The sequence below is a fragment of the Agrococcus sp. Marseille-Q4369 genome, assembly GCF_018308945.1.
GTDB lineage: Bacteria > Actinomycetota > Actinomycetes > Actinomycetales > Microbacteriaceae > Agrococcus.
Window position 1 is genome coordinate 1,782,217 of record NZ_CP070501.1, and the last position, 111,294, is coordinate 1,893,510.

Below are 111,294 nucleotides of genomic sequence, written 5' to 3' on the forward strand. Positions count from 1 at the left end.
GTCCGCCGACCAGGGCCAGCTCGTGGCCGGCGGCGGCGAAGGCCGCCGCGAGATCGCTCGTCGGCGTCGATCCCACGAGCGCGTGCAGTCGCGCGGTCGCCTCCCCCATGTCGGTCACGAGCGCCCATTCTGCCGCAGTCAGGGCCCATGAGTGCGTTGCCTACACTTGGGCGCATGCTGTCGGCAGGTCGCCTGACGCGGCGGAGCGCGTCAGCGTGCGCCGTCGCGGCTGTCGCGACGGCGCTCCTCGCGGCTCCCGTCGCCGGGGCGCCGGAGGCCGTCGCCACGCTGCCCGCCACGACGCCGGCCGCGGAGGCGCCGACGCTCGAGCTCGCGCCCGTCGACCCGCTGCTGAGCGCCGGCGAGGGGCTCGAGCTCGAGGTCGCGCTCGACAACCGCTCGAGCGCGATCGCGCCGGCGACGAGCGTCGACGTGCTGCTCACCGCCTCGCCGATCGCGACGCGCTACTCCCTCTCGCGGTGGTTCGCTGGCGAGGCGATCGCAGCGAACCGCGTCGTCGCGACGGTCGAGCTGCCCGCCGTCGCCGCGCTCGACGAGCACTCCGTCACCGTCTCGATCGACGCGGATGCGCTGGGTCTCGAGGGCGCGCCGTGGGGCGCGTACGGGCTGGCCGCGACCGCGCCGAGCCTGACGGGCGCGACGAGCGTCGTCGTGCTCGACGAGCCGGGCGAAGCGAGCCCGACGCGGCTCGCGCTCGCCGCGCCGATCGACGCACCCACCGGTGCGGAGGGGCTGCTCGACGCCGAGCAGCTCGAGGCGGCGACGGGCGTGGACGGCGACGCGCGCGCGGCGCTCGACGCGGCGCTCGGCGCCGGCGCGACGATCGGCGTCGACCCGGCGATCGGCGCCTCCGCCGCCGCGCTCGGCGATGAGGCACCCGAGTCCGCGATCGACTGGCTCGACCGCGCCGACGCGCCGGGCGCCTTTCCCCTCCTATACTCGAACGCCGATCCGATCGCGCTCGTGCGGGCCGGCCACTACCCCATCGAGCCGCTCGGCATCCCGCGCGAGGACGGGCCCCCGCTGCCGGCCTCCGCCGGCGAGGTCGGCACGCGCGAGCCCGTGATCGACGCGACGGCGGTCGTGCTCGACGAGGAGGAGCTCGCGGCCCTCGCCGCGATCGGCACGGTCGTCGTGACGACCTCGAGCCTCGACGAGGAGATCGGCGGCCGCACGCCCTCCGCCCACGCCACGGTCGACGAGGTCGACGTGCTCGCCGCCGACGGCGAGCTGCAGCAGCTCGTCACGACGGCGGCCTCGGTCGACCCGCTCGCGGCCGCGCACGCTCGCGCCGAGGCGATGGCGCTGCTCGCGACGATCACGCGCGAACGGCCGAGCGACCCGCGCACGCTCGCGGCGGCCCTGCCTGCGACGACGCAGGGATCGACCGTCGAGCTGCTCGGCGACCTCGCCGAGGCGGGGTTCGTCGAGACGGTCGGCGTCGACGAGGCGCTCGAGCTCGAGCCGAGGGACGCGCGGCTCGCCGAACCGGAGGCCCCGGCCAGCACGGAGGGCGCCGAGCTCGTGCAGGCGGCGCTCGCGCAGGAGGCGGACGCCGCGCGCATCGCCGGCATCGTCAGCGACCCCTCGACCCTGCTCGCATCGCTGCGGCTGTCGCTCCTCACCGCCCTGCCCGACGCGGGCCTGCCCATCACCGACGCAGACCGCGAGGCGATCGAGGGGCTGGGGGGCGAGCTCGCCGACCTGCGCACCGCGGTCGAGATCGTCGGCGGGAGCGAGATCCACGCGGTCGGCGAGAGCGTGCCCATGCCGGTGACGATCGTCAACCGGCTCGAGGTGCCGGCCGAGGTCGTGCTCTCGCTCCGCGCCTCGAACGCGCTCGTGAACGTCTCGCAGCCGTCGACGTCGGTCACCCTCGCGCCGGGCAGCCAGCAGCGCGTGCAGGTGCCCGTCGAGATCGTCGGCACCGGCACGGTGCTCGTCATCGCCCAGCTCCACACACCCGACGGCGTCGCGCTCGGGCAGGTGCAGACGCTGCGTGTCACCGCGCAGCCCACGATCGAGACGGCCGTAGCCTGGGTGCTCGGCAGCGCCATCGCGCTGCTGCTGGTGTTCGGCATCTGGCGGTCGGTGCGCAAGCGGCGCAGGGGCCAGGCGCGCGGCGACCTCGACGCCCCAGGATCCAGCGTCACGGCGGAGGAGACCGGGTGAGCACAGGCAAGGCCAGCGCGATCATCGCAGCGGGCACGATGGTCTCGCGGGTGCTGGGCTTCGTGAAGATGGTGCTCCTCGCCGTCGCGATCGGGCAGTCGACCTCGAAGGCGGCCGAGGCGTTCGGCATGGCCAACCAGCTGCCGAACAACGTCTACGCGCTCGTCGCGGGCGGCGTCATGAGCGCCGTGCTCGTGCCGCAGATCGTCAAGGCATCGAAGGGCGCCGACAACGGTGAGTCCTACGTCTCGAAGATCCTCACGCTCGGCGGCACCGTCTTCCTCGTGCTCACGATCGTCGCGACGATCGCCGCTCCCCTGCTCGTCGACATCTACGCCATCTCGGCCGGCGACGACGGTCGCGGCTTCTCCGACGAGCAGATGGCGCTCGCGGTCGCGCTCGCCTACTGGTGCATGCCGCAGATCCTCTTCTACGCGATCTACACGCTGCTCGGCGAGATCTACAACGCGCGCAGCCAGTTCGGCCCCTACACGTGGGCGCCGGTCGTCAACAACATCGTCTCGATCGCGGGCCTCGGCGCCTTCATCCTGCTGTTCGGCACCGACCGGGTGAACAAGTTCGTCGACGTGTGGGACGCCGACCGCATCACGATGCTCGGGCTCGTGACGACCGGCGGCGTCGCGGTGCAGGCGCTCGTGCTCGTGCTCTTCTTCCGCAAGACAGGGCTCAGGTTCCGGCTCGACTTCGGCTGGCGCGGCGTCGGCCTCGGCGCGACGGGCAAGGCCGCGCTGTGGCTGTTCGGCATCGTCATCATCGGCCAGGTGAAGGGCATCGTGCAGTCGCGCGTCGCCTCGCTCGGCGAGGGCGCGAACATCGCGACGATGCAGAACTCCTGGTACGTCTTCTCGCTCCCGCACTCGATCATCGCGGTCTCGATCGCGATCGCCTTCTTCACCCGCATGTCGCACCACGCAGCGCGCGACGACCTCTCCGGCATCCGCCTCGACGTCTCGAGCGCGCTCCGCTCGGTCGGCATGCTCACCACCATCTCGGCGTTCGTGCTCGCCGTCATCGCCGTGCCGTTCTCGCGGATGCTCGAGGGCGGGTTCGATCCGACCCTCGCGATGGCGTTCACCATCTGGGCGTTCCTCGTCTGCCTCGTCGCGTTCAGCGCGGAGTTCGTGCTGCAGCGCGTGTTCTTCGCGCTCGGCGACACCCGGACCGCCTTCCTCTACTCGTGCGTCGGCATGTTCATCACCTTCGCACTGCTGTGGTGGGCATCGACGCTGCCGGCGGAGTGGGTCATCGCCGGCACCGCCCTGTCGGTCTCGATCGCGAACCTCATCTCGTGCGCCGTCTGGCTCGTGCTCGTGCGGCGCCGCATCGGCCAGTTCGGCTTCAAGCTCATCGGCCTGCGCCACGTGCAGTACCTCGCGTACTCGCTCGTCGCCGCGGCGGCCGGCGTCGCCGTCACGTTCGCGCTCGGCGGCTACCGCGCCGACGGCTTCGGCACCGCGACGGTCGCGAGCGCGGCGATCACCTGCGTCATCGCCGGCGCGGTGATGGGCGCCGTCTACTTCGCCCTGCTGTACCTCACGCGCAACCCCGACTTCCGCACGACCGTCGACCTCGTGCTCGCGCGGTTCCGCCGCGGCCGCGGCCAGTCCGACGCCGCCGAGGCCTGATCCGCGGCTCGACCAACCCAGTGCTCGCGCAGATGCGCGCCCTCTAGCATCGGCTCGAACGGCGGTGCGAGCGCACCGCGCGGAAGGGGACGCCATGGCTCGATCGTTCATCCGCCTGGCCGCGCCCATCGTCGCGGGCGCGCTCGCGGCCGCTGGCGCGATCGTCGGGGCATCGCTCTCGCGCGAGCGCAAGCAGCAGCGCGAGCTCGAACCGCCGTCGACGCCGCTCGCGGTCGAGGGATGGTGGTCGTCGGATGCCTCCTCGTCGCTCGCGCACGCGCATCCGGCCGTGCTCATCATCGACGCCGACTCCGGTCGGCTCGTCGACTCGTGGGACCGCCGCTCGCGCTCCCGCGTCGCGAGCCCCGTCGTGCGTCGCACGCCCGAGTGGCCGACCGCGGGCCTCATCGTCGTCGATGCCGCGACCGGCGACCTGCTGACGGTCGTGGGCGAGCCCGATCGCCCGGGAATGCCCGCCACCTAGAATCGGTTGTTCCCCACGCATCCCCCATCGACCTCAGGAGACGCAGTGCACGACGTCATCATCATCGGCTCCGGCCCGGCAGGATTCACCGCCGCGATCTACGCGGCGCGGGCCAACCTGCAGCCGATCGTGCTCGCGTCGAGCGTCGAGCTGGGCGGCGACCTCATGACGACGACCGAGGTCGAGAACTTCCCCGGCTTCCCGAACGGCGTGCAGGGCCCCGAGCTCATGTTCGCGATGCAGCAGCAGGCCGAGCGCTTCGGCGCCGACGTGCGCATGCAGGATGCGACAGAGCTCGAGCTCGACGGCGAGGTGAAGCGCGTGCACGTGGGCGATGAGGTGCTCGAGGCGCGCACGGTCATCTACGCGACGGGCTCCGCCTACCGCAAGCTCGGCATCGCCGGCGAGGAGCGCCTCTCGGGCCACGGCGTCTCGTGGTGCGCGACGTGCGACGGCTTCTTCTTCAAGCAGAAGCAGCTCATCGTCGTCGGCGGCGGCGACTCGGCCATGGAGGAGGCGACCTTCCTGACGAAGTTCGCCGACAAGGTCACGATCGTGCACCGCTCCGAGACCTTCCGCGCGAGCCAGGTCATGCTCGACCGCGCCCGCGCCGATGAGAAGATCGAGTTCCTGACCAACGCCACGATCGACGAGATCACCGGCACCGAGTCCAACGGCACCGAGCAGGTCAGCGGCGTGATCCTCCGCGACACGGTCTCTGGCCGCACGTGGAGCATGCCCATCGACGGCGTCTTCGTCGCGATCGGCTCCGACCCCCGCACGCACCTCGTGCACGGCAAGCTCGACCTCACCGATGAGGGCACGATCGCCGTCGAGGGCCGCTCGTCGCGCACGTCGGTGCCGGGCGTCTTCGCCGCGGGCGATGTCACCGACCCGACCTACCGACAGGCGGTCACGGCCGCCGCGTCGGGCACCGTCGCCGCGCTCGACGCGCAGCACTACCTGGCCGCGCACGCCGTGCCGGCATTCGCCACGAGCCCTGAGGAGGCCGCACTGTGAAGGAAGTCACCACCGCATCGTTCGAGCAGGATGTGCTCAACGCCGACAAGCCCGTCCTCGTCGACTTCTGGGCCGCCTGGTGCGGTCCGTGCCGCGCGGTCAGCCCCATCCTGGAGCAGATCGACGGCGAGACCGACAAGCTCGACGTCGTCAAGGTGAACGTCGACCAGGAGCCCGACCTGGCCATGCGCTACAACATCACGTCGATCCCCGCCATGAAGCTCTTCCAGGGCGGCGAGGTCGTCAAGGAGCTCATCGGCGCCCGGCCGAAGCCGGCGATCGAGCAGGAGCTCGCGGCGTTCCTCTGATCGATGCGATGACGAAGCCCCGTGGATGCGTTCCACGGGGCTTCGTCATCCGTCGCGTCACGCGGTCGGCGTGGGTCCGTCGAAGCCCTGCTCCCCCAGCTCCGCGAGGATGCGCCCCAGGTCGGCGACCGTCGCGAAGTCGATCGTCAGCTGCCCCTTCGAGCGGCCCAGCGCGATCCGTACACGCGTGTCGAGGCGATCCTCGAGGCGACGGGCGATCTCGTCGAGGCCGTGCTGCACGGCGCCCTTGGTCGGGGTGCGACGCGGGCTGCGGGTCTGCACGAGGCCGGCGGCGGCTTCCGCGGCACGAACTGAGAGATCCTCATTGACAATCTTCGCCGCGAGCTGGTCCATCGCCTCCGGCGTCGGCAGCGAGAGGATCGCCCGGGCGTGCCCGGCGGAGAGCACCCCGCTCGCGACCCGGCTCTGGATCGACTGCGGCAGCTTCAGGAGACGGATGGTGTTGGAGATCTGCGGCCGGCTGCGGCCGATGCGCTTCGAGAGCTCCTCCTGCGTGATGGCGAAGTCCTCCATCAGCTGCTGATAGGCCGAGGCCTCCTCGAGCGGGTTGAGCTGCGCGCGGTGCAGGTTCTCGAGCAGCGCGTCGCGCAGCATCGCGTCGTCCGGGGTCTCCTTGACGACCGCCGGGATCGCCTCGAGCCCCGCTCGCTGGCTCGCGCGCCAGCGCCGCTCCCCCATGATGAGCTCGTAGTGGGTGCCGTCGTCCCCCGCCGCGACGGGACGCACGACGATCGGCTGGAGCACGCCGAACTCGCGGATCGAGTGCTCGAGCTCGGCGAGGTCGTCCTCGTCGAAGACAGTCCGCGGCTGGTTCGCGTTCGGCCGGATGTCGGTCGGCGCGATCGCGGCGAGGCTCGCGCCCGGGATCTGCCGCAGCTCGACGTCCTCGTCCTCCTCACCCGAGAAGAACACGTCGACCGGCCGGCTGCCCGGCTTCGCGGGGCGTCGGGTGCGATGCTGCGCGGGCGCGGTGCGGATCGGCGACGCCTCGGCCTCCTCCGCCGTCGCCCGCTCCGCGGGCGCGGGGCCCGTCGGGATGAGCGCGCCGATGCCTCGCCCGAGTCCTGCCTTCTTGCTCATGCGGCTCCTCTGCGTGCGATCTCGGCCGCGGCCTCGCGATACGAGAGCGCGCCCGGAGAGTTGGGGTCGTAGGCGATGACGGTCTGGCCGTAGCCCGGTGCCTCCGAGACGCGCACCGAGCGCGGGATGACGGCCTCGAGCGTCTGCTCCCCGAAGTGCGCGCGCACCTCGTCGACGACCTGGCGCGAGAGCAGCGTGCGGCCGTCGAACATCGTGAGGAGCACGGTCGAGAGCTCGAGCTTCGGGTTGAGGTGCGCCTGGATGCGGCCGATCGTGTCGAGCAGCTGCGAAACGCCCTCGAGTGCGTAGTACTCGCACTGGATGGGCAGGAGCACCTCGGTCGCGGCGGTGAAGGCGTTGATCGTCAGCAGCCCGAGCGATGGCGGGCAGTCGATGAACACGTAGTGCGGAGGCTGCCCGGCGTCGGTCAGGTAGGCGTCGAGCGCCTCGCGCAGGCGGTGCTCGCGTCGCTCCATGCCGGCGAGCTCGAGATCGGCTCCGGCGAGGTGGATCGTCGACGGCACGACGAGCAGCCGATCGCTCTGCGGGCTCGTCGCGACGGCGGTCTCGAGCGGCTCGCCGTCGATGAGCACGTCGTACGTGCTCGTGACATCTGCGTGGTGGTCGATGCCGAGCGCAGTGGATGCGTTGCCCTGGGGATCGAGGTCGATCACGAGCACTCGAGCCCCGGCGATCGCGAGTGCGGCAGCCAGGTTGACAGCCGTCGTGGTCTTGCCGACGCCGCCCTTCTGGTTGACCACGGTGAAGATGCGCGTGCGAGCCGGCAGCGGCAGCTCGACCGAGGAGAGCGCTTGACGCCTGCGGGCCATCGCCGCCAGCTCGCGTGCGATCGGCGTCGTGTCGAACTTTCCCGTGGTCACGCGTGCCTTTCCTGTCGATGTTTCACGTGGAACATCACCGCTTGCGGGATCCGCGCGCTGTGGTGCAAGCCTCCAGTCTGGCCCCGATGGCACCGGATCGCAAAGTCAGGACAGATTCGATCGGTGCAACGTTGCGGGCCTGTTCTCCACAGTTCTCCACAGGGTGCGCCAGCAGCCGGAGCTTCAGCCGAACCGACACCGATGGTGGAACCAGTACGGAGAAGCCGCCGACATCCCAGTTATAGCGCGGAATGCTGGCCGTCGAGCGGGTTCGCTCCCAGGAAAGCGAACGACGTTCATCTTCCGTTGTCCACATTTCTCCACAACCTCTGCAAGACACGTGGGTCACTCCAGGACCGTGCGCCGGCCCGACCAGGCCCGGCGAGTCGCGAATGTTGCACGTGAAACATCGACGCGGCTTGGAGGCAGGTGGAGGCGCGTTCATTCACCGCGGCGCGTTTCACGTGAAACCGGTCGGTTCGACGCCCAGATCGTCCGCTCGTCCATCCCTCGTCACCGCGCTCCTCCCGTGAGACCCAGCGCCACGGATGATCGGACATTGTTCGACGAGTTTCCAATCGGCATGATCGCGGAGCGGACGCCCATGGTGGTGGTGGCGCCGGCTGCGCCATGCATGACCAAGGCGCTGTCGCTCACGCTGTGTTCCGGAGAAGCTCGTGGCTCAGCGTCGAAGAGCACTGTGCGCGCGTTGCGTTTCACGTGAAACGCGGCGCCCGGGCCGAGCGCTTCCGACCGCTCTGCCCGCGTCAGCCTCACTGATCCGCGCCCGCGCGCCGCACGCAGGCAAGCCGGTGCTCCAACTCACCGCTCATCCCGGTAACGCGCAGACTCCCGCCGTGGGCCGCGTCTCGACGCCGCGCCCCGAGGCCGATGATTGACGCCTCTTGCACACCGGCCCACTAGCCCTGCCGCGTCGCACTCATCGCGTGTCCCAGCTTGATGAAGACGCTCATCGCATGCGAGGGGTCGCGAACTGGCAGCGCGACAGACCGCCCTGCGCGTCATCCGATACCTTGGACGTCGCGTTTCACGTGAAACATGGTTTGTATCGAGGCGGCGCGGGATACAGCGGGGTTCGACCCGATGCAGGGGAAGCCGTTCGGTGAGAGGAGATCGACGCCCGTCCACCCGCGCACCGTAGCCAGGCGCGCTCAGGCAGCTGCGCGGGGGAGGACGCGCTGACGCCTGCGCCTAGCGCTACCCTCGTCGCGCGCTTCACGCGCGCAGCCGAGCAGCCGCCGCGCGTCAGGGGTCGACGACTGCCCGCAGCACGCGGGTCGTCTCGAGTCCGTGCTCAGCACCGAGCTCGAGCACAGCGATGTCCTGCAGGCGATGCTTGCGGACCACCTTCTGCGCAGCGGCGAGCTCCTCCGTCACTCGAGCCCCCTTCAGCAGCAGCAGCTCGCCGCCGCTGCGGACGAGCGGCGCGGTGAGGGGGATCAGCGTGCGCAATGCGGACACGGCGCGAGCGGTCACCTGGTCGAGCGGCTTCAGCTCGCCGCTAACCGGGACGTCCTCAGCGCGCGCACGGAGGACGCGCACGTTCTCGAGGCTCATCCGCTCGACCTCGGAGCGCAGCCAATCCGTCCGTCGCTCCATCGGCTCGATGAGCGTCATCTCCACGTCGGGGCGAGCGATCGCGAGCACGAGCCCGGGCAGGCCGGCTCCCGATCCGACATCACCGACACGGCCGCGGAGCAGGGGAGCGACAAGTGCAGAGTTGAGGATGTGTCGACTCCACAGCTGCGGCAGCTCCCGGGGCCCGATGAGGCCCAGCTCTTCGCCCCGAGCTGCGAGCGACGCGACATAGGAGCGCGCCAGCTCGAGCCGGTCGCCGAACAGCGCGGCTGCGGCCGCCGGCTCCGTCTCGAGCACCGGGGGAGTGGAGTCGGTCACGGCGTCAAGCGGGGATGATGACGATGTGCCGCTCGGCGCCCTCGCCCTCGGACTCGCTCTCGAGGCCGTGCTCGCGCACGAGGTCGTGCACGAGCTTGCGTTCGTACGAGGACATGGGCTCGAGCGCGACGCGGGGTGCACCAGCCGCGAGCGCGGCGGCGGCCTCGTCGACGACCGATTGCAAGGCCAGGGCCCGAGCGTCGCGCGAGCCCGCGACGTCGAGCACGAGCCGCGAGAACTCGCCCGACTGCTGCTGCACCGCGAGGCGCGTGAGGTCCTGCAGCGCAGCCACGACCGTGGGCTCCGCGAGGCCGCCGAGGTCGTCGCCCGCCTCGCCCACCTTGATGGTGGTGCGCGCATCCGTCTGCTCGATCTCGATGTCGCCGTCGAAGTCGGCGATGTCGAGCAGGCCCTCGATGTAGTCGGCGGCGATCTCGCCCTCGTCGATGGTCTCGTCGACGCCGGTGGTCGACTGCTCTTCCGTCATCAGCTGCCCTCTCGCTTGGACTTCGGCTTCTTGCCGCGCGGCTGCTGCCGCTGCGTGCGGAGCTCGATCTCGGCGGCCGTCTCGGCCTCCTCCTGGTCGACGGGAGGCAGCCCCATGCGCTGGCGCTTCCGCGCCATGCGCGCCTCGCGGGCGAGCGCGGCCTCCGACCCCGGCGTCGGCAGCTTGCTGATGATGATGAGCTGCTGGACGAGCGTGTAGATGTTGGAGACGAGCCAGTAGAACATCGTGCCGAGCGGGAACAGCCAGGCCGAGATCAGCAGGAACACCGGGATGATGTAGAGCAGGATGCGCTGCTGCTTGTACATCGGCGACTCCTTCATCGCCGGTGTCTGGTTCTTCGTCATGATCTGCAGCTGCGTGTAGAACTGCGTCGCGCACATGATGAGCGTGAGCACGATCGCGGTCACGATCACGGGCACGCTGCCGGTCTCGAAGCCGGCCGCCATCGTCATGTGCAGCGGCACGACGCCGAACAGCGTCGACTCGCTGAAGAGCTCCGCGAGGGGCTGGGTCAGGAGGCCGACGCCGGGCTTCTTGTTGTTGGCGTCGGTGAGCACCTGCACGAGGCCGAGGAAGATCGGCATCTGGATGAGCAGCGGGAGGCACGAGGCGAAGGGGTTCGTGCCGGCCTTGCGGTAGGCCTCCATCGTCTCGCGCTGCATCGCCTCGCGCGAGAACTGATCCTTCTTGCCGCGGTACTTCTTCTGGATGCGCTGGATCTCTGGCTGGATCTCGAGCGACTTCCGAGAGGAGACGATCTGCCGGACCGTGAGCGGGATCATCGCGCTGCGGATCACGAGCACGAGGCCGACGATCGACAGCACCCAGGTCAGGCCGGAGCCCGGATCACCGCCGAGCGCGGTGACGACGGTGTGGAATCCGACGAGGATCGCCTCGATGACCCACTTGATGGGCCACATCAGCAGGGCGAAGATGTCCAAGCTGTCACTGCTCCTTGTGAGCGAGGACGAACCCCGCTCTGTTCGTTGCGAGCCGCTCGCGCGGCTCTGGGATGTCGTCGACCCCACCGGCCGCCCACGGGTGGCAGCGGAGGATGCGCCTCGCGCCCAACCAGATGCCGCGCACGACCCCGTGCTGCTGGATGGCCTGCAGGGTGTAGGCCGAGCAGCTGGGGTAGTAGCGGCACACGTCGCCATAGAGCGGTGAGATCACCGCGCGGTAGGCGACGAGGATCGCGACGCAGATGTTGCGGGGGAGCAGTCCCAGCCTCTTGAGGCTCTGACTCATGACCGTCGCTCCAGCAGCGGCGCGATGCCGGCCCTCAGTGTAGCGAAGTCGGCCCTGCCTGCCGCGGGCAGAGCGCGGATGACGATGTCGGCCGGCTCGATCGCGTCGAGCTCGGCACGCACGATCTCGCTCAGGCGCCGCTTCACGCGATTGCGCACCACAGCGTTGCCGACCTGCTTCGACACGATGAACCCGAAGCGGGCGACAGCCGCTTCGGGTCTCGCGCGGTGCACCACCGCAACAGGTCCGCCCGCACGGCGACCGGTGCGAACGATGCGACGGAAGTCGTCGCCGCGCACGATCCGGTTCGCCTTCGCGAGCACCTCGGGCGGTCTACGCCGAGAGCTCGGTGCGGCCCTTGCGACGACGCGCGGCGAGGATGGCGCGGCCGGCGCGAGTGCGCATGCGGAGGCGGAAGCCGTGCTTCTTGGCGCGGCGGCGGTTGTTCGGCTGGAACGTGCGCTTGCTCATGGTGAATCTCCCGTGGTCCGGCGCGATCGCGCCGCAAGTTCGAGGTGGCCGAGCTGCCAGGCTCGACGACGCGCCGCACGACGGATGCGGCAACCTGACAACCATACGCGAGAGACCGCCAGCGGTCAACGAGCACCGCTCCGCCTCGACGCCACGCCGCAGCCAAGACGGCGAGACTTGCACGAGGTGCGCTATGCGTGCAGACTCTTGGAATCCGCGCCGCGGCAGGTGCCCGGGGAGCACCGCAGCGAGCGGACCCTTCATGCACAGCACCTGTGGATAATGGTGTGGAGACGCATCCCCCACCACCCCGCACCGCAGAGGAACCGCATACCGATGGCCCCGGACGCTCGAACCGGACAGCTCTGGTCCGCGGTCCTGGCGACCCTCGCGGGCGACCCTCGGATTCCCCCGTCGTTGCGCGGATTCCTGGACCTCGTCGAGCCGCAGGGCGTGCTCGGCGGCGTGCTCTACCTCGAGGTGCCGAACGACCTCACGCGCGACATGCTCGAGCAGCGGCTGCGCGTGCCGATCGTCGAGGGCCTTGTGGACAACGCTGTGGACATCGCGTCGTTCAAGATCGTCGTGAACCCGCAGCTCGACGACGAGGAGCCGCTCCCTGACGTCGTCGACGACCCGGCCGCAGAGCCGGTCGTGACGCCCGTCCAGAGCTATGAGCGGGATCCCGCCGACGTCCCGTCCCGGCGAGTCGACTCGCGGCTCAACCCGAAGTACACCTTCGACAACTTCGTCATCGGCGGCTCGAACCGCTTCGCGCACGCGGCCGCCCTCGCGGTCGCCGAGACGCCGGCCAAGGCGTACAACCCGCTCTTCATCTACGGCGACTCCGGCCTCGGCAAGACGCACCTGCTGCATGCGATCGGCCACTACGCCGAGGGCATGTACCCGGGCATCCGGGTCCGGTACGTGTCGAGCGAGGAGTTCACGAACGACTTCATCAACTCGATCGCGAACAACCTGAACCAGTCGTTCCAGCAGCGCTACCGCGACGTCGACGTGCTGCTCATCGATGACATCCAGTTCCTGAAGGGCAAGGAGTCGACGCAGGAGGCGTTCTTCCACACCTTCAACACGCTGCACGACCACAACAAGCAGGTCGTGATCACCTCGGACGTCGCCCCGAAGCACCTCCAGGGCTTCGAGGAGCGGATGGTGAGCCGCTTCGAGTGGGGACTCATCACCGACGTGACCGTGCCCGACGTGGAGACGCGCATCGCGATCCTCCGCAAGAAGGCGGAGGCCGAGCGCATCCAGATCCCGCCAGAGGTGCTCTCGGTCATCGCCGACAAGGTGCAGTCGAACATCCGCGAGCTCGAGGGCACGCTCATCCGCGTCACCGCGTTCGCGAGCCTCAACCGGCTGCCGGTCACGATGGAGCTCGCGCAGACGGTGCTCAAGGACCTGTTCAGCTTCGACGAGGAGGCGGTGGTGTCGCCGAGCGACATCATCAGCCACACCGCCGCGTACTTCCGGCTCACGGTCGAGGACCTGCACGGGTCATCGCGCTCGCAGACCATCGCGCTCGCGCGGCAGATCGCCATGTACCTGTGCCGCGAGATGACCAGCATGTCGCTGCCGAAGATCGGGCAGCTGTTCGGCAACCGCGATCACACCACCGTGATGTACGCGAACAAGAAGATCGAGAAGCTCATGCAGGAGCGCCGCTCGGTCTACACGCAGGTCACCGAGCTCACCTCGCGCATCAGGCAGCGCGCCGGCGCGTAGACGGGCCCATTCCTGGCCTCGCACGCGCATCCATCCGCCCGTCGCATCCGCAGAGTGCCGGAACTCTGCCCTCAGCGCGCCCAGGAATCGCAGAGTGCCGGAACTCTGCGCCCGAGCAAGCGGTCGCGCACGCCCATAGCACGAGGAAGTCTCAACGCGTACTTCATGTGACTCGGATGTGGAGGGCCCGGGCGTGCCTGTGGACAACGGCTCGGGGAGCTGTGGACGCGGCCGCGGGAGGCATCCGCCGCTCTCCACGACGTGTGGACGGACGTCAACAGCGGCTCAACATCTTGCACTGCTGTAGTTCCCAAGCGGGGAGCGCGAACCACACGATCTGTCCCCAGCTTGCACAGCGGTTATGAATGACAGAGATTCCTGGAGAGAAGATGCAGCTCGTCGCCAACCATGACGGGTCGGCGGCCCAGGGACGCCACGGCTCGGCCGCGTCGCGGCTGTGCCAGAATCGACAGCGCTGTGCACCAGCACGGGCGGCTGACGCCGTGCCCCAGCGCCGCAGCTCACCCAAGAAGGAGGACGCCCGGTGAAGTTCGTCATCAATCGCGATGTCTTCAGTGATGCCGTCTCGTTCGCCGTGAAGCTGCTGCCGCAGCGGCCGACGATGCCGATCCTGAGCGGCGTGCGCATCGAGTCGACCGCGGATGGCGTGATCTTCTCCTCGTTCGACTTCGAGTCGTCGGCGCGCACCGCCGTCAAGGCCGATGTCGAGGGCGAGGGCGTCGTGCTCGTCTCGGGCCGGCTGCTGAGCGACATCGCGGCGAAGCTGCCGCAGCGCGAGGTGCGGGTCGAGGACGACGGCACGAAGGTGCTCGTCCGCTGCGGCAACGCGCAGTTCTCGCTCGCGAAGATGCCGCTCGAGGAGTACCCGACGGTGCCGACCGTCGAGGGACGCACCGGCGTCGTCGAGGGGAAGGCGTTCTCGGAGGCCATCGGCCAGGTCGCGATCTCCGCGTCGCGCGAGGACGTCACGCCCGTCATCACCGGCGTGCAGCTCGAGGCGAGCGACCACATCCTGACGCTCATCGCGACCGACCGCTACCGCGTCTCGGTGCGCAGCATCCCGTGGGACGCCGGCGACGTGACCGAGGCGCTCACCTCGCTCGTGCCGGCGCGCACGCTCGTGGAGGTGGGTCGCACGTTCGGCGGCGCCGATCGCATCGAGATCACCATGAGCGAGGCGGGGGAGCGGCAGCAGATCGCCTTCTCGACCGCCGACCGCACCGTCACGAGCCTGCTCATCAAGGGCAACTACCCGCCCGTGCGTCGGCTGTTCCCCGAGCAGGTCGACCACCACGCGGTCGTGAACACCGCGGAGCTCGTCGACGCGACGCGTCGCGTGCAGCTCGTGCTCGATGCCGAGGCGGCCATCCGCTACACCTTCAGCGAGGGCCAGGTGCAGCTCGAGGCGATCGGCTCCGAGCAGGCGCAGGCCTCCGAGACGATCGACGCCGTGCTCGAGGGCGACGACATCGTGCTGTCGATCAAGCCGCAGCTGCTGATCGACGGCATCCAGGCCACGCACTCCGAGTTCGTGCGCGTCTCGTTCACGCACTCCGAGAACACGAACAAGCCGGGCCCCATGCTCATCCGCGGCCAGACGTCGCGCGACGACGCCGAGGCGAGCGACTTCAAGTACCTGCTGCAGCCCAACCTGCTGCTGCGCTGATCAGAGCCCGACCCCCGAGACGAGGAGCCACCATGACGCACATCGGACTCATCGGACTCGGACGGATGGGCGGCAACATGCGCGCGCGCCTGCGCGATGCGGGCGTGGAGGTCACCGGCTACGACCACAATCCCGAGGTGACCGACGTCGCGAGCGTCGACGCGCTCATCGAGACGCTCCCGACGCCGCGCGTCGTCTGGGTGATGGTGCCGGCGGGCGCGATCACGGATGCGGTGATCACCGAGCTCGCGGCGAAGCTCTCCGAGGGGGACCTCGTCATCGACGGCGGCAACACGCGCTTCACCGAGGACGACCGGCATGCCGCGATGCTCGCCGAGCGCGGCATCCGCTTCGTCGACGTCGGCGTATCCGGCGGCATCTGGGGGCTCGAGAACGGCTACGGCCTCATGGTCGGCGGCGAGCGCGCGGACGTCGAGGAGCTCATGCCGGTGTTCGACGCGCTGCGGCCCGAGGGTCCGCGCGAGGAGGGCTTCGTGCACGCGGGCCCGATCGGCGCCGGCCACTACGTGAAGATGGTGCACAACGGCATCGAGTATGGCTTGATGCAGGCCTACGCCGAGGGCTTCGAGCTGCTCGAGCGCGCCGAGCGCGTGCACGATGTCGCCGGCAGCTTCCGCGCGTGGCAGCGCGGCACCGTCGTGCGCTCGTGGCTGCTCGACCTCATGGTGCGCGCGCTCGACGAGGACGCCGATCTCTCGGAGATCGAGGGCTACGTCGATGACTCGGGGGAGGGCCGCTGGACGGTCGAGGAGGCGATCGCGAACGCGGTGCCGATGCCGGCGATCTCGGCGTCGCTCTTCGCCCGCTTCGAGTCGCGCCAGGACGACAGCCCCGCGATGAAGGCCGTCGCCGCGCTCCGCAACCAGTTCGGCGGCCACTCCATCAAGAAGGCCTAGGTGCGGGTCAGCCGACTCGCCCTCACCGACTTCCGCAACTACCGCGCAGCGGACGTCGAGCTCGTCGACGGCGCGAACCTGCTCGTCGGCCGCAACGGCCAGGGCAAGACCAACATGGTCGAGTCGCTCGTCTGGATCGCGACCGGCTCGAGTCACCGGGTGCCGAACGACTTCGCGCTCATCCGCGCGGGGGAGGAGCGGGCGATCGTGCGCTGCACGGTCACGAACGACGCGCGCAGCTTCCAGCTCGACGTCGAGCTCAACGCGCGCGGTGCCAACCGCGCGCAGGCCAACGGGCAGCCCGTGCGCATCCGCGACCTGCCGCGCTACCTGCAGGCGGTGCTGTTCAGCCCCGAGGACCTGCAGCTCGTGCGCGCCGACCCCGGTGGCCGGCGCCGGTTCCTCGACGAGCTCTCGGTCATGCGCGCGCCTCGCCTCGCGGGCGTGCACAGCGATCTCGACCGCGTGCTCAAGCAGCGCAACTCGCTGCTCAAGAGCGCTCGCGCGGCGCGCTTGCGACCCGACGACCTCACGACGCTCGAGGTGTGGGACGGCCGGCTCGTCGAGCTCGGGCTCGAGGTGATGCGCGCGAGGCGCGCCCTCGTCGCCGACCTCGCGCCGCACGTCGACGCCGCCTACCGGCTCGTCGCGGGCGACGAGCACGAGGCCCGCATCGAGCTCACGACGAACGTGCCCGACTCGGCCGAGGCGTTCCACGCGATCCTCGCCGAGCGGCGCCGGGACGAGCTCGATCGCGGCGTGAGCCTTGTCGGGCCCCACCGCGACGACCTCGAGCTGCAGCTCAACGACCTGCTCGCGCGGCACTACGCGAGCCACGGCGAGTCGTGGTCCTTCGCGCTCGCGCTCCGGCTCGGCTCCGCCGAGCTGCTGCGCGACGGCTCGGGCGGCGACCCCGTCATGATCCTCGACGACGTGTTCGCCGAGCTCGATGCCGGTCGTCGGCAGCGGCTCGCCGAGGCCGCGGGCCGGTTCGAGCAAGTGCTCATCACGGCCGCGGTCGAGGAGGACGTGCCCGACGCGCTCCGCCACCACCGCATCCGCATCGATCGCGGGGAGGTGCTGGATGCGTGAGCTCGCCGTGACGGAGCCCGAACGGGTGTGGCTGCGACTCAAGGCCAAGTTCGGCGACCCGGAGAAGGTCACGCGCGACGGACGCCGACGCTCCCGTCGCGACCCCGACGCATCCGTGCCGTTCGGGAAGGGCCGCGATCCGCGCGCCCTCGGCGATGTCCTCGGCAGCTTCGCCGAGGACCGCGGCTGGACGACGACGCTCGCGCGCGCCGACGTCATGGCGCACTGGCCGGAGCTCGTCGGCGCCGAGAACGCCGATCGCACCGAGCCCATCGCGTTCGAGGACGGGGTGCTGACGGTGCGGTGCGCGTCGACCGCGTGGACGCAGCAGATGCGCATCCTGCGCGCGGAGACCACGACGCGCATCATCGCTCGCTTCCCCGACTGCGGGCTCGAGTCGGTGCGCTTCATCGGCCCCGACCTGCCGAGCTTCAACCGCGGGCGCCGCTCGGTGCCGGGACGCGGGCCGCGCGACACCTGGGGCTGAGCGACGGGGGTTGGACGAGGGGCGCCGGAAGCGCGGCTAGGGTGTCAGATACCCAGGTCTCGAGGAGGAGCCATGCCCAGGCCATCGCGCACGCACGACGCGGTCGAGCGGCTGCTCGACGCCATCATCGAAGGCCGAGTGACCGCCGGCGAGCAGCTGCCGCCCGAGGGACAGCTCGCCGTCGAGTTCGGCATCTCGCGCCTGACGATGCGCGAGGCGGTGCGCTTGCTCCAGGCGCAGGGCGTCATCGTGCAGGTGCCCGGCAGCCGTCACCTCATCGCGCCGGTGTCGGAGTGGACGGGCATGGATGCCGTGGTGCGGCACGCTCGGAGCGCGGGCCAGCGCAGGCAGTCGTCGCTCGAGCTGCTCGAGGTGCGCATGATGATCGAGACCGGCGCGGCCGAGCTCGCGGCCGAGCGGCGCTCCGACGAGCACCTCTCGGCGCTCGAGGACTCGCTGGCTCGCATGCGGCACCACCACGACGAGGCGGACGTCGACGCGTTCGTGCAGGCCGACCTCGAGTTCCACGACGTCGTCATCCGCGCTGCCGACAACCGCATCCTGGTCGCGGCGCTGCGGCCGCTCACGTCGATGCTCGCCGAGACGCGGGCGAGACGAGCGCGGTCGCCGAGATCCGGGCCCGCGCCATCGAGCAGCACCAGGCGGTGCTCGATGCGATCCGCTCGGGGGTGCCGATCGCCGCGCGCGACGCGATGGCGAGCCACATGCGGCAGACGCGCGACGATCTCGTGGCGCTCGTGCGCGACTGATCCCGCGAGATGGGCTTGACAGCCCGACGTGCGTGATCGAAGATATCTGACATCAGATTCGCGCGCCGCCTGCGCGGATCCCGCGGACAAGGGAGTTCTCGTGCACCTCGACGGCCTGCTGGCAGCCCTGCCCGCCCCGCTCGACATCTCGGCGGCCGAGGTCGCCGCCGCTCGCAGCCGCGATCTCGTCCTCATCGTGCTCGACGACGACCCGACCGGCACGCAGTCCGTCGTCGACCTCCCGGTGCTCACGCACTGGGAGCCAGAGGATCTCGACTGGGCGCTCGCCCAGGACGCCGCCGCCGTCTACGTGCTCACGAACTCGCGCTCGCTCGACGAGCAGCAGGCCGCCGCTCGCAACCTCGAGGTCGTCGAGGTCGCCCTCGCCGCCGCCGCGCGCGCCGGGAAGCGCGTCTCGTTCGTCAGCCGCGGCGACTCGACGCTGCGCGGTCACTTCCCGCTCGAGACCGATGTGCTGCGCGATGCGATCGCGGCGCGCGGCCAGGCCCCGCGGCTCACGATGCTCATCCCCGCCTTCCCCGACGCGGGTCGGCTCACGGTCGACTCGGTGCACTACTGGGTCGTCGACGGCGAGGCGACGCCCGTCGGCGAGACGGCGTTCGCGCGAGACGCGACCTTCGGCTTCCGGTCCTCCGACCTGCGCGACTGGGTCGCGGAGAAGACCGGCGGCCGCGTCGCGCGCGACGAGGTCGCCGCCCTCACGATCGACGTGATCCGCGCCGGCACGGATGCGGTCACCTCGTTCCTGCGCGAGCTCGCCCCCGGCACGGTCGTCGCCGTCGACGTGGTCGACGAGCACGACATGCGCCAGGTCGCACTCGCGCTCCACGCGCTCGACCGCGAGGGCATCGACGTGCTCCTGCGCATCGGGCCGCCCTACGTGCGAGCCCACATCGGGCAGGAGATCGCCGTGCCGGTCGGCGCCGACGAGATCACCGTCCGGCACGAGCGCGGCGGCCTCGTCGTCGTCGGCAGCCACGTGCCGCTCACGACCGCACAGCTCGATTCCCTCCGCGCCGACCGCCCCGGCACCGCGACCGTCGAGCTCGACGTGCGCGCGCTCATCGACGACCGGCGCGAGGCGCATCTGACGGAGCAGGCGGATGCGGTGGCTCGCGCGATCGCGTCGGGCACCGTCATCGTCCACACGAGCCGCGAGCTCGTCACCGGCCGCGACGGGGCGGAGAGCCTCGAGATCGCGCGGCGCGTCTCCGCCGGGCTCGTCGAGCTCGTCGCGCGCGTGCTCGAGCTCGCTCCGCCTCGCTTCGTGATCGCGAAGGGCGGCATCACCTCGAGCGACGTCGCGACAGAGGCGCTGCGCATCCGCCGCGCGCGCGTCGTCGGCCCGATGCTCCCGGGCATCGTCTCGCTCTGGCAGCCGCAGTCCGGGCCCGCCGAGGGAATCCCCTTCGTCGTCTTCGCCGGCAACGTCGGCGACACCGACTCCCTCGCGCGCGTCGTGCGCACGCTCGCCGATTGACCCGAGGCTGCGCCGGCCCGAGCCGGCCGGCATCACGCATCCACCCGCACAGATAGGAACAGCCATGACCAGCACCGTCGCCGTCATCGGGCTCGGCGCCATGGGACTCCCCATGGCGACGCGGCTCGCCGCGCGCTTCGACGTCCGCGGATTCGACATCGCGGCCGAGCGCCTGCACCTCGCCGAGCAGCAGGGCGTCGTGCCCGCTGCCTCGGCCGCCGCCGCCGTCGCGGGTGCCGACGCCGTGCTCGTCGCCGTGCGCACCGGCGAGCAGCTGCGCGAGCTGCTCTTCGGTGAGACGGGGCTCGCCGAGCACCTCGCCGACGGCGCCGTCGTCATCCTCACGAGCACGGTCGGCACCGACGGCATCGCCGACATCGCCGATCGGCTCGCCGCCTCCGGCGCCCACCTCGTCGACGCGCCGCTCTCGGGCGGCCCCGTGCGGGCGGGCGAGGGCGACCTCCTCATCGTCGTCGGCGCCGAGCCCGCCGCGCTCGAGACCGCGCGGCCCGTGCTCGAGCAGCTCGCGTCGACCCTCTCGATCGTCGGCGACAAGCCCGGCGACGGGCAGGCGCTCAAGACGGTCAACCAGCTGCTGTGCGGCGTGCACATCGCCGCCGCCGCCGAGGCGCTCGCCCTCGCCGACGCGCTCGGGCTCGACCGCGAGCGCACCCTCGAGGCGCTCTCCGCCGGCGCCGCGAGCTCCTTCATGCTCGGCAACCGCGGCCCCCGCGCGCTGCAGGCCTACGACGAGGACGGCGCCGAGGTGCTCAGCCGGCTCGACATCTTCGTGAAGGACCTCGGCATCGTCGGCGCCGCAGCGCGAGCGCACCACCTCGCGGCCCCCGTCGCCGCCGCCGCCGAGCAGCTCTTCCTGCTCGGCGAGGCGCAGGGCCTCGGCCACCTCGACGACTCCGCGGTCATCCGCGTCGTCGCCCCGACGCTGCGCGGGGAGGCGAGCTGATGGAGTACCCCCTCGGCGTGCTGATCGCCATCGGCCTCGGCGGCATCGGGCTCCTGCTGCTGCTCATCATCCGCTTCAAGGTGCAGGCGTTCTACGCGCTGCTGCTCACCTCGATCGTCGTGGGCATCGTCGCGGGGCTGCCGCTCACGACGATCCCCGCGACCGACGACGCTCCCGAGCGGCTCGGCGTCATCCAGGCGATCATCGCGGGCGTCGGCGGCACGCTCGGCTCGGTCGCCGTGCTCGTCGCGCTCGGCTCGATGCTCGGCAAGATCATCGAGATCTCCGGCGGCGCCGAGTCGCTCGCCGGGAAGTTCACGGGCTGGCTCGGCCCCAAGCGAGTGGCCGTGGCGCTCACCGCGGCGGCAGGCGTCCTCGCGATCCCGGTCTTCTTCGACGCGGGCTTCATCATCCTCATCCCGATCATCTACGCCTTCTCGAAGGCGGCGGGGCTCAGCCCGATGAAGTTCGGCCTGCCGATCGCGGGCATCATGCTCGCCGTGCACGTCGCGGTGCCCCCGCACCCCGGCATCGTCGGCGGCGCCACGATCCTCGGCGCCGACATCGGCTGGGTGACGATCCTCTCGCTCGGCATCTCCATCCCGCTCGCCTTCGCCTCCTACGTCGTCGCGAAGCGCATGAACCGGCGCGAGTTCGCGATGCTCGCGGCGACGAAGGCGATGTTCGACTCCTTCGGCACCGAGGCCGACACCGTCGGCGGCGGCAGCTCGCTCGCCGAGGGGGAGAAGGCGCCGAGCGCCTGGACGATCCTCGCGATCATCATCCTGCCGCTCGCGCTCATCATGGTGGGCACGACGATCGCGCCCGCGATGGAGGTCGGCAGCTTCTGGCACGGCTTCCTCTCGATGATCGGCCAGCCGATCTTCGCCCTCATGGTCGCGATCGGCGTCGCGATGATCGCGCTCGGCGTGCGCCGCGGCTGGTCGGCGAGCCACCTCGGCGAGGTCATGGAGTCCGCGCTTCCCGCAGCCGCGGTCATCATCCTCGTCACCGGTGCGGGCGGCGCCTTCGGCCGCATCCTCACCGAGACCGGCATCGGCGGCGCGGTCGCCGATGTCATGGCGGCTTCCGGCATGCCGGTGCTCCTGCTCGGCTTCCTCATCTCGCTCATCATGCGCGCCGCGCAGGGCTCTGCGACTGTCGCGATCACGACCGCCTCTGGCCTCCTCATCCCGGCGGTGGCGGGGCTCGGGCTCGACCCGATCCACCTCGCGCTCTTCGCGGTCGCGATCGGCTACGGCGCGCTCGGGCTCAGCCACGTGAACGACTCCGGCTTCTGGATCGTCACGCGCTACCTCGGCCTCTCGGTGAAGGACGGGCTGCGCACGTGGACCGTGCTGACGACCGTCCTCGGCGTGCTCGGCTTCCTCCTCACCGCGGCGCTCTGGCTCCTCATCCCCATGGGCTGAGGCTCCACGGCGGATGCCCTTCGGCGGCCCGGGACCGACAGGTCCCGGGCCGCTCCCCCTTTGCAGGCGGGTGTCCACCCCCGCTCGCGACCGGCCCTGGAAGCCCGCTCCGAGCGTCCAGGGCCGCAGAACCCGCTTTCGGGGGACTGTTCTCTCGCGGCGCACCGCGATCGTCCACGAGAGGCGCGCGTTGACGAGCCTTCCTCGCGCATCCGGGGTAGAATCGGAGGGTTGCGCCGCCGCATGGCGGTCGCGCGAGACGGACCGGGAGAAGCATGGCGAACGAGAACGAGACGCAGCCCGACGACCAGACGGCGAAGCCGTCGCAGCCTCCCACCCAGGGCGACTACGGCGCCGATCAGATCCAGATCCTCGAGGGCCTCGAGGCGGTGCGCAAGCGCCCGGGCATGTACATCGGCTCGACGGGCCCGCGCGGCCTCCACCACCTCGTCTACGAGATCGTCGACAACGCGGTCGACGAGGCGCTCGCCGGCTACTGCGACAGCATCGACGTCGTGATCCTGCCCGACGGCGGCGTGCGCGTCACCGACAACGGCCGCGGCATCCCCGTCGATCCCCACTCCTCCGACCCCTCGAAGTCGACCGTCGAGGTCGTGCTCACCGTGCTCCACGCGGGCGGCAAGTTCGGCGGCGGGGGCTACGCGGTCTCGGGCGGCCTGCACGGCGTCGGCTCGTCGGTCGTGAACGCGCTCTCGTCGCGCCTCGAGGTCGAGATCAAGCGCCAGGGTCGAGTGCACCGGCAGTCGTTCCGCGTCGGCGAGCCCGAGGGGCCGCTCGTCTCGGGTGAGGCGACCGACGAGACGGGCACGACGCTGACCTTCTGGCCGAGCCCCGACATCTTCGAGACGGTCGAGTTCGACTACGAGACGCTCGCGAAGCGCTTCCAGCAGATGGCGTTCCTCAACAAGGGGCTGCGCATCGCGATCGAGGACCGACGCCCCGAGGCGCTCATCGAGCCCGACGCCGGCGAGGAGGGCACCGAGCCGCGCCAGCGCTCCGACGAGTACCTCTACGAGCAGGGCCTCAAGGACTACGTCGCCTACCTCAACGAGTCGAAGAAGGCCGAGGCGGTGCACCCCGAGATCATCGACTTCGAGTCGGAGGACACCGAGCGGCGCATCTCGGTCGAGATCGCGATGCAGTGGACGACCTCCTACCAGGAGGGCGTCTACACCTACGCGAACACGATCAACACGCACGAGGGCGGCACGCACGAGGAGGGCTTCCGCGCGGCGCTCACCACGCTCGTGAACAAGTACGCGCGCCAGTCGAACCTGCTCAAGGAGAAGGACGAGAACCTCTCCGGCGACGACGTGCGCGAGGGGCTCACGGCCATCGTCTCCGTCAAGCTCGGCGAGCCGCAGTTCGAGGGCCAGACGAAGACGAAGCTCGGCAACACCGAGGCGAAGTCGTTCGTGCAGCGCGTCACCGGCGAGGAGCTCGGCCACTGGTTCGAGTCGAATCCGGCGATGGCGAAGGAGATCGTGCGCAAGGCGATCGGCGCCGCGACCGCCCGCATCGCCGCGCGGAAGGCGCGCGAGCAGACCCGTCGCAAGGGGCTGCTCGAGTCGGGCGGCATGCCCGGCAAGCTCAAGGACTGCCAGTCGAAGGACCCGGCGATCTCGGAGATCTTCCTCGTCGAGGGCAACTCCGCAGGCGGCTCGGCCGTGCAGGGCCGCAACCCCTACACGCAGGCGATCCTGCCGCTGCGCGGGAAGGTGCTCAACGTCGAGAAGGCCCGCCTCGACCGGGCGCTCGGCAACGCCGAGATCCAGTCGATGATCACCGCGTTCGGCGCGGGCCTCGGCGAGGACTTCGACCCGGCAAGGGCGAGGTACCACAAGATCGTGCTCATGGCGGATGCCGACGTCGACGGGCAGCACATCACGACGCTGCTGCTCACGCTGCTGTTCCGCTACATGCGGCCGCTCATCGACATGGGCTACGTGTACCTCGCAGCCCCGCCGCTCTACAAGATCAAGTGGACGAACGCCGACCACGAGTACGCGTACAGCGACCGGGAGCGCGACGCGATGATCGCCGACGGGCAGGCGAGCGGCAAGCGCATGCCGAAGGACAACGGCGTGCAGCGCTACAAGGGCCTCGGCGAGATGAACTACAGCGAGCTGTGGGAGACGACGATGGACCCGGAGACGCGCACGCTCAAGCAGGTGACGCTCGACGACGCCGCCGTGGCCGACGCGATCTTCTCGACCCTCATGGGCGAGGACGTCGAGGCCCGCCGATCCTTCATCCAGAAGAATGCGCGCGACGTGCGCTTCCTGGACATCTGAGGCTGAGAGACGATGACTGACGAGACCACCCCCGCTGAGCCCTTCGACCGCGACGCCCCGAACCACGGCACGATCGAGCAGGTCGACCTCCAGCTCGAGATGCAGCGCTCCTACCTCGACTACGCGATGAGCGTCATCGTCGGGCGGGCGCTGCCGGAGGTGCGCGACGGCCTCAAGCCCGTGCACCGTCGCGTCATCTACGCGATGTACGACGGCGGCTACCGGCCCGACAAGGCGTTCTCGAAGTGCTCGCGCGTCGTCGGCGACGTCATGGGGCAGTACCACCCGCACGGCGACACGGCGATCTACGACACCCTCGTGCGCCTCGTGCAGCCGTGGAGCCTGCGCTACCCGCTCGCGCTCGGGCAGGGCAACTTCGGCTCGGCCGGCGACGACGAGGCGGCCGCCCCGCGGTACACCGAGACGAAGATGTCGCAGCTCGCCATGGAGATGGTGCGCGACATCGACGAGGACACCGTCGACTTCCAGGACAACTACGACGGCCGCACGCAGGAGCCGTCGGTGCTGCCGGCGCGCTTCCCCAACCTGCTCGTCAACGGCTCGGTCGGCATCGCGGTCGGCATGGCCACGAACATCCCGCCGCACAACCTCCGCGAGGTCGCCGACGGCGCGATCTGGCACCTCGAGCACCCGGAGGCGTCGAAGGAGGAGCTGCTCGCGGCCCTCATGGAGCGCATCAAGGGTCCCGACTTCCCGACCGGCGCGCAGATCCTCGGCACGAAGGGCATCGAGGAGGCGTACCGCACCGGTCGCGGGTCGATCACGATGCGGGCGGTCGTCACGGTCGAGGAGATCCAGGGCCGCACGGCCCTCGTCATCACCGAGCTGCCCTACCAGGTGAACCCCGACCGGCTCGCGGTGCGCATCGCCGACCTCGTCAAGGACGGCAAGCTGCAGGGCATCGCGAACATCGAGGACCAGACCTCGGGCCGCACGGGCCAGCGCCTCGTCATCACGCTCAAGCGCGACGCGGTCGCGAAGGTCGTGCTCAACAACCTGTACAAGCAGACGCAGCTGCAGGAGAACTTCGGCGCGAACATGCTCGCGATCGTCGACGGCGTGCCGCGCACGCTCTCGCTCGACGGCTTCATCGGGCACTGGGCAGACCACCAGGTCGAGGTCATCGTCCGCCGCACCCAGTTCCGCCTCGCGCGCGAAGAGGACCGGATGCACATCCTCGAGGGCTACCTCAAGGCCCTCGACGCCCTCGACGAGGTCATCGCGCTCATCCGCCGCTCGCCGACGCCCGACGATGCTCGCACGGGCCTCATGGAGCTGCTCTCGGTCGACGAGAAGCAGGCGAACGCGATCCTCGAGCTCCAGCTGCGCCGGCTCGCGGCGCTCGAGCGGCAGAAGATCCAGGACCAGGCCGAGGAGCTCCGCCGACTCATCGCCGACTACAAGGACATCCTCGCGAAGCCCGAGCGCCAGCGGCAGATCATCGTCGACGAGCTGCGCGAGATCGTGGCGCGGCACGGCGACGACCGCCGCACCGAGATCATGCACGGCTACGGCGGCGACGTCTCGATGGAGGACCTCATCCCCGAGGAGCAGGTCGTGATGAGCCTCACGACCGGCGGCTACATCAAGCGCACGCGCATCGACCAGTACCGCGCGCAGCACCGCGGCGGCAAGGGTGTGCGCGGCGCGCAGCTGCGCAGCGACGACATCGTCGAGCACTTCGGCGTCACCTCCACGCACGACTGGCTGCTGTTCTTCACGAACTTCGGCCGCGTCTACCGCATGAAGGCGTATGAGATCGCCGAGGCGGGCCGCGACGCGAAGGGTCAGCACGTCGCGAACCTGCTCGCCTTCCAGCCCGACGAGCGCGTGCAGACCGTGCTGCAGCTGCGCCGCTACGACCAGGCCGACTACCTCGTGCTCGCCACGCAGCAGGGCCAGGTCAAGAAGACGCGGCTCGAGCTGTTCGACACCAACCGCTCCGGCGGCATCATCGCGATCAACCTCGCGCCCGACGACCGGGTCATCTCGGCGATGCTCGCGAACTCCGACGACGAGATCCTCGTGATCAGCAAGCGAGGCCGTGCGGCGCGCTTCGCGGCGACCGATGAGGCGCTGCGCCCCATGGGCCGCGCGACCGGCGGCGTGCGCGGCATCCGCCTCAAGCACGGCGACGAGGCGCTCGCGGCGATGGTCATCGGCGACGACGGCTACGTCTTCGTCGTGACGGAGCAGGGCTTCGGCAAGAAGACGCCGGTCTCCGACTACCCGTCGAAGGGCCGCGGCACGCAGGGCGTGCTCACCTTCTCGTCGGGCGACCACGACCGGGGGGCGCTCGTCGGTGCGACGATCGTGCACGACGGCGACGAGCTCCTGCTCATCCGCAGCTCCGGCAAGGTCATCCGCTCGAGCGTCGACGAGGTGCGCGCGACCGGCCGCACCACGATGGGGGTGCAGTTCGCCGAGAAGTCGACGACCGATCTCGTGATCTCGATCGCGCGCAACGTGGAGGACGAGGTCGAGGAGGCCGTCGAGGAGGCCGCGGCCGAGCCGGCCACGTCACCCGCGCAGGATGCGCAGACCGGCGTCGCCCAGGTCGCGATCGCGGAGGCGGAGGACGCTATCGTGGACGCCACGGACTCGGCCGATGCCGATTCGACCGACGACGAGCCCACCGAGGAGACCGACGCATGAGCATCGCCGAGAAGCTGCAGAGCAAGACGCCTCGGCGCAGCGGCTCGAGCAAGCAGGTGAGGCTGCGCCTCGTGCACATCGACTTCTGGTCGGCCATGAAGGTCTCGGCGGTGCTCGGGCTCGTGCTCGGCATCGTCCAGGTCGTCGTGGTGTTCGTGATGTGGAGCCTGCTGCAGGTCGTCGGGCTGTTCGGCAAGGTCGACGAGGTGATGCGCGACATCCTCGCCGACCCGGAGTTCGCCATCACATCGCTGCTGTCGCTGCCGCAGGTGATGATGTTCACGCTGCTGGTCGCGGTGCTGAACTTCGTCGTCATCACCGTCCTCGGCGCGGTCATCGCCGTGCTGTACAACCTCTCGGTGCGACTGACGGGCGGCCTGCAGGTCGGCTTCGCCAACCAGTAGGCCGATCCGGCGCCGTGGTCGAGAGCACGCCGGCGCAGGTGGTAGCATCGATGATTGTGCTCGGGGCTATAGCTCAGGCGGTTAGAGCGCTTCGCTGATAACGAAGAGGTCCCTGGTTCGAGTCCAGGTAGCCCCACCACGCACAACTCCCACGGCCGGCCCGCCGGCCACGGGGCCTTAGCTCAGTTGGTAGAGCGCCTGCTTTGCAAGCAGGATGTCGGGAGTTCGATTCTCCCAGGCTCCACCACTGGTCCCCGAGCCCGCGCGCGATGAGCGTGCTCGCCACGGACTCCGCGCGCACCGCGATCGTCACCGGCTCCGGCATCGGCCGCGCGACGGCGGTCGCCCTCGCCGAACTCGCGCCTCGAGAGCGACGCCTGGCGCGAGGCCTGAGCAGCTCCCGGCATCCCCGCCGGCCTCCCGGCGGATGGGAGGATGGGAGGGATGGACGGACGGCAGGACTGGCGGCAGCGCATCGCGCGCGCGATCCGCACCGACCCCGCCTCGCGGGCGATGACGGAGGCGCTCCTCACGATCGACGAGGTGCACGCGCGGAAGGTCATCGACCTCGCGATGCGCATCGCCGAGGCGCTCCTGACGGTCGGCGCCTCAGCGAACGACGTGACGCTCGCGACGACGCGCGTCGCCGCCGCGCTCGGCATCCGCCCCGTGCACGTCGACGTGACGTACAACTCGATCGGCGTCTCGTACCACCGGGGCCACGACGACCTGCCCATCACCCTCATCCGGGTCGTGCGGGCGCCCGTGCCGGACCACGCGAAGCTCCAGCGGCTGCAGGCGCTCGTCGTCGAGATCGAGGGCGGGCTCGACCTCGAGCACGCGCGCGCCCGCTTCGACGCCATCCGCCGCACGCCCTTCCTCTACCGGCCGACGTTCGTCGTGCTCGCGCAGGGGATGCTCGCGGTCGGCGTCACCGTGCTCTTCGGCGCCTCGTGGATCATCGGGCTCATCGCCTTCCTCGCGTCGTGCGCGGCGGCGGTCGCGCAGCGCGGCATGGCGAGGCTGCGCGTGCCGTTCTTCTTCTCGCAGATCGTCGGCGCGCTCGTCGTCACGGCCGCCGCGACCGCGACGAGCGCGCTCGCGAGGCTCGGGGTGCCGCTGCTCGCCGACGTGCGGCCCTCGATCATCATCGCCGCCGGCATCGTGCTCATGCTCGCGGGGCTCTCGGTCGTCGGCGCCGCCCAGGACGCGATCGACGGCTTCTCGCTCACCGCGGGTGGACGCATCCTCGACCTCGTGCTCTCGACCCTCGGGGTCGTGATCGGCATCCTCGGCGGGCTCTCGCTCGCCCGCACGCTCGGGCTGGGCTTCGCCGTCACGAGCGAGGCGCCAGCGCTCGGCTCGCTGCCGCTGCAGTTGACCGGCGCGGTCATCATCGCGATCTCGGTCGCGATCATGAACGGCGCCCGCCTCCGCACGACGCTCGTGAGCGCCGTGCTCGGCGGGCTCGCCTGGATCGGCTTCACGATCGGCTCGGGGGCCGGCGCGGGCGCGCCGGTGGCGAGCGGGGTCGGCGCGCTCGTCGCGAGCCTCGTCGGCATCATCATCGGGCACCGCCTGCACGTGCCGTCCATCGCAGTGACGACCGCCGCGATCGTGCCGCTCGTGCCGGGCTACGCGGTCTTCCGGGGGCTGCTGCAGCTCGTCGAGTCCGACGGCTCGGCCGCGAGCCTCGTGCTCGGGGTCGCGACGCTCATCGGCGCCGGCGCGGTCGGCCTCGCGCTCGCATCGGGCGCCTCGCTCGGGCTCTTCCTCGGTGCGCCGCTGCGCGATTCCGTCGAGAGCAGGATGCGCGGGCGCGCTCGCCCTCGCTGACGCGCGGCCCTCACGTCGCACCCAGCGGGTCGGACTAGCGTTGCGGCGTCACGGACGAGCAACGGGCTGCTCGTCGCCGTGATCGCGGTGCTGACGCTCGCGTTCGTCCTCTCCGCCGTCTCGGGCATCTCCCGCGGCATCAAGTGGCTCTCGAACACCAACATGGTGCTCGCGGGGATCCTCGCGCTCTTCGTGTTCGTCGTCGGGCCCACCGTCTTCATCCTCAACCTGCTGCCGACCACGATCGGCGGCTACGCCGAGCAGCTCGCGGTCATGTCGGCGCGCACCGAGGCGGCCGGCGGCGAGGAGGTCGCGGACTGGCTCTCGGGCTGGACGATCTTCTACTGGGCATGGTGGGTCAGCTGGACGCCGTTCGTGGGCATGTTCATCGCGCGCATCTCGCGCGGCCGCACGATCCGCCAGTTCGTCACCGGGGTGCTCGTCGCGCCCACGCTCGTCTCGCTCGTCTGGTTCGCGATCTTCGGCGGGCTCGGCATCGACCTCGAGCTCGGCGGCACCGTGGCGATCTTCTTCATCTCCGGCGCCGATGCCGCATCGATCGTCATGGGCACGCTCTCGCACCGCGGCTCGCTGCAGCCCTCGCGCGCGACCGTCATCTTCTGGGGCGTCGCGACGGGTGCCGTCGCGGCGATCATGCTGCTGCTGGGCGGCGAGGATGCCCTCACGGGCCTCCAGCAGGTCACGGTCGTCGCCGCCCTGCCGTTCGTCGTCGTGATGATCGGGCTCGCGGCGGCGCTCGCGAAGGACCTCGCGCTCGATCCCATGGTCGTGCGGCGCCGGTATGCCGTCGCGGCGGTCGAGCAGGCGATCGTCGCGGGGGTCACGGAGCACGGCGACGACTTCCAGCTCACGGTCGAGCAGACCGCGCCGGGGGAGGGCGTCGGCGAGCTCGTCCCGACGCAGTCCGTCGACCCGACGCTCGCGCCCGCCGACGAGCACCGGCCCGACGAGCACTGGCGCCAGCTCCCGGCGAGCGACGGCGACGGCGAGGAGCGGCCGCCGGCGCGCTGAGGCTCCGCCGGGAGCGGCACCGTAGGATGGCCGGATGCGCATGCGAGTGGCCGCCTACGCCCTGATCACGAGGGGCGAGGGCGACGAGCGCGAGATCCTGCTGCCGCACTGGAACGAGGGCGACATGGCCGGGTGGACGCTGCCGGGAGGCGGTGTCGAGCCCGGCGAGCATCCCGCGGACGGCGCCGTCCGCGAGGTGCGCGAGGAGACCGGCTACGACGTGCGGCTCACGAGCCTGCTCGGCGTCGACTCCGCCGTGCTCCCCACGACCGCGCGCGGCGACGAGATGCAGGCCCTGCGCATCCTCTACCGCGCCGAGATCACCGGCGGCGAGCTCGCGGTCGAGGTCGACGGCACGACCGACGACGTCGCGTGGCACCGGCTCGCCGACGTGCCGGCCCTGCGCCACGTGCACGCGGTCGACTGGGCGATCCGGCACATCGACGACCACGGCTCGCCGCTCCGCTGACCCATGCATCCCCTCATCGTCCTCGGCATCGGCCTCATGGTCGTCTCGTGCGTCATCAGCGGCATCGACTCCGTGCGCACCATGCGCCAGGGTCGCGAGCCCGAGCGACGCATCCGCTCGTTCATGCTCGCGGCCGGCATGCTCGTGCTCGGCGGCATCCTCGTCGCGAGCGGCGCGGCGCTGTCCTGACCGGCACGACCGAGGCCTGATGCGCGCACGACGAAGGGCCCCCGCGGACGGGGGCCCTTCGCTCGGGGCTCAGACGGCTCAGGCCTGGGGGGCGCCGGCCTCGGGGCCGTCGGGGATCCCGCCGGACGGCTGGTCGAACGGGCGCGCGGGCGCGTCGACCGCGGTGTCCTGGGCGTCGGGGATCCACAGGTCGTCGTCGGCACGCAGGGTCTGCCACGCGGCGTAGGCGGCGCTCACGACGGCGACCGAGCCGACGCCGATGAGGATCCACTGCCAGGCGTTCGGGCCGGACTTCGCCGGCTGCGGGGCGAGGTCGGGCACGGTCGCGTAGCGGCGGACGTTCTCGATCGCGCTCTGCACGCGCTCGTCCTTGCCGACGGATGCGAGGGCCGCGACGGAGCCGAGCCCGGTCGCGAGGGCGGGCACGACGCTCGCGTTCCAGCCGCGGGCGGCCTTCGAGAGCCTGTCGATGCCGGCCTCCTTGCCGCGGTGCACGACGCGCTCGGCGGCGGGGCGGAGCGTCTCGGCGCCGTAGGCGCGAGCCTGCTCGCGAGCCTCGCGGGCGAGCGCTGCCGCGTGGTGGTTCACCGCGCGCTGCTCGGCCATGAGCTTGTCGGCCTGCTTGCGGAGCTTCTTGACCTGCTTCGCGCGCTTGCGCGTCAGTTCGAGCGACATGTCTGTCCTTCCGTCGTGGAGCCTGCGCGTCATCCTTGCAGGTTTTCCTGGACGCGTCACCCACGCTCCGATGGTTTCGCTGTCGCCGAAATCGAGGCTGGCCGAGCGCTCCCGCCAAGCCCGCTGTGGGAGTATCGGGCCATGGCTCATCACACCGCTGTCGCGACCATCCGCACGAATCTCGGGGAGATCAAGGTCAACCTCCTCGGCGACCACGCCCCCAAGACCGTGCAGAACTTCGTCGAGCTCGCCACTGGCAAGCGCGAGTGGACGCACCCCGCCACGGGCAAGACCTCGACCGACCCGCTGTACGACGGCGTCGTCTTCCACCGCATCATCCCCGACTTCATGATCCAGGGCGGCGACCCGCTCGGCCAGGGCGTCGGCGGTCCCGGCTACCAGTTCGACGACGAGATCCACCCCGACCTCGACTTCAACGCGCCCTACGTGCTCGCGATGGCGAACGCCGGCAAGATCGCGGGCCGCGGCACGAACGGCTCGCAGTTCTTCATCACGACCGTCGCGACCCCGTGGCTGCAGGGCAAGCACACGATCTTCGGGCTCGTCGAGGACGAGGCGTCGCGCGGCGTCGTCGACGCGATCCAGGCGGTCGCGACCGACGGCCGCGACCGCCCGCTCGAGGACGTCGTGATCGAGACGATCGAGATCACCGAGGCCTGACCCGAGGTGTCATCCTCAGCGACGGGCGACCGCTGCTACCGGCACCCGGACCGCGTCAGCTGGGTGCTGTGCCAGCGGTGCGGGCGCACGGTCTGCGGCGAGTGCCAGCAGCCGTCGCCCGTCGGCGTGCGCTGCCCCGAGTGCGTGCGCGAGCTCGCGGCCGAGCAGCGCTCGCTGCAGCGGCAGGTGCGAGCGGCGAGCGGCGCGCCCCGCAGCGCCGCCGGCCGCCGCGTGCGCAGCTGGTTCGCCCAGCCCGCGCCCGTGACGATGTCGATCATCGCCGTCACCGCGGTCGTCGGGGCGCTCCAGCTGCTGCCCGGGGACGTCGCCGCGTCGCTGCTGTTCTTCCTGCCCTACTCGCTCATCGAGCCGTGGCGCTTCGTCACCTACGCGCTCGTGCACGCGGGCGTGCTGCACCTCGGCTTCAACATGCTCATCCTGTGGCTCGTGGGCCCGTCGATCGAGCAGCGCATCGGCAGGCTGCCCTTCCTGGCCGCCTACGTCGTGAGCGCGGCGGGGGCCGCGGTCGCGATCTCCTGGCTCACCCCGCTCTCGGCGGTCGTCGGGGCATCTGGCGCGATCTACGCGCTCTTCGGCATGGTCATCGGCATGCAGCGCATGGTCGGCCGCGTGCAGCCGAGCATCCTCGTCATCGTCGCCATCAACCTCGTCCTGACGTTCGTGATCAGCAACGTGTCGTGGGCGGCGCACGTCGGCGGCCTCGTGATCGGGCTCGCGCTCGGCTTCGGCATCGGAGCGGTGCACAAGCGGCTCCGCGGCGATCAGGCGGCGAAGGCGGCGTGGCTCGTCATCGGCGCGGTCGCGGTCGTGCTCGCCGCGCTCTTCGCGCTGCGGCTCGCAGCGATCCTCTAGCGTTCTCCACAGTTCTCTCCACAGCTGGGGAGAACTACACCGGTGTGATTCGCTACTTCCAGCGCGTGGTCATGATGAAGCCGATGAACATCACGCCGAAGCCGATGACGATGTTCCACGAGCCGAGCTGCGCGATCGGCAGCGTCGTGCCCGAGACGTAGTAGACGATCACCCAGAGGAAGCCGACGATCATGAAGCCGAACATCACCGGCTTGAACCACGCCGGGTTGTGCTGCTCGTCGTGCGGCGAGCGCTCCTTCGCCGACCGGCTCCGGTCGGCCTTGGCCTTCTCGACGGACTTCTCGCTGCTCATGGCACCCCATGCTAGTGCAGTGGCCGCCTAGGATTGAGCGGTGGCAGCCCTCGACGATCGCGCCCGCCGCTCGGCGCGCCCCCGGCGTCGGGCGACCGCCTGGAGCGTGCTCGGCGAGCTGCTGCTGACCGCGGGGGTGCTCGCGCTCGGCTACGCCGGTTGGCAGGTGTGGCTCTCCGACGCGGTGCTCGGCGAGCGGCAGCAGCAGGCGGCGCGCGTCTTCGCCGCCGATCTCGTGCCCGGGGCACCCGCGGTCGCCGACGCATCCGCCCTGCGCACCGACGAGCCGCCCGCCGAGGCGGCCGTCGCCGACCGCGAATCGTTCGCCGTCATGCACATCCCGCGGCTCGGCGAGTTCGAGCGCGTCGTGGGGGAGGGCACGAGCCGGGCGGTGCTCGACAGCCTCGAGCAGGGGCTCGCGCACTACAGCGAGTCGGCGATGCCGGGCGGGCTCGGCAACTTCGCGGTCGCCGGGCACCGCAACGGCCAGGGTGGCCCCTTCACGCACCTCGACGAGATGCGCCTCGGCGACCGCATCTACGTGCAGACGGCGAGCGCGTGGCACGTCTACGAGTTCCGCAACCACGAGTACGTGCCGCCGACGGCCATCGGCGTCGTCGCTCCCGTGCCGCAGCTGCCGCACGAGCCGACGGATGGGCGCTACCTCACGCTCACGACGTGCAACCCGGAGTGGTCGGCGGCCGGCAGGCTCATCGCCTACGCCACCTGGGTAGGCTGGCAGAGTGCCGCCGACGGCATGCCGCTCGAGCTCGCCGAGACCCTCGGGAGGGCGTGATGTACGCGGCCCTCTGGCGGGCGCTGCCCGGCCCGTGGCCCGTGCGGCTCGTGATCGTGCTCGTGCTCCTGGCCGCCGTGGCCTACCTCCTCGTCTTCCACGTCTACCCGTGGGTGATGCAGACCTTCTTCCCGACCCCCGATCCGACCTTCGTCGGATCCGACCGCAGATCGAGTGCCCTCGCATGACCCGCATCCTCGTCGTCGACAACTTCGACAGCTTCGTCTACACGCTCGCCGGCTACCTCCAGGAGCTCGGCGCCGACGTCTCGGTCGTGCGCAACGACCGGGTCGATGCGCGCGGCATCGCCGAGTGGGACGCCGTGCTGCTCTCGCCCGGGCCGGGCACGCCGGCCGACGCGGGCGTCTCGATCCCCATGGTGCACGCCGCGATCGACGCCGGCACGCCGCTGCTCGGCGTGTGCCTCGGGCACCAGGCGATCGCGGAGGCGCTCGGCGCCGTCGTCACCCACGCGCCCGAGCTCATGCACGGCAAGACGAGCCTCGTCGAGCACGACGGCTCGACCGTCTTCGAGGGGCTTCCGAGCCCGCTGACCGCGACGCGCTACCACTCGCTCGCCGTCGTCGACGGGACGGTGCCGGATGCGCTGCGCGTGACCGCGCGGACCGTGCCGGACGCCGATGGCGACCGGGCGGCCGGCGGCGTCATCATGGCGCTCGAGCACCGCGACGCGCCCGTGTGGGGCGTGCAGTTCCACCCCGAGTCGGTGCTGACCGAGGGCGGCTACCGCATGCTCGGCAACTGGCTCGAGTCGGCCGGGCTCGCCGGCGCCGCCGAGCTCGCCGCCGGCCGCGCGCCGCTCGTCACGCTCGCCTCGCCGCCGCAGCGCTGAGGGCCCGCGAGCGACGGATCAGCCCTCGTCGCCGCCCTCGCCCTCGTCGCCGCCCTCGCCGTCGCCGTCACCCGGACCGGGGTCGGCCGGGGGAGGCGGCGGCGTGCTCTGCCGCGGGGGCGCGGGCGGCGCCGCGCGGCGCACGCAGTAGGTGACCGTGACGCTGCTGCCCTGCGCGACGTCGCTCTCGGCCGCGACCGACTGCGCGGTCACGAGGTTCGCGGCGGTGCACGAGGTGGTGGTCGCGCGGCGCACCGACAGCCCGAGCGCCTCGAGCTGCGACTGCGCGCTCGAGAGCGACTGGCCGACGACGTCGGGCACCGTGACGCGTCCGTTCGAGAGCTGGATGTCGATCGACTGCCCGCGCGTCACGCTGGTGCCTGCGGTCGGGTCGGTGGCGATGACCCGGTCGATCGCGACGGTCGGCGAGCTCGCGCGCGTGACCTCGCCGACGACGTAGCCCGCGGCCTCGAGCGCCTGCCGCGCCTGCTGCTCGGTGAGGTTCGCGACGCTGATGAGCGGCGTCGGCGGCGGCCCGTTCGAGACGACGATCGTCACGGGGGATCCCGGGGAGAGGCGCACGCCCGACTCCGGCTCCGAGCGCAGCACCGTGCCGACATCCGCCTCGTCGATCATGCGGCGCACCTCGGCCTCGAGGTCGGCGGCCTCGACGGCCGCGACCGCCTCGTCCTCGGTGAGGCCGGCGACCTCGGGCACGTTCGTGGAGAGCCCCGCGATCGGGAGGTTGAGCAAGTTCGTGGCCCATGCGACGGCGACGACGACGAGCACGGCGATGAGCGCTGCCGCACCCCACAGCCACGCGACGGGCGGTCGCCGGTCGCGCTGCAACGCAGCGGGCTCAGCCTCCGCATCGAGCTCCGGCTCGTCGACGGCGAGCGCGGCGAACATCGTCGTCGCGGCACCGATCTCGAGCGGTGCGGTCTCGGTCTTCTCGAAGGGCACGAGCACGCCCGCGAGGGCGTCGTCGAGCGCCTGCTTGAACTCGGTCGCCGACTGGAAGCGGTCGTCGCGCGGCTTCTCGAGCGCCTTCGCGACGATCGAGTCCATCTCGGGCGTGATGCCCGGGGTGATCGACGACGCGGTCGGCGGCTCCTCGGCGACGTGCTGGTATGCCACGCCGACGGGCGTGTCCGACTCGAACGGCGCGCGGCCGGTCAGCAGCTCGAAGAGGATGACGCCCGTCGAGTACAGGTCGGTGCGGGCGTCGACCGCCTCGCCCCTCGCCTGCTCGGGGGAGAAGTACTGCGCCGTGCCGAGGATCATGCCGGTCTGGGCGACGTTCGCGCTCGTCTCGGAGACGGCACGGGCGATGCCGAAGTCCATCACCTTGATCTGCCCGCCGGGGGTGACCATGACGTTGCCGGGCTTGATGTCGCGGTGCACGATGCCGGCACGGTGCGAGTACTCGAGGGCGGTCAGGATGCCCTTCGTGATCCGCACGGCCTCCGACTCGGGCAGCGGACCCTCGGCGATGATGTCCTTCACCATCCGGCCGTCGACGTACTCCATGACGATGTACGGCACGGCCGCCGGCTGCCCGCTCGCGTCGACCGCGGGCTCCTCGCCGGCGTCGAAGACGCGCACGACCGTCGGGTGCGACATGCGCGCCGCCGACTGCGCCTCCTGGCGGAAGCGCGTGCGGAACTCCGGGTCCCTCGAGAGCTCGGGCTTCAGCAGCTTCACCGCGACCTGGCGGTCGAGCCGGGTGTCGCGCGCGAGGTGCACCTCGGCCATGCCGCCCTGCCCGATGAGCTCGCCGATCTCGTAGCGGTCGCCGAGGGTCCGCAGCGACGCGATGATGCTGTCGGTCATCGCGGCTCCTCTCCTCGTGCGTGGCCCGCGGCCGAGCCCCGGGATGGGGGATCGGTCGATTCTACGTCAGGGCCGCTCGACGGCCCCGGCGGGGCGCCTCACGGCTCGGTCGTGGGCTCCGGCGTGGGCGTCGGCGTCGGCGTGGGCGTCGGGGTCGGCTCGGGCTCCGGCGTCTCCTCCGGCACTGCCGTGATCGTCAGCGCGGGAGAGGCACCGCTCGTGAGCGTCTGCCCGCCCTCGACCTCGCAGCTGAAGGTGTAGGTGACGGTCGTGCTGCCGGCGCCGAGCCCGGGCGCGAGGATGTCGAAGCCCTCGACGGGCGTGACCTGGTCCTGCACACGGCCGTCGGGCCACGTGATCGTCGCGACGTAGTCGCCGCGCGAGTAGCCCGAGGGGCACGTCGCGGCATCCCACACGATCGACGGCGTCGCGCCGACCTGCTGCGCGGTCGGGTCGGAGCCGTCGCCCAGCCGCGGCGCGGAGGTCGGATCCTCGACCTGGGCGACCGCGCTGTGGATCGTGCCCGTGAGCGTCGATCCCTCCGGCACCGGGCCCGTCGGGGCGACGGCGTAGATGCGGCCGACGAGCCCGGGGTCGGTCGCGGGGGCGCCCGTCTCGACCGAGGGGACGAGGTTCAGCGCCTCGACCGCGTCGCGGAACTCCTGCTCGTCCATCCCCTCGAACTGCTCGAGCGAGACCTCGACGAGGGCGGCGGACTGGCTCTCCGAACCGGGCGTCGACGCGGCGGGATCGGGTCGCTGCTGGTTGAACAGCATGAGCGCGATCGCGACGCCGGCGGCGACGAGCAGCACCGCGAGGATCACGACGGGCCAGATCCACGGGTTGGTGCGGCGCTTCCGCTCCTCGAGCGCGGTCGTCGCGCTCGTCACGGGCAGCGCGGCGGTCGCGGGCGACGACTGCGTCGTGATGACGCGCGTCGCCGCCTGCGTGGGGGAGTCGATCGTCGCGAACGAGTCGGTCGACGCGATGCCCGGCACGATCGCCGCGGCACCGGCGATGTCGCCGCGGCGCAGCATCGTGGCCGCGCGCGAGAGGTGCGCGGCCGAGGTCGGCCGATCGGCCGGCGTCTTGGCGATGCACGAGAGCACGAGGTTGCGCACGGGCTCCGGGACGGTGCCAGGCAGGTCCGGCGGCGCGTCGTTGATGTGCGCCATCGCGATCGCGACCTGCGACTCGCCGGTGAACGGCCGCCGACCGGCGAGCGCCTCGTAGGCCACGATGCCGAGCGAGTAGATGTCGGTCGACGGAGCCGCCTGCTGCCCGGAGGCCTGCTCGGGCGAGAGGTACTGCACCGTGCCCATCACCTGGCCGGTCGCGGTGAGCGGCACCTGGTCGGCGATGCGCGCGATGCCGAAGTCGGTGATCTTCACGCGCCCCTCGGGCGTGATGAGCAGGTTGCCGGGCTTGACGTCGCGGTGCACGAGCCCCGCCTGGTGGGCCGCGTGCAGCGCCGCGGAGGTCTGCGCGACGATGTCGAGCACCTTGTCGGCGGAGAGCGTGCGGTCGCGGTCGAGGATCGCGCTGAGCGGCTCGCCCGGGACGAGCTCCATCACGAGGAAGGCGCTGCCGTCCTCCTCGCCGTAGTCGAAGACGTTCGCGATGCCCTCGTGGTTGACGAGCGCGGCGTGCCGGGCCTCGGCGCGGAAGCGCTCGAGGAACCCCGGATCGCCCATGTACTCGTCCTTGAGGATCTTCAGCGCGACGGTGCGCCCGATCACCTGATCGGTCGCCTGCCAGACCTCGCCCATGCCGCCGATGGCGATCCGGCTGGTCAGCTGGTATCGCCCACCGAAGGTGAGTCCGCTGGATGGTCTCATGAGTTCAGCACCGCCTCGATCACTGCTCTCCCGATAGGTGCGGCGATCACGTTTGAAGTATCACCGACGATGTTCTCACTAGGCACGACCACGACGGCGACTGCCACGCTCCGGTCGCCGAGCTCTCCGTACCCCGTGAACCACAGGTTGAACGGCTCACCGCGCTCGCCCGTCTCGGCGGTGCCCGTCTTCCCGCCGACCGTCGCGCCCGGCACGGCCGCGTTCGAGGCGAGCCCCTCGGTCACGCCGCGCTCCATCGCCCCGCGCAGCGCCGTCGCCGTCGCCGCCGAGATCGGGTTGCCGAGGATCTCGGCCTCCGGGTCGTCGACGACGTCGAGGTTGGGCGCGAGCACGCGGTCGATCATCTGCGGGCGCAGCATCGTGCCGTCGTTGTTGATCGCGGCGGAGACCATCGCCATCTGCAGCGGCGTGACGCGCACGTCGTACTGGCCGAAGCCCGTGAGCATGAGGTTCGGCTCGTTGAGCTCGGCCGGGTACTGGCTCGGCGTGACCCGGAGCGGGATCTCGAGCTGCTCGCCGAAGCCGAACGCGGCGGCCTGCTGGCGCAGCGCGTCGGCGCCGAGCTCCTGCGCGAGCAGGGCGAACTGGATGTTGCACGAGAGCACGATCGCGGTCTCGAGCGTGACCGTCTCATCGGGTCCGCACGGCCCGCGCGTCGCGTTGCGCACGACCGCGGTCGACTGGGGCAGCTGCAGCTCCGCGGGGTTCTCGAACTCCGACTGCATCGTGTACCGGCCCGATTCGAGCGCCGCGGCCGCCGTGATGAGCTTGAAGACCGAGCCGGGGAAGTAGAGGTCGCCGGCGATCGTGCGGTTGACGAGCGGGTCGCCCGGGTCTGCCTCGAGCTGGTCGTGGAGCTGCTGCACGGCCGCGATGTCGTGCGACGCGAAGGCGTTGGGGTCGAAGGTCGGGCTCGAGTGCATCGCGAGCACGTCGCCCGTCTCGGGGTCGATCGCGATGACGGCGCCCTCGCGATCGCCGAGCGCGTCGGCGGCGGCCTGCTGCGCGGCGCTGTCGATCGTGAGCTCGACCGATGCGCCCGAGGGGTCCTGCCCGGTGAGCGTCGCGAGCACCTGCTCGAGGAACTGGCTGTTCGCGGTGCCCGTGAGCTCGGCGTTCATCGCGTCCTCGATGCCGCTGTTGCGCAGGCCCAGCGTGTTGAACCCGGTGACGGATGCGTAGAGCGGCCCGAGCGGGTACTGCCGCTGCCACTCGAACTCGTCGTCCGACGGCACCGAGAGCGCCACCGGCACGCCGTCGACGACGATCGACCCGCGCTCGACCGCGAACGAGTCGAGCAGCGTGCGCGTGTTGCGCGCATCCGTGTGCAGCGCATCCGCCTGGATCGCCTGGATCATCGTCGACGAGCCGAACAGCGCGACGAACATGACCATCAGCAGCATGCTCACGCGGCGGATCGGCCGGCGCATGCTCTGCTCTCGCTCGGTGCTCGTCATGCGATCCCCCTTCCGCGCACGGAGTCGCTCAGCCGCAGCAGCAGCGCGACGATGAGCCAGTTGGCCAGCAGCGACGAGCCTCCCGCCGCGAGGAACGGCGTCGTGAGGCCCGTGAGCGGGATGAGCCGCGTGACGCCGCCGACGACGATGAAGACCTGCAGGCCGATCGTGAAGGCGAGCCCGACCGCGAGCAGCTTCGTGAAGTCGTCGGGGCCCTGGAAGCCGATCCGGATGCCGCGCGAGACGAGGATGAGGTAGAGGCCGAGGATCGCGAAGATGCCGACGAGCCCGAGCTCCTCCCCGAGCGAGGGGATGATGTAGTCGCTGTTGGCGTAGGGCGTGATGTCGGGCCTGCCGAGGCCGAGGCCCGTGCCGAGCAGGCCGCCGTGCGCCATCCCGAAGACGCCCTGCACGATCTGGTACGAGCCGCCCTGCGCGTCGTAGACGCTCTGGTCGAAGGCGTGGATCCACGCCCCGATGCGGCGCTGCACGTAGCCGAGCGCGAAGTAGGCGGCGACGCCGCCGAGCGCGACGAGCCCGAGCCCGATGACCATCCACGAGCGGCGGCCGGTCGCGACGTAGATCATCACGAGGAAGAGGCCGAAGTAGAGCAGCGAGGTGCCGAGGTCGCGCTGGAAGACGAGCACGAGCAGGCACATCGCCCAGACGATGAGGATGGGGCCGAGGTCGCGCACGCGCGGGAAGCGGATGCCGAGCACCTTGCGGCCGACGACCGAGAGCGAGTCGCGCGCGGTCATGAGGTAGCCGGCGAAGAAGATCGCGAGCGCGATCTTCGCGAGCTCGCCCGGCTGCAGCGAGAGCACGCTGCCGACGCCGATCCAGACGGTCGCGCCGTTGATCGTGCGGCCGAGGCCGGGCACGAGCGGCAGCACGAGCAGGATGATCGCGGCTGCCATCGCGAGGAAGCGGTAGCGGGCGAGCACCCGGTGGTTGCGGATGACGACGATCGTCGCGATCGCGATGAGCAGCGCGATGCCCGTCCAGGCGATCTGCCGCGTCGAAGCGGCGCCCCAGCCCGTCGCGCCCTCGGCGATGTCGATGCGGTAGATCATCGCGATGCCGAGCCCGTTGAGCACGGTCACGACCGGGAGGATGATCGCGTCGGCCTCGCGGGCGACGACGCGGAGCGCGATGTGCAGCGCGAGCGTGAGCAGCCCGAGGAGCCCCGCGAGCTGCAGCGGCATCATGTCGACGCGCTGGAGCGCGCCGAGCTGCACGAGCACCATCGCGCCGCCCGCGAGCACCCACGCGATCACGAGCAGGAAGAGCTCGAGGTTGCGCAGCTTCGCGGGGTTGCGGATGCGCACCTTGATCGCCTCGGTGACGTCGCGCAGCTGCACGATGCCCGTCTGGAGCGCGGTGGGAGCGGTGCGGTCGGTCATGGCGATCGCTCCAGCCGCTCGACGATGGCCTGCGCGTCGGCGAGCGACTCGGCCGAGATCGTCTGCTCGATGCTGCGCTGGTTGAAGGGCGTGAGCTCGGCGAGCTCGATGTCGGTGCGCTCGATCTCGGTCGCGAGCACGAACGGGCCGATCTGCTGCTGGATCCCCTGGTAGATCGCCACCTGCCCGGCGTCGTTGACGCCGACGAAGAAGCGGTCCTGGGTCCAGCTGTAGAACATGACGCTGAGCGTCACCGCGAGCGCGATCGCGAGCACCGCGCCGATGCTCCAGCTGATCCGCCGGTTGCGGCGCATGCGGCGCTGCTCGGCGAGCAGCTCCTGCAGGAACTCCTCGCTCTCGGGCTCGAAGTGCTCGAACGCGGGCTGCATGCGCGCCTGTCGCGGGTGCAGCAGCAGCTGCGACAGGCTCAGCGACGTGCGCTCGGGCTCGACGGCCTCGAAGCTGATGGGCGCGGCGGCGGAGCCGACGGTCGTGGGCTCGACCGACGAGGGCAGGCGCTCGTCGATGTCGACCACGACGACCGTGACGTTGTCGGGCGCTCCGCGCGAGAGCGACTCGTTCACGAGCCGCTGCACGGTCGACGGGGTGTCGAGCCGCTGCTCGAGGATCGTGCGGATGCGGTCCTCGTCGACGTAGGACGAGAGGCCGTCCGAGCACACGAGGTAGCGGTCGCCCGGCAGCGCGTCCTCGACCCACGTGTCGATCTCGGGGTCGGTCTCGATGTTGCCGAGCACGCGCATCACGACGTTGCGGCGCGGGTGGTGCTCCGCCTCCTCGCGCGTGATGCGGCCGGCGTCGACGAGGCGCTGCACGAACGTGTGGTCGGTCGAGAGCTGCTCGAGCGCGCCCACCCGGTAGCGGTAGATGCGGCTGTCGCCGATGTGGGCGAGGCCGAGCCGGTCGCCGACGCGGATGATCCCCGACGCGGTCGTGCCCATGCCCGAGAGCTCGGGGTGCTCGAGCATCGCCTGCTGCAGCGCCTCGTTGCCGGCGCGCAGCGCGTCGGCGAGGGCCTGCGCCGCCTGCTCCGCGCTCTCGTACTCGACGTCGGCCTCGCGCACCTTGCGGGTGACGATCGCGCTCGCGACGTCGCCGCCCGCGTGGCCGCCCATGCCGTCGGCGACGAAGCTCAAGTGGGCGCCCGTGTAGCCCGAGTCCTGGTTCTCGGTGCGGATGCGGCCGACATGGCTGATGGCGGCCGCGAGCGGTGCGCTCAAGCTCAGCGCCTCAGCTCGAACGTCGTCGTGCCGATGCGCACCGAGCTGCCGACCCGCACGGGCGTCGACTGGGTGATCCGCTTGCCCTCGACGAACGTCCCGTTCGTCGAGTCGAGGTCCTGCACGACCCACTCGTCGCGCCAGCGCACGATCTTCGCGTGCGAGTTCGACGTGTAGTCGTCCTTGATCTGCAGGCCCGCGCTGCTCGAGCGGCCGATCGTCAGGCCCGTCTCGGGCAGCTCGATCTCGGTGCCCGCGCGCGGTCCCGACGTGATGACGACGCGGCGGGCGAGGCCGGATGCGCTCCCGGCGCTCGCGCGCTCGGTCACGGTCGTCGGGGCGTCGCCGCTCGCCGCTGCCGGGGCCGCTTGCGCGGCCGCCTCCTCGCGGGAGCGCTGGCTCTGCACCGCGACGCGCTGCAGCGGCGTGAGCTTCGGGCCGAAGAGGTCGCTGCGCAGCGAATAGAGCACGATGAAGACGAACAGCCACAGGAGGGCGAGGAAGCCGATCCGGATGATGATGAGGGTCAGCTCGCTCATGCTCGGCGCTCCTTCGACTGCGCGAGCACGCGGTAGACGATGCGCGTCGCGCCGATGTCGATGATCGAGTCGGGCTCGAGCAGCGCCGTCCCCAGCGCGCGGCCGTTGAGCGTCGTGCCGTTGGTCGAGCCGAGGTCGCTCACCTGGGCGCGCGTGCCGTCCCAGACGATCTCGGCGTGCTTGCGGGAGGCGCCCGCGTCGTCGACGGTGATGTCGGCGTCCGAGCCGCGGCCGATGACCGTGCGGCCCTTCCGCAGCTGGTGGCGCTTGCCCTTGATGTCGACGACCGCGCTCCAGACGACCTCGCCCGCCTCCGTGTCCGACTGGATCTCGAGCATCCCGGTCGACATCGCCTCGTCGGGCTCGAAGCCCAGGTCGACGGGGCCGGGGAAGGAGTAGCCCGACTGGCGGGCGTGGCTCTGCAGGGTCGAGGTCAGCTCGTCGAGCAGCGGCTCGCCCAGGCGGCGCAGCCGCTGGAAGTCGGCGGGTGCGAGGCGCACGGTGAGCCGGTTGGGCACGAGGATGCGGTCGCGGGAGACGACGGACGCGCTCGTGTCGAGCTCGCGCTTGAGCGCGCTCGCGATCTCGACCGGCTCCACGCCGGCGCGGAAGGTCTTCGCGAAGGCGCCGTTGACGGCCCGCTCGAGACCGCGCTCGATCGCGTCAAGGAATCCCACTGCTGTCATCACCACCCTTCGTCGCCGCCGACAGCGTACCCGCCGTCGCTCCGAACCTGATATTCTCGTGTGGTTGCCCGGGCTGCCCCGGGCGTCGCGCGAGTGGCGGAATTGGCAGACGCGCTGGCTTCAGGTGCCAGTGTCCGTACGGACGTGGGGGTTCAAGTCCCCCCTCGCGCACGAAGAGGCCCCGGGCTCCACCCCGGGGCCTCTCTCATCTCGCGGCACCGGCTGGTCGAGCAGCGCCCGTATCGAGACCGTCGCTCCGAGCAGGGGTCTCGATAGGGCGGCCTCGCGGCCGCCTACTCGACCTTGCAGCGTCCGCGCTCAACGCGGCGGAGCCGCATCGAGCGCTACGGCTGCAGCACGACCTTGATGCAGTCGTCCTCCTTCTTCTGGAAGATCTCGTAGTACTCCGGCGCCTGCTCGAGCGGCACGAGGTGGGTCGTGAGGTCGCCCGTGCCGAGCGGGTCGCTCGGGTCCTCGACGAGCGGCATGAGCTCGTCGCGCCACGACTGCACGTTGCACTGGCCCATCCGCAACGTGATCTGCTTGTCGAACAGCGTCATCATCGGCATCGGGTCGGCCGAGCCGACGTAGACGCCGCTGAGCGAGACCGTGCCGCCGCGGCGCACCGCGTCGAACGCCGTGTGCATGGCCGAGAGCCGGTCGAGGCCCGCGTGCCGCATCATCGGCTTCGCGAGCAGGTCGGGGAGCGCGCCGACGAGCTGCTGCGCCGTCGCGGCGCCGGGCGCGCCGTGCGCCTCCATGCCGACGGCGTCGACGATCGCGTCGGGGCCGCGGCCGTCGGTGAGGTCCTTGAGCGCATCCGTCGCATCCGCCATGTCGAGCGTCTCGACGCCGTAGCGCTCGGCCATCGCGCGGCGCTCGGCGACCGGCTCGACCGCGATCACGCGGTGACCGAGGTGCCGGCCGATGCGCGCGACGAACTGTCCGACGGGGCCGAGCCCCATGACGCCGAGCGTCTGGCCGGGCTCGAGGCCGGCGTACGCGACGCCTTGCCACGCGGTGGGCAGGATGTCGCTCAGGAAGAGGTAGCGGTCGTCGGCGAGCTCACTGCCCACCTTGGTCGCGTTGAAGTCGGCGTAGGGAACGCGCAGCCGCTCGGCCTGGCCGCCGGGCACCGAGCCGTAGAGCGACGTGTAGCCGTAGAGCGACGCGCCCGTGCCGGAGTGGCGGTTCTGCGTCGTCTCGCACTGCGTCGTCAGGCCCTTCTCGCACATGAAGCAACGACCGCACGCGACGACGAAGGGGATGACGACGCGGTCGCCGACCTGCAGGTTCGACACCGCCGAGCCGACCTCCTCGACGATGCCCATCGGCTCGTGGCCGAGGATGTCGCCCTTCTTGAGGAACGGCGCGAAGAGCTCGTAGAGGTGGAGGTCGGAGCCGCAGATCGCGGTCGACGTGACGCGGATGACCGCGTCGGTCGGCTCCTGGATGACGGGGTCGGGGACCTCCTCGACCGAGACCTTGCGCTTGCCTTGCCAAGTGAGTGCTCGCATGACTCCGACCGTATGCGCCGCGACCCCCGAGGAGGCTGGATTCGGAGCGAACGGTCAGCGGATGCCGAGCGATTCAGCGGATGCCGAGCTCGGCCGAGAGCGCCTCGAGCGCCGGCAGCGGATCCTCCCTCGCGGGCAGGATCTGCACGCACACGTGGTCGGCGCCCACGTCGAGGTGCCGTGCGCCTCGAGCGGGCCGCGCTACAGCCCGATGCTCACGACATGCCGCCGCCCCCGGTGCGCGGCGGCAGCTTGCCGTCGACGAGCTCGTGCTCGGGGTCGTGCACCTTGCCGATGAGGTCCTCGCCGATCGCGATGCGGTCGACGTCGTCGTCACCCGGCACGATGTCGCCGCGCAGGCTGCGGCCGGCCGTCTCGTTGAACGTGAGGATCGCGAGCAGGCCGATGATGCCCGCGGCCGTCATGTAGAAGCCGGGCACGAGCGTCGAGCCTGTCTCGCCGATGAGCCACTCGTTGATGAGGCCCGCCGGCCCGCCGAGCAGCGAGGTCGCGACGTTGTAGCCGAGCGCGAAGCCCGCGTAGCGCACCGTGGTCGGGAAGAGCGCCGGCAGCGTCGCCGAGATGTTGCACAGCAGCATGACGAGGAAGAGCCCGAAGATCGCGAGCCCGAGCGCCTGCAGCACGACGTTGCCCGTCTGCAGCAGCATGATCGCCGGGATCGAGAAGAGGGTGAAGCCGACCGCCGCGATGAGCAGCACCGGTCGCCGCCCGATCCGGTCGGTGAGCGCGCCCATCGGGATGATCACCGCCATCATCACGAGCTGCACCGCGACGAGCATGAGGCCGGCTTGCGTCGCCCCCATGTCGAGCGACGTCGTGAGGAACGTCGGCATGTAGGTGAGCACGAGGTAGAACGCCGTGTTGATGAGGATCGTGATGCCCATGATCTTCAGCAGCTGCTTCGGCTGCTTCGTGACGACGTCGCGCAGCGTCTCCCACGCGCTCGAGCGGGTGTCCTGCTCCTTCGCCTCGATGAACGTCTCCGAGTCGTGCAGGCGCGAGCGCATGAGGAGCGCGACGATGCCGAGCGGCAGCGTGAGCAGGAACGGCAGTCGCCACCAGCCCTCGGCCATGCCCTCCGGGCCGACGATGAGCTCGAGGCCCGTGACGAGGATCGCGGCCATCGAGAAGCCGAGCAGCGTGCCGAACTCGAGGAACGAGCCCCAGAAGCCGCGGCGGTCGTCGGGCGCGTGCTCGGCCATGTAGACGGCGGCGCCGGCGTACTCGCCGCCCGCCGAGAAGCCCTGGATGATGCGCAGCGTGAACAGCAGCACGGGCGCGAGCCAGCCGACCATGTCGAAGGTCGGCAGCACGCCGATCGCCGCGGTCGCGATCGAGATCATCAGGATGGTGAAGACGAGCACCTTCTGGCGCCCGATGCGGTCGCCGAGCGGCCCGAGCACGGCGCCGCCGATCGGCCGGATGAGGAACGAGACGGCGAAGCCGAAGAGCGTCCAGAGGATCGCCTCCTCAGAGCCGCCGAAGATCTGCTGCGACAGGTGCACGGCGAGGTAGCCGTAGATGCCGTAGTCGAACCACTCGATGGCGTTGCCCGCCATCGCGCCCATGACCGACTTCCTGACGGTCTTGCGCTGCACGGGGGAGAGGTCGAGCTCCCTCGTGATGGGTGCGGGCTCGCGCGGGTGCCGCCGCGGTGCTGTCTGCTCGGTCATGGCCGTGTCCCTTCGGTCGGTGCAGGGGTGTCCTGGTGGTGCAGTGTCCTGGTCGTGCTCGGGGGTCGTGCTGGCTGTGCGGTCGGGGAGGATGCGTTCAGGGGTCGAGGTCGAGGAGCAGGCGGGCGTACGCGCCCGCGGCTGCGGAGAGGTCGGCGATGCGCACGCGCTCGTCGGGCTGGTGGGCCTGGCCGGTGATGTCGCCCGGGCCGAGGATGATCGTCGGGCAGCCGTGGTGGCGCGCGATGTAGCCGCCCTCGCACGCGGCCGTCCACGCCTCGATGCGCGGCTCGCGGCCCTCCGCCGAGATCGCGTCGACGGCGGCGGTGACGAGCGGATGCGCGGGCTCGGTCTCGAAGCCCGGCATCTCCATCAGGAGCGTCGCGCTCGCCTCGCAGCCCTCGTGCCCGAGCACGCGGGCGATCCCCGCCTCGAGCTCGCCGAGCGCCTGCTCGCCCGTCTCGCCCGGCATGAGCCGCCGGTCGACGAGCAGCGTGCACCGATCGGGCACGATCGAGGTGCCGTGGCCCCCTTCGATGCGGCCGACGCTCCAGGTCGCCGAGCCCAGCAGGCCCGTCGCGCCCCGACGCATCCGCTCGTGGTCGTCGGCGATCCAGCCCGCGATGCGCGCCGCGGTCGTGATGGCGTTCGCGCCGTCCTCCGGCCGGCCCGCGTGGGCGGCGCGGCCGCGCACCTCGACCTCGAGGTTCGCGGCGCCGCGGCACGCGACGACGACCGCGAGGGCGGTCGGCTCGGCGACGATGCACGCGCGGTAGGGCGCGGGCGGGTCGTCGAGGTGCGCCAGGATGCCGGTCGCGAGGTCCTCCTCGTCGACGGTCACGAGCAGCTCGAGCGGCAGCTCGGGGCGCACGCGGTGCACGGCGGCCATCGCCTGCAGCGCGGCGGCGAGCCCGCCCTTCATGTCGGCGGCGCCGCGGCCGGTGAGCCAGCCGTCCTGCACGCGCGGGCTGAAGGGGTCGGCGCTCCAGCCCTCGCCTGCCGGCACGACGTCGGAGTGGCCGAGCAGCAGGATGCCGGGCCGCGCCTCGGCGGGGTCGGGGCCGAAGCGGATGGCGATGTTGGGCCTGCCGGGCGCGACGGTCGAGCGCCGGCTGCGGCCGCCGAGCCGGGAGGCGATCGTCTCGAGCACGCGCACGGCGTCGAGCTCGGTGCCGCCCGGGTTCTCGCTCGCGGCGAGGATGAGCGACGAGGTGTCGGCGACGATCGTCGCCTCGTCGACGAGCGCGATGGCCCGGTCGACGTCGGTGCGCTCGCCGTTCGCGGGCGGGGCCGTCACGCCGCCTCCACCACGATGAGCTCGCGCGGAGCGTCGGTGAGCAGCTCGGCGCCGCCCTCGCCGATCGCGACCGATTCGCTCAGCTCGCAGCCGTAGCCGTCCATCCACATGCCGGCGATGATGTGCAGGCACATGCCGGGCTCGATGACGGTGAGGTCGTCCTCGCGGATCGAGACGGTGCGCTCGCCCCAGTCGGGCGGGTAGCCGATGCCGATCGAGTAGCCGAGCCGCGAGGGCTTCTCGATCGCGTGCCGCGCGAGGTGCTCGCGCCAGATGCCGTGCACGTCGGCGACGACGCGGCCCGGCTGCAGGCCCCCGAGCACGGCCTCGAGCCCCTCGGCCGCGATGTCGGCGAGGCCCGCGAGGCGCGCGTCGGGTCGGCCGACCGCGACGGTGCGGGCGAGCGGCGCGTGGTAGCGGCGGTGGGCGCCCGCGAGCTCGATGGAGACGGCCTCGCCGGTCTCGACCCGCCGGGCGCTGAAGGTGAGGTGCGGGGTGTCGGCCGACTCGCCGGTGGGCAGCATCGGCACGATCGCCGGGTAGTCGCCCTCGGCGCCGTCGACGCCGGTGGCTTGCGCGAACTGGATCGCCGCGGCGACGTCGTTGAGCCGCACCCCCGCGCCGAGCGCGTCGACGCCCGCGCGCATCGCTGCGGAGGCGATGCGGCCGGCGCCGCGCATGAGCTCGAGCTCGAACGGGCTCTTCACGAGCCGCACCCAGTTCACGAGGTCGTGCGCGTCGACGAGCTGCCACTCCGGCAGCGCCCGCTCGAGCGCGTGGAACGAACGCACGGTGAAGAAGTGCGCCTCGGCCTCGTACCCGATGCGGCCGCGCTGGGCGAAGCCGTGCTCCCGCAGCCGCTCGGCGACCCAGTCGAAGGGATGCGCGCCGCGCTGGTGCACGAGCGACTCGGGGTAGCCGAGGATCCGCTCGGGCGGCGTGCTCGCCGTGCGGTGCGCGCCGTCGGCGTCCATCTGCCGCATGATGAGCAGCGGCTCGCCCGTGAGCGGCACGAACAGCAGCTGCGGCATGTAGAACGACCAGGCGTCGTAGCCGGTCAAGTAGTGCAGGTTCGCGGGATCGGCCACCACGAGGCCGTCGAGGCCGGCGCGCTGCATGCGCGCGCGGGTGCGGGCGAGCCGCTCTGCGAGCTCCTCGGGTCTCGGCTGCATGCCAGCCACCCTAGTCAGGCTCCGCCGCGAGCTCGGCTCGCCGCGGCGTCACCCGATGAGCGGCACGAACGCGTATCGCCCGCCGTCCGTCCGCACGCGCGCCCGGCCGCCGACCGCATCCACGACCGTCATGACGCCGGCGACCGGGGCGACCATGCGTCCGCCCTCGGCGAGCTGCACGACGAGCGCATCGGGCATGCGGCCGAAGTCTGCGGAGACGAGGATGCGGTCCCACGGTCCCTCACCGGGCAGGCCCAGGATGCGGGGGGTCGCCTGGCGCACGCGCGCGGGGCTGCCGTGCGCGGCGAGGTTGGCGTTCGCGAGCTCGATGAGCGCTGGCCGCTCGCACCCGCTCGCGCACGGCATCCGCCACCGGGATCTCGCGCATGGCGGGCACGCTACTCCGCGACGCGAGGCTCCGCGACCGGGCCGAGCGGCGCCGAGCGGCCACTCGCGGGCACGAAGAAGCGGTGCGGACTGGCGCTCGGCGCTTGCTCTACTCGCGAGTATTGGTGAAGGCGCCTGGTCTGTCCGCACCGCTTGCTTGCCGAGACTGTACGCCGACGCCGTCGCGGGCGCAACGGTGCGGCGCGGGCCTGGGGAGAGGGGTCAGTCGCCGGGGCGCGGGAGCGGCTTGCGGATGCCAGGGTGCGACTTCGGGATCGAGGCGAAGAGCACCCACCCCGAGATCGCGATGCACGCGATGATGAGCGGGTAGGTGAGCGCCGCGCGCATGATCGCGAGCCACGTGGTCTCGTCGAGCCACCACAGCACGCTGAAGACGACGACGCGGATGACGTACTGCAGCACCCAGATCCACGACGCTCGGCGGTAGGCGCGCAGCAGCACCGGGTCGTGCCGCCAGCGCGCCTTCGTGCCGATGAGGGCGCCGACGATGAGCCCGAGGAACGGCCAGCCGATGACGATCGAGACGATCCACGCGAGGGCGCTCGCGGCGTTCGAGAGCAGCTGGATGAGGAAGAAGTTGCGCGCCTCGCCCGTGTAGTACGCGATCATCGCGGCGATCACGGTCATGAGCATGCCGATCACGACCGCCTTGGGCTTCCGCCGCTGCACGATGGCGGGCACGAGCGTCGCGGCGCTCGCGATGAGCGACCAGACGACGGCGGTGAGCAGCTCGCCGCCGCTCGCGAGCCACGCGATGAGGAACGCGATGGGCGGCACGCTGCCCTCGATCGCCGCGCGGCTCCCGCCGAGCACGCGCGCGAGCGACTCCTCGCGCGTCGGGTCGCCGTCGGCGTCCAAGCGGTCGTCGAGCTCGGGCGGCGGCACGAGCTCGGCCGAGGCGTCCTCGTCGGGCGTCGGCACCGCGCCGGTGCGGGGCGCGTCCACGGTCACGCCGCGAGCGCAGGGCGCGCGGAGGAGGCGGTGGAGCTGGGCATGCCTCCAGGGTATTGCCGCTGCGGCCCACTCCTCCAGGGCGGGCGCGACCAGGTCAGTTCCGCCCGACAGGGGCAGGCGCGCCAGCCCCTGTCGGGCGGCACTGCCCCTCTCGAGGGAGGCGCACGCGACGCATCAGCTCGTTCGGTCCCCGACGTCGTCGACGGCGCCCGTGAGGTCGGGCTCCGTCGCGGGGAACGTCGATCTCGCAGGGCGCGTGAGCGGTGAAGGCACGTCATGCTCGCGCAAGTAGTCGCGGAGGTAGGGGAGCGTGAACGCCACCTTGCCCCAGCCTGCGCTCTCGATCAGCCCTTGCAGCAGCAGGCGGTGGCGGTACACCGATGCGTACCTGCTCTCGACTCCCATGCGATCGGCGATGTCCGACATGCGAGCTGGACCGTCGTCGAGGGCCATCGCGGCGAGGAACGTCCGGTCGGTGAAGGAGAGCCTGCTCAGCGACGGCCCGTGCACGTTGGTGCCGAGCACTCGGTGAGCGCGCCGAGCGGCTTCTCGTACCGCCGCCGTCGAGATCTCGGGATCGTCCGGTGCGGCCGCCCAAGCGAACGAGCCGACGGCCTGCACGAGGAACGGATAGCCGCGGGATGCCAGCGCCGCCTCCTCGAGTGCCGCATCGCCGATGCTCCGGCCGGCCGTTTCGATCGGCTCCCGCAGGGCTCGACGGGTCTCGTCGAGCGTGAGCGAGTCGAGCTCGACGGACGCTGCGCGCCTGAGGAAGGTCGTGCCCTTGTCCTGCAGCACCTCCTCGATGCCGGCGGGCAAGCCGGCCGCGACGAAGCCGATCTCGGCTTCTTCGCGCTGGAGGTGCTGCAACGCGATCGTCAGCTGCCTGATCTCGCCGAGGACGTCTCCGTGCAGCTCGTCGAGCGTGATGAGCACTCCCGCGCCGCGGTCTGCCGCGATCCCGCATAGCTGCGTCAGCTGCTCGCGGAGCGCCTTCTCGGGCTGATGCTCATCGACGACGCGAGTCGAGAGCGACGCGCCGGACACGCCGGCCCCGAGGAGCTCCCGTCGTCGGCCGTCGGGATCGTTGTCGCGGAGGAGTGCTGGGAGCGTCGTCTGCGCGAGCGCATCGGCAAGCCCATCTCTCGCAGTCTCGGAGATCACGAGCCAGCGATGCCGCCGAGCGGCATCCTCGATCGCGTTCAAGAGGACAGTCTTCCCGATGCCGCGCAGCCCGCGAACGAGGCTGACGCGATCGGGGATCCAGACGCCCGTCCGGAACGTCTCGGCGAAGGGCGCCACCAGCCGGTCACGGCCTGCGAGGAGCGGGGGCGTCCGGCCGAAGGTGGGACGGAATGGATTCTCGGACATCCGCGCCTCCCTTATGGAGATTTAGGAAGCATACGCCCGTTTAGGGTCTTTAGTAACCGCTCGTCGCCCAGCCGCGAGGACCTCGGGAGCCGGCCTCGTACTCCTCGAGGGGCACCGCATCCGCCCGCCACGCCTCGAGCACGGGCTCGACGATGCGCCAGCACTCCTCCGCGGCGTCGCCGCGCACCGCGAGCCGCGGGTCGGCGTCGAGGATGGCGCCGAGCACCTCGCCGTAGGGCAGGAGCTGACCTCCGCCGAGCTCGCCGCGCAGCACGGTCTGCTCGAGGGTGAACGGCTCGCCCTTGCCGTTCGTCGTGAGGTGGAGCTCGAAGCCGTCGGGCTTGAAGTCGATGACGAAGCGGTCGGCGGTGTCGTGCCCGCGGAAGCCGTCCGGCACGTGAGCGGGCGGCCGCCAGTGCACGATCGCGCGCTTGCGCACGCCGCCGAGCGACTTGCCCGAGCGCAGCAAGAAGGGCACGCCGGCCCACCGCGCGTTGGCGATCTCGACCTCGATCTCGGCGAGCGTCTCGGTGCCGCGCGCCGGATCGACGCCGGGCTCGCGGGTGTAGTCGGGCACCGGCCTGCCCTCGACGCTCCCGGCGGTGTAGCGCGCGCGGCGCGAGTGGCGGACCGGGTCGACGACGCGCGCGGCGCGCAGCACGGTCGAGATCGCGTCGCGCAGGTCGCGCTCGCCGACGGTCGCGACGGGCTCCATCGCGATGAGCGCCATGATCTGCAGCAGGTGCGACTGGATCATGTCGCGCAGCGCGCCGTTGCGGTCGTAGTAGCCGGCGCGGTCCTCGAGCGTGACGGTCTCGTCGTAGAGCACCTCGACGCGCTCGATGCTCCCGCGGTCCCACGACGCCTGCAGCAGCCGGTTCGTGAAGCGCAGGCCCAGGAGGTTGAGCACCGTGTGCAGGCCGAGGAAGTGGTCGATGCGGAAGACCCGCTGCTCGGGGACGATGCGCGTGACGAGCTCGTTGAGCTCGCGCGCGCTGCCCAGGCTGTCGCCGAAGGGCTTCTCGATCGCGAGGATCGTGCCGCTCGGCACGCCGATGCGCTCGAGCGTCTCGCACACGAGCCGCGTCACGTGCGGCGGCAGCGCGAAGTACATGACGAGCCGCTCGCAGTCGAGCGATGCGATGAGGGCCCGGAGGGCGTCGCCGTCGGTCGCGTCGGCGGCGACGTAGTGCGTGTGCTCGAGCACGGCGGCAGCAGCTGCGGGGCTCACCTCGGCGGCGTCGAGTGCCGTCTGCACGCGCCCGCGCCAATCCGCCGCGTCGAGCGCGCGGACGTCGGCGCCGACGACGCGCAGCCGCCGATCGGGCTCAGCTCGCAGCAGCGTGGCGATGCCCGGCAGCAGCAGCCTCGCCGTGAGGTCGCCGGAGGCGCCGAGGATGAGCAGGGTCGTGGTCGGCTGCGGGGCCATGCCCCGATCCTGGCACCCGCGCGCGAGCGGCGGCTGGACGGCGTCGGCAGGACGGGCGCGGCGTACCGTGGAGGCATGCTCGCCCGCGCTGCCCGACTCGTGCTCCCCGCCGTCTGGCTGGGCCTCATCGTCGGCATCTCACTCATCGAGGCGCCGCTCAAGTTCCAGGCGCCGGGCGTCACGGTGCCGCTCGGTCTCGGCATCGGACGACTCGTCTTCGCGGCGATGAACGTCGCGGAGGCGGCGCTCGCGGTGCTGCTCGTGACCGCGGCCTTCGCGTCGCGCGCGCCGCGAGCCGAGCGCATCCTCTCGCTCGTCCTCACCGCCGTGCTCGCGGTGAAGGCGCTCGCGATCCGGCCGATGATGCACGCGACGACCGACGCCGTGATCGCGGGGGAGAGCGAGGGCGGATCGGGGTTGCACTACCTCTACATCGCCGCTGACGGGCTGCTCATCGTGGGCCTCGTCGCGCTGCTGTGGCTCGCTGTGCGCAGCCTGCTCGGCCGCGCTGTCGCCGCGGGTGCGGGGGCTGAGCGCTCGCGCGGCAGCTGATCGCCGCGCGAAGCGGCGTCACCAGATGACGCCGCCGCCGATCGAGATGCCGCCGTAGGTCAGGAGCACGAAGACGATCGCCACGACCGCCGGCGCGATGCCGCGGCCGCCCGCGTGCCGCGACTTGAACAGGCCGATGGCCGCGAGGATCGCCGCGATCGCCGCGAGGCCGCCGCCGAGGATGAGCCCGACGAAGAGCGGGATCGGCATGAGGACGAGGCCGAGCAGGCCGATCCACAGTGCCCACCAGGACCACGGGTTGCTGCGCTTCATGGCTCCATCCTCCCAGTCGGGGATGCGAGCGCACTGAGCCGGGCCACGAGGGGAACCTCCAACCTGAAGATGCGATCAAGGAATGGAAACACTGTTGCGAAACGGCGTCGCGACGGCTTTGCTGTCCTCAGGCACCCGATCGGCTCCCCGAGCAGGCCGGGTGCCGGCGATCACCGCGTCCCCGCCTGTCGTGACCAGGCGGGGGCGCGGCTCGTCGTTGCAGGGCAAGCATCGCACCTGGTTGCCATGCCAGGCTGGAGCCATGACTCGCGACCTCCACATCACCGGCGACGAAGCGGCCGACCGCCTCCTCTCGGACGACGACTTCGCGCTCCTCGTGGGCATGCTGCTCGACCAGCAGGTGCCGATGGAGACGGCGTTCGCCGGGCCGGCGAAGCTGCGCGATCGCCTCGGCGTGCTCGACGCGGCGTCGATCGCGCGCATGGACCCCGAGGAGTTCCAGGCGGCCTTCGCCGAGAAGCCCGCGGTGCACCGGTTCCCCGGCTCGATGGCGAAGCGCGTGCAGCAGCTCGCCGCCGTCGTCGCCGACGAGTGGGGCGGCGACGCGGGCGCGATCTGGCGGCGGGGCGAGCCCGACGGCCCCGAGGTGCTGCGGCGGCTGCAGGCGCTGCCGGGCTTCGGCGACCAGAAGGCGCGCATCTTCCTCGCCCTGCTCGGCAAGCGCGCCGGCTTCGACGGCGCCGGGTGGGTGGATGCGTCGGACCCCTACGGCGAGGAGGACGCGAAGCGCTCGGTGGCCGACATCGTCGATGCGGCGTCGCTCGCCGAGGTGCGGGCGACGAAGCAGGCGGCGAAGCGCGCCGCGAAGGCCTAGCTCCTCCCATCGACCTGGCGGCGGTGCCCGGCAGCGGGTGCATGCCGCCCTCGCCGCGGCTAGCGTGAGCGCATGAGCGCCGTCTCGCGAGCCATGGCCGCAGTCACCCCGCGGCCGACGCCGCGCGAGCCCGCCGAGCGCGACGTGCTGCAGCGCGAGCGGGCGCGGAGCGCGCACGGTTGGCTCGCGGCCGCCGTCGTCGGCGCCCACTACGCCGCGATGAGCGCTGCAGGAGTGCTCGCGGCGAGCTGGAGCGGGAGCGCGCTGTCATGGGCGGCGGCCGCGTCGGCGCTCGTGCTCTGCGTCGTCGCGGGCATGCTCGTGATCGGCGTCGGCCAGCTCGTGCTGCTCGTGCGCGCGGCGCCGCGGCGCTGGGCTGCCGCATCGACGCCGGTCGTGCTCGTCGCGCTCGGTCTGCTGACCGCTCCGCTCGCGCCCTTCCTCGCCGTCGTCGGTGCACCGCTCCACCTCGTGCTGCCGCTCGTGGTCGCGGCGCACGGCATCGGGCTGCTGCTGCTCGACCCGAGCGTGCGCGCCGGTGCCCCTCGGCCCGTGCAGGGCGTCGTGCTCGGGCTCGGTGCGGCGATCAGCGTGCTCGTGGTTGGCCTCCTCGACGCGCTCGTCCTGCTGCCCATGACCCTCGCTCCCGGTGTGCCCCTCGACGCGCTGTGGTCGGGCATGGCAGCGGTCGGTGAGGCGGGCGGATGGGTCGTCCCGGTGCTGTGGGCAGGCGCGTGGGCGGTCGCCCTCCTCGTGCTCGGGCTGGGGCTGCTGCGCGCGCGTCGCGGCGACCGGGGCTCGCTCGGGCTGCTGCTCGGCGCGGCGGCGCTCGCGGTCGGCGGGCTGCCGGTCGCGGAGTTCTCCATCGGGATGGGCGTCGCCGACACGTTCGGCACGCGCGGAGGCATGTCGCTGGCCTACCCGGCCATCGCGCTCGTCGCGACGGCGCTCGTCGCCGCGTCTGCCGCGCTGCTCATCGGCGCGCGGCGCTCCGACTGAGGCTCGCGCGGCACAGCGCGAGCGGAGACCTTGCTCCGGTCCACGCGCGGGTCTACCGTCGCCCCATGCCGGAGGTCGACATCCGTCCAGCGACGCCCGATCGCTTCCCTCACGCCCAACGGGCGCTGAGCGGCGGGGGCGATGGGCGATCGTGCCAGTGCCAGTGGTGGACGATCACGAACGTCGAGTTCCAGCGCTCGAGCGTGGAGGAGCGCCGAGAGCTGCTCCGCGCCGAGCTCGAGGGCGAGCTCGCACCGGCGCTCATCGCCTACGTCGACGGCGAGGCGGCCGGCTGGGTGCGCGTCGGCCCTCGCACTCGACAGATCCGCTTGAGCAGGACGAAGCAGCTCGCGTCGACGACCGAGGAGCCGTGGGACGACGGCTCGGTGTGGGCGGTGTCGTGCTTCGTGGTGCGCACCGAGCACCGCGGCGAGGGGCTCGCGGGGCGCCTGCTCGCGGCCGCGATCGACTTCGCCGGCTCGCACGGCGCTCGAGTGCTCGAGGGGTACCCGGTCGATCCGAGCGAGGGGAGGAAGAAGGCCTCCAACGAGCTCTACCGCGGCGTCGTCTCGACCTTCGCGCGCGCGGGCTTCCGCGAGGTGGGCCGGCCGAGGCCCGACCGCGCGCTCTACGCGCTCGATCTCAGCCGCTGACGCGCCGTTCAGCTGTGCCGCTTCGCGCGCCCTCGCGGCAGCAGCTCGACCGACGGCAGCCGCGGGCTCGGCAGCGGCGGCGATGCGTCGTCGACGACCGAGCCGAAGCGCGGCCGGGCGTCCGGGCCCGACTCGCGCTCGCGCATCCACTGCTCGCGTGCCTCGGCAACCTCGTCGTGATCGGTGCCGATGAAGTTCCAGAACATCACCACCTCCTCCTCGAACGGCTCGCCGCCGAGCAGGATCGCGATCGCATCGCGCTCGGCCGAGACGACGAGGGCCTCGCGCCCGGGCGCGGCGTAGGCCATCGCGCCGCGAGCGACCGCGACGTCGTCGACGCTCACGCCGTCGGTGAGGGCGAGCACGCCGTGCTCGAAGCCCGCGCGCAGCTCGAGCGCCACCTCGGTGCCTGCGAGCAGCCGCAGCTCGACCCCGAGCAGCGGCGAGTAGGCGCCGACGCCGCTCGCCGCTCCTGCGAACTCGCCGACGAAGACGCTCGCGGTCACCCCGCCGCCGAGCTCGACGCGCGGCACGGCGTCGAGCCCGTCGAACCACGGCTCGCGCCCTCGCTCGTGGCTCGGCAGCACCGTCCACAGCTGCACGCCGTGCAGCACGTCGGTGTCGGTCGTCGAGTACTCGCTGTGCGAGATGCCGCGGCCCGCGGTCATGATGTTGAGCCCGCCGGGGCGCACGGTGTGGGCGAAGCCGGCCGAGTCGCGGTGCTCGATCGCGCCGTCGACGAGCCAGCTCCAGGTCTGGAGGCCGGTGTGCGGATGCGGTGGCACGTCCATGCCCGGACCCCCGCGCATCGACGTCGGCCCGAAGGCGTCGGCGAAGCACCACGCGCCGACGAAGTGCCGGTGCTTGTTGGGCAGCACGCGCTGCACCGGCATCGCGCGCGGACCGCCGAGCGGCACCTCGCGAGGCAGCAGCAGCTCGAGTCCGGCCGCGCGCGCCTCGTCGACGCACGCGTCGGCGCTCTCGAGCAGCAGGGCCTCGTCGTTGCTCATCCTGCCACGCTACGCGGCGCGCGTCAGATGCCGAAGAGCTGCTTGCCGAAGACGATCACGACGATGCCCGCGAGGGCGAGCAGCACGCACACGCCCAGGAGCGAGCGGCCGAGCGCGGTCGATCCGGGTCGCTGGCTCTCGATCGAGCGGATGCCGACCGCGTAGATGAGCGGGATGCCCGCGCCGAGCAGCAGCCCGACGCCGAGCACGGAGGCGATCGCGATCGCGAGCGCGCCGAAGTCGATGGCCATCAGGCTGCCCCTCCGTTGCCGCGATCCTTGCGCTTCTTCCGCTTGCGCGGCCGGGAGATCGGCGCGACGTGCGAGGCGACGGCGCTCAGCTCGCGGTCGATCTCTCGCTTGCGCTCCTTCTTGGGCTGCTCCCACTGCTCGGTGACGTTGTGCGAGCCGACGTGGCTCATGCGCGAGCGCAGCCACATCGCGGCGCACGCGGCGATGAGCAGCGCCGTCACGACGATCGAGCCCCACAGGTGGCCGAAGAGCCCCGCGATGACGAAGCACAGCGCACCGATCGCGCCCGACGCGGGCAGCGTGATGAGCCACGCGATGAGCATGCGGCGCGCGACCGACCACCGCACCTTCGCGTCGGTGCGCGCGACCCCCGAGCCGATCACGGAGCCGGAGGCGACGTGGGTGGTCGAGAGCGGCAGGCCGAGGTGGCTCGAGGTGAGGATGATGGATGCGCTCGAGAAGTCGGCGGACATGCCCTGCCTGGGCGAGATGTCGACGATGCCCTTGCCGAGCGTGCGGATGACGCGCCACCCGCCCATGTAGGTGCCCGCCGCGATCGCGACGGCGCACACGACCCGCACCCACAGCGGCATGTCGGCATCCGGGTCGAGGGTGCCGTGGGCGACGAGCGCGAGGAAGATCACGCCCATCGTCTTCTGCGCGTCGTTCGTGCCGTGCGCGAGCGACATGAGTGAGGCCGCGCCGATCTGGCCCCAGCGGAAGCTCCGCTTCTCGGCGCGCTCGCTCAGGTTGGCCGTCACCCGCTGCACGAGCCACGTGCCGCAGAAGGCGACGAGGCCCGCGATGACGGGCGCGAGCAGTGCGGGGATGAGGATCTTCTGCGCGACGCCGCCCCACAGCACGCCCGTGACGCCGAGCGCCGCGATCGTCGCGCCGATGAGCCCGCCGAAGAGCGCGTGGCTCGACGACGACGGCAGCCCGAACAGCCACGTCAGCACGTTCCAGACGATCGCGCCCGTGAGGCCGCACAGCACGATGAGCATGAGGCTCTCGCCGTCGACGCCCGTCAGGTCGACGATCCCCGATCCGACGGTCTTGGCCACCTCGATCGAGAGGAAGGCGCCCACGAGGTTGAGCGACGCCGAGAGCGCGACGGCGGGCTTCGGCTTGAGCGCACCGGTCGCGACCGACGGCGCCATGGCGTTGGCGGTGTCGTGGAAGCCGTTGGTGAAGTCGAACGCGAGGGCGACGATGACGACGATCGCGAGGATCGCGAGTTCCTGCATCGTGCCAGTCTCCACCACAGGCGCCGTGCGCTCCAAGACGAGCGCGCGAGGCGCGCCCGGCTCCCGCCGCTCGACGCCCTTCGGTCGGGGGATGCGTCGGGTCTCCGCGGCGCGGCTACGCTGCCGCGGGTCTTCCCCGACCTGCCGAAGGACGCCTTGAAGCGCCGCGGCGACGCGCTCGCCGAGGCGCCAAGGTGCAGCCGCGAGGTGCGCGACGCGATCGCGCCGGTGCAGGCGGCGATGACGGCGGTGCTCAGCGCGACCGTGATCGTGCCGTCGTCGACGAGCAGCTGACGCCATCGACGGGTGCGCACCGCAGGCGGACGGCGTACCGTGGGGCCATGGCGCTGACGATCCCCGAGGCGGTGCTGCTGCTCGCCATCGACGACGACGAGGGCTCGCCCCTCATCGAGGACTCGTCGCTCGGGATCGCGATCGCCGGCGCGGCCCTCGCGCAGCTGGTGGTGGACGGGCGGATGCGCGTGGTCGCGCACGGCGAGCCAGGTGGCGAGGCTGAGGTGCTGGTCGCCGCGAGCGGCACGACGAACCCGCACCTCGAGCCGCTCGTCGAGCGGATCGACGGAACGACCCCGTCGCAAGCGCTGAGCGTCGTCGCGGGCTGGGGCGGTCGCAGCGCTCCCACGACCCGGGTGCGCAGGGAGCTGCTCGAGGACTTCGCCGCAGCCGGCGTGCTCGCGCGCGAGGAGGACCGCTTCCTCGGCATCCGGTGGCGCGAGCGCTGGGAGCGCGGCGAGCGCCGCGACGTCGAGGACGCGCTGCAAGCGCGAGCGATCGAGGTGCTCGACGGCGCCGACGACCCGACGGTCGGCGCGGCGCTCGCGATCCTGCACGGGGCCGAGGCGCTGCCGCCGATCTTCCCCGACCGGCCGCGCGAGCCGCTGCTCGCGCGCGGCGCGGAGCTCGCCGAGCGCTCGTGGGCGAGCCGCGAGGTGCACCGCTCGATCGAGGCCGTCCAGGCCGCGATGGTCAGCCTGATGATGTCGTCGACGTGAGCGCTCCGACGGCGTCGCCGCCGGGGTCGGGCTTCGAGGCCGCCGCGTCGACCGTCACGGGCGTCGCCGGGCGCGCGCTCGGCGCGGCGTTCGCGACGCTCGCGGTGGTGCGTCGACCCCATCCCGTGCACCCGCACGGTGTCGTGCTGCACGGCGAGATCCGCCGCACCGGCAGCCCCATCCCCACCGGCATCGCGTGGATCGACGAGGCGGCGGGGCCGCTGCCCGTGATCGCCCGCGCCTCCCGCTCCGCCGGCGTCCCCGCGCCGCTGCCCGACGTCATCGGGCTCGCGGTGCGCTTCGACGGCCCGGAGGGACCGGCCGACATCGAGCTCGCCTCCACCGGCGTGGGCTGGCCGTGGCGCTTCGTGCTCCGCGCGCACCGCTCGCCCTCCCGCGCGCACCTGCACGCGATCCTCCCGTACCGTGCACCGACCGGGCCGGTGCTGCTCGCCGCGCGCACGATCGCTCCCGCTGATCTGCCGCCGTATCCCGACGCGCTCGCCGATCGGCTCGCCGCCGAGCCGTGGCGGCTCGAGCTGCTCGTCGCCCGCCCGCGCGGTGCATGGCGGCCGTTCGGCGAGCTCGAGCTGCGGCGGAGCCCCGGTCCGCTCGACCCGCTGCTGCGCTTCGACGCGGGCCGACGGCTGCTGCCCGGAGCACGCGAGTACGAGTGGGCGCACCGGTTGCGGCAGCCGGCCTACGACCGGGTCCAGGCGGAGTAGCGCGGGGCGCGTCAGCTCGGCGGCGCGGTCGAGGAGCGCACGACGAGCACCGGCGAGTACGCGGTGTGGCTGCGGTCCGGCTCGTCGTCGGGCTCGTCGAGCGCCGCCATGATCCACGCGACGACGTCCTCCCCGTGCTGCGCCGGGTCCTGCCGGATGGTCGTGAGCCCGAACGCGGCGGCGGCCGGCACGTCGTCGACGCCGATGACCGAGAGCTCCTCGGGCACGCGGATGCCGAGCTGATGCGCGGCGAGGAGCACCGCCATCGCGACCTCGTCGGTGCCGCCGACGATGCCCGTGGGGCGGTCGGCGCGGTCGATGATCTCGCGCACGACGGCGTGTGCGCACTCGAGCGTGGTCGGCACCGTCTGGACCGGTCGCATCCGCAGCCCGTGTCGCGCCGAGACGCGCTCGAACGCCCGCTTCCGCCGATCGGAGGAGGAGGCCTCGAACGGCTGCACCTCGGGCTCGGCGGCGATGTGCAGGAGGTCGGTGTGGCCGAGCCGCACGAGGTGCTCGGCGGCCTGCTCGCCGGCCGCCTCGTCGTCGAGCGCGAACGACCGCGTGTGCTCCGTGGGCTCGCCGACGGTCGCGACCGGGATGCCGAGGTCAGCGAGGCGCGTGAGGTCGCCGCCGACGAGGCTCCACGTGATCGTCACGAGGCCGTCGACCTCGCCGCGCGTCATGAAGCGCTCGAACTTCTCGTGCCCGCCCTTCCCGAACGCCCCGAGGTCGTAGAGCAGCACGTCGTGGTCGTGCGCATCGGCGGCGTGCGCGATGCCGTGCAGCACGCTGCCGAAGTACCAGCGGTTGACGGACGGCGTGAGCACGCCGATCGTGCGGGTCATGCCCGTCGCGAGCCGTCGCGCGGCACCGGAGACCCGGAACCCGAGCTCGTCCGCGGTGCGCTGCACCCGCTCGCGGGTGCTCGCCGCGACCCCGGATGCGCCCGAGAGTGCGCGCGACGCGGTCGCCTTCGAGACGCCCGCAGCGCGGGCGACGTCGTCGAGCCTCGGCACGGTCGCCTCCTCGCGCCCCGGGCGGATGACCGCCTCGATCATCGGAACCGGTTCCGACCATAGCCCCGCCGCCGCGTTCCGCCAACGATCGGCGGTCCGGATCGTTGTCGAATCGAAACATCGTTCCTGAGTGCATCCTGTGGCGAGGTGCGCTACGGTCGCTCGAAGTGGAACCGGTTCCGGTTTCGAGCACGCCGCCGTGCGCGTCGTTTCGCGGCACGTGCTCATCCGCTGAGTTTGAGCGAAGGAGTTCACGTGAAGCACGCACGCAGGATCGCGGTGCCGCTCGGCATCGCGGGCGTCGCGGCACTCGCCCTCACCGGCTGTGTCGGCGACGCAGAGCCCGGCGCGTTGGAGGCGCCCGGCAGCACCGGCGCTGCCGCCGAGGGCTGCGAGGCCTACGCCGACTACGGCACCTTCGACGGCGCCGAGGTCAACGTCTACGGCACGATCCTCGACGAGGAGGCGAACCGCCTCAACGAGTCCTGGGCCGAGTTCGAGGAGTGCACCGGCATCGACGTCGTTTACGAGGGCTCCGCGGAGTTCGAGGCGCAGATCAACGTCCGCGTGCAGGGCGGCAACCCGCCCGACCTCGCAATCTTCCCGCAGCCGGGCCTGCTCGCGTCGATCGCCGGCACCGGCAGCCTCCTGCCCGCGCCCGAGAGCGTCGCCGCGAACGCGGAGGAGTTCTGGACCGAGGACTGGCGCAACTACGGCACGGTCGACGGCACCTTCTACGCGGCACCGCTCATGGCGTCGGTGAAGGGCTACGTCTGGTACCAGCCGGCGCTGTGGGAGGAGAACGGCTGGGAGGTGCCGACGACGCTCGACGAGCTCGACGAGCTCACCGCGACGATCGCCGAGTCGGGCACGACGCCGTGGTGCGTGGGCTTCGGCTCCGGCGAGGCGACGGGCTGGCCCGGCACGGACTGGATCGAGGACTACGTCCTGCGCCTGCACGGCCCGGACGTCTACGACCAGTGGATCGCGCACGAGATCCCGTTCGACGACCCGCAGATTGCTGAGGCGATGGACCGCGTCGGCGACCTGATCAAGAACCCCGAGTACGTCAACGGCGGCATCGGCGACGTGTCGACGATCGCGACGACCGACTTCGGCGAGGCCGGCCTGCCGGTGCTCGACGGTGAGTGCGCGATGCACCACCAGGCCTCGTTCTACGAGGGCTTCTGGAGCGATGACAACTCCGTCACGGTCGCCGAGGACGGCGACGTCTGGGCCTTCGTGCTCCCGGGCACCGAGGCCGACGCGGCCGCGGTCACGGGCGGGGGCGAGTTCGTCGGCGCGTTCAGCGACGACGAGGAGGTCGTCGCGGTGCAGACGTTCCTCTCGAGCGACACGTGGGCCAACAGCCGCGTCTCGCTCGGCGGCGTCATCTCGGCGAACTCGGGCCTCGACCCCGAGAACGCGAGCAGCCCGCTGCTGCAGTCCGCGGTCGAGACGCTGCAGGACCCGGAGACGACGTTCCGGTTCGACGGCTCCGACCTGATGCCGGGCGCGGTGGGCGCCGGCACGTTCTGGAGCGGCCTGGTCGACTGGGTCTCGGGCGCCGACACGGCGACCGTGCTCTCGCAGATCGAGCAGAGCTGGCCGCAGTAGTCGCATGACGCGAGTGCGGGGGTCGTGAGCCGGCCCCCGCACCGCATCATCGGCACGTCTCACGAACGGATGGGGTGCGCATGACCTCGATGGATCTCGTCGGCAAGCTGCTGCAGGTGCTCGTCGGCCTGGTGGCCTTCGGCGCCGTGGTGGCGCTGCTGCTGGCCTTCCTCGACCGACCGGAGGACAAGCCGCGGGCGGCGAGCTGGCGCTCCGGGCTGCGACCGCGCATCATCCTCATCGCGGCGTTCGCGCTCCTCGCGCTCCTCGCGCGCCTGCTCTACGGACTGGTGCCGTGGATGACGCAGGCGCTCACGAACGCGGCGATCGCGGTCGGCGTCGCCGGCATCGCGATCGTCGTCCTCCAGTGGCTGCTCGACCGCCTGCTCCAGCCGGCGAGCCCCGCGGTGCGCAGCGCCGTGCTGCGCGGCGTCGGCGCCGCCATCGTCGTCGCGATCGTGCTCCTCGCTCAGTCGGCGGAGCGCATCCCGGCGCTCGACTGGGTCACGCCCGCCCTCGTGCTCGCAGCGACGATCGTGGGCTGGCCGCTCGTCGGCGCGCTCGTCGCGACGGCCGCCATCGCCTTCCTGCCCGACCGCATCCGCCGCAGCGCCCGGCTCGTCGCGTGGCTGCTCGCCGCCGTCGCGGTCGTGGTCGTCGCGCTCGTGCTCGAGGCCGGCCAGGAGCAGCAGGTGGGCGTGTGGCCCTGGGCCGCCGCTGCGGCGCTGAGCATCATCGGCCTGCTCGGCTACCTCGCCGACAGGGACGACGACTCGAAGCCGATGCTCGTTTTCCTGCTGCCCTCGGCGCTGCTCCTCACGATCGGCCTCGTCTACCCGGCGATCCGCACGACGCTGCTCGCCTTCACCGACAAGACCGGCTCGTTCAACGGGCTCGACAACTTCGTCTGGATGTTCACGCAGCCCGAGGCGCTCGTGACGCTCGCCAACACGGTCGTGTGGGTCATCCTCGTGCCGCTGCTGTCGACGGCCATCGGGCTCGCGTACGCGGTCTTCATCGACAAGAGCCGCGGTGAGCGCGTCTACAAGATGCTCGTCTTCATGCCGATGGCCATCTCGATGGTCGGCGCGAGCATCATCTGGCGCTTCATGTACGCCTACCGCGGTCCGGAGCAGGAGCAGATCGGCCTCGTGAACCAGATCCTCGTCTGGTTCGGCGGGGAGCCGCAGCAGATCCTGCAGAACAGCCCGTGGAACACCCTCGCGCTCATCGTCGTGATGATCTGGATCCAGACGGGCTTCGCGATGGTCGTGCTCTCGGCCGCCATCAAGGGCGTGCCGACCGAGCAGCTCGAGGCCGCCGAGATCGACGGCGCGAACCCGTGGCAGCGGTTTGCGAACGTCACGGTGCCCGGCATCCGCACGTCGCTCGTCGTCGTCGTCACGACGATCTCGATCGCGACGCTCAAGGTGTTCGACATCGTCCGCACCATGACCGCGGGCAACTTCAACACCTCCGTCGTCGCCAACGAGATGTACACGCAGGCGTTCCGCTCGGGCGAGCCGGGCCGAGGCGCGGCGCTCGCGCTCATCCTGTTCATCATGGTGATGCCGATCGTCATCTACAACATCCGCGTCCTGAACCAGCAGAAGGGGATCCGATGAGCTCCGTCGCATTCACCCCCGACCCCGAGGTCACCCCCGACGAGGTCGCGCCGGCGGTGCGGACCCGCGCCGATCGCGTGAAGCGGCGCCTGACGAGCCCGTGGGCGACGATCGCCGCGCTCGTCATCGCGGTCGTCTGGACGATCCCGACGTTCGGCCTGCTGCTGTCGTCCTTCCGCCCCGCCGACCAGATCCAGACGACCGGCTGGTGGACGTTCTTCTCCGACCCGCAGCTGACGCTCGCGAACTACGGCGAGGTGCTGTTCTCGTCGTCGGCGTCGTCTCCGCAGCTCGGCGAGTACTTCGTCAACTCGCTCGCGATCGCGATCCCCGGCACCCTCATCCCGCTCGTGCTCGCGTGCCTCGCGGCGTATGCGTTCGCGTGGGTGAAGTTCAAGGGCTCGTCGACGCTGTTCGTGATCGTCTTCGCGCTCCAGATCGTGCCGCTGCAGATGGCGCTCATCCCGCTGCTGCAGCTGTTCGTGACGTTCCTGCAGCCGTTCCAGACGGCGCTGCACGAGGCCGTGCCGTTCATCAGCGAGCGGCAGTACCTGCCGGTGTGGATCGCGCACGCGATCTTCGGCCTGCCGCTCGCGATCTTCCTGCTGCACAACTTCATCTCGGCGATCCCGGCCGACGTCATCGAGGCGGCGCGCGTCGACGGCGCGGGCCACGGGCAGATCTTCTTCCGCATCATCCTGCCGCTCGCGATGCCGGCGATCGCGTCGTTCGCGATCTTCCAGTTCCTCTGGGTCTGGAACGACCTGCTCGTCGCGCTGGTGTTCTCGACCGGCACACCGGATACCGCGCCGCTCACGCAACGATTGGCCGAGCTCGCGGGATCGCGAGGCGAGAACTGGGAGCGGCTCACGGCCGGTGCGTTCGTCTCGCTCGTCATCCCGCTCATCGTGTTCTTCAGCCTGCAGCGCTACTTCGTCAGAGGCCTGCTGGCGGGTTCTGCGAAGGGTTGAGCGCCCAGGATCGAGCAATGAGGGGCGGCCATCGGCCGCCCCTCTCCACGTCTCGAGATCCTCGGATCAGCCGAGCGCGAGCCTAGATCGAGGGCGTCCGGCCACCGTCGATGAGGCGCACGTGCGCGCGGCGCGGCGAGCTGTCGCCGCTCGTCGATCGCGTGCCGCCGGAGGCCGCCTCCGCCGGCACGGCGATCGTCGGCAGCGGCTCGACGGCGTGCAGGTGGCGCTCGCGGCGCGGTGCGTGCTCGGCCCTCCGGTCACCGAGCGCCCGCCAGACGGGCGCGACCGCCGCGGCGCTCCGGGCGTTGGGCGCACCCGCGCCCGGCAGCGGCACGGGCGCGCTCGCGTCGGCGAGCCCGTAGCCCGCGTAGCGCTCCGGCAGCGAGCCGTCGAACGCCTCCGCCGCCCGCTCGAGCTGCTCCGCGAGCCGGCGTGCCACGTCGTCGAGCCCCGCTCGCAGGAGGCCCTCGATCGCGACGGCCGTGTCGTGCGGCCGGATCGCGCCGCCGTTCCACGCGAGTGGCCAGTAGCCGGGGGCGTCGACCGCGATCGAGCGCAGGCCGAACCCGGATGACAGGCGCTCGTCGAGCAGGAGCCCTGCCACGGTGCGCTCCTCGTCGCGCGAGAGCAGCGTCGAGCCGATGAGGTGCGCGAGATCGGCCGAGAGCCAGTCGAGCCGCCCGCCGGTTCCGTCGATCGCCATCGCGGGATGGCGATCGTCGCCGCGAACCACCCAGAACGCGGCACGGAACCGGCGGCGGAGTCTCTCAGCCCACTCGAGCCACGGCGCGCCGTCGTCGCCGAGCGCCTCGAGCAGCGCGGCGCCGCCCACGGCGGCGCGGCACGCGAGGGCCTGGAGCCGGGCGGTCGCGACGGGACCCTCGGCGGGCTCGCCCTCGGCGTCGCGCGGCAGCTCGGGGCCGTCGCCGACCGTGACGTCGCCGCCCGGCAGGGTGAGGAAACCGTCGCCCACCTGCTGCCCCAGCCAGCCGAGCGCGGCGTGCAGCGCGGTGCGCAGCTCGCGCACCGCCTCGAGCGGCAGGCCCGCGCGCCAGGCGTCGTGGAGCAGCACGATCCACAGCGGCGTCGCGTCGATCGAGTCGGTGAAGGTCGGAGGCAGCTCGGCGCCGGCGCGGACGCCCGCGGGACGGTGGGGCGAGAGCTCGTGCATCATGCGTCCCGGCTGCTCGCCCGTGCGGCCGTCGTGCTGCACGCCCTGACGCGCGGCGAGCGTGCGGAGGGTGGCCTCCGCGAGCGACGTGCCGAGCGGCAGCAGCAGTCGCGCCGCGCTCAGCGCGTCGCGCGCCACCATCGTCAGCCGCCACGGCGCGCCGGCGGCGAGCACGGGGCCGCTGCCGACGTCGAGCAGGAGATCCTCAAGATCGGCGACCGCCCGCTCGCCCCAGCGATCGAGCGCCGGGCGGCCGGTCGGCTCGAGGCCGCGGCTCGGCGCGTCGACGATCGCGCCCTCGACCGCGAGGGACGCGTCGTCGAGCAGCAGCTCGACCGAGAGCCCGCACCAGTCGTTGGGCTGCACGATCGCGCGGTGGCTCACGACGACGCGGCCGTCGACGAGCTCGACGGCACCGCCGCGGCTGCGCACGCGGAGGGTGCGGATGCCGTCGGTCGCGATCGCATCGGCGCCCTCGATCGCGAGGTGCACGGGCACGGGGTCGCCGCGGCCGTCGCGCACGCGCTCGATGGGGCAGAAGGCGACGTCGACCGCGAGCTCGATGCGCACGTCGATCGGCAGCTCGCGGCCGTTCACGACCGTCGCCCGCTCGAGCACCGCGCCCGGGGTGACCTCCCGCATCCGCTCGACCGCGATGCGCGCGTCGCCCGGCTCCGAGTCGAGCGCTCGGGCGATGCCGCGGATGAGCGCCCAGTCGCCCGCGCTCGAGGTGGCGAGGTGCTCGATCGGCGCGCCGTCGACGCGCAGCTCGACCCGGCGCGCGAAGCGCCAGTCGCCGTGGAAGAGGCCGTGGATGGGGTGGTCGTCCATGGTGCCGTCGCGGTGCGACCAGGCCTGGGTCGGCGCCGAGACCGACGCGAGCTGGTCGTGGAGCAGGGGCGGCGGCTCGACCTGCTGAGCCTGCTCGTGACGCATGGGACCCCGACCTCGTGAATGCCCTTCGCCGTCACGGTAACGCTGTCTGCAACGGTCGGCGCGCAAGGCCGCCTGAGGCTTCGCGCATCCCAACCTCAGCGTCCGGGTGTCGTTCCGAGTCGCGCGGCGCCGAGCCCTACGGCGTCGGGGTGCGTGCGTCGTAGGCGAGGAACGAGCGCTGCGCGCGCGTCACGACCGCGATGAGCACGACGATGAGGAGGCCGCCGAACAGCGGCGGCGCCCACAGCGCGACGAGGCTCGCGACGGCGCCGGCGTAGAGGTCGCCGAGGCGCGGCCCGCCCGCGACGACGACCTGGAAGAGGCCCTGCGTGCGGCCGCGCATGTCGTCGGGCGTCGCCGTGAGCATCATCGTCGAGCGGAAGATCGCGCTGATCTCGTCGCTCGCGCCCATGCCGGCCATCCCGATCGCGGCGACGATGAGCGCGGGCCACGACACCCGCGTCCAGTCGGGGCCGACCTCGCCGCCCAGGCCGAGCGTCATCGCGAGGATGACGGCGCCGACGAGCCCGACGAAGCATCCGTAGACCGTGATCGCGCGGGCGATCGCGATGCCGTGCCGGTGCACGTGCGCGACCGGGCCGGAGAAGAGGCTCGCGAGCAGCGTGCCGATCGCGGCGGCCGCGGTGAGCACGCCGACCGTGACCGGGCCGCCGCCGATCGCGAGGGCGCCGACCGCGGGCAGCAGCGCGAAGGGGCGACCGAACGTCATCGCGATGATGTCGACGAGGAACGACATGCGGATGTTGGGTGCGTGCTCGAGGAATCGCCAGCCCTCGCGCAGCGACTCGAGGCCCGGCTTCGACACCGCGCCGAGCGGAGGCAGCTTCGGCAGCCCGATGATGCCGAGGAAGCCGGCGGTGAAGAGCACCGCGTCGATCGCGAACGTGATCGGCAGCCCGACCGTCGCGACGAGCACGCCCGCCGCGGCGGGACCGACGGTGAGCATCGTGCCGAACGAGATGCCGTTGAGCGCGGCGGCGCGGGAGATGAGGTGGGCGGGCAGGATGCGCGGGGTGACGGCCGAGCGCGTCGCTCCCGAGATCGTGGCCGCGACCGTGTTGATGGTCGTGAGCACGTAGAACGGCCACACGTGCGCGCGCTCACCCGCGGCGATGAGCGACGCGTCCCACGCGGAGAGCGCGACGAGCCCCAGCACCGCGGCCCAGCCGGTGAGGCTCGAGGCGATGAGGAGCGCGCGGCGGTCGAAGGCGTCGGCGAGCATGCCGCCCCAGAGCCCCGCGACGATCATGGGCGCGAGCGCGATGCCGCCCACGAGCGCGACCATCATGGTGCTGCCCGTCATGTCGAAGATCTGCAGGCCGACGGCGACGATCGTCATCTGCGCGCCGATGCCGCTGATCGCGGTGCCGATCCACAGGCGGGCGAACGCCTTGCTCGCCTTGAGCGGCGCGAGGTCGACCATGCGGCGGCGCCGCTCGGGCGCCTCGCCCGCCGTGTCGCGCGGGTCGGTCTCGACGCCCGCGGGCGGGAGGATGCCGTGCGAGCCGGTCGTCGGCTCGTCGCCCGACTCGAGGCGGGTCACGCGGCGGAGTCGTCGCCGAGCAGCGCGTCGATCGCCGAGAGGAGGTCGTCGTGGCGGCCCTCGGCCGCGAGCCGGCGGGCGCGCACGGTCGGCTTGTGCAGCACGACGCCCGCGAAGTGCCGCAGCGCCTGCTCGGCGAGCTTCCGCTCCGCCTCGGTGCCGCGCTTGCCGATGCGCGCGAGCTCCGCCTCGAGCGCGTCCTCGACGTGCTCGCGGAGCGTCGCGATCGCCGAGCCCACCTGGTGCTCGGCGGTGCCGCGCTCGAAGCGGCGCGCCGCCTTGCGCACGAGGTCGCGCGCGTCCTCCGTGGCCGTGAGGTGCTCGAGCGGCGCGTGGATGCGGATCGTCTCGAGGTCGAGCACCTCGACGCCCGGCACCGTCGCGACGTCGGGGTCGACGTTGCGCGGCATGCCCATGTCGACGACGAGCTGTGCGGCGCGGCCGTGCTCGACGGGGCACGCGTGCGCGGCATCCGAGTTCGAGTGCACGGGGCAGGAGGCTGCGGAGTCGTGGCCGCCCGATTCCTGGCCGACCGGGCAGACGGATGCGTCGTGCACGTGCTCGTCGGCGCCCGGGAAGGCGTGGGTCGCGGCGAGCCGCTCGCGGCCCGCGCGCAGCAGCGCGGCGTCGACGACGTGCTGGTCGGAGCTCGTGCAGGTCACGATGACGTCGGCGCTCGCGGCGGCGAGCGCGGCGTCGCGCGGGTCGACGTAGCCGATCGCGTGGCTGCGGGCGAAGCCCTCGCCGCGGTTCGAGGGGCTCCACACCTCGATGTGCTTCGCGCCGCGGCGGCGCAGCTCGGCGAGCGAGACGCCGGCGAAGCGCCCGGTGCCGACGAGCAGCACGCGCGCACCGGTCAGGTCGACGCGAGCGCTCGCGAGGTCGAGCGCGAGGCGCACGATCGAACGGCCCGCTTCGCCGAGGCCGGTGCGGTTCTTGATGCTGCGCTGCGTCTCGGAGGCGCGCTGGAAGAGCCGCTCGAGGTGCGCGGAGGTCGTGCCCGCCTCCTGCGCCGAGGCGAGCGCGCGCCGCACCTGGCCGGCGATCTCGCCCTCGCCGATCACGACCGACTCGAGGCCCGCCGCGACCGAGAAGAGGTGCTCCGCGGCGCGGGTGTCGACGAGCGGCTCGAGCGTCTCGGGGCGGTGGAAGCCGAGCGCGTCCGCGGCGGCGCCCTGCGCGATGCCGGCGGCCTCCTCGTGCTCGTCGGCGTCGACGTCGAGGTAGACCTCGAACCGATTGCACGTCGAGATGACGACGGCGCCGTCGACCGCGGGGTGCGCGGCGAAGGAGCTGGGGAGGGCGGAGGCGTCGGCGGACGACAGCGCCTCGAGGACGTCGAAGTCGGCGTTCTTGTGACTCGCCGTCAGGCAGATGAGCACCAGAGCATCCTACCGCGCCGCTGTACCCCGCTCCGAGTCCGCGCCGTCCGCCGTCAGCGATCGCACAGCGCACCGCGAGGCCCGGCCGTCACGCTGGCGGCATGCGCGAGCTCGACCTCATCCTCTACGGCGCGACCGGCTTCGTCGGTCGACTCGTGGCCGAGCACCTCGCGGCCGCCGCGCCCGCTGACCTGCGCGTCGGCCTCGCGGGCCGCTCGATCGAGCGTCTCGAGCGCGTGCGGGCCGGGCTCGGGCCGTCGGCTGCGGGCTGGCTGCTCGCGCTCGCCGACAGCGGCGACCCCGCGAGCCTGCGCTCGCTCGCCGAGCGCTCGCGCGTCGTCGTGAGCACCGTCGGCCCCTACCTCCGGCACGGGCTGCCGCTCGCGGAGGCGTGCGCCGACACCGGCACCGACTACCTCGACCTCACCGGCGAGGTGCTCTTCGTGCGAGAGCTCGTCGAGCGCTGCCACGAGCGTGCGGCGGCGAGCGGCGCGCGGCTCGTCGTCTCGAGCGGCTTCGACTCGGTGCCCTCCGACCTCTCGGTGCACGAGCTCGCCGCGCTCGCGGCCGAGCGGGGCGCCGGCGGCCTCACGGACACGACCCTGCGGGTGCGCGAGCTCTCGGGCGGCATCAGCGGCGGCACGATCGACTCGCTCCGCGCGCAGCTCGAGCGCGCCCAGGACGATCCGCGCCTGCGGGCGATCCTCGCGGACCCCGCCGCGCTCACGGGCGGCGTACCGGTGCGCGAGGCGGCGGATGCGTCGCGGCACTTCCGCGACGACGAGACCGGGGAGTGGGCTGCACCGTTCGTGATGGCCTCGTACAACACCCGCCTCGTGCTGCGCTCGCACGCGCTGCGGGAGCGCGGCTACGGGGAGGGGTTCCGCTACCGCGAGATCGTGCCGACCGGCCGTGGCACGGCCGGGCGGCTGCGCGCCGCGGCCCTCGCGGCCGGCGTGAACGCGCTCGCGGTCGCGCTGGCGACGCCGGGCCTCCGCCGCGTCGCCGACGCCGCGCTGCCCGCCCCCGGGGAGGGACCCTCGGAGGAGGTCCGCGCGCGCGGGCACTTCCGGATGGTCACCTCGGCGCGCACCGAGCGCGGCGACCGCCTCGAGGCGGTCTTCGCCGCGCAGGGCGACCCCGGCTACGCGGCGACCTCGGTCATGCTCGGCGAAGCGGCGCTCGCGCTCGCGGTCGACGGCGAGCGCTGCAACCGGCGCGGCGGGGTGCTCACGCCCGCGACCGCGATGGGCGACGTGCTCGTCGAGCGCCTCCGCGCGCAGGGCTTCACGATCGAGACGACCTGAACTCATCACTGCTCGAGGCGCTCAAGTTGGGCCGCTTCGGCGGATGTCGCAACCGCTGCCCCGCCTAGAGAGTCAGCCGTCGACGTAGCGCGACCACGTCCAGGCCAACTCGTTGTATGCGATTGTCCGACCGTGGAAGTCGTAGGCCTGCTCAAGACTGTCGGCATCGACGTCCTCGGGCAGCAGCGCGGCCAGCACATCAAGGAGCTGATCCATCGACAGCGTGGTCTCGGGCGGCACAGCAATGCAGAGCCAGCCTTGCTCCGCCTCCTCCGCGCCGTCGATGACTAGGTCGACCACAATCTCGACTGAACCCTGCTTATGTCGGGTCGACCGGAAGGTGTTGCTCACCTCTTGCCCCGGTTGCGCGCGAGCCTCGTCGTAGAGTTGCTGCCCCGCCGCTCTCAGCTCGTCCAACACGGCGAGCTCGGTGATCTCCTCTAGAAGTTCCTGGTCGGCGTCGCTCGGGAGGAGTTCGTCGCGCTGGCTGAGTCGCTCGAACCTTGCGTAGCCGTCCCGGCGCTCGCCGACTGCGTGCGTCTCGTCGAACGCTAGGAGCCAGCAGACGTCTTCGTCCGGGTCGTAGATGGTTACACCTCGGCCCGTTCCGACGTGCAACGTCTTGATGTGCCCGTAGGGCACGACGTTGAGCATGTTTTCGCCCTCAGCAGGAGCACCAGCACGCTTGTTCGTGAATGCTCTGAGGGCAGGGTGCAGGTGACAATAGGCCCGCGCGTCCCGAGCCGCGTGTTCTTCTGGAAGGGAGAGATCCTCAGTCAGACAACGCCTGGTGACGCGTAGCCGAGGAGAGTGGCCCATCCGAGCCGACTAGAGCGAACGCAACCGAGCACTACGCGCTGCAGCACGCTCGCGACGAGACGCCGCGGCGATGGCTTCGCGCTCCGCGGCCGACTGCCCCTTGCGGTTCTTGATCGCTCGCTGCAGCTCTTCGTTAGACATCCCGCGCACCTGCCGCACCAACGTTGCGTTGCTGAGCGGCGAAGTGCCACGGCGAGCAACACGGGCGCTTGTTGCGGTGTTCATGCTTGGCACCATATCGGAAAGTATGTGGGCGCTCTATACCCCGCCCACAGAAGGCAGCAACTACGCGTGGGATGATGGAGGGGTGACCGCCCTGCCCGAGAACCACCCGCTCAACACGCGCACCGGCACCTCGCGGCTCGTGCGCGCGTACCGCGGCGATCGCCCCGAGACGACCCCGGTGTGGTTCATGCGGCAAGCGGGTCGCTCGCTGCCGGAGTACCGCGAGCTGCGCCAGCGCACCGACGGCCCCGACCGCGACATGCTCGACACGTGCCTCGTGCCCGAGCTTGCGAGCGAGATCACGCTCCAGCCCGTCCGCCGCCACGGCGTCGACGCCGCGATCTTCTTCAGCGACATCATGGTGCCGCTCAAGCTCGCGGGCGTCGACGTCAAGATCGCGCCCGGCGTCGGGCCCGTCGTGGCCGAACCCATCCGCACCCCTGACGACGTCGCCCGGCTCGTCGCCAACGACCCCGCGATGCTCGACGCCGCGCTCGAGCCCGTCCGCGAGGGCGTGCGGCAGACGATCGCCGGCCTCGCCGAGCTCGGCGACGGCTCGACCCCGCTCATCGGCTTCGCCGGCGCCCCGTTCACGCTCGCCGCCTACCTCGTCGCCGGCCGCCCCTCGAAGGACCACCTGGAGGCCCGCACGCTCATGCGCGCGCACCCCGAGGCGTGGGACGCCCTCAGCCGCTGGGCCGCCGACGTGACCGGCCGGTTCCTCCGCGCCCAGGTGGAGGAGGGCGCGAGCGCCGCGCAGCTGTTCGACTCGTGGGCCGGCTCGCTGCCGCTCGAGCAGTACCGAGAGCACGTCGCCCCCGCGTCGCGCCTCGCGCTCGATCGCGTGCGCGACCTGGCCGACGCATCCGGCACCCGCGTGCCGCTCGTGCACTTCGGCGTCGGAGCCGGTGAGCTCTACGGGGCGATGGACCTCGACGTCGACGCGATCGGCGTCGACTGGCGCGTGCCGCTCGATGTCGCGCTCGAGCGCATCGACGCCGACGTGACGGTGCAGGGCAACCTCGACCCGGCCGTGCTCGGCGCACCGTGGGAGATCATCGTCGCGGCGATCGACCACGTGATGCTCGCGGGCTCCGTCGCTCGCGCGCACGTGTTCAACCTCGGCCACGGCGTGCCGCCGACGACCGACCCCGAGGTGCTCACGCGCATCGTGCAGGCGGTGCACGCGCGGTGACCGACGACCGCGCGCACGTGCAGGCGGCGGATGCGTCCGCGCGCGCCGGTGCGCCGACCCACGACACGATCGTGGTCGGCGCGGGCGTCGCGGGCCTCACGGTCGCGCACGACCTCGCGGGCCGCGGCTACCGCGTGCTCGTGCTCGAGGCCTCCGATCGGCTCGGCGGCGTCGCGAGCGGCATCGAGGTCGACGGCCTCGCCCTCGACGCGGGCGCGGAGTCGTTCGCGACGCGCGGCGGCGCGGTCGCCGAGCTCGCGGCGGAGCTCGGGCTCGGTGACGACATCGTGAGCCCGAATCCCGCGGGCGCGTGGCTGCAGCTGCCGGGGCGCGCGGTGCCGCTGCCGAAGCAGACGCTGCTCGGCATCCCCGCGGTGCCGCTCGCGCGCGACGTCATCGACGCCCTCGGCTGGGGCGGAGCGATGCGCGCCTACGCCGACCGGCTCATGCCCGTGCTCAAGATCGGCAAGGACGAGGCGCTCGGCCCGCTCGTGCGCCGCCGCATGGGGCGGAAGGCGCTCGACCGGCTCGTCGCGCCGCTCGCGGGCGGCGTCTACTCCGCCGATCCCGACCTGCTCGACATCGCGGTCGTCGCCCCCGGGCTCAACAACGCCATCACGCGCGCGGGCTCGCTCTCGGGCGCCGTCGCGCTCGTGCTCGAGGAGCGCGCCGGCTCCGCGAAGCAGGCCGGCAAGCCCGGCTCGGCCGTGCAGGGCATCCGCGGCGGCATCCACCGCCTCACCGCGGCGCTCGCCGAGCGCGCGCGAGCGCACCACGCCGAGCTCCGCACGGGCGTGCGCGTGCTCTCCGCCGCGAAGACCGGGACCGGCTGGAGCGTGCAGACGGATGCGGGCGCGTTCGCCGCGTCGTCGCTCGTCGTCGCGCTCCCCGAGCGCGAGGCACGCCGCGTGCTCGGCGACGCGCTCGGCGCGGCAGCGCCCGCAGCGGAGCAGGGCGTCACCGTCGAGCTCGTCACGCTGATCTTCCCTTCCGGCGCGATCGAGGGCGACCCGCGCGGCACGGGCGTGCTCGTCGCCGCCGACGCGACGGGCGTGCGCGCGAAGGCGATGACCCACTCGAGCGCGAAGTGGCCGTGGCTGCGCGAGGCGGCCACGGGCCGCGAGGTCGTGCGCCTCTCCTACGGCTCGGGGGTCGCGGCGCCTGCGACCGAGGGGCTCGACGACGCCGCCGCGGCGGCGCTCGCGCTCGAGGACGCGAAGGCGATCCTCGGCATCGACGTCCCGCAACCGCGCGCGAGCGCCCGCGTGCGTTGGGAGCAGGGACAGCCCTCCTCGATCGTCGGCGCCAAGCGGCGCCAGCAGGCGCTTCGCGACGCCGCCACCGAGCACGAGAACCTTGAGGTCGTCGGCGCCGCCGTCGCCGGCACGGGGCTCGCGCAAGTCGTGCCGGATGCGCGCGAGGCGGCCCTCCGCATCCGCCGGGAGCGCTTCGCGATCGCCGGCACCCCCTGGACCGAGGACCTCGACGACGAGGCCGCCGTGACCGAGCCGGATGGCGCATCCGGCATTGCAGAGAACGGCACCATGACACCGAACGGACGAGGAGAGGCATGAGCGAGCAGCAGGCATCGCCGCAGGCAGGGCAGCTGGGCGACGGGTTCACCATCTGGAGCGTGCACCGCCGCGGCGGCGCGACCGCCGGCGGAGCACCGCTCGCCGACGAGCTCGCGGCGCTCGAGGCCGACGGCGTCACGACGCGCGGCATCTACGACGTCTCGGGCATGCGCGCCGACGCCGACGTGCTCGTGTGGATGCACGGCACCCCCGGCGCCGGGACGGGCGCCGAGGCGCTGCAGGCGGCCGTGCGCCGCGTGCGCCGCTCGCGCGAGCTCGCCGGCACGACGCAGACGTGGGGCGCGATGGGCGTGCACCGCGACGCCGAGTTCAACAAGTCGCACGTGCCCGGATTCCTCCGCGGCATCGAGCCGAAGCAGTGGGTGACGGTCTACCCGTTCAACCGCTCGTACGAGTGGTACCTGCTCGCGCCCGAGGAGCGCAGTCGCATGCTCGCCGAGCACGGCCGCGCAGGCGCCGCCTACCGCGGCGTGGTCGCGAACACCGTCGCGGCGTTCGCGCTCGGCGACTACGAGTGGATCCTGCCGCTCGAATCCGACGAGCTCGTCGAGCTCGTCGACATGATGCGCGAGCTGCGGGCCGTGGATGCGCGCCTGCACGTGCGCGAGGAGATCCCGTTCTTCACGGGCCGACGGATCACGATCGACGAGATCGAGGAGGTGCTCGCATGAGCGAGTCGACACAGGCAGGATCGAGCCAGGCGCAGGGCGGCTGCTGCGGCGGCGGGTGCTGCGGAGGCGCGGCCGTGCAGGCCCAGCCGGAGCAGCAGCAGGCGGAGCAGCAGGGCCGCCGCGAGACGAAGGCGCCCGCCGCGACCGGCGTGCACCTCGAGCCCGGCGCCGCGGTGCCGAGCGCGACCGAGGCCGCGCAGGCCGGGCCCGAGCACGTCGAGGAGCCCGTCGCCTACGACGGCATCCTGCTGTCGGGCTTCGGCGGGCCGGAGGGGCAGGACGACGTGCTGCCGTTCCTCCGCAACGTCACGCGCGGCCGCGGCATCCCGGACGAGCGGCTCGAGGAGGTCGCGACCCACTACCGCCACTTCGGCGGCGTGAGCCCGATCAACGACCAGAACCGCGAGCTCAAGGCCGCGCTCGAGGCGGCGCTCGCCGAGGCGGGCCTCGACCTGCCCGTCTACTGGGGCAACCGCAACTGGGCGCCCTACCTCGACGAGGCGCTGCAGCAGGCGGCCGACGCGGGCGCCTCGAAGCTCCTCGCCATCCCGACCTCCGCGTACTCGTCGTACTCCTCGTGCCGTCAGTACCGCGAGGACTGGGCCGACGCGCTCGAGGCGACGGGACTGCAGGCGTCGATGCAGATCGACAAGGTGCGCCAGTTCTTCAACCACCCGGGCTTCCTCGCGCCGTTCGTCGACGGCGTGCGCGCGAGCGTCGCCGAGGCGCGCGAGGCGGGCTTCGCCGAGGCCGACGTCGAGGTGCTCTTCGCGACCCACAGCATCCCCACCGCCGACGCGGAGCGCTCGGGCGCACCCGACCTGCACGAGTGGGGGCCGGGCGGCGGCTACGAGGCGCAGCACCTCGCCGCGGCCGAGCACGTGATGGCCGAGGCGGCGCCGGGCGTCGCGTGGCAGCTCGTCTACCAGTCGCGCTCGGGGCCCGCCTCGCAGCCGTGGCTCGAGCCCGACATCAACGACGCGATCGAGGCGCTCGGCAAGGATGAGCACCGTGGCCGGAAGGCGGTCGTCATCGTGCCGCTCGGCTTCGTGAGCGACCACATGGAGGTCATGTGGGACCTCGACGAGGAGGCGATCGAGACGGCGACCGAGGCGGGCCTGTGGGTGCGCCGCGCCCCGACGCCCGGCGTCGACCCGCAGTACGTCGGCGCGCTCGTCGACCTCGTGCAGGAGCGGCTCGAGGGCCGGCCGGTCGCCGAGCGGAAGGCCGTCACCTCGATCCACCCCTGGTACGACGTCTGCCGCCCCGGCTGCTGCGAGAACCCGCGGCTCGGGTTCCGGCCGGCGATCGCGGGGCTGCAGCCGTGAGCGCGCTCAAGGTCGGCACGCGCGGCTCCGAGCTCGCGATGGCTCAGTGCGCGGCGCTCGCCGAGCGCTTCGACGCCGAGGTCGAGCTCGTGCCGATCACGACGAAGGGCGACACCGACCGCTCGTCGCTGCAGCAGATCGGCGGCACGGGCGTGTTCGTCTCGGCGCTGCGGGATGCGCTGCTCGAGGGCCGCGTCGACGTCGCGGTGCACTCGATGAAGGACCTCCCGACGGCGCCCGCCGATGGGATCGAGCTCGCCGCGGTGTCGAAGCGGGAGGACGCCCGCGACGCGCTGTGCGCGCGCGACGGCCTCACCTTCGCCGAGCTGCCCGAGGGCGCGAAGGTCGGCACCGGTTCGCCGCGGCGCATGGCGCAGCTGCGGCTCGCGCGCCCCGACCTCGACGTCGTCGACCTGCGCGGCAACGTGCCGACGCGCCTCGCTCGCGCGCAGGGCCCGGACGCCGACCTCGACGCCGTCGTGCTCGCGCTCGCGGGCCTCAAGCGGCTCGGCCTCGAGGATCGCGCGACCGAGGTGCTCGACGTGATCGACTTCCCGACCGCGCCCGCGCAGGGCGCGCTCGCGGTCGAGATCCGCGCGGGCGACGAGGCGGCGCGAAGGGCCGTCGCGCCCACCGACCACGCGTCGACCCGGGCGGCCGCCGACGCGGAGCGGCGCGTGCTCGCCGGGCTCGAGGCCGGCTGCGCTGCACCGCTCGCGGCGCACGCGGAGGTGGCCGACGGGATGCTCTTCCTCACCGCCTCGGCGTACGCGACCGACGGCTCGAAGAAGCTCAGCGCATCCCACGCCTACACGCTCGACTCGACGAAGCCCGCCGAGCTCGCCGAGGCGGCGCGCGACGTCGCCGAGCGCGCGGTCGCCGAGCTGCTCGAGGGCGGGGCGGCCGACCTCGTGCACGAGGCGCGCTCGGGCAGCTGAACCGGCGATGCGCGTCCTGATCCCGCGCGGCGGCAGCTGGGGCGACGAGGTCGCCCGGCTCGCGTCGGCGGCGGGCTTCGAGCCGCTCGTGCTGCCGCTCGTGCGGACCGAGCCAGCCGAGGATCAGGATGCGCTCGGCCGCGCGCTCGCGCGGCTCGCGGACGGCGGCTTCGACTGGCTCGTCGTCACGAGCCGCTCGGCGGTGCCGGTGCTGCCGCCGCTGCCGGGCTCGGTGCGCGTCGCGGCGGTCGGTGCCGCGACGGCCGGTGCGCTGTGGGAGCGCGGCGTGCCGGTCGACTTCGTGCCGACGCGGCAATCAGCTGCCGGGCTCGTCGACGAGTGGCCGCTCCGCGAGGGGAGCGCGCTCTGGCCGCGCGCGCTCGACGCGCGGCCGAAGGTCGCCGACGGGCTCCGCCAGCACGGCATGCGCGTGACCGACGTCGTCGCCTATCGAACCGTGCCGGCAGTCGAGTCGCGGGACCGGCTCCTGGCGGCGGTCGGCGATGCGCCGGTCGACGCCGTGCTCGTCACCTCCGGCTCGATCGCGCGGGAGGTCGCGCGGCTCGAGCTGCCGCACGACGTGCGGGTCATCGCGATCGGCGACCAGACCGCCGAGGACTGCCGGGCGCTCGGCCTGCGCGTCGCCGGCATCGCGGCGCAGCCGAGCGCCGCATCGCTCGTCGAGGCGCTCACGGCGAGCGCCGGCTCCGCTCCCGTCTGACCGCGCTTGCTCGGCGCCAGCGGGTGCGGAACCGCCCGATCGGTGCGGGCATACCAGCACCCCGGACGCGGTAGCGCACCGGTCGCGATTCGATGGATGCTCGGGGCCGGCTCGCGACCTCGGCCGCGTAGCCTCGGGGCATGGCTGACTCGAACCCCGCCCTCGACGCGCTCGCCGCCTCGGGGCTCGAGCACGAGATCACGCGGCACGGCAGGGTCGGCTCGCTCGCCGAGGCCGCCGCCGCCCGCGGCGTCGAGCCGGCCGACATCGTGAAGACGATGGTCGTGCGGCGGGGCGAGGGCGACCACTTGCTCGTGCTCGTGCCCGGGGACCGCGCGATCGCATGGCCGAAGCTGCGCGAGCTGCTCGGCGTCAACCGGCTCTCGATGCCCGACGCCGATGCCGCGTTCGAGGTCACCGGCTTCCGCCGCGGCACCATCACGCCGTTCGGCACGACGCGGCCGCTGCCGGTCATCGCCGACGAGCGGATCCTGGGGCGGCGCGTCTCGATCGGCGCGGGCGACCACGGCGTCGCCGCGACGGTCGACGGCGACGCCCTCGTCGCGCACCTGGGCGCCCAGGTCGCCGACGTGACCGATCCCGAGCCGCCGCGCTGACGCATCCGCCCTGTCCGCAGCGGCAGGTCAGCGCTCGTCGCGCTCCGGCAGCGCGCGCAGCACCGCGAGCACCTGCTCGGCGGGCATCTCGCACGGCTTGAGCCGCGTGCCGCCGCTCGTGCGCCACACGTTCGCGCTCATGCGCGCCCGTCCGCCGAGCTCCTCGCCGTCGATCGTGCTCGAGCGACCGCCCGCGCGGTCGACACGAGTGATGCTCCACGCGCGGCCGTCGATCTCGAAGCGGCTCTCGCCGAGCGGGACGCGGTCGACGAGGGCGTCGAGCTCCTCGTCCGCGGCCATGGCGACCACGGTAGCCCCGCGAGCCCGACCGTTGCCGATGCGCGGAGGTTCCGGTACCGTCGCCTGCGCAATCGTCGGCGGTGTCAGCGCCGGCGCACTTCGCTCGAGGAGACCAGAGCATGACCGACAGCACGGGAGCCGCGACTCCGCGCTGACCCGACGGCACACGCACCGTCGACGCATCCGTCAGCGCATCCACGCTCTCGGAGGTCTCCTCTTGGCACACACCGCCATCGCGCTCGCGCGCGTCTCCTTCGCCTGGCCCGACGGCACGGTCGCGCTCGACGCCGTGACCGGCGCGCTCGGCCACGCCCGCACGGGCCTCGTCGGCCGCAACGGCTCCGGCAAGTCCACGCTGCTGCGGCTCATCGCCGGCGAGCTCTCGCCCGCGTCGGGTGCGCTCACGGTGCACGGCACGGTCGCGACGCTGCCGCAGCAGCTCGCGCTCGAGCCCGGCAGCGTCGCCGACGCCCTCGGCATCGCCCCCGTGCTCGCCGCGATCGCCGCGATCGAGCGCGGCGACGTCGCCGAGCACCGCTTCGACGCCGTCGGCGACCGGTGGGGGATCGAGGCGGATGCGCTCGGCGAGCTCGCCGCGCTCGGCCTCGCCGGCGACGCCGACCTGCTGCGGCGGCCGGTCTCGACGCTCTCGGGCGGCGAGGCGGTGCTCGTCGGGCTCGCGGCCATCCGGCTGCAGCGCGCCGACATCGCGCTGCTCGACGAGCCCACGAACAACCTCGACGCGCGCGCTCGCGCGCGGCTGCACGACGCGATCGGCGCCTGGCGGGGCACGCTCGTCGTCGTCAGCCACGACGTCGCGCTGCTCGAGCGCGTCGACCGCATCGCCGAGCTGCACGGTGCGGCGCCGGTCGAGGGCTCGAGCCTGCGCACCTTCGACGGCCCCTACTCGACCTACCGCGCGGCGATCGAGGCCGAGCAGGCGGCGGCCGAGCGCGCTGTTCGCGACGCCGAGCAGCAGCTGCGCCGCGAGCGACGCGATCGCGTCGAGGCCGAGCTGCAGCTCGCCGGCCGATCGCGCGTCGCGCGGAAGGCCTACGCCGAGAAGCGCGAACCGCGCGCCGTCATGAAGCTGAAGGCCCGGTCGGCGCAGGTCTCCGCCGCGAAGCACCGCGATCTGCACGACGACCGGCTCCGGCGAGCGGAGTCGGCGCTCGAGGATGCGCAGGCGCAGCTGCGCGCGGACCGCGCGATCCGCATCGAGCTGCCGGGCACGGTCGTGCCCGCGGGCCGCGACGTGCTCGCGCTGCGCGACGCGCACGGAGAGCTGCTCGTGCGCGGTCCCGAGCGCATCGCGCTCACGGGTGCGAACGGGGCTGGCAAGACCACGCTGCTCGAGGCGATCGCCGCGGTCGTCGCTGCCGAGCCGGCGCCCGCGCCCGTCGCTGAGGTGACGCACCGCATCCGGGAGACCGCGATGCTCCCGCAGCGCATCCGCTTCGACGACGAGGACGCGACGCTCGTCGATGCCGTGCGCGAGACGGCGCCCGGCCGCTCGCCGCAGGATGTGCGGGCGCAGCTGGCCCGGTTCCTGTTCCGCGGCGCGCGCGCCGACCAGCGCGTGCGCGAGCTCTCGGGCGGAGAGCGGTTCCGGCTCGCGCTCGCCCGGCTGCTGCTCGCCGACCCGGCGCCGCAGCTGCTGCTGCTCGACGAGCCGACGAACTCGCTCGACCTCGACTCGACCGACCGGCTCGTCGAGGCGCTCGCCGCCCACCGCGGGGCGCTCATCGTCGCGAGCCACGACGAGGCCTTCCTCGAGCGGCTCGGCCTCACGCGCCGCTGGTCGATCGCCGACGGACGGCTGCTCGACCGCCCCGTCGACGCCGCCGGCGCGGCGCGCGGGTAGCGTGGGCGCTCGACGGCAGCAGGAGGCACACGATGCACACCGATCAGGGAGCGCTCGACGAGGCGGTGGCGAAGGGCTCGTTCACGGGCGTCGCGACGATCGACGTCGGCGACGAGCGCACGCTCGAGCTCGTCGCGGGTCACCTGCACCGCGCGCTCGGCGTGCCGATGCGTGCCGACGCGCGCATCGCGATCGCGAGCGGCGGCAAGGGCTTCACGGCGCTCGCGATCATGCGGCTCGTCGAGCGGGGCGAGCTGCGGCTCGATCAGCCCGTGCGCGAGCTGCTCGGCGACGACCTCCCGCTCATCGACGAGCGCGTGACGATCGAGCAGCTGCTCGGTCATGCCTCCGGCATCGGCGACTACCTCGACGAGGACTCCGACTAGGAGCCGGCCGACTACGTGCTGACGGTGCCCGCGCACTCGCTCACGACCGCCGAGGCGTTCCTGCCGATGCTCGACGGCCAGCCGCAGAAGTTCGCGCCCGGCGAGCGCTTCGCCTACTGCAACGGCGGCTACATGGTGCTCGCGATCGTGCTCGAGCGCGTCACGGGCGAGACCTACCACGACGCCGTGCGCCGACTCGTGCTCGAGCCGGCGGGGCTCGAGCGCACGGGCTTCCCGCCGCTCAACGCGCTGCCCGCCGACGCGGCGCGCGGCTACATCGACGACGAGGGCGACCTCGTCAACACCCTGCACCTGCCGATCCTCGGCAACGGCGACGGCGGCATCTTCACGACCGCCGACGACCTGCACCGCTTCTGGCTCGCGCTGCTCGACGGGCGGATCGTCGCCCGCGCGACCGTCGACGAGATGATCCGCCCGCGCCACGACGTGCCGGAGGAGGAGAAGCGCTACGGGCTCGGCTTCTGGCTCCACGGCACGCACGACGCGCTCATCCTCGAGGGCTGGGACGCGGGCGCCTCCTTCCGCTCGACGCACCTCGTCGCCGCCCGGACGACGGTGAGCGTGCTCGGCAACAGCTCCGAGGGCGGCTGGCGCCTCATCGGCGCGCTCGGCGACGCGGTCGACGCCGAGCTGGGCGGAGCACTCGGCGACCGCTGACCGGCGTTCTCGACGACGGGCGGTCGCAGCGCTGCTTCCCCCGGCGCGTGCGCTGTCGGCGCAACCGCGCCCCGGTCCGCGCGGAGCGGCGAGAGTACCCTGGAGGGGATGTCCCCCACGATCCGCCCCCGCCGGCTGCGGCAGAGCGCTCCCATGCGCCGCCTCATGGCCGAGACCCGCATCCACCCCGCGCAGCTCGTGCTGCCGATGTTCGTCGCTGAGGGGCTGACCGAGCCGCGGCCGATCGGCTCGATGCCCGGCCAGGTGCAGCACACGCTCGACTCGGCCGCGCAGGAGGTCGAGCGCGCGGTCGAGGCGAACGTCGGCGGCATCATGCTCTTCGGCGTGCCGCAGGAGAAGGATGCGGTGGGCTCGGGCGCGACCGATCCCGACGGCATCCTGAACCGCGCGACCGCCTTCCTCGCCGAGCGCTTCGGCGACGCGACCGTCGTGCAGACCGACCTGTGCCTCGACGAGTTCACCGACCACGGCCACTGCGGCGTGCTCGCGGCCGACGGCTCGGTCGACAACGACGCGACGCTCGAGCGCTACGCGGCGATGGCGATCGCCCAGGCGGAGGCCGGCTCGCAGATCCTCGGCCTCAGCGGCATGATGGACGGCCAGGTCGAGCGCGTGCGCGCGGCGCTCGACGACGCGGGCCACGTCGACACGGCGATCCTCGCCTACTCGGCGAAGTACGCGACCGCCCTCTACGGGCCGTTCCGCGAGGCCGTCGACTCGAGCCTGACGGGCGACCGCAAGACCTACCAGCAGGACCCGGCGAACCGCCGCGAGGGCCTCCGCGAGGCGCTGCTCGACATCGCCGAGGGCGCCGACATCGTGATGGTGAAGCCCGCGAGCCTCTACCTCGACGTGCTCGCCGACGTCGCCGCCGCATCCGACGTGCCCGTGTGGGCCTACCAGGTGTCGGGGGAGTACGCGATGGTCGAGGCCGCCGCCGCGAACGGCTGGATCGACCGCGACCGCATGATCGCCGAGAGCCTCACGAGCATCGTGCGCGCGGGCGCCGACGTCGTGCTGACCTACTGGGCGATCGAGCAGGCGCAGCTGCTCGGCACGATGGGGCTCGGATCGACGGGGGCACGCTCATGAGCACGAACGCCGAGCTGTTCGAGCGGGCGAAGCTCGCCATCCCCGGCGGCGTCAACAGTCCCGTGCGGGCCTTCGGCTCGGTCGGCGGCACGCCCTCGTTCCTCGTGCGCGCGCACGGCGCCTACGTGACGGATGCCGAGGGTCGCGACCTCGTCGACCTCGTCGCGAGCTGGGGCCCCGCGATCCTCGGCCACGCGCATCCGGAGGTCATCGAGGCGGTGCAGGACGCCGCGAGCCACGGCCTCTCGTTCGGCGCGTCGACGCCCGCCGAGGCGCTGCTCGCCGAGGAGGTCGAGCGCCGCGTCGGCCCGGTCGAGCGGCTGCGGCTCGTCTCGACCGGCACCGAGGCGACCATGACGGCCATCCGCATCGCGCGCGGCGCGACGGGCCGCGACCTGCTCGTGAAGTTCGACGGGCACTACCACGGCCACTCCGACGGCCTGCTCGTCGCGGCGGGCTCCGGCCTCGCGACGCTCGCGATGCCCGGCTCGGCCGGCATCCCCGAAGCGGTCGCCGCGACGACGCTCGTCGTGCCCTACAACGACCGCGACGCGGTCGAGGCGGTCTTCGCCGAGCACGGCGAGCGGATCGCCGCGGTGATCGTCGAGGCCGCCGCCGCCAACATGGGTGTCGTCGAGCCAGACGGCGACTTCAACGGCTTCCTCGCCCGCACCGCGCACGCGCACGGCGCGCTGCTCATCAGCGACGAGGTGCTCACGGGCTTCCGCGTCGACGCGGCCGGCATGTGGGGCATCGAGCGCTGGAGCGGCGACGAGGCGCCCGACCTCCTCACCTTCGGCAAGGTCATCGGCGGTGGCATGCCGCTCGCCGCCGTCGGCGGCCGGCGCGACCTCATGGAGCTGCTCGCGCCGCTCGGCCCGGTCTACCAGGCCGGCACGCTCTCCGGGAACCCGGTCGCGGTCGCGGCCGGCCTCACGACCCTGCGGCTCGCGACCGATGACGTCTACCGACGGCTCGACGCGGCGGCCGACACGATCACCGCGGCGCTCGCCGATGCACTGCGCGCCGAGGGCGTCGCCCACTCGATCAGCCGGGTCGGCAACCTCTTCTCGGTCGCGTTCTCCGAGACGGCGCCCCGCAGCTTCGACGAGGTGCGCCAGCAGGACGCGTTCCGCTACCCGCCGTTCTTCCACGCGATGCGCGACGCCGGCGTGAGCCTGCCGCCGAGCGTGTTCGAGGCGTGGTTCGTCACGGCCGCGCACGGCGACGAGCCGCTCGCGCGCATCGTCGAGGCGCTCCCCGCGGCCGCTCGCGCAGCCGCCGCAGCGACGATCGCCTAGGCACCGCCGTGCTCCCGCGCAGAGTGCCGACACTCTGCGGTTCCGACCCCTGTGGAGCGCAGAGTGCCGGAACTCTGCGCTCGCGAGGGTGGTGTGGGCTGCGGTCGGCGGGTTACCGTGTGCGCATGGCGAAGGCGTCGGCGTGCCCGGAGTGCGGCACCGCCATGCGCGAGATCGTCTGGGGCTACGGCACGATCGCCGACGTCGCCGACGCGGGCGACGTGGTGATCGGCGGATGCGTCGTCGACGTCGACGAGGACGGTCGCGTCGCCGCACTGCAGTGCCCCGCGTGCGGCACGCGCACCGACGTCGCGGGCTTGCGGCTCGAGCGGTCGGAGCCCGCGGGCCCGGCCGAGCATCCCCTCGCCGTCAGCTTCAGCAGTCCGCCACCGGAGCCGTGGGAGGTCACCGTGCCGCAGTCCGAGGGAGCGCAGCAGCGCGAGCAGCAGGAGCCGTTCGGCGAGGCGGGCCAGGGCTTCGCCGTGGCGTCGTCGGCCCCGTTCGTCGACGAGGACTTCGGCGGCGCCCCGCCCGGCGCCGGCTGGCGAGAGCGCGTCGAGCCCTACTCGTCGCACGACGCTCCGCTCCCGGCGGGCTCCGTGCCGGCACCCGAGCAGGTGCGGCCCTACGCGTCGCGCGAGGACGCGCTGCCCGAGCCGGGCGGGCGGATGCCCGACCACGTGCCGCCGTACGCGTCGCGCGAGGATCCCGTGCCCACCGCATCCGCCCCCGCGCCCGACCGCGTCGACCCCTACGCGTCGCGCGAGGACGAGCCGCCGCAGAGCCCCGTCGGCTGGCGCGAGCGCATCGACCCCTACTCGGCGTAGAGCCCGCCGGCTCGGCGCCGCCGGCGCTCAGAAGAGCCGCGCGTGCCCCGAGTCGATCCCGCGCATCTCGTCGTAGTCGAGCACGACGCAGCGGATGCCGCGGTCCTCGGCGAGCGTCCGCGCTTGCGGCTTGATCTCCTGTGCCGCGAACACCCCCGACACCGGCGCGATGCGCGGGTCGCGGTTGAGCAGCTCGAGGTAGCGCGTGAGCTGCTCGACGCCGTCGATCTCGCCGCGCCGCTTGATCTCGACCGCGACGGTCGCGCCGGCCGCATCGCGCGCGAGGATGTCGACCGGCCCGATCGGCGTCATGTACTCGCGCCGCCACAGCTCGAAGCCGTCACCGAGCCGCTGGATCTGCTCGGCGAGCAGCACCTGCAGGTGCGCCTCGACGCCGTCCTTCACGAGCCCCGGGTCCACGCCCAGCTCGTGCGACGCATCCGAGAGCACCTCGTGCACCGAGACGATGAGCGAGTCGCCGGTCTTCTTGTGCGTCACCGTCCACACCTCGGTGATGCCCGCCGCGCGCTGGTCGTCGTCGGGCTCGGATGCGGTGAACACGGCGGGCGGGCTCATCCAGTTGAGCGGCTTGTACGAGCCGCCGTCGGAGTGCACGAGGATCGAGCCGTCGGCCTTGAGCATGAGCACGCGCGGCGCGAGCGGCAAGTGGGCGGAGAGGCGGCCGGCGTAGTCGACGGAGCAGTGGGCGACGACGATCCTCATCGGGACTCCTCGGGGGTCGGGGTGCGCTCGCGAGCGACGTGGCTCGTGAGCAGCGAGAGCAGCACGAAGACGAGCACGGCGAGCATCGCGAGGCGGAGGCCCACGATGTCGCCGAGCAGGCCGAGCAGCGGCGGCCCGGCGAGGAAGGCGATGTAGCCGATCGCCGAGACGGTGCCGACGCGCGCGGCTGCGAGGCGCGGCTCGTCGGCGGCGGCGCTCATGCCGACGGGGAAGCCGAGGCTCGCGCCGACGCCCCACAGCAGCACGCCCGCGATGACGAGCACCGGGTGGTCGGCGAAGATGACGAGCAGCAGGCCGATCGCGGCGAGCGCGGCGGTGCCCCGCAGCACCGGCACGCGGCCGAAGCGCTCGAGCAGCATGACGCCGAGGAGACGCCCGCCCGTCATCGCGGTGAGGAAGAGCGCGAGCATGATCGCGCCGCCTTCGTTCGAGAAGCCGTGGCTGTCGACCATCGTGAGCGCGAGCCAGTCGTTCGCCGAGCCCTCGGTGAGCGACATCCCCAGCACGAGCAGGCCCAGCATGAGCGTGCGCGGGTCCTTCCAGACCGCGAGCCGCTCGCGGAGCGTGACGGGCTCCTCGTGCTCGGCGACCGTGTCGGCGGGGAGGTAGCGGTAGATCGTGATGCCGAGCGCGGCGGTGAGGATCGCGACGCCGGTCGCCTGCCAGCCGACGCCGATGCCGAGCGCTTCGCACAGCGCGCCGAGGCCCGCGCCCGCGACGGTGCCGAAGGAGAAGAAGGCGTGGAAGATCGGCATGATCGGCTTGCCGAGCGCGCGCTCGTTCGCGGCGCCCGAGATGTTCATCGCGACGTCGGTCATGCCGGTGAGGCTGCCGCCGAGGATGAAGCCGCCGACGACGAGCCAGGCCGTGCCGGCGTCGGCGGCCCAGCCGGCGGTCGAGAGCCCCACCGAGACGGCGATCATGCCGATCGAGACGACGAGCCGCGTGCCGAGGGCATGGATGACGTGGCTCGCGATGAGCAGGCCGGTCACGGAGCCGATCGAGATGCCGAGCAGCAGCATGCCCATCTCGCCGGTCGAGACGTCGAGCATGTCGCGCACGTGCGGCACCCGCGCCATCCAGCTCGCGTAGCCGAATCCCATCGCGAAGAAGGCGGCGAAGACGGCGTTGCGCCAGGCGGTCACGGAGTGCACTCGCCCCATTCTGCCGTGCCGGGCCGGGCTCGACCTCGTCGTCGAGCGAGGGCAGGTGCACGGCTTCCTCGGTCCGAACGGCGCCGGCAAGTCGACCGCGATCCGCGTGCTGCTCGGCATGCTGCGCGCGATCGACACCCTCACGCGCCTCCGCGGCCACCGGGCCCCCGCATCCGACCGCGCTCCTCGATCCCGACTGGACGGATCGTAGGCGGGCGGATGCGTCAGCGGCGGCCTGTGCGGAGCCACGCGTCCGAGCGGGCTCGGAGGCCGAGCGTCGTCGCGCGCGCGCCGAGGTAGCCGAAGGAGAAGGCGGCCCAGACGACCGCGAGGGCGTCGACGCCGGGCAGGAGCGCGAGGAGCAGCAGGGGCAGGTAGATCGCGAGATTCAGCACCCCCGTGAGCGCGAGGTAGCGCGCGTCGCCCGCGCCGATGAGCACGCCGTCGAGCACGAAGACGAAGCCCGCGATGGGTTGCGCGAGCGCGAGCAGCACGAGCGCGATCGGCAGCGCGTCGAGCACCGCGGGGTCGGAGGTGAAGACCCCGCCGAGCACCCACGCGACCGCGAGCAGCAGGGCGCCGACGACGCATCCGAACCCGACGCCCCACACCTGCAGCCGTCGCGTGACCGCGCGCGCCTCGGCCACGTCACCCGCGCCGAGCGCCTTGCCGAGCATCGCCTGCCCGGCGATCGCGAGCGCGTCGAGCGCGAACGCGAGCGTCGAGAAGAGCGTGAAGGCGATCTGCGTCGCGGCGAGCGTCGCGGTGCCGGCCTGCGTCGCGACGACCGTCGTCGCGAGCAGCGCCGCTCGCAGCGAGAGCGTGCGGAGGAACAGCCAGCCGCCCGTCGAGGCCGTGCGACCGAGGTCGCCCCAGTGGATGCCGAGCGGCACGCCCTCGCGACGCGCCTCCCGCACCGCGAACCACAGGAAGAAGGCCGCCATGCCCCACTGCGCGATGACGGTGCCGAGCGCGGCGCCCGCGACGCCGAGCCCGACGCCGTAGATGAGCAGCGCGTTGAGCACCGCGTTCGCGGCGAAGCCGATCGTCGCGACGACGAGCGGGTGTCCTGCAGGCCGCGCATGAGCCCCGTGGCCGCGAGAACGATGAGCATCGCGGGCAGGCCGAGGATCGAGATGCCGAGGTAGACGGCAGCGTGCTCGGTGACGGCGGATGCGGCTCCGAAGAGCCCGACGACCGGGCCGGCGAGCGGGGTGGCCGCGACGAGCACCGCTCCGGCGACGATCGCGAGCCAGATGCCGTCGACGCCCGCGCGGATCGCCGCCGGCCGGTCGCCCGCGCCGAGCAGCCGCGCGACGGCGGGCGTCGTGCCGTAGGCGAGGAAGATGAGCAGCCCCACGGCGGTCGAGAGCACGGCGGCGCCGATGCCGACGCCCGCGAGCTGCTCGGCGCCGAGGTGCCCGACGAGCGCCGTGTCGACGAGCAGGAACGCGGGCTCAGCCATGAGCGCGCCGAGCGCGGGGACCGCGAGCCGCAGGATCTCCCGATCGAGCGCATCCGTCCTCACCCGCACGCAGCCACGCTACCGGCGACCGAGCGGCGGCGGCCAATAGGCTGGAGCGCATGACGACCCTGCCCTCCGGCCTGCCCGTCGACGACTTCAGCGACGAGATCCGGCCTCAGGACGACCTGTTCCTGCACGTCCACTCCCGCTGGCTCGAGCGCACCGAGATCCCGAGCGACAAGGCGCGCTGGGGATCGTTCGCGGTGCTCGCCGAGGAGGCCGAGGCCGCCGTGCGCGAGATCGTGATCGAGATGCAGGACGCGGAGCCGGGCACCGACGCGCGCAAGGTCGGCGACCTCTACGCATCCTTCCTCGACGAGCAGGCCGTCGATGCGAAGGGCATCGAGCCGATCCGCCCGCTGCTCGAGCGCGCCGAGGCGGTCTCGAGCGTCGACGAGCTGCTCTCGCTGCTCGGCGAGCTCGAGTCGATCGGCGGGCCCGGCTTCACGGGCGTCTGGGTCGACACCGACCCGGGCGACCCGACCCGCTACCTCGTGCACATGAACCAGGGCGGACTCGGCATGCCCGACGAGTCGTACTACCGCGAGGAGGCGTTCGCCGAGGTGCGCGAGGCCTACCTCGCCCACTTGACCACGATGTTCGGTCACCTCGGCGCCGCCCAGCCCGACGCCGACGCGGCCGCGGTCTTCGCGCTCGAGACCGAGCTCGCATCCCACCACTGGGACCGCGTCGCCTCGCGCGACGACGAGAAGACCTACAACCTGCAGCGCCCGCTCGAGCACTACGAGCCGCTGCGGCCGTGGCTGCGAGCGATCCACGCGCCCGATGGCACGTTCGACGAGGCCGTCGTGCGGCAGCCGAGCTTCTTCGAGGGACTCGGCTCGATGCTCGTCGACGAGCGCCTGCCCGAGTGGCGCGCGTGGCTGCGCGTCGGCATCCTGCGCTCGTTCGCGAGCTACCTGACGACCGACATCTCGAAGGACCAGTTCGACTTCTACGGCCGCACCCTCACGGGCGCGCCCGAGCAGCGCGAGCGGTGGAAGCGCGGCATCTCGCTCGTCGAGGGCATGCTCGGCGACGCGATCGGGAAGATCTACGTCGAGCGGCACTACCCGCCGGAGGCGAAGGCCGCGATGGACGTGCTCATCGAGCACCTCGTCGTCGCATACCGCGAGTCGATCGAGGGCCTCGAGTGGATGGGCGCCGAGACGCGCCGCCGAGCGATCGAGAAGCTCGAGAAGTTCACGCCCAAGATCGGCTACCCGGCGAAGTGGCGCGACTACTCCGCGCTCGAGATCGGCGACGACCTGGTCGCGAACGTGCAGGCCGCGACGCGGTTCGAGCACGACCGCGAGCTCGCGAAGATCGGCAAGCCGATCGACCGCGACGAGTGGTTCATGAACCCGCAGACGGTGAACGCCTACTACAACCCGGGCTTCAACGAGATCGTCTTCCCCGCCGCGATCCTGCAGCCGCCGTTCTTCGATGCGGGGCGGGATGCGGCGGCGAACTACGGCGCGATCGGCGCGGTCATCGGGCACGAGATCGGGCACGGCTTCGACGACCAGGGCTCGAAGTACGACGGCGACGGCCGACTGATCGACTGGTGGACGGACGACGACCGGAAGGCGTTCGAGCTGCGCACCGGCTCGCTCATCGCGCAGTACGACGGGCTCGAGCCCGCCGCGGCCCCCGGTCACAAGGTGAACGGCGCGCTGACGATCGGCGAGAACATCGGCGACCTCGGCGGCCTCGGCATCGCGTGGCGCGCCTACCTCCACTCGCTCGGCGGCGAGGAGCCGCCCGTCATCGACGGCCTCACGGGCGCCCAGCGCTTCTTCCTCTCGTGGGCGCACGCGTGGCAGATCAAGATCCGCCCCGAGGAGGCCGTGCGGCTCGTGTCGATCGACCCGCACTCGCCGAACGAGCACCGCACGAACCAGGTCGTGAAGAACCTGGATGCGTTCGTCGAAGCCTTCGGCGTGCAGCCGGGCGACGGCCTGTGGCTCGATCCGGAGGCGCGCGTCACCATCTGGTGATCGCGCGGCTCCGCGCGGCATCCTCCACGATGCCCGAGCGGAACCTGGGAGCGCGGACCCGGCTCTGCTGGGTATCGTGAACACGCACGACGCCAGCACGGCTGGCATCCCCAACGGCAGGAGCGAACATGCGCGGCAGGATCCTTCTCGTCATCGGCTTCGGGGCCGGCTACGTGCTCGGCGCGAAGGCCGGTCGTCAGCGCTACGAGCAGATCGCCAGCGCGGCCGACAAGGTCTGGAACAACCCGACCGTGAAGAAGCAGCGCCACGAGGTGCAGCACATGGTCGAGACGCAGGCGCCGAAGCTCGTCGAGCAGGCGAAGGGCGTCGCAGGCGACGCGATGAGCAAGGTCGGCGGCAAGGGCAAGGGCAAGGGCCGCCGCGGCAACGTCGGCACGACCGAGATCGCGCGCCCCGAGGACGTGTCATGACGCCGCGCAAGTCGCTCGGCGATCTCCTCGCGGAGACGCCGCAGATGATCGTCGACCTCGCCAAGGCGGAGGTGCAGCACCTCAAGGAGGAGCTCTCCGAGAAGGCGAAGGGCGTCGGCATCGGCGGGGCGCTGCTCGCGGCCGCCGCGGTCGTGGCGATCTTCCTCTTCAGCTGGCTGATCTACGCCGGCTACCAGGGCCTCAACGTGGTCTTCGAGCCGTGGCTGTCGGCGCTCATCGTCTCTGCCGTGCTGCTCGTGATCGTCGCGATCCTCGCGCTCGTGGGGATCCAGCTCATCAAGAAGAACAAGGACTTCGGCGACCTCGAGGCCGTCGACAGCATCAAGGACGACGTGAACATGGTGCGCGGCCTCGGGCACGCGGCCGACGGCACCGACCCGCTCGACGACCTGCCGACCGCGGCGCGGGCGACGGGCGCGAGCGGAGCGACGAGGGTCGAGGGGGACGTGCGATGACCGAGCAGCGCGAGATCGATCGCCAGCGCGAGCAGCTGCGCCAGCACCTCAACGAGATCGAGGACCGGGTCAACCCCAAGAAGGTCGCCGACCGCGTCGTCGGCCGAGCGCAGGACTCCTACAACGAGGACCCGACGCCCTGGATCGCCGCGGCGGCCGGCGTCGCCGTGCTCATCGTCGGCGGCATCGCCCTGGCGATCTTCGGCCGCCGCTAGCGCGCCCCGCCGACTGAGGGGGCTTCGCGCCCGCCCGCTGGCTGAGCCGCTCTGTCGCCGAAGGCGACTGAGCGTGTCGAAGCCTCCAGGCCGACCGTGCGAGCTATCCGGCTCTGAAGCGCCCTTTCACCTTCTCGACGCCGCGTCGCCGCGCCAGCGACCGGATCCGCTCCCAGTCCCCGGCGATGAGCGCCTCCTTCTTGGCGCGGCTCCACCCGTGGATCCGTCGCTCCATCGCGTACGCATCCGCGAGTCCGTCGAGCTCCTCGGCCCAGACGAGCTCGACCGGGAGTCGCCGCTTCGTGTACTCAGCGCCCTTGCCATCGGCGTGCTCCTGGAGCCGTTGCTCGATGACGCCGGTGCTGCCGACGTAGTAGGAGCCGTCGCTGCAGCGGAGCATGTAGACCCAAGCCATGGCGGGAGGGTGGCATGACCGATGATGGCGCGGAGACCGGGGCTGACCCGCCTGTGGACGGGGGCTTCGACACGCTGTGCGCCTGCGGCGCGCAGCGGCTCAGCCAGCGGTGGGGGTCAGGCGACGTGGGCGGCCGCGACCTCGTGCAGCTCGCGGCGCTCGACGTGCAGCGTCGAGAGGTCGATGCGCACGGCCGTCTCGGGCAGCATGCGGTTCCAGCCGTCGCCCGTGAGGCCGCTCGAGGTCACGGCGATCGCGCCGTCCTCCGAGCGCCGCCACGACAGCTGGTAGTAGTGGTCGAGGTGGTCGACCGGCAGGTCGTCGCCGAGGCCCGACTCCTCGAACAGCTCGAGCGGGATCGGCGCGCCCTGGTTCGCGTGCACCGCGATGAGCTCGTCGGGGCTCAGCACCAGCAGGTTGAGCGCTGAGGTCGGGAACTCCTCGCGCAGCTGCGAGACCGTCGACGTCACGGCGTCGAACAGCGGCACGCCCGCGTCGTGCTGCCGCAGGATGAGCGCGAAGACGACCGCGGTGTCGGTCTCGCCGCCCACTCGCTCGAGCTCCGCATCCGTCACCTTCGCCCGCAGCGGCGCGAAGGGCGTCACCGAGCCGTTGTGGGCGAGCGCGATGTCGCCGACCCGGAACGGGTGCGTGTTCTGCACCCGGGTGGCGAAGCCCTCGGTCGCGAGGCGCAGGTGGGTGAGCCGAGCGCGCGAGGGCGTGTCGCCGAGCGCGTCGGTGAGGTCGGGGTTGTCGAGGCCGCGGCGCGCGTCGCGGTAGCGGCGCACCTCGTGGCCGTCGAGCCACGCCGTGCCCCAGCCGTCGGCGTGCAGCCGGCCGAGCCGCTGCCACTCGCGGCAGCTCGCATCGCCGAGCACGCTCTGCGTCGTGACAGGGGTGGGGGAGACGTGCGCGAGCAATCGGCACATGTGCATCCCCCTTCTCCTGTCTGGAACCATGATGGCGCACGCGAGCGCACGGTGTGCGGATGCGGCGTCACACTGGGTAACAGCGCGTCGCGCCGCGCTGTTCCATGGCGTGGCGCATCGACAGCGGCCCGCGCGTGCGGCCCGGAAGCGCCGCCGGTGCGGGAGGATGGAGGGATGGACGTCGAGCTGACCCCCGAGCAGCTGGCGATCTACCGGCGCATCGAGGACGGCGACGGGCACCTGTTCATCACCGGCCGCGCGGGCACCGGCAAGTCGACCCTGCTGCGCCACCTCACGAAGCACTCGCGCAAGCAGATCATCGTCTGCGCGCCCACGGGCGTCGCGGCCCTCAACGTCGGCGGGCAGACGATCCACTCGTTGCTGAAGCTGCCGCTCGGCGTGATCGCCGACGCCCCGCTGCGGCAGCGCACCGAGCTCAAGCAGATGCTGAACTCGCTCGACCTGCTCGTGATCGACGAGATCTCGATGGTGAACGCCGACCTGATGGATGCGATCGACCGGTCGCTGCGGCAGGCTCGCGGCGTGCGGTCGGTGCCGTTCGGCGGCGTGCAGGTCGTCATGTTCGGCGATCCGTACCAGCTCGCGCCCGTGCCGGGCGATGCCGAGGAGCGCGCCTACTTCGCCGACCACTACGAGTCGATGTGGTTCTTCGACGCCCGCGTGTGGCGCGAGGAGGCCGAGCTCGAGGTCGTCGAGCTCGTGCACATCCACCGCCAGACCGACCTCGAGTTCAAGATGGCGCTCAACGCCGTGCGGCACGGCACGGTCACCGCCGAGATCGCGCAGCTGCTCAACGACGCGGGCGCCCGGAGGCCCGCGGACGACGTGCTGACCCTCGCGAGCCGCAACGACACCGTCACGCGCATCAACGGCCGCGCGCTCGCGCAGCTGCCGGGCAAGTCGAAGACGGCCGTCGCGGAGGTCTCGGGCGACTACGGTGGCCGCCAGTACCCGGCCGACGTCGAGCTGCAGCTCAAGCTCGGTGCGCAGGTGATGTTCCTGCGCAACGACGCCGAGGGGCGCTGGGTCAACGGTTCGCTCGGCAAGGTCGTCGACATCGGCGGCACCGTGTGGGTCGAGGTCGACGGCGAGCAGCACGAGGTCGAGCCGGCGGTGTGGGAGCAGTACCGCTACTCCTACTCGCCGACGACCAAGGAGATCAAGCGCGACGTCGTCGCGGAGTTCACGCAGTTCCCGCTCCGCCTCGCGTGGGCGGTCACGATCCACAAGGCGCAGGGCAAGACCTTCGACGAGGCGGTCGTCGACCTCGGCTCGCGCGCCTTCGCGCCCGGGCAGACCTACGTGGCGCTGTCGCGACTGACGTCCCTCGAGGGCCTCTACCTCTCGCGGCCGCTGCGGCCGGGCGACATCATCGTCGACCAGCGCGTGCGGCGCTTCATCCACGGGGTGCGCGCTCGCGACGCCGCTCGGGCGGCGGCGACCGACCTGCGCGACGCCCCGGCCGCCGGTGCCGAGCCGGCCGAGACGGCGGCGGAGGAGGATGGCCGCGACCGCGCCGTCGCGGCGTTCGCGCCCGACGGGCCGCTGCCGTTCTAGCCCGCCTGCGGCGCCTCGGCGCCCGGGTCGAGCAGCGGGACCTCCGCGAGCCGGCGGAGGAACGCGGTCACGGTGCGGCGATCGGCGCTCGACATCTCGCACGCCACCTGGAAGCGGCGCAGGTGGTAGCGCCCGACGGTCGCGTTCGCCGTCTGCTGCGTGATCTCGGAGACGACGAGCGAGAGCGCTCGGCGGTCGCTCGGGTGCGGCTGGCGCCGGATGTGGCCGCCCCGCTCGAGCCGGTCGAGCATCTTCGTGACCGATGGCCCGGTGATGCGGAGGTGCTCGGCGAGCATCGTCGACGTGACGATCCGCCGCTCGCGGGTCGTCGCCATGATGAAGCGGATCGCGCGCATGTCGTTCTCGCTCAGCTTCATGTAGCGCCGGCTCGCCTCGCTCTGCGCCTCGGAGGCGCTGTGCCAGCCGCGCAGCGCGTCGAACAGGTCGATGACCTCTTCCACCTCGCCGTCGCTCAAGCCATACTCGGAGACGAGCGACGAGGAGACGTCGTAGCGGCGCGGATCGAGCATCCCGCGCTCGTGCGGCCCCTCGTTCGGCGTCTGCGGCATGCGCTCATTCTATTGCCACAACTCATAGTTGCAATGGCTAAGTGTTTGCTACCCTCGGGGCATGACGAACCCGGCGCTCAACGACGACGAGCTGGTCGTGCTGCTCGATGCCGACGGCACGCCCATCGGCTCGGCCCCGAAGGCGACGGTGCATTCCGACTCGACACCCCTGCACCTCGCGTTCTCGTGCTACCTGCTCGACGACGAGGGCAGACTGCTCATCACGCGCCGCTCGCTCGAGAAGCAGGCGTGGCCGGGCGTCTGGACGAACAGCTGCTGCGGCCACCCGGCTCCCGGCGAGGCGTTCGAGGACGCCGTGCAGCGCCGACTGCGGCAGGAGCTCGGCACGAGCGCGACCGACCTGCGGCTCGTGCTGCCCGACTTCGAGTACCGCGCGGTCGACGCGAGCGGCATCGTCGAGCACGAGCGCTGCCCCGTCTTCGTGGGCCGCATCGCCGAGCCGCTCGAGCCCGAGCCGAGCGAGGTCGCCGAGTGGCACTGGGTCGACCCCGACGACCTCCGCATGGGCGTGCTCGCCACCCCGTGGGCGTTCAGCCCCTGGCTCGTGCTGCAGGCGGAGCAGCTCCACGCGCTCGCGGGTGCGTCGTGACCGCCGTCGACGCGCCGACCCTGCTCGCCGAGGTCGAGCAGCGCATCGCGCAGCTCGCCGCGCCCACGGGCCCGCATCCCGTGCAGGCGGCCGCGGCGCGCGCCGCCATCGGCGGCAAGCTCCTCCGGCCCCGCCTCGTGATGGCGGCGGCCGGCCGAAGCGCCGATCGCGAGGCGGTCGTCGCGGTGGCAGCGGCGATCGAGCTGCTGCACGCCGCGCTGCTCGTGCACGACGACGTCATCGACGGCGACGAGGAGCGCCGCGGCGAGCCGTCGGTCGCGCGCGAGGCGCGCGACCTCGCCGCCGAGGCGGGCCTCGCGCCCGCCAGAGCCAAGCGGCTCGGCCTCGCCGCGGCGATCGTGACCGGCGACGCGCTGCTCGTGCGGGCGATCGCCTCGCTCGGCTCGCTCGACGCGTCCACCGCCGTGCGAGCGCGCGTGCTCGGCATCGTCACCCGCGCGATGGTGCGCGCCGCCGAGGGCGAGCACGACGACGTCCTGCTCGCCGGCGCGACGCCCGACCGGGCCGCGATCGACCGCATCCTCGAGGGCAAGACCGCCGACTACTCCTTCCGCGCCCCGCTCGAGCTCGGCGCCGTGCTCGGCGGCCGCGACGAGGCGACGATCGCGGCGCTCGGCGACATCGGCCTGCGCATGGGGGTCGTCTACCAGCTGCGCGACGACGTGCTCGGGGTCTTCGGCGACGAGGCGACCACCGGCAAGAGCGTGCTGAGCGACATCCGCGCCGGCGCGCCCACGATGCTGTCGGCGCTCGCGAGCCGCGACGCCGCCTGGGCGAGCGTCGCGGGTCACTACGGCGACCCGGAGGCCGACGAGGGCGCCGCCGCGCGCGTGCGGCACGTCATGCGCGGCAGCGGCGCGCTCGACGAGGTCGAGCGCCGCATCGCCGGCGGCGCCGACGAGGTGCGCGCGCTGCTCGCCGCGGCGCCGGTCGAGCAGCCGGTGCGCGACGACCTGCTGCAGATCCTCTCGCGCTGCGTGGAGCGGGGCCGATGACGGGCCTCGACCTCTACACGCGCACCGCCCGGCGCGCGAGCGCGACGGTCATCGAGGCCTACTCGACGTCGTTCGGGCTCGCGAGCCGGCTGCTGCCGCCCGTCATGCGCGGCGACATCGCGAGCGTCTACGCGCTCGTGCGCGTCGCCGACGAGATCGTCGACGGCCCCGGCGCCGAGTCGGGCCTCGACCCCCGATCGTGCCGCGGGGTGCTCGACGCGCTCGAGCGCGAGGTCGAGCGAGCGGTCGCGACCGGCTTCAGCGCCGACCTCGTGGTGCACGCCTTCGCCGAGACCGCTCGCCGCGTCGGCATCACGGCCGACCAGACGGCGCCGTTCTTCGCCGCCATGCGGCGCGACCTCGAGCCGGTCGCGTTCCGCGACGAGCGCGAGCTGCGCAGCTACGTCTACGGCTCGGCCGAGGTCGTCGGCCTCATGTGCGTGCGCTGCTTCCTCGGCGGGCGGCGGCTGCCCGACGCCGAGGCGCGGCGCGTCGACCGCGGCGCCCGCGCGCTCGGCTCGGCGTTCCAGGTCGTGAACTTCCTGCGTGACATCGGCGCCGACGCCGACGGTCTCGGCCGCGCCTACCTGCCCGGCGTCGACCCCGCGCACCCGACGGAGGAGGCCGTCGGCCGCGTGCTCGACCGGCTCGAGGGCGAGCTGCGCATCGCGCGCGACACCGTGCCGCTGCTGCCTCGCGATGCCCGCCCGGCCGTGCTCGCCGCGCACGGCCTCTTCGCGGCGCTCGCCCGGCGCATCCGCGCGACCCCGGCTGCCGAGCTCCCGCGCCGCCGCATCAGCGTGCCGAGCGCCGAGAAGGCTGCGATCGTGGCGCGCGCAGCCCTCGGCGCGAGCGTCGCCCGCGCGGCGAGCGCCCGAGAGGCGCGCCTGGAGCCGGCCCGATGAGCCGCATCGTCGTCATCGGCGGGGGCATCTCGGGCCTCGCGAGCGCTGGCCTGCTCGCACGCGACGGGCACGAGGTCGTGCTCGTCGAGCAGGGCGAGTCGCTCGGGGGTCGCGCCGGCACCTGGCGCTCGAAGGGCTTCACGTTCGACACCGGCCCCTCGTGGATGCTCATGCGCGAGCCCTACGAGCACGCGTTCCGGATGCTCGGCTCGAGCCTCGAGGCGGAGGTCGACGTCGAGCGCCTCGACCCGGCGTACAAGGTGCTCTTCGAGGGCGTCGACGAGCCGCTCGAGGTCTCGGGCGACCTCGACGCGACGATCGCCGCGTTCGAGCGCATCGAGCCGGGCGCGGGGGAGCAGCTGCGGCGCTACTTGCGCTCGGCGACCGAGACCGCCGAGCTCGCGACCTCCGGGCTGCTCTCGAACCGCTTCGACTCGCCCGGCGCGTTCGCAGGACTCGGCGTCGGCACCCGGGTGCCGACGCTCGCGCGGCTGCTCGTCGAGACGCTGCACGCGCGCGTCGCGCGCTCGTTCCGCGACCTCCGCTTGCGGCAGGCGCTCGGCTACCCCGCGGTGTTCCTCGGCACCGAGCCGAGGTCGGCGCCATCGATGTACCACCTGATGAGCCACTTCGACCTCGTCGAGGGCGTCTGGTACCCGCAGGGCGGCTTCGGCGTGCTCGTCGAGGCGATGGCCCGGCTCGCGCGCGAGGCGGGCGCCGAGCTGCGCACCGGCGCCCGCGTGCGCCGCATCGTCGTCGAGCGGGGTGCCGCCCGCGGCGTGCTGCTCGAGAGCGGCGAGCGCATCGACGCCGACCTCGTCGTCTCGGCCGCCGACGGCCACGCGACCGACACGAAGCTGCTCGCGCACGTGCCGGGCGTCGCCGAGCGCGGCCGCCGCCGGTGGGCGAAGCGCGTCGCCGGGCCCTCCGCCGTGCTCGTCATGCTCGGCGTCGAGGGCGAGCTGCCCGAGCTCGAGCACCACACGCTGCTGTTCACGCGCGACTGGGAGGACGGCTTCGGGCGCATCTTCGGCGCTCCCGCGGCCGACCCGGCCGACGGCGTGACGGACCCCGCCTCGCTCTACGTCAGCCGCACCTCCGCCACCGACCCCTCGGTCGCGCCCGCCGGCCACGAGGCGCTCTTCGTGCTCGTTCCCGTGCCGGCAGACCCGCGGCTCGGGCGCGGCGGCATCGACGGCGCCGGCGATGCGGCGGTCGAGGCGATCGCCGATCGCGCGATCGCCCAGATCGCCGCGTGGGCCGGCATCGAGCGGCTCGCCGAGCGCGTCGTCCCCCGCCGCACCATCGGGCCGGCCGACTTCGCGATCGACCTCGACGCGTGGCGCGGCACGGCGCTCGGCCCGGCGCACACGCTCCGGCAGTCGGCGTTCCTGCGCGGCTCGACGAAGCACGGCGCGGTGCGCGACCTGCTGCTCGCGGGCTCGACGACGGTGCCCGGCATCGGCGTGCCGATGTGCCTCATCTCGGCCGAGCTCGTCGTCAAGCACGTGCGCGGCGACCGCTCGACCGGTCCGCTGCAGCCGCTCGAGCGGGAGCGATCGGGGCAGCGCCGGTGAGCTTCGTCTACCTCGCTGCGATCGTGCTGTCGGCGGTGTGCATCGGCGCGATGGATGCGCGCTGGCGGCTCGCGCTCTTCGCCGACCCGCTGCGCGCGCTCGGCGCGATCGCCGGCACCGCCGCGGTGCTGCTCATCACCGACCTCGCGTGCATCGCGACCGGCAACTTCCGCCTCGGTGCCTCGCCCTGGATGACGGGCTTCGAGGTGCTCCCGCACCTGCCGATCGAGGAGCTCTTCTTCATCACGTTCCTCGCCTACGTCTCGCTCGTCGCCTTCGCGGCAGGCGAGCGGCTGCTCGCGAGCCGCCGCGCCAGGGCCGAGGAGCGCGCGTGAGCTACATCCTCGTGCTCGCGCCGCTGCTGGCCGCCTCGATCGTCGCGGCGGTGCTCGCGCTGCGCCGGGATCGCCGCCGCTGGGGAGCGCTCGCGATCGCCTCGGCCATCGTGCTCGCGCTCACGATCGTGTTCGACTCGCTCATGATCGCCGCCGACCTCTTCCGCTACGACGACGCGAAGCTGCTCGGCCCGCACATCGGCCTCGCGCCGATCGAGGACCTCGGCTACGCGCTCATCGCCGTGCTGCTCGCCGCGGCCATCTGGACGCTGCTGCCGAGCCGTGGCGCTCGCGGGCGCGACGGTGCGTCGGCGCGGCAGGCGTCGGAGGACCGGGATGCGTGACGTCGCCGAGCCGGGCGCGGTCACCGGTCCCGGGCTCGCCCGCCGACTGCTGCTCGCCTCCCGCCCGGTGAGCTGGATCAACACGGCCTTCCCGTTCGCCGCCGCGATGGTGCTCACGACCGGCACGGTCGACGTCCGCACGATCATCGGCACCCTCTTCTTCCTCGTGCCGTACAACCTCGCGATGTACGGCATCAACGACGTCTTCGACTACGCATCCGACGCCAAGAACCCGCGGAAGGGCGGCGTCGAGGGCGCCCTGCTGCCGCCGGAGACGCACCGGGCGACGCTCGCGTGGTCGATCGGGCTCGCCGTGCCGTTCGTCGTCGCGCTCGTCGCGATGGGAGGCCCGGCGTCGTGGGCGGTGCTCGCCGTGAGCCTGTTCGCGGTCGTCGCCTACTCGGCGCGAGGCCTGCGCTTCAAGGAGGTGCCGCTGCTCGACTCGATCACCTCGAGCACCCACTTCGTGAGCCCCGCCGTCTACGGCCTCGTGCTCGCCGGCGCCGACTGGACGCCGCAGCTCGTCGCCATCCTCGGCGCGTTCTTCTGCTGGGGCATGGCGAGCCACGCCTTCGGCGCCGTGCAGGACGTCGTGCCCGACCGCGAGGGCGGCATCGCCTCGATCGCGACGGTGCTCGGCGCCCGCGCGACCGTGCGCCTCGCGATCGCGCTGTGGGCCGCCGCGGGCGTGCTCATGCTGCTCGCGCCCTGGCCCGCGTCGCTCGGGGCGCTCGTCGCCGTGCCGTACATCGTGCTCGCCGCGCCGTTCTGGCGCGTCACGGATGCGTCGAGCGCCGCGGCGAACCGGGGCTGGCGGCGCTTCCTCTGGGTGAACTACGGATGCGGGTTCCTCGTCACCATGCTGTGCATCGCGTGGGCGATGCTCGGGCGATGAGCGCCGAGTCCGCGGCCCTCGCACCCGAGCCGCCCGTCGAGCTGCTGCCGCAGGCGGAGCGCCGCACGGTGCTCGTCACGGGGGCGACGGGCTACGTCGGCGGCCGGCTCATCCCGCGGCTCCTGCTCGCCGGGCACCGGGTGCGCGCGCTCGCGCGCGACCCCGGCCGGCTCGCCGACGCATCCTGGGCCGCCGACGTCGACGTCGTGCGCGGCGACCTCGAGGACCCGTCGACGCTCGCCGCGGCGTTCGAGGGCCAGCAGGTCGTCTTCCACCTCGTGCACGCGATGAGCGCGGGCGGCGACTTCATGGCCGCGGAGCTCGCGCAGGCGCGGCACGTCGCCGCCGCGGCCAGGGCGGCAGGCGTCGAGCGCATCGTCTACCTCTCGGGGCTGCACCCCGAGGGGGAGCCGCTCTCGAAGCACCTCGCCTCGCGCGTCGCGGTCGGCGAGACGCTGCTCGCCTCGGGCGTGCCGACGATCGTGCTCGAGGCCGGCATCGTGATCGGCTCGGGCTCGGCCTCGTTCGAGATGATCCGCCACCTCACCGAGGTGCTGCCCTACATGCCCGCGCCGCGCTGGGTGCGGAACTTCGTGCAGCCGATCGCGGTGCGCGACGTGCTCCACTACCTCGTGCGCGCGGCGACGGTGCCGCGAGAGGTGCACGGCGCCTTCGACATCGGCGGCCCCGACGTGCTGCGCTACGGCCAGGTGATGAACGGCTACGCGCTCGAGGCGGGCCTGCCGCAGCGGCCGATCGCGCCGCTCCCGGTGCTCACGCCCTGGCTCGCGTCGCAGTGGGTCAACCTCGTCACCCCCGTCCCGCGCGCGATCGCGGTGCCGCTCATCGGCTCGCTGCTGCACGACTGCGTGGTCGAGGAGCGCCGCATCGACGCGATCATCCCGCCGCCCGCAGCCGGGCCCACCGGCTACCGACTCGCCGTGCGGCTCGCGCTCGCCCGCGAGCGCTCCGGCGACATCGAGTCGAGCTGGCGCTCCGCGAGCCCCGCGGGCGCGCCCTCCGACCCGTTGCCGAGCGACCCCACCTGGTCGGGCTCGACCGTGTTCGAGGATGCGCGGGAGCGCACGACGGATGCATCGCCCGAGTCGGTCTGGAAGGTCGTCGAGTCGATCGGCGGCGAGCGCGGCTGGTACTCGGTGCCGCTGCTGTGGAGCATCCGCGGCCTCGCCGACCGCCTCGTCGGCGGCGTCGGGCTGCGTCGCGGCCGCCGCGACCCGGAGGCGCTCCGCGAGGGCGACGTCGTCGACTGGTGGCGCGTCGAGCGGATCGAGCGAGGCAGGCTCCTGCGGCTGCGCGCCGAGATGCGCGTGCCCGGCCGCGCGTGGCTCGAGCTCGAGGTCACGCCGCGCGGCAGCGGCGCGCACTACCGGCAGCGCGCGGTGTTCCTGCCGAGCGGGCTCGGCGGTCGCCTCTACTGGTGGTCGCTCGTGCCCGCGCACCAGGTGATCTTCGACGTCATGGCCAACCGCATCGTCGCCGCGGCTGAGGCAGATCGGTCGTGAGGATCTGGTCGCTCCACCCCGGCTTGCTCGACCGGCCGGGGCTCACGGCGTGCTGGCGCGAGGCGCTGCTCGCGCAAGCGGTGCTCGCCGGCCGCACGCGCGGCTACACCCGGCACCCGCAGCTGCAGCGGTTCCGCGAGCAGCCCGATCCGATCGCGGCGATCGGCGCCTACCTCGCGGGCGTCGCCGACGCTGCGGAGGCGCGCGGCTACCGCTTCGACCGCACCCGGATCGACCGGCCGGGCCCGGCACCCCGGATGGTCGTCACCGACGGTCAGCTCGAGTACGAGTGGGGCCACTTGCGGGCGAAGCTCGCCAGGCGCACGCCCGAGCGGCTCCGCTGCGCGCGACGGCCCGTGCCGCATCCGCTCTTCACGGTCGAGCCGGGACCGGTCGCGGGGTGGGAGCGCCCCTAGTCGCCTTCGCGGGCCGGCCGGGTCGACCCATCCGGGTCAGCGACATGGTGCTCGACGACGGGCAGGTCCGCGAGCAGGCTGAGGAACTTCGTCGCGGCCCGGCGCTCCTCCGGCGAGAGGGCGGCGGCGACGGCGTAGCGCCGCGCGTGATCGGCGCCGACGGACGCCCTCGCCTGCGCGCGTCTCGTCGGTGACGACGATCGAGAGCGAGCGGCGGTCGCGCGGGTGCCGTTCGCGACGGATGTGGCCGGCGTGCTCGAGCCGGTCGAGCAGCTTCGTCACCGACGGCCCCGTGATGCCGAGGTGCTCGGCGATCATCGTCGACGTGACGATCGCGCCGTCGCGGCCCGCAGACATCACGTAGCGGATCGCGCGCATGTCGTTCTCGCCGAGCCGCATGTAGCGGCGGCTGGCCTCGCTGTGCGCCGCGGACGTGCGATGCCAGCGGCGCAGCGCGTGGAACAGGTCGGTGATCTCGTCGACGTCCGCGTCGTTGAGCCCCTGCGCGTGCACGAGGCGGGCGGATGCGTCGAGGCGGCGCGGATCGACAAGGTCGCGATCGTCGTCGCGCACCGCCTCACCCATGAGCCGATCCTACGACTTCGGCTCATAGTTCGCCAGGCTCAGCACCGGCGGCAGAGCGCGATCAGCGCCGCTCGAACCGCCACGGCAGCGACCCGACGTGCAGCCGGTGCCGCGGCCCCTCCTCGGAGTCGGCGCCGCCGTCGTATGCCTCGTCGCCCTCCCAGATCGCGAGCGCGCGGGCGGGGTCCTGCTTCGTCGCGTAGCGCTGCGGTGCCCGGCCGCCGATCGCCGTGAGCGCCGCGTCGACGGTGGGGTGGGGCAGCAGCGTGTCGAGCGTCACCCACGTGGGCGGGAAGAGCCGCAGGTCGCCCTTCCCGTGCCGCTTGAGCGCATCCGCCGGTCGGATCCACGTCGCGTCGATCGCCTCGGCGTGCTGCAGGCGCAGCTCGCCCTCGGGCGCGCGGGCGACGAAGAACCAGGTGTGGAACTTCGTCGCGAGCTGCTCGGGCGGGATCCACTGCGACAGCGGCACGAGCGCGGCCGGGTCGACGACGAGCGCGCTCTCCTCGGCGGTCTCGCGCACTGCGGCGTTCCGCGCCGTGGTCTCCTCGTCGGCCGCCTCGTCGACGGGCTCCACCCGGCCGCCGGGGAACACCCAGCCGCCCGGGAACGAGCCGCGGTCGGGCCGCTGCAGGAGCAGCACCTCGATGGCGCCAGCGTGGCCATCGCGCACCAGCACGAGGGTCGCGGCGACGGGGATCTCGGTCACGTGCTCACGCTACCGCCGAGGGCCCCGCTTCCTCGGCATCTCGGACCGCCTCGCGCACCATGTCGCGGATCGCCTCGTCGGCGTGCACGTCGGGCTTCTGCGCCGCGACCGCGAGCACCTCGAGCGGCGGGTGCCGCTCGAGGGAGGGCTCGAGGCCCTGCAGGCTCGAGAACCGCCGCGCCTGCGTCACGACGTTGCGGTCGAGGGATGCGTTGAAGGCGTTGTACGCCTCGACCGTGCGGTTGAGGCTGCTGCCGAGCTTCGTCAGGTGGGTGCCCATCGTGCCGAGCCGCTTGTGCAGCTCGCGGCCCACCTCGAGCACCTGCAGCGCCTCGCCGGCGAGCTGCTCCTGGCGCCACGTGTAGCCGACCGTGCGCAGCAGCGCGACGAGCGTCGCGGGCGTCGCGAGCACGACGTTGCGCTCGAAGGCGCGCTCGAACAGGGTCGGGTCGCGCTCGAGCGCCGCGTTGAGGAACGGCTCCGCGGGGATGAACATGACGACGAACTCGGGGCTGCCGGGCACCGCCTCCCAGTAGGCCTTCGAGCCGAGCTGGTCGATGTGCTCGCGCAGGTGGCGCGCGTGCGCGTCGAGCCGCTTGTCGCGCGTCGCGTCGTCGGTCGCCTCCATCGCCTCGAGGTAGCCGGCGAAGGCGACCTTCGCGTCGACGATCACCTGCTTGTCGCCCGGCAGGTGCACGAGCATGTCGGGCCGCAGCGCGCCGTCGTCGGTGGCGTGGTGCGCCTGCTCGGTGAAGTCGACGTGCTGCAGCATGCCGGCGGCCTCGACGACGCGCCGCAGCTGCAGCTCACCCCAGCGCCCCCGCACTTGCGGCGCCCGCAGCGCCGTGACGAGCTGCCGCGTCTCGGTGGTCAGCCGCTCGGAGCTCGAGCGCATGAGCTGCAGCTGCTCGGCGAGCGCGGCGTTCGCCTCGGCGCGCGCCTTCTCGGCGGCGGTGACCTCGGAGCGCACCGACTCGAGCGACTTCGAGAGCGGCTCGACGAGCTGCTGCACCGCCTGCTCGCGCTTCGCGAGCTCGGCGGCGCCCTCGCTCTGGGAGCGGCGCAAGCGCTCCTCGGCCTGCTCGAGGAAGACGGCGGAGTTGCGCTCGAGCGCCGCGCTCGAGAGCTTGGCGAACTCGTCGGCGCGGCGCTGGGCGTCCTGCTGCAGCTCGGCGAGGGCCTCGCGGCCGCGCTCGCGCTCCTCGGCGAGGCGCTGCGCCGCCTCGGCGCGCACCTCCTCGAGCTGCGCGGCATGCCGCCGCTCGGTCACTGCGCGCTCGCGCGCGCGCTCGTCCTCGATGACCTCGAGGCGGCTGCGGGCGGTGTTGAGCTCGCCCAGGCTCGCCGCGGCCTCGGCGGCGGCGCCGGCACGACCGGCGCGCGAGCCGAGCAGCGCGCCGAGCGCGCCGGCGAGCAGCATGCCGACGACGGCGGCGACGACCAGGAGCGGTTCCATGCCCCCATGTCACCAGATGCCGCTGACACCGCGGGGCTACCCTCGGTCGCATGGTGGAGATCCAGCGCATCGTCGCACCGAACCCCGGACCGATGACCCTCGACGGCACCAACACCTACGTGCTCGGCGGCGAGGTCGTCGTCGACCCCGGTCCCGCCGTCGTGGAGCACGTCGAGCGGCTCGTCGACCTCGCGCCTCGGCTCATCCTCGTCACCCACAAGCACACCGACCACACGGAGGCGGCGCGCGAGCTCGCCCGCTCGACCGGTGCGGTGCTGCGCGGCCTCGATCCCGACGAGTGCCACGGCGGCGCACCGCTCGTCGACGGCGAGTGGATCCCGGTCGGCGACGCCGAGCTGCAGATCCTCGCGACCCCGGGGCACACGCACGACTCGATCTGCATCGTCGTGCCGGGCCGCGCGGTGCTCACGGGCGACACGATCCTCGGCCGCGGCACGACCGTGATCATGCACCCGGACGGCGCGATCGCCCCCTACCTCGCGAGCCTCGACAAGCTCGAGGCGCTCGGCGACCTCGAGGTGCTGCCGGGCCACGGCGACCCGCTGCCGTCGGTCGCCGCCATCGCGCGGCAGTACCGCGCGCACCGGCTCGAGCGGCTCGAGCAGGTGCGGCACGCGCTGCGCGATCTCGGCTCGAGCGCGGCCGATGCGACGGTCGGCGACGTCGTCGACCGCGTCTACGCCGACCTCGACCACGACGTGCGCTTCGCCGCCGAGGCGTCGACCGCGGCCCAGCTGAGCTACCTCGCCGAGGTCGGCTGAGCCAGCACGCCCGCTCCTCGCGGCGGACTCCTCGATGCGCTGTGCAGTCCGCACACTCCGAGTCGAAGTCTCGACTGATCGCACATGGTGGCGCTCCATGGAGCCCCATACCGTTGCGCCATCGACCGCTTCGACCAGGAGGGCGCCGCGATGGAAGCCACTGCTCACGACGACTACTCGCTGCAGCGCGTGCCGAAGGCCGCGCGCAAGCACTGGTTCGGCATCGCGGTGCAGCGATTCGGCCAGGTCTCGGCCCTCTCGCAGTTCCTGCTGGGTGCCACGCTCGGCTACGCGCTGGGGTTCTGGGATGCGGCGCTCGCGTTCCTGCTCGGCTCCGTCATCCTCGAGGTCGTCATCATCCTCGTCGGGATCGTCGGGCAGCGCGAAGGCATGCAGACGTCGCTCCTCACGCGCTGGACGGGGTTCGGCGAGATCGGCTCGTCGCTCGTCGGCCTCGCGATCGCGATGAGCCTCATCGGCTGGTTCGGGATCCAGGGCGCCATCTCGGCCGAGTCGCTCGACTCGCTCATGCCCGACGTCATGCCGATCCCCGCCTGGTCGATCATCTTCGGCCTCGCGGTCACGGGTGTGGTCGCGTTCGGCTTCAAGGGGATGCAGCTGCTCGCGAACATCACGGTGCCGCTCTTCCTCGTGCTCGTCGGCTGGTCGATCGTGAGCGAGCTGAGCCAGCACTCGATCGTCGACCTGATGAACAGCGCTCCGGCAGGCGAGCCGATGTCGGTCTTCGCGGGCGCGGGCGTCGTCGCTGGCGGCTTCATCGTGGGCGCGATCATCACGAGCGACATGACTCGCTTCAACCGCACCTCGGGCGACGTCGTCAAGGTCACGCTCGTCGGCATCACCCTCGGCGAGTTCGTGATCGGCATGGCCGGCGTGCTCCTCGCCCATGCCGCGCAGAGCGGCAACATCGTGGCGATCGTGACGTCGGCGGTCGGCTGGGTCGGCCTGCTCATCATCGTCACGGGCACGCTCAAGATCAACGACTGGAACCTGTACTCGTCGGTGCTCGGCCTCGTGAACTTCGTCTCGACGGCCTTCAACCGCAGGCTGCCGCACCTCGCGACGACCATCGTGATCGGAGTCGTCGGCACGCTGCTCGCCGCCTTCGGCATCCTGCAGGGCTTCATCCCCTTCCTCACCGTGCTCGCCGCGGCGTTCCCGCCCATCGCCGGGATCCTGCTCGCCGAGTACTTCGTCGTGCGGCGCTTCCGCCCCGCGCTCGACGCCACGCGCGAGGCAGGCACACTGCCGGCGACCGCTCCGCGCATCGTCCCCGCGACGCTCGTCGTCTGGCTCCTGTCGAGCCTCGTCGGCTACTTCGTGACGTGGGGCATCCCGTCGATCACCGCACTCGTGCTCTCCTTCGTGCTCTACGTCGTGGCGGGGAAGCTCGGCCTCGTGCGAGGGATCGGCGAGGTCGCAACCGACAACGACATCACCATCGGCGGCGCCGCGAGCCCCGTCGTCGGTGCCACCGAGCGCTGACGCGCCGAACGAGCAAGCACACCGGACCGGAACCAGAGGAGACACTCGCGATGCACATCGGAATCGACGTCGGCGGCACGAACACCGACGCCGTGCTCATGGAGGGATCGCGCGTGCTCGCGAGCGTCAAGCGCTCGACGAGCGCCGACGTGACGAGCGGCATCGTCGCGGCGATCGAGTCGCTGCGCGCCGACCGGCCGTTCGAGGGGGTCGAGATCACGGCCGTCATGATCGGCACGACCCACTTCATCAACGCGCTCGTGCAGGCTCGCGGCCTCGCTCCGACTGCGGCGCTGCGTCTCGGCCTTCCGGCGACGCGCGCTCTTCCGCCGCTCGTCGACTGGCCGGGCGAGCTGCGCGAGGCGATCCAGGCGCGCACCTACCTCGCGCACGGCGGCTACGAGTTCGACGGCCGCCCGATCTCGCCGCTCGACCCCGACGAGCTGCGCCGCCACGCCGCCGACATGGCCGCCAACGGCATCCGCTCGGTGGCGATCTCGAGCGTGTTCAGCCCGGTCAACCACGACC

At 72.4% G+C, this 111,294-nt stretch carries 109 protein-coding genes, 3 tRNA genes and 4 pseudogenes (2 of these 116 cut by a window edge); 70 read left to right on the plus strand and 46 right to left on the minus strand.

The genetic code is table 11. The annotated features are described in order from the left end of the window. On the minus strand, positions 1-118 hold the start of the coding sequence (locus JSQ78_RS08925) for a CCA tRNA nucleotidyltransferase (RefSeq protein ID WP_502756123.1). It extends 1,343 nt beyond the left edge of the window; the window shows 118 of its 1,461 coding nt (coding positions 1-118); its start codon is at positions 116-118; the stop codon falls past the left edge of the window. Positions 119-174: 56 nt separating this feature from the next. Here JSQ78_RS08925 and JSQ78_RS08930 point away from each other — a divergent pair, with 56 nt between their 5' ends. The 5 genes from JSQ78_RS08930 to trxA all read left to right on the plus strand — a co-directional run bounded on the left by JSQ78_RS08930 (position 175) and on the right by trxA (position 5,651). Beyond that, the gene (locus JSQ78_RS08930; RefSeq protein WP_211447087.1) at positions 175-2,193 is read left to right on the plus strand and encodes a DUF6049 family protein; all 2,019 of its coding nucleotides are present in this window, start codon (positions 175-177) and stop codon (positions 2,191-2,193) included. Further along, positions 2,190-3,839 carry a murein biosynthesis integral membrane protein MurJ gene (gene murJ, locus JSQ78_RS08935; protein WP_211447088.1) on the plus strand — a complete coding sequence of 550 codons (1,650 nt, stop codon included), beginning with the start codon at positions 2,190-2,192 and terminating at the stop codon, positions 3,837-3,839. Before JSQ78_RS08930 ends, murJ begins: the two co-directional genes overlap by 4 nt. 94 nt (positions 3,840-3,933) lie before the next feature. Next, complete coding sequence (locus JSQ78_RS08940; protein WP_211447089.1) at positions 3,934-4,323, plus strand: hypothetical protein; 390 nt, start codon at positions 3,934-3,936, stop codon at positions 4,321-4,323. Positions 4,324-4,368: 45 nt separating this feature from the next. After that, positions 4,369-5,343, plus strand: a complete 975-nt coding sequence (trxB, locus tag JSQ78_RS08945) for a thioredoxin-disulfide reductase (RefSeq protein WP_211447090.1) — start codon at positions 4,369-4,371, stop codon at positions 5,341-5,343. Then, the gene (gene trxA, locus JSQ78_RS08950) at positions 5,340-5,651 is read left to right on the plus strand and encodes a thioredoxin (protein ID WP_021010593.1); all 312 of its coding nucleotides are present in this window, start codon (positions 5,340-5,342) and stop codon (positions 5,649-5,651) included. The genes trxB and trxA overlap by 4 nt, the downstream gene beginning before the upstream one ends. A gap of 57 nt (positions 5,652-5,708) precedes the next feature. On the opposite strand, the gene JSQ78_RS08955 is transcribed toward trxA, so the two are convergent. The 8 genes from JSQ78_RS08955 to rpmH all read right to left on the minus strand — a co-directional run bounded on the left by JSQ78_RS08955 (position 5,709) and on the right by rpmH (position 11,777). After that, a complete protein-coding gene (locus JSQ78_RS08955) occupies positions 5,709-6,752 on the minus strand; it encodes a ParB/RepB/Spo0J family partition protein (RefSeq protein WP_211447091.1) in 1,044 nt (347 codons plus the stop codon). Next, entirely contained in the window at positions 6,749-7,582 is an 834-nt protein-coding gene (locus JSQ78_RS08960; protein WP_211450579.1) for a ParA family protein, read from the minus strand. Before JSQ78_RS08960 ends, JSQ78_RS08955 begins: the two co-directional genes overlap by 4 nt. 1,317 nt (positions 7,583-8,899) lie before the next feature. Beyond that, complete coding sequence (gene rsmG / locus JSQ78_RS08965) at positions 8,900-9,550, minus strand: 16S rRNA (guanine(527)-N(7))-methyltransferase RsmG (protein ID WP_211447092.1); 651 nt, start codon at positions 9,548-9,550, stop codon at positions 8,900-8,902. Positions 9,551-9,554: 4 nt separating this feature from the next. Next, positions 9,555-10,037 (minus strand): Jag family protein, encoded by a 483-nt coding sequence (locus JSQ78_RS08970; RefSeq protein WP_211447093.1) that lies wholly within the window; start codon positions 10,035-10,037, stop codon positions 9,555-9,557. Beyond that, entirely contained in the window at positions 10,037-10,999 is a 963-nt protein-coding gene (gene yidC / locus JSQ78_RS08975; RefSeq protein ID WP_211447095.1) for a membrane protein insertase YidC, read from the minus strand. Before yidC ends, JSQ78_RS08970 begins: the two co-directional genes overlap by 1 nt. Before the next feature lie 4 nt (positions 11,000-11,003). Next, complete coding sequence (gene yidD / locus JSQ78_RS08980; protein WP_211447097.1) at positions 11,004-11,306, minus strand: membrane protein insertion efficiency factor YidD; 303 nt, start codon at positions 11,304-11,306, stop codon at positions 11,004-11,006. Further along, on the minus strand, positions 11,303-11,629 hold the full coding sequence (rnpA, locus tag JSQ78_RS08985) for a ribonuclease P protein component (RefSeq protein WP_211447099.1): 327 nt from the start codon (positions 11,627-11,629) through the stop codon (positions 11,303-11,305). Before rnpA ends, yidD begins: the two co-directional genes overlap by 4 nt. A gap of 10 nt (positions 11,630-11,639) precedes the next feature. Beyond that, a complete protein-coding gene (gene rpmH, locus JSQ78_RS08990) occupies positions 11,640-11,777 on the minus strand; it encodes a 50S ribosomal protein L34 (protein WP_021010601.1) in 138 nt (45 codons plus the stop codon). 336 nt (positions 11,778-12,113) lie between these two features. Between rpmH and dnaA the strand changes: the two genes are divergently transcribed. From dnaA to JSQ78_RS09080, 18 genes and pseudogenes are all read left to right on the plus strand, one after another. Then, positions 12,114-13,523 (plus strand): chromosomal replication initiator protein DnaA, encoded by a 1,410-nt coding sequence (gene dnaA, locus JSQ78_RS08995; RefSeq protein ID WP_211447100.1) that lies wholly within the window; start codon positions 12,114-12,116, stop codon positions 13,521-13,523. Between the two features lie 544 nt (positions 13,524-14,067). Next, entirely contained in the window at positions 14,068-15,210 is a 1,143-nt protein-coding gene (dnaN, locus tag JSQ78_RS09000) for a DNA polymerase III subunit beta (RefSeq protein WP_211447101.1), read from the plus strand. Between the two features lie 32 nt (positions 15,211-15,242). Then, positions 15,243-16,127: a phosphogluconate dehydrogenase (NAD(+)-dependent, decarboxylating) gene (gene gnd, locus JSQ78_RS09005; protein WP_211447102.1), complete on the plus strand. Its 885-nt coding sequence runs from the start codon at positions 15,243-15,245 to the stop codon at positions 16,125-16,127. Next, positions 16,128-17,219 carry a DNA replication/repair protein RecF gene (recF, locus tag JSQ78_RS09010; protein ID WP_211447103.1) on the plus strand — a complete coding sequence of 364 codons (1,092 nt, stop codon included), beginning with the start codon at positions 16,128-16,130 and terminating at the stop codon, positions 17,217-17,219. Continuing rightward, entirely contained in the window at positions 17,212-17,706 is a 495-nt protein-coding gene (locus JSQ78_RS09015) for a DciA family protein (protein WP_211447104.1), read from the plus strand. Before recF ends, JSQ78_RS09015 begins: the two co-directional genes overlap by 8 nt. Before the next feature lie 72 nt (positions 17,707-17,778). Next, complete coding sequence (locus JSQ78_RS09020) at positions 17,779-18,495, plus strand: FadR/GntR family transcriptional regulator (protein ID WP_211447105.1); 717 nt, start codon at positions 17,779-17,781, stop codon at positions 18,493-18,495. 81 nt (positions 18,496-18,576) lie between these two features. Further along, positions 18,577-19,977 carry a four-carbon acid sugar kinase family protein gene (locus JSQ78_RS09025; protein ID WP_211447106.1) on the plus strand — a complete coding sequence of 467 codons (1,401 nt, stop codon included), beginning with the start codon at positions 18,577-18,579 and terminating at the stop codon, positions 19,975-19,977. A gap of 64 nt (positions 19,978-20,041) precedes the next feature. Next, positions 20,042-20,941: an NAD(P)-dependent oxidoreductase gene (locus JSQ78_RS09030; RefSeq protein WP_211447108.1), complete on the plus strand. Its 900-nt coding sequence runs from the start codon at positions 20,042-20,044 to the stop codon at positions 20,939-20,941. Beyond that, a complete protein-coding gene (locus tag JSQ78_RS09035) occupies positions 20,941-22,371 on the plus strand; it encodes a GntP family transporter (RefSeq protein ID WP_211447109.1) in 1,431 nt (476 codons plus the stop codon). Before JSQ78_RS09030 ends, JSQ78_RS09035 begins: the two co-directional genes overlap by 1 nt. Before the next feature lie 275 nt (positions 22,372-22,646). Further along, the gene (gyrB, locus tag JSQ78_RS09040) at positions 22,647-24,686 is read left to right on the plus strand and encodes a DNA topoisomerase (ATP-hydrolyzing) subunit B (protein ID WP_211447111.1); all 2,040 of its coding nucleotides are present in this window, start codon (positions 22,647-22,649) and stop codon (positions 24,684-24,686) included. Positions 24,687-24,698: 12 nt separating this feature from the next. Continuing rightward, positions 24,699-27,362, plus strand: coding sequence for a DNA gyrase subunit A (gyrA, locus tag JSQ78_RS09045; protein WP_211447112.1), 2,664 nt, complete (start codon positions 24,699-24,701; stop codon positions 27,360-27,362). Continuing rightward, positions 27,359-27,766 (plus strand): DUF3566 domain-containing protein, encoded by a 408-nt coding sequence (locus tag JSQ78_RS09050; protein ID WP_021010613.1) that lies wholly within the window; start codon positions 27,359-27,361, stop codon positions 27,764-27,766. Before gyrA ends, JSQ78_RS09050 begins: the two co-directional genes overlap by 4 nt. A gap of 62 nt (positions 27,767-27,828) precedes the next feature. After that, positions 27,829-27,905, plus strand: a tRNA-Ile gene (locus JSQ78_RS09055). A 32-nt stretch (positions 27,906-27,937) separates the two neighbouring features. After that, positions 27,938-28,013: transfer RNA gene (locus JSQ78_RS09060), tRNA-Ala, on the plus strand. 197 nt (positions 28,014-28,210) lie between these two features. Beyond that, positions 28,211-29,602 carry a threonine/serine exporter family protein gene (locus JSQ78_RS09065; protein ID WP_249295588.1) on the plus strand — a complete coding sequence of 464 codons (1,392 nt, stop codon included), beginning with the start codon at positions 28,211-28,213 and terminating at the stop codon, positions 29,600-29,602. A gap of 45 nt (positions 29,603-29,647) precedes the next feature. Continuing rightward, a pseudogene (locus tag JSQ78_RS09070) lies at positions 29,648-30,634 on the plus strand (BCCT family transporter); the annotation flags it as partial. Positions 30,635-30,668: 34 nt separating this feature from the next. Further along, positions 30,669-31,103, plus strand: a complete 435-nt coding sequence (locus JSQ78_RS09075) for an NUDIX hydrolase (protein ID WP_021010617.1) — start codon at positions 30,669-30,671, stop codon at positions 31,101-31,103. A gap of 3 nt (positions 31,104-31,106) precedes the next feature. Beyond that, positions 31,107-31,292 carry a hypothetical protein gene (locus JSQ78_RS09080; protein WP_211447113.1) on the plus strand — a complete coding sequence of 62 codons (186 nt, stop codon included), beginning with the start codon at positions 31,107-31,109 and terminating at the stop codon, positions 31,290-31,292. 78 nt (positions 31,293-31,370) lie between these two features. On the opposite strand, the gene JSQ78_RS09085 is transcribed toward JSQ78_RS09080, so the two are convergent. After that, on the minus strand, positions 31,371-31,967 hold the full coding sequence (locus JSQ78_RS09085) for a hypothetical protein (RefSeq protein WP_211447114.1): 597 nt from the start codon (positions 31,965-31,967) through the stop codon (positions 31,371-31,373). Positions 31,968-32,108: 141 nt separating this feature from the next. On the opposite strand from JSQ78_RS09085, the gene JSQ78_RS09090 reads away from it, so the two are divergent. Continuing rightward, positions 32,109-32,648: a peptidylprolyl isomerase gene (locus tag JSQ78_RS09090; RefSeq protein ID WP_211447115.1), complete on the plus strand. Its 540-nt coding sequence runs from the start codon at positions 32,109-32,111 to the stop codon at positions 32,646-32,648. A 6-nt stretch (positions 32,649-32,654) separates the two neighbouring features. Further along, the gene (locus JSQ78_RS09095) at positions 32,655-33,521 is read left to right on the plus strand and encodes a rhomboid family intramembrane serine protease (RefSeq protein WP_211447116.1); all 867 of its coding nucleotides are present in this window, start codon (positions 32,655-32,657) and stop codon (positions 33,519-33,521) included. A 52-nt stretch (positions 33,522-33,573) separates the two neighbouring features. Here JSQ78_RS09095 and JSQ78_RS09100 read toward each other — a convergent pair whose 3' ends face one another. After that, entirely contained in the window at positions 33,574-33,834 is a 261-nt protein-coding gene (locus JSQ78_RS09100) for a cell division protein CrgA (protein WP_211447117.1), read from the minus strand. Between the two features lie 40 nt (positions 33,835-33,874). Between JSQ78_RS09100 and JSQ78_RS09105 the strand changes: the two genes are divergently transcribed. The 3 genes from JSQ78_RS09105 to JSQ78_RS09115 are packed head-to-tail and all read left to right on the plus strand — an operon-like array spanning position 33,875 to position 35,483. Continuing rightward, a complete protein-coding gene (locus JSQ78_RS09105; protein ID WP_211447118.1) occupies positions 33,875-34,630 on the plus strand; it encodes a class E sortase in 756 nt (251 codons plus the stop codon). Next, entirely contained in the window at positions 34,630-34,818 is a 189-nt protein-coding gene (locus JSQ78_RS09110; protein WP_211447119.1) for a hypothetical protein, read from the plus strand. Before JSQ78_RS09105 ends, JSQ78_RS09110 begins: the two co-directional genes overlap by 1 nt. Beyond that, positions 34,815-35,483 carry an anthranilate synthase component II gene (locus tag JSQ78_RS09115; protein WP_211447120.1) on the plus strand — a complete coding sequence of 223 codons (669 nt, stop codon included), beginning with the start codon at positions 34,815-34,817 and terminating at the stop codon, positions 35,481-35,483. Before JSQ78_RS09110 ends, JSQ78_RS09115 begins: the two co-directional genes overlap by 4 nt. A gap of 18 nt (positions 35,484-35,501) precedes the next feature. On the opposite strand, the gene pknB is transcribed toward JSQ78_RS09115, so the two are convergent. The 7 genes from pknB to JSQ78_RS09150 form a co-directional block, all read right to left on the minus strand. Beyond that, a complete protein-coding gene (pknB, locus tag JSQ78_RS09120; RefSeq protein ID WP_211447121.1) occupies positions 35,502-37,316 on the minus strand; it encodes a Stk1 family PASTA domain-containing Ser/Thr kinase in 1,815 nt (604 codons plus the stop codon). A gap of 98 nt (positions 37,317-37,414) precedes the next feature. Then, positions 37,415-39,154 carry a protein kinase domain-containing protein gene (locus JSQ78_RS09125; protein WP_211447122.1) on the minus strand — a complete coding sequence of 580 codons (1,740 nt, stop codon included), beginning with the start codon at positions 39,152-39,154 and terminating at the stop codon, positions 37,415-37,417. Next, positions 39,151-40,632 (minus strand): peptidoglycan D,D-transpeptidase FtsI family protein, encoded by a 1,482-nt coding sequence (locus JSQ78_RS09130; protein WP_249295592.1) that lies wholly within the window; start codon positions 40,630-40,632, stop codon positions 39,151-39,153. Before JSQ78_RS09130 ends, JSQ78_RS09125 begins: the two co-directional genes overlap by 4 nt. Then, positions 40,629-42,035 carry an FtsW/RodA/SpoVE family cell cycle protein gene (locus JSQ78_RS09135; RefSeq protein WP_211447123.1) on the minus strand — a complete coding sequence of 469 codons (1,407 nt, stop codon included), beginning with the start codon at positions 42,033-42,035 and terminating at the stop codon, positions 40,629-40,631. Before JSQ78_RS09135 ends, JSQ78_RS09130 begins: the two co-directional genes overlap by 4 nt. Further along, positions 42,032-43,273, minus strand: coding sequence for a PP2C family protein-serine/threonine phosphatase (locus JSQ78_RS09140; RefSeq protein ID WP_211447124.1), 1,242 nt, complete (start codon positions 43,271-43,273; stop codon positions 42,032-42,034). The genes JSQ78_RS09135 and JSQ78_RS09140 overlap by 4 nt, the downstream gene beginning before the upstream one ends. 2 nt (positions 43,274-43,275) lie before the next feature. Beyond that, positions 43,276-43,812 (minus strand): FHA domain-containing protein FhaB/FipA, encoded by a 537-nt coding sequence (locus JSQ78_RS09145; protein WP_211447126.1) that lies wholly within the window; start codon positions 43,810-43,812, stop codon positions 43,276-43,278. Further along, positions 43,809-44,489 carry an FHA domain-containing protein gene (locus tag JSQ78_RS09150; protein WP_211450583.1) on the minus strand — a complete coding sequence of 227 codons (681 nt, stop codon included), beginning with the start codon at positions 44,487-44,489 and terminating at the stop codon, positions 43,809-43,811. Before JSQ78_RS09150 ends, JSQ78_RS09145 begins: the two co-directional genes overlap by 4 nt. Positions 44,490-44,585: 96 nt before the next feature. On the opposite strand from JSQ78_RS09150, the gene JSQ78_RS09155 reads away from it, so the two are divergent. Further along, positions 44,586-44,669, plus strand: a tRNA-Leu gene (locus JSQ78_RS09155). 173 nt (positions 44,670-44,842) lie between these two features. On the opposite strand, the gene JSQ78_RS09160 is transcribed toward JSQ78_RS09155, so the two are convergent. The 8 genes from JSQ78_RS09160 to JSQ78_RS09195 form a co-directional block, all read right to left on the minus strand. Next, the gene (locus JSQ78_RS09160; RefSeq protein WP_211447127.1) at positions 44,843-46,015 is read right to left on the minus strand and encodes a zinc-dependent alcohol dehydrogenase; all 1,173 of its coding nucleotides are present in this window, start codon (positions 46,013-46,015) and stop codon (positions 44,843-44,845) included. A 215-nt stretch (positions 46,016-46,230) separates the two neighbouring features. Beyond that, positions 46,231-47,709, minus strand: coding sequence for an MFS transporter (locus JSQ78_RS09165; RefSeq protein ID WP_211447128.1), 1,479 nt, complete (start codon positions 47,707-47,709; stop codon positions 46,231-46,233). Between the two features lie 97 nt (positions 47,710-47,806). Continuing rightward, entirely contained in the window at positions 47,807-49,006 is a 1,200-nt protein-coding gene (locus JSQ78_RS09170) for a M20 family metallopeptidase (RefSeq protein ID WP_249295595.1), read from the minus strand. Beyond that, positions 49,003-50,178: a M24 family metallopeptidase gene (locus tag JSQ78_RS09175; protein WP_211447129.1), complete on the minus strand. Its 1,176-nt coding sequence runs from the start codon at positions 50,176-50,178 to the stop codon at positions 49,003-49,005. The genes JSQ78_RS09170 and JSQ78_RS09175 overlap by 4 nt, the downstream gene beginning before the upstream one ends. Before the next feature lie 48 nt (positions 50,179-50,226). Then, positions 50,227-50,544, minus strand: coding sequence for a class I SAM-dependent methyltransferase (locus JSQ78_RS09180; RefSeq protein WP_211447130.1), 318 nt, complete (start codon positions 50,542-50,544; stop codon positions 50,227-50,229). A gap of 243 nt (positions 50,545-50,787) precedes the next feature. Next, a complete protein-coding gene (locus JSQ78_RS09185; protein ID WP_211447131.1) occupies positions 50,788-51,537 on the minus strand; it encodes a DUF3159 domain-containing protein in 750 nt (249 codons plus the stop codon). Positions 51,538-51,714: 177 nt separating this feature from the next. Then, positions 51,715-52,911, minus strand: coding sequence for an ATP-binding protein (locus JSQ78_RS09190; RefSeq protein ID WP_211447132.1), 1,197 nt, complete (start codon positions 52,909-52,911; stop codon positions 51,715-51,717). A gap of 49 nt (positions 52,912-52,960) precedes the next feature. Then, positions 52,961-54,340 (minus strand): glucose-6-phosphate dehydrogenase, encoded by a 1,380-nt coding sequence (locus JSQ78_RS09195; protein ID WP_211447134.1) that lies wholly within the window; start codon positions 54,338-54,340, stop codon positions 52,961-52,963. 75 nt (positions 54,341-54,415) lie between these two features. Between JSQ78_RS09195 and JSQ78_RS09200 the strand changes: the two genes are divergently transcribed. Next, complete coding sequence (locus JSQ78_RS09200; RefSeq protein ID WP_211447136.1) at positions 54,416-54,892, plus strand: hypothetical protein; 477 nt, start codon at positions 54,416-54,418, stop codon at positions 54,890-54,892. 18 nt (positions 54,893-54,910) lie between these two features. Here JSQ78_RS09200 and JSQ78_RS09205 read toward each other — a convergent pair whose 3' ends face one another. Next, positions 54,911-55,165: a hypothetical protein gene (locus JSQ78_RS09205; protein ID WP_211447137.1), complete on the minus strand. Its 255-nt coding sequence runs from the start codon at positions 55,163-55,165 to the stop codon at positions 54,911-54,913. Positions 55,166-55,427: 262 nt separating this feature from the next. On the opposite strand from JSQ78_RS09205, the gene JSQ78_RS09210 reads away from it, so the two are divergent. The 3 genes from JSQ78_RS09210 to JSQ78_RS09220 all read left to right on the plus strand — a co-directional run bounded on the left by JSQ78_RS09210 (position 55,428) and on the right by JSQ78_RS09220 (position 57,652). Further along, the gene (locus JSQ78_RS09210) at positions 55,428-56,000 is read left to right on the plus strand and encodes an HhH-GPD-type base excision DNA repair protein (protein ID WP_211447139.1); all 573 of its coding nucleotides are present in this window, start codon (positions 55,428-55,430) and stop codon (positions 55,998-56,000) included. 72 nt (positions 56,001-56,072) lie between these two features. Beyond that, the gene (locus JSQ78_RS09215; protein ID WP_211447141.1) at positions 56,073-56,999 is read left to right on the plus strand and encodes a hypothetical protein; all 927 of its coding nucleotides are present in this window, start codon (positions 56,073-56,075) and stop codon (positions 56,997-56,999) included. Positions 57,000-57,064: 65 nt separating this feature from the next. Continuing rightward, entirely contained in the window at positions 57,065-57,652 is a 588-nt protein-coding gene (locus JSQ78_RS09220) for a GNAT family N-acetyltransferase (RefSeq protein WP_211447143.1), read from the plus strand. Positions 57,653-57,660: 8 nt separating this feature from the next. On the opposite strand, the gene JSQ78_RS09225 is transcribed toward JSQ78_RS09220, so the two are convergent. From JSQ78_RS09225 to JSQ78_RS09235, 3 genes are read right to left on the minus strand one after another with little or no spacing between them, the layout of a single operon-like run. Further along, positions 57,661-58,662 (minus strand): pirin family protein, encoded by a 1,002-nt coding sequence (locus JSQ78_RS09225; RefSeq protein ID WP_211447144.1) that lies wholly within the window; start codon positions 58,660-58,662, stop codon positions 57,661-57,663. A 23-nt stretch (positions 58,663-58,685) separates the two neighbouring features. Then, the gene (locus JSQ78_RS09230; protein WP_211447146.1) at positions 58,686-58,913 is read right to left on the minus strand and encodes a hypothetical protein; all 228 of its coding nucleotides are present in this window, start codon (positions 58,911-58,913) and stop codon (positions 58,686-58,688) included. Then, positions 58,913-60,160 carry an inorganic phosphate transporter gene (locus tag JSQ78_RS09235; RefSeq protein ID WP_211447148.1) on the minus strand — a complete coding sequence of 416 codons (1,248 nt, stop codon included), beginning with the start codon at positions 60,158-60,160 and terminating at the stop codon, positions 58,913-58,915. The genes JSQ78_RS09230 and JSQ78_RS09235 overlap by 1 nt, the downstream gene beginning before the upstream one ends. Positions 60,161-60,316: 156 nt before the next feature. On the opposite strand from JSQ78_RS09235, the gene JSQ78_RS09240 reads away from it, so the two are divergent. The 3 genes from JSQ78_RS09240 to JSQ78_RS09250 are packed head-to-tail and all read left to right on the plus strand — an operon-like array spanning position 60,317 to position 61,898. After that, positions 60,317-60,454, plus strand: coding sequence for a hypothetical protein (locus JSQ78_RS09240; RefSeq protein ID WP_211447150.1), 138 nt, complete (start codon positions 60,317-60,319; stop codon positions 60,452-60,454). A gap of 47 nt (positions 60,455-60,501) precedes the next feature. Then, entirely contained in the window at positions 60,502-61,173 is a 672-nt protein-coding gene (locus JSQ78_RS09245) for a GPP34 family phosphoprotein (RefSeq protein ID WP_211447152.1), read from the plus strand. Then, entirely contained in the window at positions 61,170-61,898 is a 729-nt protein-coding gene (locus JSQ78_RS09250) for a hypothetical protein (protein WP_211447154.1), read from the plus strand. Before JSQ78_RS09245 ends, JSQ78_RS09250 begins: the two co-directional genes overlap by 4 nt. Before the next feature lie 11 nt (positions 61,899-61,909). Here the strand turns inward: JSQ78_RS09250 and JSQ78_RS09255 are convergent, their stop codons facing one another. Continuing rightward, complete coding sequence (locus JSQ78_RS09255; RefSeq protein ID WP_211447156.1) at positions 61,910-62,959, minus strand: LacI family DNA-binding transcriptional regulator; 1,050 nt, start codon at positions 62,957-62,959, stop codon at positions 61,910-61,912. Between the two features lie 213 nt (positions 62,960-63,172). Between JSQ78_RS09255 and JSQ78_RS09260 the strand changes: the two genes are divergently transcribed. The 3 genes from JSQ78_RS09260 to JSQ78_RS09270 all read left to right on the plus strand — a co-directional run bounded on the left by JSQ78_RS09260 (position 63,173) and on the right by JSQ78_RS09270 (position 67,130). Further along, positions 63,173-64,534, plus strand: a complete 1,362-nt coding sequence (locus JSQ78_RS09260; protein ID WP_211447158.1) for an ABC transporter substrate-binding protein — start codon at positions 63,173-63,175, stop codon at positions 64,532-64,534. Between the two features lie 665 nt (positions 64,535-65,199). Beyond that, a complete protein-coding gene (locus tag JSQ78_RS09265; RefSeq protein ID WP_502756146.1) occupies positions 65,200-66,159 on the plus strand; it encodes a carbohydrate ABC transporter permease in 960 nt (319 codons plus the stop codon). Next, positions 66,156-67,130: a carbohydrate ABC transporter permease gene (locus JSQ78_RS09270; protein WP_211447160.1), complete on the plus strand. Its 975-nt coding sequence runs from the start codon at positions 66,156-66,158 to the stop codon at positions 67,128-67,130. The genes JSQ78_RS09265 and JSQ78_RS09270 overlap by 4 nt, the downstream gene beginning before the upstream one ends. An 82-nt stretch (positions 67,131-67,212) precedes the next feature. Here JSQ78_RS09270 and JSQ78_RS09275 read toward each other — a convergent pair whose 3' ends face one another. The 3 genes from JSQ78_RS09275 to JSQ78_RS09285 all read right to left on the minus strand — a co-directional run bounded on the left by JSQ78_RS09275 (position 67,213) and on the right by JSQ78_RS09285 (position 72,186). Then, complete coding sequence (locus tag JSQ78_RS09275; RefSeq protein ID WP_211447162.1) at positions 67,213-69,240, minus strand: glycogen debranching N-terminal domain-containing protein; 2,028 nt, start codon at positions 69,238-69,240, stop codon at positions 67,213-67,215. A 136-nt stretch (positions 69,241-69,376) separates the two neighbouring features. Continuing rightward, complete coding sequence (locus JSQ78_RS09280) at positions 69,377-70,804, minus strand: MFS transporter (protein WP_249295596.1); 1,428 nt, start codon at positions 70,802-70,804, stop codon at positions 69,377-69,379. Further along, positions 70,801-72,186 (minus strand): glutamyl-tRNA reductase, encoded by a 1,386-nt coding sequence (locus JSQ78_RS09285; RefSeq protein WP_211447163.1) that lies wholly within the window; start codon positions 72,184-72,186, stop codon positions 70,801-70,803. Before JSQ78_RS09285 ends, JSQ78_RS09280 begins: the two co-directional genes overlap by 4 nt. A 101-nt stretch (positions 72,187-72,287) precedes the next feature. Between JSQ78_RS09285 and JSQ78_RS09290 the strand changes: the two genes are divergently transcribed. Then, on the plus strand, positions 72,288-73,493 hold the full coding sequence (locus tag JSQ78_RS09290) for a saccharopine dehydrogenase family protein (RefSeq protein WP_211447165.1): 1,206 nt from the start codon (positions 72,288-72,290) through the stop codon (positions 73,491-73,493). Between the two features lie 72 nt (positions 73,494-73,565). Here the strand turns inward: JSQ78_RS09290 and JSQ78_RS09295 are convergent, their stop codons facing one another. Beyond that, positions 73,566-74,147, minus strand: coding sequence for a hypothetical protein (locus tag JSQ78_RS09295; RefSeq protein ID WP_211447167.1), 582 nt, complete (start codon positions 74,145-74,147; stop codon positions 73,566-73,568). Between the two features lie 174 nt (positions 74,148-74,321). After that, the gene (locus JSQ78_RS09300; RefSeq protein ID WP_211447169.1) at positions 74,322-74,537 is read right to left on the minus strand and encodes a hypothetical protein; all 216 of its coding nucleotides are present in this window, start codon (positions 74,535-74,537) and stop codon (positions 74,322-74,324) included. A gap of 82 nt (positions 74,538-74,619) precedes the next feature. Here JSQ78_RS09300 and hemE point away from each other — a divergent pair, with 82 nt between their 5' ends. From hemE to JSQ78_RS09335, 7 genes are all read left to right on the plus strand, one after another. After that, the gene (hemE, locus tag JSQ78_RS09305; protein ID WP_249295598.1) at positions 74,620-75,732 is read left to right on the plus strand and encodes a uroporphyrinogen decarboxylase; all 1,113 of its coding nucleotides are present in this window, start codon (positions 74,620-74,622) and stop codon (positions 75,730-75,732) included. Continuing rightward, positions 75,729-77,306: a protoporphyrinogen oxidase gene (hemG, locus tag JSQ78_RS09310; RefSeq protein ID WP_249295600.1), complete on the plus strand. Its 1,578-nt coding sequence runs from the start codon at positions 75,729-75,731 to the stop codon at positions 77,304-77,306. The genes hemE and hemG overlap by 4 nt, the downstream gene beginning before the upstream one ends. Continuing rightward, positions 77,303-77,998 (plus strand): hydrogen peroxide-dependent heme synthase, encoded by a 696-nt coding sequence (gene hemQ / locus JSQ78_RS09315; RefSeq protein WP_211447173.1) that lies wholly within the window; start codon positions 77,303-77,305, stop codon positions 77,996-77,998. The genes hemG and hemQ overlap by 4 nt, the downstream gene beginning before the upstream one ends. Continuing rightward, positions 77,995-79,326 carry a ferrochelatase gene (locus JSQ78_RS09320; RefSeq protein ID WP_211447175.1) on the plus strand — a complete coding sequence of 444 codons (1,332 nt, stop codon included), beginning with the start codon at positions 77,995-77,997 and terminating at the stop codon, positions 79,324-79,326. The genes hemQ and JSQ78_RS09320 overlap by 4 nt, the downstream gene beginning before the upstream one ends. Then, on the plus strand, positions 79,323-80,264 hold the full coding sequence (gene hemC, locus JSQ78_RS09325; protein WP_211447176.1) for a hydroxymethylbilane synthase: 942 nt from the start codon (positions 79,323-79,325) through the stop codon (positions 80,262-80,264). The genes JSQ78_RS09320 and hemC overlap by 4 nt, the downstream gene beginning before the upstream one ends. Before the next feature lie 7 nt (positions 80,265-80,271). Beyond that, positions 80,272-80,985: a uroporphyrinogen-III synthase gene (locus JSQ78_RS09330; RefSeq protein WP_211447178.1), complete on the plus strand. Its 714-nt coding sequence runs from the start codon at positions 80,272-80,274 to the stop codon at positions 80,983-80,985. Between the two features lie 140 nt (positions 80,986-81,125). After that, entirely contained in the window at positions 81,126-81,602 is a 477-nt protein-coding gene (locus JSQ78_RS09335; RefSeq protein WP_211447180.1) for an aminoacyl-tRNA deacylase, read from the plus strand. Positions 81,603-81,629: 27 nt separating this feature from the next. Here the strand turns inward: JSQ78_RS09335 and JSQ78_RS09340 are convergent, their stop codons facing one another. Next, positions 81,630-81,902 carry a hypothetical protein gene (locus JSQ78_RS09340; RefSeq protein WP_021010661.1) on the minus strand — a complete coding sequence of 91 codons (273 nt, stop codon included), beginning with the start codon at positions 81,900-81,902 and terminating at the stop codon, positions 81,630-81,632. A gap of 217 nt (positions 81,903-82,119) precedes the next feature. Here JSQ78_RS09340 and JSQ78_RS09345 point away from each other — a divergent pair, with 217 nt between their 5' ends. The 5 genes and pseudogenes from JSQ78_RS09345 (at position 82,120) to JSQ78_RS09365 (ending at position 88,071) form a co-directional block, all read left to right on the plus strand. Beyond that, the gene (locus tag JSQ78_RS09345) at positions 82,120-83,766 is read left to right on the plus strand and encodes an ATP-binding cassette domain-containing protein (protein ID WP_249295602.1); all 1,647 of its coding nucleotides are present in this window, start codon (positions 82,120-82,122) and stop codon (positions 83,764-83,766) included. Positions 83,767-83,798: 32 nt separating this feature from the next. Then, positions 83,799-84,830, plus strand: a pseudogene (locus JSQ78_RS09350) (serine hydrolase domain-containing protein). Positions 84,831-84,938: 108 nt separating this feature from the next. Beyond that, positions 84,939-85,943: a porphobilinogen synthase gene (gene hemB, locus JSQ78_RS09355; protein WP_211447183.1), complete on the plus strand. Its 1,005-nt coding sequence runs from the start codon at positions 84,939-84,941 to the stop codon at positions 85,941-85,943. Continuing rightward, positions 85,940-87,244 (plus strand): glutamate-1-semialdehyde 2,1-aminomutase, encoded by a 1,305-nt coding sequence (gene hemL / locus JSQ78_RS09360; protein ID WP_211447184.1) that lies wholly within the window; start codon positions 85,940-85,942, stop codon positions 87,242-87,244. Before hemB ends, hemL begins: the two co-directional genes overlap by 4 nt. Positions 87,245-87,369: 125 nt before the next feature. Then, complete coding sequence (locus tag JSQ78_RS09365; protein ID WP_211447185.1) at positions 87,370-88,071, plus strand: hypothetical protein; 702 nt, start codon at positions 87,370-87,372, stop codon at positions 88,069-88,071. 27 nt (positions 88,072-88,098) lie between these two features. Here the strand turns inward: JSQ78_RS09365 and nucS are convergent, their stop codons facing one another. Both nucS and JSQ78_RS09375 read right to left on the minus strand, forming a co-directional pair. Then, positions 88,099-88,794: an endonuclease NucS gene (gene nucS / locus JSQ78_RS09370; protein WP_211447186.1), complete on the minus strand. Its 696-nt coding sequence runs from the start codon at positions 88,792-88,794 to the stop codon at positions 88,099-88,101. Continuing rightward, positions 88,791-89,969 (minus strand): MFS transporter, encoded by a 1,179-nt coding sequence (locus JSQ78_RS09375; protein ID WP_249295603.1) that lies wholly within the window; start codon positions 89,967-89,969, stop codon positions 88,791-88,793. The genes nucS and JSQ78_RS09375 overlap by 4 nt, the downstream gene beginning before the upstream one ends. Here JSQ78_RS09375 and JSQ78_RS09380 point away from each other — a divergent pair. Beyond that, positions 89,944-90,126 (plus strand): annotated as a pseudogene (locus tag JSQ78_RS09380) (ATP-binding cassette domain-containing protein); the annotation flags it as partial. The gene JSQ78_RS09375 and the pseudogene JSQ78_RS09380 overlap by 26 nt on opposite strands. Positions 90,127-90,193: 67 nt before the next feature. Here JSQ78_RS09380 and JSQ78_RS09385 read toward each other — a convergent pair. Beyond that, positions 90,194-91,434 (minus strand): annotated as a pseudogene (locus tag JSQ78_RS09385) (MATE family efflux transporter). 119 nt (positions 91,435-91,553) lie between these two features. Here JSQ78_RS09385 and JSQ78_RS09390 point away from each other — a divergent pair. From JSQ78_RS09390 to JSQ78_RS09405, 4 genes are all read left to right on the plus strand, one after another. Next, complete coding sequence (locus JSQ78_RS09390) at positions 91,554-93,494, plus strand: M13 family metallopeptidase (RefSeq protein ID WP_211447188.1); 1,941 nt, start codon at positions 91,554-91,556, stop codon at positions 93,492-93,494. 128 nt (positions 93,495-93,622) lie between these two features. Then, on the plus strand, positions 93,623-93,925 hold the full coding sequence (locus JSQ78_RS09395) for a hypothetical protein (protein ID WP_211447189.1): 303 nt from the start codon (positions 93,623-93,625) through the stop codon (positions 93,923-93,925). Next, positions 93,922-94,401: a phage holin family protein gene (locus tag JSQ78_RS09400; RefSeq protein ID WP_211447190.1), complete on the plus strand. Its 480-nt coding sequence runs from the start codon at positions 93,922-93,924 to the stop codon at positions 94,399-94,401. The genes JSQ78_RS09395 and JSQ78_RS09400 overlap by 4 nt, the downstream gene beginning before the upstream one ends. Then, on the plus strand, positions 94,398-94,616 hold the full coding sequence (locus tag JSQ78_RS09405; RefSeq protein ID WP_021009552.1) for a DUF3618 domain-containing protein: 219 nt from the start codon (positions 94,398-94,400) through the stop codon (positions 94,614-94,616). The genes JSQ78_RS09400 and JSQ78_RS09405 overlap by 4 nt, the downstream gene beginning before the upstream one ends. A 103-nt stretch (positions 94,617-94,719) precedes the next feature. Here the strand turns inward: JSQ78_RS09405 and JSQ78_RS09410 are convergent, their stop codons facing one another. Both JSQ78_RS09410 and JSQ78_RS09415 read right to left on the minus strand, forming a co-directional pair. Further along, on the minus strand, positions 94,720-95,031 hold the full coding sequence (locus tag JSQ78_RS09410; protein ID WP_211447191.1) for a GIY-YIG nuclease family protein: 312 nt from the start codon (positions 95,029-95,031) through the stop codon (positions 94,720-94,722). Between the two features lie 116 nt (positions 95,032-95,147). Beyond that, complete coding sequence (locus JSQ78_RS09415; protein WP_211447192.1) at positions 95,148-95,960, minus strand: class II glutamine amidotransferase; 813 nt, start codon at positions 95,958-95,960, stop codon at positions 95,148-95,150. A gap of 174 nt (positions 95,961-96,134) precedes the next feature. Here JSQ78_RS09415 and JSQ78_RS09420 point away from each other — a divergent pair, with 174 nt between their 5' ends. Then, positions 96,135-97,538, plus strand: a complete 1,404-nt coding sequence (locus JSQ78_RS09420; RefSeq protein ID WP_211447193.1) for an ATP-dependent DNA helicase — start codon at positions 96,135-96,137, stop codon at positions 97,536-97,538. On the opposite strand, the gene JSQ78_RS09425 is transcribed toward JSQ78_RS09420, so the two are convergent. Continuing rightward, the gene (locus JSQ78_RS09425; RefSeq protein ID WP_211447194.1) at positions 97,535-98,107 is read right to left on the minus strand and encodes a MarR family winged helix-turn-helix transcriptional regulator; all 573 of its coding nucleotides are present in this window, start codon (positions 98,105-98,107) and stop codon (positions 97,535-97,537) included. The genes JSQ78_RS09420 and JSQ78_RS09425 overlap by 4 nt on opposite strands. 61 nt (positions 98,108-98,168) lie before the next feature. On the opposite strand from JSQ78_RS09425, the gene idi reads away from it, so the two are divergent. Genes idi through JSQ78_RS09470 form a run of 9 tightly spaced genes read left to right on the plus strand, consistent with a single transcriptional unit; the run spans position 98,169 to position 105,728 of the window. Further along, entirely contained in the window at positions 98,169-98,717 is a 549-nt protein-coding gene (idi, locus tag JSQ78_RS09430; RefSeq protein WP_211447195.1) for an isopentenyl-diphosphate Delta-isomerase, read from the plus strand. Beyond that, positions 98,714-99,733, plus strand: coding sequence for a polyprenyl synthetase family protein (locus JSQ78_RS09435; RefSeq protein WP_211447196.1), 1,020 nt, complete (start codon positions 98,714-98,716; stop codon positions 99,731-99,733). Before idi ends, JSQ78_RS09435 begins: the two co-directional genes overlap by 4 nt. After that, positions 99,730-100,638 carry a phytoene/squalene synthase family protein gene (locus tag JSQ78_RS09440; protein WP_211447198.1) on the plus strand — a complete coding sequence of 303 codons (909 nt, stop codon included), beginning with the start codon at positions 99,730-99,732 and terminating at the stop codon, positions 100,636-100,638. The genes JSQ78_RS09435 and JSQ78_RS09440 overlap by 4 nt, the downstream gene beginning before the upstream one ends. Then, positions 100,635-102,215, plus strand: a complete 1,581-nt coding sequence (gene crtI, locus JSQ78_RS09445) for a phytoene desaturase family protein (protein ID WP_211447200.1) — start codon at positions 100,635-100,637, stop codon at positions 102,213-102,215. Before JSQ78_RS09440 ends, crtI begins: the two co-directional genes overlap by 4 nt. Continuing rightward, complete coding sequence (locus JSQ78_RS09450) at positions 102,212-102,550, plus strand: lycopene cyclase domain-containing protein (RefSeq protein WP_211447201.1); 339 nt, start codon at positions 102,212-102,214, stop codon at positions 102,548-102,550. The genes crtI and JSQ78_RS09450 overlap by 4 nt, the downstream gene beginning before the upstream one ends. Next, entirely contained in the window at positions 102,547-102,894 is a 348-nt protein-coding gene (locus JSQ78_RS09455) for a lycopene cyclase domain-containing protein (protein WP_211447202.1), read from the plus strand. The genes JSQ78_RS09450 and JSQ78_RS09455 overlap by 4 nt, the downstream gene beginning before the upstream one ends. After that, on the plus strand, positions 102,887-103,789 hold the full coding sequence (locus JSQ78_RS09460; protein ID WP_211447203.1) for a prenyltransferase: 903 nt from the start codon (positions 102,887-102,889) through the stop codon (positions 103,787-103,789). The genes JSQ78_RS09455 and JSQ78_RS09460 overlap by 8 nt, the downstream gene beginning before the upstream one ends. Further along, complete coding sequence (locus tag JSQ78_RS09465; RefSeq protein WP_211447205.1) at positions 103,786-105,312, plus strand: SDR family oxidoreductase; 1,527 nt, start codon at positions 103,786-103,788, stop codon at positions 105,310-105,312. Before JSQ78_RS09460 ends, JSQ78_RS09465 begins: the two co-directional genes overlap by 4 nt. Continuing rightward, entirely contained in the window at positions 105,309-105,728 is a 420-nt protein-coding gene (locus JSQ78_RS09470; protein WP_211447207.1) for a pyrimidine dimer DNA glycosylase/endonuclease V, read from the plus strand. The genes JSQ78_RS09465 and JSQ78_RS09470 overlap by 4 nt, the downstream gene beginning before the upstream one ends. A 36-nt stretch (positions 105,729-105,764) precedes the next feature. Here JSQ78_RS09470 and JSQ78_RS14025 read toward each other — a convergent pair whose 3' ends face one another. The 3 genes from JSQ78_RS14025 to JSQ78_RS09485 all read right to left on the minus strand — a co-directional run bounded on the left by JSQ78_RS14025 (position 105,765) and on the right by JSQ78_RS09485 (position 108,478). Beyond that, positions 105,765-106,313, minus strand: coding sequence for a MarR family transcriptional regulator (locus JSQ78_RS14025; protein ID WP_283245017.1), 549 nt, complete (start codon positions 106,311-106,313; stop codon positions 105,765-105,767). 61 nt (positions 106,314-106,374) lie between these two features. Then, a complete protein-coding gene (locus tag JSQ78_RS09480) occupies positions 106,375-107,022 on the minus strand; it encodes an NUDIX hydrolase (protein WP_211447208.1) in 648 nt (215 codons plus the stop codon). 4 nt (positions 107,023-107,026) lie between these two features. Beyond that, on the minus strand, positions 107,027-108,478 hold the full coding sequence (locus JSQ78_RS09485) for a DNA recombination protein RmuC (RefSeq protein ID WP_211447209.1): 1,452 nt from the start codon (positions 108,476-108,478) through the stop codon (positions 107,027-107,029). 50 nt (positions 108,479-108,528) lie between these two features. Between JSQ78_RS09485 and JSQ78_RS09490 the strand changes: the two genes are divergently transcribed. The 3 genes from JSQ78_RS09490 to JSQ78_RS09500 form a co-directional block, all read left to right on the plus strand. Then, positions 108,529-109,260: an MBL fold metallo-hydrolase gene (locus JSQ78_RS09490; protein WP_211447210.1), complete on the plus strand. Its 732-nt coding sequence runs from the start codon at positions 108,529-108,531 to the stop codon at positions 109,258-109,260. A gap of 150 nt (positions 109,261-109,410) precedes the next feature. Next, positions 109,411-110,766, plus strand: coding sequence for a purine-cytosine permease family protein (locus JSQ78_RS09495; protein WP_211447211.1), 1,356 nt, complete (start codon positions 109,411-109,413; stop codon positions 110,764-110,766). A gap of 50 nt (positions 110,767-110,816) precedes the next feature. After that, positions 110,817-111,294, plus strand: partial view of a hydantoinase/oxoprolinase N-terminal domain-containing protein gene (locus tag JSQ78_RS09500; protein ID WP_211447212.1) — the start only. It continues 1,070 nt past the right edge of the window; only the first 478 of its 1,548 coding nucleotides appear in the window; its start codon is at positions 110,817-110,819; its stop codon lies off the right edge, out of view.

Excerpts from the sequence above, each read along its gene's own strand:
- JSQ78_RS08930 (WP_211447087.1), top strand. The coding sequence starts at position 175 with ATGCTGTCGGCAGGTCGCCTGACGCGGCGGAGCGCGTCAGCGTGCGCC.
- JSQ78_RS08940 (WP_211447089.1), top strand. The coding sequence starts at position 3,934 with ATGGCTCGATCGTTCATCCGCCTGGCCGCGCCCATCGTCGCGGGCGCG.
- JSQ78_RS08955 (WP_211447091.1), bottom strand. The coding sequence starts at position 6,752 with ATGAGCAAGAAGGCAGGACTCGGGCGAGGCATCGGCGCGCTCATCCCG.
- JSQ78_RS08960 (WP_211450579.1), bottom strand. The coding sequence starts at position 7,582 with ATGGCCCGCAGGCGTCAAGCGCTCTCCTCGGTCGAGCTGCCGCTGCCG.
- JSQ78_RS08970 (WP_211447093.1), bottom strand. The coding sequence starts at position 10,037 with ATGACGGAAGAGCAGTCGACCACCGGCGTCGACGAGACCATCGACGAG.
- yidD (WP_211447097.1), bottom strand. The coding sequence starts at position 11,306 with ATGAGTCAGAGCCTCAAGAGGCTGGGACTGCTCCCCCGCAACATCTGC.
- rpmH (WP_021010601.1), bottom strand. The coding sequence starts at position 11,777 with ATGAGCAAGCGCACGTTCCAGCCGAACAACCGCCGCCGCGCCAAGAAG.
- dnaA (WP_211447100.1), top strand. The coding sequence starts at position 12,114 with ATGGCCCCGGACGCTCGAACCGGACAGCTCTGGTCCGCGGTCCTGGCG.
- gnd (WP_211447102.1), top strand. The coding sequence starts at position 15,243 with ATGACGCACATCGGACTCATCGGACTCGGACGGATGGGCGGCAACATG.
- JSQ78_RS09015 (WP_211447104.1), top strand. The coding sequence starts at position 17,212 with ATGCGTGAGCTCGCCGTGACGGAGCCCGAACGGGTGTGGCTGCGACTC.
- JSQ78_RS09020 (WP_211447105.1), top strand. The coding sequence starts at position 17,779 with ATGCCCAGGCCATCGCGCACGCACGACGCGGTCGAGCGGCTGCTCGAC.
- JSQ78_RS09030 (WP_211447108.1), top strand. The coding sequence starts at position 20,042 with ATGACCAGCACCGTCGCCGTCATCGGGCTCGGCGCCATGGGACTCCCC.
- JSQ78_RS09035 (WP_211447109.1), top strand. The coding sequence starts at position 20,941 with ATGGAGTACCCCCTCGGCGTGCTGATCGCCATCGGCCTCGGCGGCATC.
- gyrB (WP_211447111.1), top strand. The coding sequence starts at position 22,647 with ATGGCGAACGAGAACGAGACGCAGCCCGACGACCAGACGGCGAAGCCG.
- gyrA (WP_211447112.1), top strand. The coding sequence starts at position 24,699 with ATGACTGACGAGACCACCCCCGCTGAGCCCTTCGACCGCGACGCCCCG.
- JSQ78_RS09050 (WP_021010613.1), top strand. The coding sequence starts at position 27,359 with ATGAGCATCGCCGAGAAGCTGCAGAGCAAGACGCCTCGGCGCAGCGGC.
- JSQ78_RS09065 (WP_249295588.1), top strand. The coding sequence starts at position 28,211 with ATGGACGGACGGCAGGACTGGCGGCAGCGCATCGCGCGCGCGATCCGC.
- JSQ78_RS09075 (WP_021010617.1), top strand. The coding sequence starts at position 30,669 with ATGCGCATGCGAGTGGCCGCCTACGCCCTGATCACGAGGGGCGAGGGC.
- JSQ78_RS09080 (WP_211447113.1), top strand. The coding sequence starts at position 31,107 with ATGCATCCCCTCATCGTCCTCGGCATCGGCCTCATGGTCGTCTCGTGC.
- JSQ78_RS09085 (WP_211447114.1), bottom strand. The coding sequence starts at position 31,967 with ATGTCGCTCGAACTGACGCGCAAGCGCGCGAAGCAGGTCAAGAAGCTC.
- JSQ78_RS09090 (WP_211447115.1), top strand. The coding sequence starts at position 32,109 with ATGGCTCATCACACCGCTGTCGCGACCATCCGCACGAATCTCGGGGAG.
- JSQ78_RS09100 (WP_211447117.1), bottom strand. The coding sequence starts at position 33,834 with ATGAGCAGCGAGAAGTCCGTCGAGAAGGCCAAGGCCGACCGGAGCCGG.
- JSQ78_RS09110 (WP_211447119.1), top strand. The coding sequence starts at position 34,630 with ATGTACGCGGCCCTCTGGCGGGCGCTGCCCGGCCCGTGGCCCGTGCGG.
- JSQ78_RS09115 (WP_211447120.1), top strand. The coding sequence starts at position 34,815 with ATGACCCGCATCCTCGTCGTCGACAACTTCGACAGCTTCGTCTACACG.
- pknB (WP_211447121.1), bottom strand. The coding sequence starts at position 37,316 with ATGACCGACAGCATCATCGCGTCGCTGCGGACCCTCGGCGACCGCTAC.
- JSQ78_RS09125 (WP_211447122.1), bottom strand. The coding sequence starts at position 39,154 with ATGAGACCATCCAGCGGACTCACCTTCGGTGGGCGATACCAGCTGACC.
- JSQ78_RS09130 (WP_249295592.1), bottom strand. The coding sequence starts at position 40,632 with ATGACGAGCACCGAGCGAGAGCAGAGCATGCGCCGGCCGATCCGCCGC.
- JSQ78_RS09135 (WP_211447123.1), bottom strand. The coding sequence starts at position 42,035 with ATGACCGACCGCACCGCTCCCACCGCGCTCCAGACGGGCATCGTGCAG.
- JSQ78_RS09145 (WP_211447126.1), bottom strand. The coding sequence starts at position 43,812 with ATGAGCGAGCTGACCCTCATCATCATCCGGATCGGCTTCCTCGCCCTC.
- JSQ78_RS09160 (WP_211447127.1), bottom strand. The coding sequence starts at position 46,015 with ATGCGAGCACTCACTTGGCAAGGCAAGCGCAAGGTCTCGGTCGAGGAG.
- JSQ78_RS09165 (WP_211447128.1), bottom strand. The coding sequence starts at position 47,709 with ATGACCGAGCAGACAGCACCGCGGCGGCACCCGCGCGAGCCCGCACCC.
- JSQ78_RS09175 (WP_211447129.1), bottom strand. The coding sequence starts at position 50,178 with ATGCAGCCGAGACCCGAGGAGCTCGCAGAGCGGCTCGCCCGCACCCGC.
- JSQ78_RS09180 (WP_211447130.1), bottom strand. The coding sequence starts at position 50,544 with ATGCCGTGCGCGAGCGGGTGCGAGCGGCCAGCGCTCATCGAGCTCGCG.
- JSQ78_RS09190 (WP_211447132.1), bottom strand. The coding sequence starts at position 52,911 with ATGTCCGAGAATCCATTCCGTCCCACCTTCGGCCGGACGCCCCCGCTC.
- JSQ78_RS09195 (WP_211447134.1), bottom strand. The coding sequence starts at position 54,340 with ATGGCCCCGCAGCCGACCACGACCCTGCTCATCCTCGGCGCCTCCGGC.
- JSQ78_RS09200 (WP_211447136.1), top strand. The coding sequence starts at position 54,416 with ATGCTCGCCCGCGCTGCCCGACTCGTGCTCCCCGCCGTCTGGCTGGGC.
- JSQ78_RS09205 (WP_211447137.1), bottom strand. The coding sequence starts at position 55,165 with ATGAAGCGCAGCAACCCGTGGTCCTGGTGGGCACTGTGGATCGGCCTG.
- JSQ78_RS09210 (WP_211447139.1), top strand. The coding sequence starts at position 55,428 with ATGACTCGCGACCTCCACATCACCGGCGACGAAGCGGCCGACCGCCTC.
- JSQ78_RS09215 (WP_211447141.1), top strand. The coding sequence starts at position 56,073 with ATGAGCGCCGTCTCGCGAGCCATGGCCGCAGTCACCCCGCGGCCGACG.
- JSQ78_RS09220 (WP_211447143.1), top strand. The coding sequence starts at position 57,065 with ATGCCGGAGGTCGACATCCGTCCAGCGACGCCCGATCGCTTCCCTCAC.
- JSQ78_RS09225 (WP_211447144.1), bottom strand. The coding sequence starts at position 58,662 with ATGAGCAACGACGAGGCCCTGCTGCTCGAGAGCGCCGACGCGTGCGTC.
- JSQ78_RS09230 (WP_211447146.1), bottom strand. The coding sequence starts at position 58,913 with ATGGCCATCGACTTCGGCGCGCTCGCGATCGCGATCGCCTCCGTGCTC.
- JSQ78_RS09235 (WP_211447148.1), bottom strand. The coding sequence starts at position 60,160 with ATGCAGGAACTCGCGATCCTCGCGATCGTCGTCATCGTCGCCCTCGCG.
- JSQ78_RS09245 (WP_211447152.1), top strand. The coding sequence starts at position 60,502 with ATGGCGCTGACGATCCCCGAGGCGGTGCTGCTGCTCGCCATCGACGAC.
- JSQ78_RS09255 (WP_211447156.1), bottom strand. The coding sequence starts at position 62,959 with ATGATCGAGGCGGTCATCCGCCCGGGGCGCGAGGAGGCGACCGTGCCG.
- JSQ78_RS09270 (WP_211447160.1), top strand. The coding sequence starts at position 66,156 with ATGAGCTCCGTCGCATTCACCCCCGACCCCGAGGTCACCCCCGACGAG.
- JSQ78_RS09275 (WP_211447162.1), bottom strand. The coding sequence starts at position 69,240 with ATGCGTCACGAGCAGGCTCAGCAGGTCGAGCCGCCGCCCCTGCTCCAC.
- JSQ78_RS09290 (WP_211447165.1), top strand. The coding sequence starts at position 72,288 with ATGCGCGAGCTCGACCTCATCCTCTACGGCGCGACCGGCTTCGTCGGT.
- JSQ78_RS09295 (WP_211447167.1), bottom strand. The coding sequence starts at position 74,147 with ATGCTCAACGTCGTGCCCTACGGGCACATCAAGACGTTGCACGTCGGA.
- JSQ78_RS09300 (WP_211447169.1), bottom strand. The coding sequence starts at position 74,537 with ATGAACACCGCAACAAGCGCCCGTGTTGCTCGCCGTGGCACTTCGCCG.
- hemQ (WP_211447173.1), top strand. The coding sequence starts at position 77,303 with ATGAGCGAGCAGCAGGCATCGCCGCAGGCAGGGCAGCTGGGCGACGGG.
- JSQ78_RS09320 (WP_211447175.1), top strand. The coding sequence starts at position 77,995 with ATGAGCGAGTCGACACAGGCAGGATCGAGCCAGGCGCAGGGCGGCTGC.
- JSQ78_RS09330 (WP_211447178.1), top strand. The coding sequence starts at position 80,272 with ATGCGCGTCCTGATCCCGCGCGGCGGCAGCTGGGGCGACGAGGTCGCC.
- JSQ78_RS09335 (WP_211447180.1), top strand. The coding sequence starts at position 81,126 with ATGGCTGACTCGAACCCCGCCCTCGACGCGCTCGCCGCCTCGGGGCTC.
- JSQ78_RS09340 (WP_021010661.1), bottom strand. The coding sequence starts at position 81,902 with ATGGCCGCGGACGAGGAGCTCGACGCCCTCGTCGACCGCGTCCCGCTC.
- hemB (WP_211447183.1), top strand. The coding sequence starts at position 84,939 with ATGTCCCCCACGATCCGCCCCCGCCGGCTGCGGCAGAGCGCTCCCATG.
- hemL (WP_211447184.1), top strand. The coding sequence starts at position 85,940 with ATGAGCACGAACGCCGAGCTGTTCGAGCGGGCGAAGCTCGCCATCCCC.
- JSQ78_RS09365 (WP_211447185.1), top strand. The coding sequence starts at position 87,370 with ATGGCGAAGGCGTCGGCGTGCCCGGAGTGCGGCACCGCCATGCGCGAG.
- nucS (WP_211447186.1), bottom strand. The coding sequence starts at position 88,794 with ATGAGGATCGTCGTCGCCCACTGCTCCGTCGACTACGCCGGCCGCCTC.
- JSQ78_RS09390 (WP_211447188.1), top strand. The coding sequence starts at position 91,554 with ATGACGACCCTGCCCTCCGGCCTGCCCGTCGACGACTTCAGCGACGAG.
- JSQ78_RS09395 (WP_211447189.1), top strand. The coding sequence starts at position 93,623 with ATGCGCGGCAGGATCCTTCTCGTCATCGGCTTCGGGGCCGGCTACGTG.
- JSQ78_RS09400 (WP_211447190.1), top strand. The coding sequence starts at position 93,922 with ATGACGCCGCGCAAGTCGCTCGGCGATCTCCTCGCGGAGACGCCGCAG.
- JSQ78_RS09405 (WP_021009552.1), top strand. The coding sequence starts at position 94,398 with ATGACCGAGCAGCGCGAGATCGATCGCCAGCGCGAGCAGCTGCGCCAG.
- JSQ78_RS09410 (WP_211447191.1), bottom strand. The coding sequence starts at position 95,031 with ATGGCTTGGGTCTACATGCTCCGCTGCAGCGACGGCTCCTACTACGTC.
- JSQ78_RS09415 (WP_211447192.1), bottom strand. The coding sequence starts at position 95,960 with ATGTGCCGATTGCTCGCGCACGTCTCCCCCACCCCTGTCACGACGCAG.
- JSQ78_RS09420 (WP_211447193.1), top strand. The coding sequence starts at position 96,135 with ATGGACGTCGAGCTGACCCCCGAGCAGCTGGCGATCTACCGGCGCATC.
- JSQ78_RS09425 (WP_211447194.1), bottom strand. The coding sequence starts at position 98,107 with ATGCCGCAGACGCCGAACGAGGGGCCGCACGAGCGCGGGATGCTCGAT.
- idi (WP_211447195.1), top strand. The coding sequence starts at position 98,169 with ATGACGAACCCGGCGCTCAACGACGACGAGCTGGTCGTGCTGCTCGAT.
- JSQ78_RS09440 (WP_211447198.1), top strand. The coding sequence starts at position 99,730 with ATGACGGGCCTCGACCTCTACACGCGCACCGCCCGGCGCGCGAGCGCG.
- crtI (WP_211447200.1), top strand. The coding sequence starts at position 100,635 with ATGAGCCGCATCGTCGTCATCGGCGGGGGCATCTCGGGCCTCGCGAGC.
- JSQ78_RS09460 (WP_211447203.1), top strand. The coding sequence starts at position 102,887 with ATGCGTGACGTCGCCGAGCCGGGCGCGGTCACCGGTCCCGGGCTCGCC.
- JSQ78_RS09465 (WP_211447205.1), top strand. The coding sequence starts at position 103,786 with ATGAGCGCCGAGTCCGCGGCCCTCGCACCCGAGCCGCCCGTCGAGCTG.
- JSQ78_RS14025 (WP_283245017.1), bottom strand. The coding sequence starts at position 106,313 with ATGGGTGAGGCGGTGCGCGACGACGATCGCGACCTTGTCGATCCGCGC.
- JSQ78_RS09485 (WP_211447209.1), bottom strand. The coding sequence starts at position 108,478 with ATGGAACCGCTCCTGGTCGTCGCCGCCGTCGTCGGCATGCTGCTCGCC.
- JSQ78_RS09490 (WP_211447210.1), top strand. The coding sequence starts at position 108,529 with ATGGTGGAGATCCAGCGCATCGTCGCACCGAACCCCGGACCGATGACC.
- JSQ78_RS09495 (WP_211447211.1), top strand. The coding sequence starts at position 109,411 with ATGGAAGCCACTGCTCACGACGACTACTCGCTGCAGCGCGTGCCGAAG.